Here is a 115,343-nt window from a genome sequence, read left to right as displayed (position 1 = left end):
GATCGGCGTCATTTACAGCCATAGGAACCCCTCAATGCAAGACGATGTGCGCACTGGTGCTGCTGCCGATTGTTGTGCATCGGTCATGAATGATCCGACTTCGAGGTTGCGTGACCACCGATAACACCGGCGACGCAACGCGGGAGATGCATCAGCCTGTTTATCCCCGCAACGATGGGTCCATCGCGAACGGAACCGCCCACTCTGGTACACGCCCACCGGCCGCCAGAGACTGCGTGCAATCCCGTCCAAACGGCAGCACGACCTACTGGGAGAGACGCCGTGCAACCCGAAGCCCTAGACGCCGATCCGGCGCGCACAATGACAATCGAGGCGTTCGCCGACACGATCATCCCCGGCGAGAAACGTTCGCCCGACGACCGCGCCATCGCCGGCGCCGCTACCGGCGGCGGCGCTGTGGCATCGGGCGCGATCGACCTACTGGAACAGCCCGGTGGCGGCCTGGCGCCCGCCCTGGACGCACTCGCCGTTTCCCTCAACGACCACGCCAGCGAGTACGCGCAGAAGCGCGACCTCGATCTCGACGACGACGTGCCGCCGTTCGTGGCGTTGTCGTTCGCCGACCGCACGGAACTCGTCCAGCTCCTCACCGCCCCGGAGCACCCGGAGCGACAGATGTGGGTGTCCCTCGCGCTGTTCAGCAACATGGCCTTCGACAGCGCCGCGCATCTGGGCACGCTGGACGCGCTCGCCGCCGGCCATCCGGGTCTGCTGAGCATCGGCTACTTCCGGCCGGACACCGACGGTGTCTGGCGCTTTCCCCAGTTCTCCTACGGCCGGCAACTGGCCGACATCCATCCGAACACCACCACGACGGGCAGCCCAGCGTGACCGCTATCGAGTCAACCGACGTCCTCGTGATCGGCAGCGGCTTCGGCGGCGCGATCGCGGCCTACCATCTCGCTGCCGGCGGTGCGCGAGTCACCGTTCTGGAGCGCGGCCCCTGGCTCACCGCCGAGGAGTTCGACCACGACTTCCTGCTCGGCTCGTCCTACACGCGCATCTTCGACTTCGTGGTCGGCGACGGCATGAGCGTGCTCAGCGGCAACTGCGTCGGCGGCGGCAGCGTCGTCTACTTCGCCACCATGCCGCGGGCGCCACGGTTCGTCTTCGAACGCCGGGGCAGCATCGGCCGGCGGATGTGGCCGGCCGCCATCAGCCGGGACACCCTCGAGCCGTGGTACGACCGGGTCGCCGAGGCCCTGCCGGTACGGCTCACCCCCTGGGACCAGGTGCCGTTCGCCGGTGGGCTCTTCGCGGCGGCCTGCGCCCACGCCGGCCGCACCGCGAACCCGGCGCCCTCCGCGATCGACCTCGACCTGTGCACCAACTGCAACTGGATGATGGCCGGCTGCAAGTTCGACGCGAAGCGTTCGCTGCTGCTGAACTACCTCCCGGCCGCGCTCGCGCACGGCGCCGAGATCCGGCCCATGCACGAGGTCCAGTACCTGTCCCGCAACGACGACGGCGGCTACCGGGTGCACTACCGGATCGTCGACGACCTCGACTACCGGGTCCTGCACGACGAGGGCGCCATCGACGCGAAGATCGTCGTGCTGGCCGCCGGCGCGGGCGCCACGCCGGTCATCCTGCAGCGCTCCGAGCCGCGACTGGGCCCGATGCCGCACGCGGTGGGCCGCTACTTCTCCGGCAACGGCGAGCGACTCAACACCGCCGTCTTCGACGAGGACCGGGTACGCGAGGTGCTCGGCCTCAGCCGGGACGGCGGCCAGGCCTACGCCGCCTACCAGATCGGCCGGGGACCCACCGTCGCGAGCTGGGACCAGCTCGACGGCAGCCTCCCGGAGTACGAGCGCTTCTCCCTCGAACAGCTCTACTTCCCGCCGGGGCTCGGCACGATCCTGGCCCAGGCGCCCGACGCCACCGGCCCGACCTGGTTCGGCGTGGACAAGAAGGAGATGATGCAGCGCTGGCAGTCGTGGCTCACCATCTTCACGATGTCCGAGGACGACAACGAGGGCGTCTTCGGGCCGCCGCCCGAGACCGGCAACTCGCACCGGCTCTCGCAGCAGATGCTCGGCAACGGGCCGCTCCGCTACCACCCGACCGCCAACACGTGGCGCGGCTGGTCGCTGTCCGACGCCGCGGTCAAGGACACCCTGGAACGCGACGGGCTCGCCCGCGTCATGCCCTGGACCAACGATCTGGTGGGCGCGTACACCGTGCACCCGCTGGCCTCCTGCCGGATCGGCGACGACCCGGCGACCTCCGCCCTGGACGACGGTCACCAGCTGCGCAACCATCCGGGGATCTTCGTCACCGACGGCTCCGCCGTGCCCGGCGCGCTGACGGTGAATCCGGCGATGACGATCGCGGCCCTGGCCGAGCGGGCCATGCCCGGCATCGTCCGGGCCGCGCAGGAGCGCGGTGTTTCGGTACGCTACGGTGCGCCGTCGCCCGAGGGCGAGACCGCCAGCCGGCGGGCGGTCCCCCGCGCCGCGTAGCTGAGAGGGTGCCGGCGCACCGTGCGCCGGCACCTTGCCGCGATCCATACCACGTGGAAAGAAGTCCGTTGTGGTAACGCTCTTCGCCCGGGCCACCCGGCGGGTGTCGGTGACGCACATCCGCCACGTCGCCCCGGTTTCGCTCCGCGCCGCGACCGGCCTGACCGCCCGGGTGTACCGGCAGATGGAAGCCGACTTCGGCATGGTCGCGCCACCGGTGATGCTGCACGCCGCCGCACCCGACACGCTCGCCGCCTGCTGGTCGCTCCTGCGTGAGACGATGCTCGCCCCCGGCCTGGTCGACCGGTCCGTCAAGGAGGCGGTGGCCGCCGCGGTGTCGTTGGCCAACCAGTGCCCGTACTGCGTCGAGGTCCACGGTGCCGCCCTGGCCGGGCTGCTCCGTGGACCCGACGCGTGGGCCGTCGCCGGAGACCGGTTCGACGACCTCAGCGACCCGGACGTACGGGAGTTGGCGCGGTGGGCCCGGGCCAGCGGGAACCCGTCGGCGCAGGCACGGCATCCGGCGCCGTTCCCACCCGGGCAGGGGCCGGAGCTGATCGGTGTCGCGGTCACGTTCCACTACATCAACCGGATGGTGAACGTCTTCCTGCAGGACTCCCCGATGCCGCCGGCTCCCGCCCCGGTGCTGCGGGTGGTCCGGCGGGTCACCGCCCGGCTCATGCGGGGAATGGCGAGCCGGCACTCCGACCCCGGTCGGTCCGCCGACCTCCTGCCCGATGCTCCGCTCCCGGCCGACCTCTCCTGGGCCGCCGGGCCACCACACATCGCCGGCGCGGTGGCCCGGGTCGCCGCCGCGATCGACGCCGGTGGGGCGCGGAGCGTGCCGGAGCGGGTCCGCCGGTTGGTGTCGGCTCAGCTGGCCAGCCGGACGCCCGAGCCGGCCGGGCTCGGCGGTGACGCGCCGTGGAAGTCGGCGGTCGCCGAACTCCCGGAGAGCGAGCGGCCCGCCGCGCGGCTGGCGTTGCTGGCCGCGCTCGCGTCCTACCGGGTCACCGACTCGGTCATCGAGGACTTCCGCGCCCAGGGCCACGACGACCGCGCGATCATCGAGCTGACCTCCTGGGCGAGCTTCGCGGCAGCCCGGCAGATCGGCGCCGAACTGTACCGCGACCTCGCCTCGGGCACGAGCCCGCGGTGACCCGCCGGGCGGCCGGTCCCCCGTCACCGGCCGGTCCCGGCCCGGCGGAGCGGCCCGGCCCGCGGCCCTGATCGCACCGTCACGCCGGGTCGCCACCGGAGGCCGGCCTCGTACGCGCCGCACGCGGCCCGCGAGGCCCGGTGGTCCCGGTCGACGCCGGGCAGCCGGACCGTGGCCGGGATCCGGCGCGGCGGGACACCCGTACCCGGGCGGATCCGCCGGTGCGGAAATTCGCCGTCACCGCCGTTGGATCAGGAACGCGCCGCCATCTGACGGTCGGCGCAGAAGTCGCATTCCCATCCGCTCCCGACGCGATTCGGATCGCCTGCTCCATGCCGATGACCGGCGCCATCGGGCGCGGCAACACCGAAGATGCAACGAAGTGGTCGCGGTGCGATTGTCGTTACGTCGGCAGCCGTTGTCCGCGCCCGAATACGCCGACGCCCACCCCTCACGCCACGGCCGAACGGGCCGCCACCGGCCTCATGGAAGCGAGAACCGCATGACGACGAATTCCGCACCGACCGGCGCCATGACCGCGGACCAGGAGGAAATCGCCGCCCTCCCCGCCCGCATGATCAAGACGTGGGCGGCGCATGACGCCGACGGTTTCGCCGATCTGTTCGTCGAGGACGGAACGCTCATCCTGCCCGGCGTGTACAAGAAGGGCCGCGCGGAGATCCTGGAGTTCATGGCGGCCGGATTCGCGGGCCCCTACAAGGGCACCCGGGTGACCGGTCAGCCCATCGACATGAAGCCGCTCGGTCCCGGCGCGGTCGCCCTGATCAGTCAGGGCGGCGTCATCCCGGCCGGCGAGACGGAACTCCCGGACACGGCCGCGATCCGCGCCTCGTGGATTGTCGTGAAGCGCGACGGGCAGTGGCGTCTCGCCGTCTACCAGAACTGCCCGCGCAACCGTCCGGAGTAGCCCGACCGAGCCCGGGTGTCGCGGCAGCCGGCGCGGTACGTCCCTCGGCCGACCGCCGCCGTCCGGCGTCCCGCCCCGGGCTCCCCGCAAAGTCGGAGTTGCGGCCCGTGCCGTGCCGCTGGGACGCTGGCCCGAGCCAACTTCTCGTCACCATAGAAATTGACCCACAACGATAATGACGGAGGGTTGACATATGGCCACGAAGACCGGTATCAGCGTGTGGTTGAGCGATCCCGCCAGTTACCGGATGGCGGATCAGCCGGACATCGCGGTGGCCGCTGCCCGCGAGTTCAACGAGAAGCACCCGGAATATCTGGTCGAAATCAAGCCCCACGACTTCTACACGATGCCCGAGGCCGTGACGCGAGCCGTGGAGGAGGGGAATCCGCCCGATGTCGCGGAATTCCACTTCACGCTGACGCGGACCATGATGGACACACTCAAGAGCGACGGCACGCCGCTGTTCACGTCCATCGACCAGGCCATCGCGGGGCGGACCGAGATCCTCGGCGAACCGGTCATGTTCGACGACATGCTGCCCACGGCGCGGGAGTTCTTCCGCTACGCCGGCGAGCTGGTCTCCGTGCCCCGGACGGCGTCCACCCTGGTGCTCTACGCCAACATGAGCATTCTCAACCGCGCCGGCGTGACCAAGCCCCCGCGCACCTGGCGCGAGGTGGAGGCCGCGTGCGAGGCGGTGGCGAAACTCCCCGACGGGCCCTCGCACGGCATCGCCTGGCCGAACTGCTACTGGTTCTTCCTGCAGTCCGTCGCCCAGCAGGGCGGTCTGATCGCCGACCACGACAACGGCCGCTCGGCGCGGCCGGAGAAGGTGAACCTCGCCTCGGACGAGATGATGGCCTACGTCGAGTGGTGGCGACGCCTCCACCGGAACGGCCACTATCTCTACACCGGGACGGCAGGCGACTTCCTCGGTTGCTTCAAGGCGTTCGAGAACCAGGAGATCGCGCTTCTCATCACGTCATCCGTCGACGCCACCCACCTGATCCAGCGCGGTGAGCGGAACGGGTTCATCGTCGCGGCCGGCCGCATGCCGTACAACGACGAGGTCCCTTTCGCGGGCAACAGCCTCGGCGGGTTCTCGCTCTTCCTCGCCTCGGGTCTCAGCAAGGAGAAGCAGGACGGCGCGCTGGCCTTCATGCAGTACCTGAACAGCCCGCGCTACGTCGCGGAGTGGGCCAAGCTGCACTGGCGCATCCCCATCACCAAGCCGGCGCTCGACGCACTCGACGCCGAGGACTGGTTCGCCCGCAACCCCAATCTGCAACCGGCCAGTGAGCAGGCGGCGGAGACGGACGGCTCGCCGGCGTCGCTCGGACCCCTCATGGGCGACCACGCCGCGATCGTCGCCAAGCTGGTCTCCGCGATGCAGGCCGTCCTGGTCGACGACGCCGACCCGGCCGTCGCGTTCGGCAAGGCGAGCGAGGAGGCTCAGCAGATTCTTGAGGCCTACCACGCGTACGTCGACGGGCCGCCGCGTCGGACCCCGCGCGACTACACCGTCAGCATCTGATTTCGCGCCACCGTCGTAGCCGCCGGGCGGCATCGCAGACGAGTCGCCACCTTCCAGATATCTGGAGGGTGGCGACGGCGCTTTCACCGATCGACCGGTCACCGGAGCCGGCCGGCCGGCGGCCGCGACGTCACCCGGCCACCCCCGGCGCCGCTCGACAATTCCCGCACGGTCGGAGATGCCCGCCGGCGATGTTGCGGCTGGACTGAGATAGCACGTCGAAACCGTGAAAGGAGCTTCCACCATGACGACGTCGCCGGGGAGCCTCTCCACCTGGGCGCGACCGATCGTCGCACCGCCCTGAGTGGACCCCGGGAACACGGACACCACAGTGGATGGTTTCCGGCCCACCCCTGACGCGCCGGCGTGCCGAGCGGGGGTACGTCGACATCCGAGCAACGGATCCACACCCATCCGGCCGCGCCGCGGCCTCGACCAACGAGGGAAGTCAGCATCGATGATTCTCGAGGACCAGTACTTTCTTGGCTACCGGAGCGCGGAGCACGATCGCCTGCGGGCGCAGGCGGAGGACTTCCGGTCCGAGGCGGCATGGTTGTTCGACCAGGTTGGTCCGCTCGACGGTAAGCACGTCGTGGAGCTCGGCGTGGGACCCCGTGGCTGCCTCGACGAGTTGGCCCGACGGGTGGGACCGAGCGGGTCCGTCATCGGCGTCGAGCGCGACGCGGAGTCGGTCGAGCTCGCGCGCAAGTTCGTGGTGGACCGCACGCTGGACAACGTCGAGGTGCGCCACGGCGACGCGCGTGCGACGGGCCTCCCCGGCGACAGCTTCGACCTCGTCACCGAGCGACTGATCCTGCACAACGTGCCTCGGCCCGAGGAGATCGTCACCGAGGCGGTACGGCTCGCCCGCCCGGGCGGCTGGGTCGCGTTCCACGAGGGCGACCGGGTGGGGCAGGTGTGCGACCCGCCCGCCGAGTCGTGGACCCGGCTCATGGAGGTCTCCCAGCGGTACGCCGACCTCAACAAGATCAACCTGTTCGTGGGCAGGCGGATGCCCAACCTGCTCCGCGGCGCCGGCCTCGTCGACGTCCAGGTGCGGCCCGTCGTCTACATCGACCACGAGCCCGGACACGAGCGGCGGATGGTCCTCGCCGACTTCGCCGAGAACCTGCGGGACCGGCTCATCGCGAGTGAGCTCATCACCCGGGAGGAGTTCGACGAGCTGCACACGGCGTTGAGCAGTCACCTCGCCGATCCCGGCACCAGCGTGATCTCTCACCTGTACGTGCAGGCCTGGGGCCGCAAGCCCGAGTGACCGCGTCCTGGTCCAGCGGAAGCCGGCCCGCGACGGCCCCGCTGGACCATCCCGGGCGTCCCCGCACGGTAGAAGATGACCACCGGCAGTGTTGCGGCTGGACTGGGGTGGCGCGCCGACGCCCCGAGAGGAGCTGCCACCATGACCACGCCGCTGGAGAATCTCTCCACCGAGACGCGAACCTTCGCCCCACCACCTGACCTGGCCGCCCGAGCCAACGTCACGGCGGACACCTACGACGACGCCGCCGCCGACCCGCCGGCGTTCTGGGCCCGGCAGGCGGAGCGGCTCACCTGGGCGCGGGAATGGGAGCAGGTCCTCGACTGGAGCAATCCGCCGTTCGCCAAGTGGTTCGTCGGCGGTGCGCTCAACATCGCCTACAACTGCGTGGACCGCCACGTCGAGGCGGGCCGGGGCGACAAGGTCGCCATCCACTGGGTGGGCGAGCCCGGCGACACCCGCACGATCACCTACGCGGACCTGCTCAAGAGCGTCAGCCAGGCGGCGAACACGCTGACCGAACTCGGTGTGACGGCCGGCGACCGAGTGGCGATCTACCTGCCGATGATCCCGGAGGCCGTGGTCGCGATGCTGGCCTGCGCCCGCGTCGGCGCCCCCCACAGCGTCGTCTTCGGGGGCTACTCGGTGGACGCGCTGGCCACCCGGATCGAGGACGCGGGCGCGAAGGTCGTCATCACCGCGGACGGTGGTTACCGGCGCGGGGAACCGTCGGCGCTCAAGCCCATCGTCGACGACGCCGTCGCCCGGTGCGCCAGCGTCGAGCACGTGCTCGTCGTCCGCCGGACCGGGGAGGACGTCACCTGGGGCGAGCGGGACCTGTGGTGGCACGAGACGGTCGAGCAGGCCGACGACAGGCACGAGCCGCAGGCGTTCGACTCCGAGCACCCGCTCTTCATCCTCTACACCTCGGGCACCACGGGTAAGCCGAAGGGCATCCTGCACACCAGCGGTGGATACCTGACCCAGGTCTCGTACACCCACTGGGCCGTCTTCGACCTCAAGGCCGACACCGACGTGCACTGGTGCGCCGCCGACATCGGCTGGATCACCGGACACTCGCACATGGTCTACGGTCCACTGTCGAACGGCGCCACCGAGGTCATGTACGAGGGCACCCCGGACACCCCGCACCCGGGCCGGTTCTGGGAGATCGTCGACAGGTACAAGGTCAGCGTCCTCTACACCGCGCCCACCCTGATCCGCACCATGATGAAGTGGGGCAGCGACATCCCGGCCAAGTACGACCTGTCGTCGCTGCGCATCCTCGGCAGCGTCGGCGAGCCGATCAACCCCGAGGCATGGATGTGGTACCGCGAGCACATCGGGCACGACCGGACCCCCGTCGTGGACACCTGGTGGCAGACCGAGACCGGCGGGATGATGATTTCGCCGCTGCCCGGCGTGACCGCCACGAAGCCCGGCTCGGCGATGGGCCCGCTGCCGGGCATCTCCGCCGACGTGGTCAACGACGACGCCGAGTCGGTGCCGAACGGCGGGGGCGGCTTCCTGGTGCTCCGCAAGCCGTGGCCGGCGATGCTGAGGACCATCTGGGGCGACGACAAACGCTTCGTCGACACCTACTGGTCCCAGTTCGGCGCCGGCGCCAACGCCGGTGACGAATGGGTCTACTTCGCCGGTGACGGCGCGAAGCGCGACGAGGACGGCGCCTTGTGGCTGCTCGGCCGGGTCGACGACATCATGGTCATCTCCGGCCACAACATCTCCACCACCGAGGTCGAATCCGCGCTGGTGTCGCACCCGGCGGTCGCCGAGGCGGCCGTGGTGGGCGCGGCCGATCCCACCACCGGCCAGGCCATCGCCGCCTTCGTCATCGCCCGCAGCACCGTGGAGACCGCCGGCGAGAGTGGTGACCAGCTCAAGGCCGACCTGCGCAACCATGTCGCCAAGACGCTCAGCCCGATCGCGAAACCCCGTTCGATCATCTTCGTGGGCGAGCTGCCCAAGACCCGTTCCGGCAAGATCATGCGACGCCTGCTGAAGGACGTCGCCGAGAATCGCACGTTGGGCGACGTCAGCACGCTGATGGACTCGACGGTCATGGACATGATCCGGGCGGGGTCCGGAACCGCCGAGGACTGAGCCGGGACCCGTACGACGCGCCGTCGAGGCGCTCCGCGCCACCGGCGCCGGCGGTATCGCCGGCGCCGGTGCGCCGCGTGGACCTCAGCCGGCCGGGAGCGCGGCGGAAGCCGGGAGGGCGCCGGCCGCGGCGTGAACCGGAACGATCTTCGTCCCGTCCAGGATCCTGGACGGGACGAAGATCGCGGACCGGGCACCCCGGCCGTGGTGACCGGGCGGGCGTCAAGCCCGAACGCTCAGCGTCCCCGCCAGACCGGGTCCCGCCGCTGGGTGAAGGCGAGCGGACCCTCGGTCGCGTCGGCACTGTGCATGCGCTGCTCCTCCCAGGCGTAGCGGGTGGCGAAGGCGTCGGCGAGGCTCCGGGTCGCGGCGGTGGCCGCGGCCTCCTTGATCGCACGCACCGACAGGGGGGCACAGCGCAGGATGTCCTCGACCCAGCTCGCCACGCTCGCGTCGAGTTCGGCGGCCGGCACCACCTCGTTGACCAGTCCGAGCTCGTAGGCGCGGGCGGCGTCGAACCGGCGGCCGGTGATCAGGTGTCCGACCGCGACCCGGTAGGGCACCTGCCGGGTCAGCCGGAAGACTCCGCCCGCCCCGGGGATCAGACCGAACCTGGCCTCGGTGAGCCCGAAGACCGACCGGTCCGAGGCGATGATGACGTCACAGGCCAGGGCCAGCTCGCAACCACCGCCGAGGGCGTACCCGTCGACCCGGGCGATCAGCGGTTTGGCGAGGCCGAACCGCTCGGTCAGCCGGGGCCAGCCCGGCTTCCCCCGGCTGCCGAAGGTGGACGGCGTGGCCCGGCCCTGCTCGGTCAGGGCCACCAGTTCCTTGAGGTCCTGGCCGACCGAGAAGGCGCGCTCACCCGCTCCGGTGAGCACGCCGACCCAGATGTCGTCATCGGCTTCGAAATCGTCCCAGATCTCGGCGAGTTCCTCATGCGTACGCAGGTCCATGGCGTTCAACACATGCGGCCGGTCCAGGGTGATGTAGGCGACCCGTTCCTCTTTCCGGTACCGAACGGTCACCTCGGCACGATCGACAGAGCGTGGTGGAACACGTTCCGCGGGTCGTACCGCTTCTTGATCTGCTGCAGACGCGGGTAGTTGGACTTGTAGTAGAGCTCCGCCCACGACGTCCCGGACGTGTTCCAGGCCGGGTCGGCGAGATCGGCGTCGATGTAGTTGATGTAGCTGCCGCCATTGATCGCGTTCGGCACCGGCACCCCGCCCGTCTCCGAGAAGACGTCCCGGTAGAACTCACGAATCCACTTGATGTTCTTCGCGTCGTCGGCGGGCGAGGTCCACCGGCCACCGGTGAAGTACACCCGCAGGACGCAGTCGCGGTCCGCCGTCGCGGTCGCGTCCGAGGCCACCGCGTTGATTCTGCCGCCGTATCCGGACATGGTGAGCGCGGCGCCCGCGTTCGTGGGCTCCGGGTCGGTCAGCCGACGGTAGATGGTCGCGAGCTGGCTGTCCGAGAATCCCTTGCGCAGGTTGGCAGCCTTGTCCTTGGAACGCGAGTCCGGCTCGCTCTGCCAGTTCCGGTCGTCCAGGTACGGCGCGAACTCGGTGGTGTCCGACGCGGGCTGCACGCCCACCCCGGACATGACCGCCTCGACGTGTGCGTCGACGAGGGCCTGGGCATTCGGCACCCCGCTGTCGACACCCACGATGAAACCGACCGGCCCGGCCGACTTGTGGAAGGTGAAGAACCCACCCCACAGATTCGCGTTCGGCGAGTCGGGCGCGCTGTTCTGCTCGTACCAGTTGGTGTAGTTCCGGAAGAACTTCAGGAACGAGGTGCGGTCCAACTGGTCCCAGGACATCACGACCGCTCGCCGGATCATGGTCGCGGGCGCCCGGGGCAGCAGGTCGGCGGGATCGGTGGAGTCGGTGCCCGGACGTCGCATCCAGTAGCGCGTCACGACGCCGAAGTTGCCGCCTCCGCCACCGGTGTGCGCCCACCACAGGTCCCGGTTGGGGTCTCCCTCGTCACGCGTCGCGACGACGATCCGGGGCTTGCCCGACTTGTCGACGGTCACGACCTCCACGGCGTACAGGTAGTCGGCCGCGAGACCGTACCGGCGCGACAGGAAGCCGTAGCCGCCGCCGGCGATGTGGCCGCCGACGCCCACGCCGGGGCAGATTCCGCCCGGAATGGTGACGGCCCACCCCTTGACCAGGGTGTCGTACACCTTGCCGAGTGTCGCGCCGCTCTCGATGGCGAACGCCCGCCGCTTGGGGTCGTAGTAGATATCCGACATCTGCGAGAGGTCGATCAGTTCCTGAATGTCAGGAGAGGAGGTGAGGTTCTCGAAGGAGTGGCCGCCGCTGCGAACCGCAAAACGCTTGTTCGCGGCGACGGCAGCACCGACGACCTCGGCGACCTGCTTCGCGTTGTAGACCAGGTGCACATTCTGCGGGCTGCCCTCGAAACGCCTGTTCCACGGCGTGATGAGGCTCGGATAACGCGGGTCGTTGGTCCCGACCACCACCGCGCCGGGCGACGCGCACTGCGCACTCGCTGACGATCCTGCGTGGATAGCCGGCGGCGCCGCACTCGCGCTGTTCCCGGTCAGCCCAACGGTGATCCCCCCGGCAACCGCACCTGCTAGCAGCCCACGGCGACTTAAATCCGCCATTTTTTGTTCCCCCCATCGTCACAGTGACGGGGTATATGAGAACAGCGAGGTCACACGGGGGTCTACTTCAAAATTGCTCTGTGTGGCGATTCAGCTAGCTCTTTTGGAGGTGTATCGCGAAGGGCCGGCCTGCGACAGTGACATGCACAGGTGGCTTCTGACGTGTGCCCCGACGCCCAATTAAGGCTGAATGCGAAGGAGTCGGGCGGCTGTGACACCGAGCATCAATGACCGGGTGACGCCGACCAGCCGTCGCGCCCCGACACCCACCACCCGGCGCCGGCTTGACCACCAGTTCGTTGAACGCTAATCCACCCTCTAAGGAGCGGGCATGACGCAGCGAGAAGACCTGCGAAGCGACCCCAACGGGGCACTCTCAACGGACGAGCACCCGCGCGGCGAGACAGAGAGCACCATCGCGCGGATATTCGGCGAGATGCTCGGCATTTCCAGCCTGCCGCGCATGGCGTCCTTCTTCGATCTGGGCCTTGACTCCGTAGCGGTGACCGTCGCGTGCGCCCGGTTGGAACAGGCGACCGGGATCCGGGTCCGGTTCACCCAGCTCTTCCGGACCCCGACCGTCGCGCAGCTCGCGACGTGGATCGACGCCCACGACAGCGGGAACGGCGCGCCCCGCACCTCGGTCGCGCCACCGGCCGAGCGCAACGCCGAGCTCGTGGCGATCACCCCCATGCAGGCGCACACCGTCCCGATGGACATCGTGCCGCGGTTCGCCTGGTGGTTCGACGGCCAGGTCGACGATGTGGCGCTCGCCGCCGCCGCCACCGACGTGCACCGCCGACACCAGGCCCTGCACGCCAAGTACCTCTACGAGCCGGATCTCGGCCTCGCCGAGGTGCCGGCCGATCCGGGCCAGGCACGGTTCCAGCGGCTACCGGAGCAGGACGACGACGGCGCGGCGGGCGACGCGCTCTGGGAGGCGCTGGAGCACCCGCTGCACATCGACCAGGGCGAGGTCTGGCGGTGCGTGATCGTGCACAGCAGGCAGAGCAGTCGCACCCTGTTCGGGGTGGCCGCACACCACGCCGCGTTCGACGGCCGTTCGCTGGAGATCATGACGGCGGAGCTGTCGGCGGCCTACTCCGCCCGCGCGGCCGGGAGGGCGCCGCAGTGGTCCGGCAGAACCGCGACGCTCGCCGAGATGGCCGCGGACTACCGTCACCAGCTCAGGACGCAGGACGCCGAGGCCCAGCGCCGGTACTGGCTCAACGAACTCCGCGACCTCCCGCCCTGTCGCCTTCCCGGGCGCAAGGACGGGCCGACGGAGCCGAGCGGACCCGCGGCCGACTTCTCCTTCACCGTCTCGAAGACGCGGCTGCGGGCGTGGGACGACTACGCCAGCGCCAACGGCATGCCGCCGTCGGTGGGGATGGTGGCGGTGTACGTCCAGTCCCTCATCCGGGCGGGCGCCCCGCACGACCTCGGCCTGATGGTGTCGATCGGGAACAAGGCCGGCGCGATGATCGACGCGACGATCACCACCCGGGTCGGCAACATCCTGCTGCGGCCGAACGGGCCGTTCCGGTCGGGCCCGCACCTCCTCGCCCGCATCCGTGACTCGTACCTCCAGGGCATGGCCGCGCGCGACGTCCTGCTGGACATGAAGCAGATGGCCAGCATCCTGGGCGCGTTCGGCGGACTGGAGGCCATGTTCATCGGCAAGCCGGCCGTGGTCTACAACTCCGTGCCGACGCTCAGCCTCGGCAGCGTTCCCGGCGTGATGGACTCCCGGAACGACGACTGGACGGCGTCCGTGCACGACTTCGTGCTCGAGGTCCTGCCCGTCCCCGACGGCCTGGAGATGCACCTGGTGGTGCGGACCGACCTCTACGAGGGCAGCCTCGCCAACGAGCTCGGCAAGCACTTCGCCGACATCATCGACAACGGGCCGAAGCAGCTCGAAGTGGAGACCGCGGGCTGACCGACGTCCCGAGGTCGGGCGCCACGTGCCGGTGGCCGCTCGACGACGAGGTCTCCGGCGGCGGGGTCATCGACGAAGATGAACCCCGCCACCGGAGACCTCGTGGCCTGCACGGGGGTGGCGAACGGCACGACCTGGTGCACGGCCCCCGGTGCGACCGGCCGGGCCGCCCCCGCCTCCCGCGCCGCCGAACCTGACGGTGCCGCCGGCGGACCCCGAAGGGCTCCGCCGGCGGCCGACCACCTGCCGTGGGGACGACGCCTAACCGATCAACTCCGGTATCACCTTGCCGGCGAACAGGTCCATGCTCGTCCGGTCGTAGGCGGCGTCCGCGAAGTAGGCGATCACGTAGCCGACCCCGGCGTCGGCCGCCTCGCGCAACCGCTCGACGATCTGCTCGGGCGTCCCGACCAGGCCACGGCGGAACTCGCCGAGCCAGGATTCGAGCGCCTCGGGCGGCATCAGCGGCTCGTAGTGGGACCTCCTCCGCGCCATGCTGTCGGCGACGTCCTTCTCGGTCTCGCCGATGGTCACGAGGTAGTAGGCCGAGCGGGTGATCGCGTCGAAGTCGGTGCCCACGTCCTTGCAGTGCTGGGCCAGGACCCGGGACTTGTGCGCGAACTCGTCCAGGCTCAACGGCCCGAAGTTCGTGTACTGCGCGTACTTCGCCGCGGTCCGCAGCGTCTTCTTCTCGCCGGCGCCACCGATCCACAACGGGATCCCACCGGCCTGTAGCGGAAGCGGATTGCTGACCGCACCATCGAGCTGGTAGTGGCGTCCCGCCAGCGTGGCCGTGCCGGTCGTCCACAACTGCCGCATGATCTGCGCGCCCTCGTCGAGCATGCCGAGCCGATCGGCGACGCTGGGGAAACCGTAGCCGTAGCCACGCCATTCGTCCTCGAACCAGCCCGCGCCGAGGCCGACGTCCAACCGGCCGCCGCTCATCACGTCGACGCAGGCCGCCATCTTGGCCAGGTACGCCGGATTCCGGAAACCTATGCACGTGCACAACTGCCCGAGCCGCACCCGGGAGGTGCAGACCGCGAACGCCGCCATCATCGACCACGCTTCGAACGCCGACTCGTTGCTCGGCGCCGTTATGGTGAGAAAGTGGTCGCTGACCCAGATCGAATCGTACGGCCCGGCGTCGGCGGCCTGGGCGATGTCACGAATCGTGGACCACTGCTCGGCCACCGGTATGTTGACGAGGTCGAGACTGTAGCCCTGCGGCAAGTGCACACCAAATCGCATGTTCAGACCCTTTCTATCGACATACCCGGATGCTTTCCCCGCGCGCCGGGGTGCCACGGCCGCGCTCACCCGTTGAGCGTCCGGTCCCGCACCTCGTGGAGATCGTCGAACGACGACAGGTCGGGCACCGTCCAACCGTCCAGGTCGTACTCGGAGAGGCACTCCTGCGCGAAGGCCTTGTAGTCGTCGATCTCGCCGCTCGCGAGCTGCGCCGAGAGCATCTCGACCCGGGTGTTCTCGTGATTGCCCGCGTAGTTGCGCTCGTAGAGTTCGTGCCGCCCGCCGAACTCGGTGCCGACGGCGTCCCACAACAGCTTCATGACCTTCATGCGCTCGACCGCGTCGCTGCCGTCGGAGCCGCGGAGATACTGGTCCAGGTACGGCCGGATCTCCGGGTTCTTGAAGTCCTCGGCGCTGGAGTTGATGTAGATCAACCCGCTGGCGACGTCCTGCTGGATGATCTCCTTGATCCTCGGGTAGCCGATCTGCATGAACCACCGGTATGCCATCCCGTACCGCGGGTTGGGCAGGACCGCGCCGTTGTGCCAGGGCACCGGGTTGCGGGCCGCCGCGTCCGAGAACGCCCAGAACAGGTTGCGCCAGGCCAGCACCTCACCGATCCGGGTCTGCACGCCACGGAAGTCCTTGGCGCCGGTGAGTTCCACCGCCCGCGCGAGCAGGCCGGCGATGAACTCGAGTTTCACCGCCAGGCGGGTGCAGCCCTGGAACGTGAACCGCTCGGAGAAGCCCGACCGGCTGGGGAACAGTTGGACCTTTCCCAGATGGCCGTAGATGAACACGTTCTCCCACGGGATGAGCACCTTGTCCATCACGAGAATGGTGTCGTTCTCGTCCAGCCGGGAGGAGAGCGGGTAGTCGAACGGGCTACCCATCAGTGCCGCGCTGGCCGTGTAGGACGGACGGCAGATCAGCTTCAGCCCGGGCGCCCCCATCGGAACGGTCGCCACGAGCGCGAACTTCTTGTCCTTGATCGGCAGGCCGTAGTGCGCGATGAAGTTGTAGTGCGTCAGCGCCGAGCCGGTGGCGACCACCTTGGCGCCACTCACGACGAGCCCGGCGTCGGTCTCCTTCTCCACGTGCACGAAGACGTCACCGACCTCGTCCGGGGAGCGGTTCCGGTCGACCGGTGGATGCGCGATCGCGTGGTTCCAGTAGAGGACCTTCTCCTGGGACTCCGCGTACCACCGCCGCGCGTTCTCCTCGAACGGTTTGTAGAAGTCGGCGTTCGCACCGAGCGTGCCCAGGAAGGCCGCCTTGTAGTCGGGGCTGCGCCCCATCCAGCCGTAGCTCATCCGGGCCCAGGCGGCGATGGCCTGCTGGTGCTCGACCAGGTCCTCCGCCGAGCGGGGTGTGGTGAAGAACTTGTGGGTGAAGCCGTCGCTGCCCGTGTCGGTGGGCGAGGTGAGCACGTCACGCTTGCGCGGGTCGTGCAACGCGTCGTAGAGCCGCGCGGTCATCCGTACCGGGTTGTAGAACGCAGGATGACTGGTCATGTCCTTCACGCGCTCACCGTAAAGATACAGACAGCGGTCGTCACGCAGCGATTCGATGTATTCGGCGCCGGTCATCGGCCGCGTTTTCCGCGGTTCATGCATCTTCTCTTGATCCGCCATTTCGTTCCTCCGAACAGGCGATCGTCGACTGAGCATCAGGGCGTGAGGAAACTGCATGCTGGGCGGCGTTTGACGCTCGAACGGGCGCTCCTCGGATCGGCAGGCGAGACGGCAGGAACCGGCTCTCTCGCACCAGTGGGGAGCCGGCCGCGCGGTCAGACGTCGGAAATGACGGCCACACCGCCGATTCTTCGCGAACTTTCGGGTAAGCGCATCTTCTGTGTTGCAGAGTGCTCCCCCGAAGCGCCGGCCACCGGAAAGATTCCTGTCGGCAGCGGAGAAGTAATCCGCGCCCGCGTCGCCGGGTATGCTGCGCTGATTCGAGTCAGGAACGCCCGGCCGAGGGGCGCGCACCCGCAAACCTCGTCCACCATTGTGATGCCCCGGGGCGCAGCCCCGCACACTGGGCCGCCCTCATCGCGCACAAGACAACGCGTGGCCGCCCGGCTTGCCGGCGCGGCGTGCTCGGGAGTGTCCACCACGCCGCACCGGCGACGCGGCGGCCCGCGAAGGTCAGCGGAGCCGGGCCCTCGCCCGCACGGTCTCCGGGCTTGCGCGGTTGGGTTCGGTCAGCCGCCACCTCGGCGATCGGCTGGTCTGTCTCGCGGACGACCCGGGAGTCCCGCACGGGACTCCCGGGTCGAACCGCCACCTCTTCTCCAGGGACCGTGATCAGGTCGCCGGATTGTGCACTTCTGGCCGGATCAGATCACCTCAGTCGGCTACGGCCGGCGCTACCTCCGGAGCAGCCGGCGAGGCCGCCTTCTCCTCCGACGGCTTGTCCTCCTCGGGCCTGGTCCGCTCCCCCCACCGCGCCACGGCGGGCGCCAACAGGCCCACCAGGGCGAAGAACACGCCGATGCCGACCAGACCAGGCCGGCCGAGGGTCAGGATGAAGCTGAGGAACAGCAGCGGGGCGAACGCCTCGCCGATGCCGGAGCCGATCCCGAGGAAGCCCATGTACTGCCCCTGTGCGTGCGCCGGCGGCAGGCCGAAGTTCAGGGCGAAGGAGCCCGCCATGTACCACAGCTCGCCGTAGGTGTGCACGAGGACGGCCGCGACCAGCAGGAGCACCGCGGCCCAGCCGGGAAGCCCGCTCGCGAAGCCCATCCCGGCGCAGCTGAACAGGAGGAGCGCTCCGGCGCGCCGGATCGCAACGCCACCCTGCCGGACCGTCTTCACCTTGTTGCCGACGCGGACCATGAACAAGACGATCAGCGTGTTGTTGATGATGTAGAAGACCGCAACCGTCCAGGTCGGAGCGTTCGTGGCATCGACCACCCACAACGGCAGCAGCATGTTGATCATGAAGAGCTGGAGGTTCATGGCGCCGGCGATCGCCGTCCACGCGACGAAGGGCCGGTCGGACAGCACACCCCAGCGGGACGCGGTTTCCGGCTTCGGCAACGGCTCGTAGTCCGGCAGCCGCATGAAGACCAGCAAGGCGCCCAGGAAGCTGAGCGCGTCGAGGGCGATCATCAGGTGGTACGCGGTCGGCGTACCGATCTGGATCACGACGGCACACCCGGCGGTGCCCAGGCCCATGGCGACGAACTGGATCGCGTGCACCTGGGCGCGGAAGCCGACCGCCTCGTCGCCGGCCACCCGACGCAGCAGCGATTCGGACGCCGCCACGGACGCCTTCATCGCCAGCATGTCGAGGGTGGTGGCGATGACAAGTTGGGTGAAATTGTCGATGAAGATGAATGTGGTAGCCGTCAGGGCCTGGATCACCAGCATGACCTTGACGGTCTTCACCGGACTCCACCGGTCGGCCAGGTTGCCGACTGGGACACCGCTGACCAGGCTGATGGCGACGCCGATGGTGAGAGCGAGACCCACCTGCGTGGCGGGCAGCCCCACGATTCGGGTGAAATACAGGCTCATACTGACGACCAGCAGCCCGAACCCGAACATGTTGATAAAGGTGCCCAGCGCGTAAACCCGCTTCGGCCCATCCTCGGGAACAAGGGAGCGAAGCTCCTTGATCGGGTTAAACCTCGGCATGCAGTACCACCATCTCTCGCCGTCCGCCAGCGGATGCTACCTATTGGAACCAGACCTTACTACCTTTTAGGCACGGAACCTCCGGCACAACTTCCAGATTGCTCTCCCCAACAGATGAAACGCTCTCCGGTTCGCCTCCCGCCTATTGCGCGGCGGCCTCCCCGAGCAAGCCGCTGACCTGGAAGAAGACAAAGAAGAGTGGCGGGATTCCCACCCATCCGACGCTTCTCCCCTTTGTCGCGAGCCCGACTCGACCCCATCGCGACCGCCCGGCGCGGCGGCGAGTCGGCCGCGCCACTCACCACTGCGCGAGTCAGGTCGGGTTGACACACCGCCCGAAATCTGACAAAGAGTCCAAGCTTCTGCATACACTCATCCCGCCCAAGTAGTAAATATGGGAGGGCAACTCCGGCACGCCCACCGCGCCTCATCAATGGGGCCGGCGGAGGGGCGCGGCCGGAGGTCCCGAGTGGATCCCCGAGCGTCGGCGCACCCACCACGAGGGTTCGCACCAGACGTGCACCAGGTGGACGCCGCGCCGCCGGAGGTCCGGGTGGTGGCAACCGATCATCGAGAGGTGGAGCATGGCAAAGCTGATCTACGTGACGAACGTGTCGCTCGACGGCTACATCGAGGACGAACGCGGCGACTTCAACCTGTTTCCGGTCGATGACGAGGTGTTCGTGTGCTACACCGACATCGTGCGGTCGGCGGGCACCTTCCTCTACGGACGGCGGCAGTACGAGGCGATGGCCGTCTGGGAGACCAATGACGCGCTGGCCGCGCAGTCCGACCTCACCGCCGAGTTCGCCAACGCCTGGCAGGCGGCGAGCAAGGTCGTCTACTCCGGGAGCCTCTCCTCGGCGTCGACCGCCGACACCACTGTCGAGCGTCGTTTCGACCCCGGCGCGGTCAAGGAGATGAAGGCCGCGTCCGACAGCGACCTCACCATCGGAGGCGCCAATCTCGCGATGCAGGCCTTCAAGGCCGGGCTGGTCGACGAGTGCCAGCTGTTCGTCCTGCCCGTCGCCGTCGGTGGGGGCAAGCCGGGACTGCCGACCGGGATGCGTACCGACCTCGATCTCGTCGACGAGCGCCGGTTCCGCAACGGCGTGGTGCACCTGCGCTACCGCCCTCGCGAGCAGGAGGCGCCAGCCCGATCCGCACAGTGACCCACCGGCGTGGCCAGACAGTCGTACGGTCGGGGTCGACGCGGACGCCCTCAGCGTCACCCTCGTCGACCCCGACCGCCCCGCCGGCCCGCTCCACGACCCGGCGGCCACAGACAGGCGATCAGTGGACCGCGGCCGGAGCCTCCGTTGGTCGGGTTCGTCCCGGCCGGCCCCACCGCCGCATCACCGGACGCTCCACCAGGGAGTACAGGAGCCAGGCGACGAGCACACAGGCCAGATAGGAGCCGATGAGGAACGCGAACGCGGGCAACGTGGCGAACGGCCGCGAGGTGAACATCCCGCCCAGGCCCCACTGGTGGTTGAACGCGGCCTGAAGGGAGAAGAACACCGTGATGTGGACCAGATAGAAGGCGTACGAGATCTCGCCCAGGAAGACCATGACGCGGGTGTTGAACAGCGTCCGGCGCCCGGCGAGGTCCGCCGCGGCCGTGCCGGTGATCGCCAGGGCGAGCGGGATGAGGAACGCCGTCTGGTACCCCTCCTCGAACAGCTTGAGCGGCAGGGTCGCCACGTAAGCCGCCGCCACCACCGCCGCGATGATCGACGGCCTGATGTTCGGCCAGCGGCCCGTGATCAGGATCCTGGCCATGACCATCCCGACCACGAACTCGAACATCCGGGTGACCGGGAAGTAGTAGATGAACCACAGCTGCGGCCAGGAGAGCGAGGCGGAGATGGGGGTCGCCGGGCTGTCGGGCAGGAGCAGCCGCGAGAGCACCGGCATGAGCAGGGCGGCAAGGGCGGCCAGCCCGGCGTACAGCCACAGCCGGCTGGGCCGGATCCGGTTGATCAGGATCAGCAGGAGCGGGAAGCACAGGTAGAACAGCAGCTCCACTGACAACGTCCAGGTCGGCGGGTTCACCGCGAGGAGCTGGTAGTCGAAGCTCGGCACCCACGCCTGCATGAGCGGCAGGTTGGCCAGCGCCTCGGGCCACAGGATGGCGCGCCCGGCCACGAACATCAGGACCAGCAGAATGGCGTAGACCACGAGGTGGTTCGGGAAGATCTTGAAAAACCGGCGTCGGTAGTAGTTCTTCAGGCCGTCGCGCGGCTTGCCCGACCAGGTGAGGATGAAGCCGCTCAGCACGAAGAAGAACATGACGCTCAGCGGGCCCAGGTTGCGGGAGAACTCGTTGTAGGCGTTCTGCACGCCCTGGTCGGAGAAGAGCGGCTGGAACATCGCGTGGTGGATGAACACCAGGGTCGCGGCCACGGTCCGCATCGCCGTCAGGGAGGGGAGTCTGATGCCCGGAGGTGTCGGGGAATCCGTTGCCCCGTCCACCCTTTCTTGCACTGTCATCGGCGGCTGTCCTTTCGCTCCGGCCGAGGATCCCACGCGTCCGGCGCGACCACGTCTTCGTAAATGCGTTCATGTCAGCGCGCGGGCGGGGCCGGGGCGGCGGGCCGACGAACGTGACGTGGATCGATGCCGGTCATCCGATCGGCGCGGCACTCGCCGACCCCGCGGGTCGCGCCCGGATGACCGGCCCCGTCCTACCTCGGCGACGTCAGCGCATCCGTACCCGGGTGAGTTCCCGCACGGCCACCGTCGGCAGCAGGACGGAGATGCCCCCGTGACTGTGCAACATGGACATGTCGCGCCAGACGCGCTCGAGCCGCTCGCCGTGCCGGACCGAACTCGCGCCGGCGGTCGGCATCAGGTAGTTCGCCACGGCGTCCCAGCAGAGCTGGATCACGTGTCGGCAGATCGCCGAGATCCGCAGGTCCTCCTCCCGGGTGACCGCCGCGGGGCCACGGACACAGTTGTCGTGCCACTGCTGAACTCCGTTCAGCAACGCGGCCTCGGCGGTACCGATCATGCCGACGGCGTCGCCGTACCAGAACTGGTAGTCCGGGTCGTGGTGTCGGGCCACGATCGGCGGGACCAGGGTCGTCCGCTCCCGTAGCAGGATCTCGTAGATGTCGAGCGCTCCCCGCGCGATGCCCACGGCCAGGGCCGCGTTGCCCAGATTCGTGAAGGAGAGCGGCCCGCCGCCGTACTCCGGATTTCCGTGCAGGTCCCGGCCCGGCGTGCCACCAGAGACATTGGCCTCCATGATCTGCACGCCGGGCAGGGCAAGGTGCTCCGGAACGTGGGCGTTCTCCATGGTGATGCTGTGTGACCCACTGCCGCGCAGGCCCAACTGCCGGCCCCAGTCGTCCAACCGCGTCCACTGACTGCGTGGCGCGAGGAAGAACAGGGGCTTCGGCGACGCCCCGTTCACGCCGGCGATCAGGGCGTGTCCGAGGAAATGCGTCGCGTAGGGCGACCCGGAGCAGTAGGACCACTTGCCGCTGATCGTCCAGCCGCCGTCCGCGGCGCGTTCGGCGGACCCGCTGGGAACGGCGGTGCCGGGGCAGATGAAGTCGCCGACGCCGAACACCTCCGATTGCGCCTGCTCACCGAACATCGTGGCGACAACCTGCGTGTGCATGGCCCCGAGGGTGAACATCCAGCCGGTCGACGGGCATCCGCGCAGCAGCGTCGTGGAGACGCGCACAAAAGTGTCGAGGCCGAATTCGTAGCCGCCGTAACGACGGGGCTGGAGAATTCGGTAGAAGCCGTTCCGGGCGAATTTCTCGTGGATGTCCTCGGCGTAGAAGCTGCGTTCCTCGACCTCTGCCTGACGGTCGACGAGCTCGGGGATCATCGCCTCGGCCCGCGCCACCATCTGGGCCGGGGTGAGGTCCGGCTCGACCGGGGCAGGAAGGTCGTGTTCGGCGGTGCCGCTGATTCGTGTCACGGTGCACGATCCTTTCGGCTGCTGACGGTTCTCCCGGTCAGATGCAGCGTGTCGGAGTCCAGTCCGCAGACGATCCTTATCGCCGAGATGGAGCTGATGCCACCTCGACAGCCTCGTCGAGTGTCCCAACTCCGTCGGCCTGCCACATCTTTACGATTGCTGATCGACATCGACGCGCGTCGACGGTTTGTAGCGCAGTCCTGAAGGCGAAATCGATCAGCGCCGGCGGTACGTTCCCTCTTGTCAGGTCGGGTCTGCGGACGAGTGGACGGAGATGAGGCGGCATGGGTTCCAGGTCCATCCAGGAGCAGTTCGCCAGGCAGGTGGCCCGGACACCCGACGCGCCGGCGCTGACCGGAGGGAGCGTACGGCTGACCTATCGCCAGCTCGACGAGCGCGCCAACCAGTTGGCGCATCGGCTGATCAGCCTCGGCGTGCGGCCCGGCGAGCCGGTCGGGGTGCTGATCACGCGCTCACCCGAGCTGATCGTGGCGACCCTGGGCGTGCTCAAGGCCGGCGGGGTCTACCTGCCGTTGCACCACGCCCATCCGCTGGAGGCCAAGCAGCGGGTCATGGACAACGCCGGCCGGCCGGTGCTGCTGGCCGACGAGGAGACCCGCAGCGCGGGCCTACCGGTCGGCAGGCGGACCGTGCTCGTCGACCCGGCCCCCGCGCGGCAGGACCCGCCGGTCGCCGCCCCGGACATCGACGTACGACCCGACGACATCGCGTGCGTCATCCACACCTCCGGGTCGGAGGGGCTGCCGCGGGGCGTCTGCGTGACCCACCGGGGCGTGCTGAGCGTCGCCCTGGACTCGTGCTGGGACAACAGTCCCCAGGACCGGGTGCTCATGGTGGCGCCGTACGCGGCGGCGGTGTCGACGTACGAGATGTGGGTTCCCCTGCTGCGCGGCGGTCACCTGGTCCTGGCACCGCACGGTCGCCTGGACCTCGGCACGCTCCGGCGGCTGATCCGGGACCACGAGATCACCTCCGTCCAGCTCACCAGCGGCCTGTTCCGGGTGGTCGCCGACCAGGCGCCGGACTGCCTCGGCACCGTCGGTGAGGTCTCGACCGGTGGTGACGTCATCTCGCCGGGCGCCGTCGAGCGGGTGCTGAAGGCGTGCCCCGGCATCACGGTGCGCCCCACCTACGGGGCGACCGAGGTCACGTTGTTCGCCACCACCACCACCGTGACCGCGCCGTTCGTTCCCGCGACGCGGGTGCCGGTCGGCCGTTCGCTGGACAACGGCGAGCTGTTCGTGCTCGACGAGCGGCTCCGGCCGGTCGGGCCCGGCCAGGTCGGGGAGCTGTACGTCGCGAGCGAGCGCCTGGCGCGCGGCTACCTCGGCCGACCGGGCCTGACCGCGGAGCGCTTCGTGGCGAACCGGTTCAGCGACGCCGGGACGCGCATGTACCGGACCGGCGACCTGGTCCGCTGGGCCACCGACGACATGATCGAGTTCGTCGGCCGGGCGAACGACCAGGTGAAGATCCGCGGATTCCGGGTCGGTACCGCCGAGGTCGAGGCAGCGCTCACCGCCTACCCGGAGATCTCCGAGGCGATCGTCGTGGCCCGGCCAACCGACGACGGCGACCACCGCCTCGTCGGGTACGTCGTCGGCGAGACCGACGCGGTGGACCTCGCGGCGCTCCGCAGGCACGCGGAGAAGGTGCTGCCCGACTACTCGATCCCCGCCGCGTTCGTGGTGCTCGACTCGCTCCCGCTCACGCCGAACGGCAAGGTGGACCGTCGGGCGCTCCCCGAACCGGTCCTCGCCGGTTCGTCGACCCACACGTCCCCCGGCACCCCGCAGCAGGAGATCCTGTGCGCCGCCTTCGCCAGCGCCCTCGGCGTCGCGGAGGTGGGACTCGACGACAGCTTCTTCGAACTCGGCGGGCAGTCGCTGAGCGGGATCCGGCTGGTTCAGACGGTCAACGAGGCACTCGGTGTGGAGCTCACTCTTGACGACCTGTTCGAGCTGCCCACCGTCACCGAGCTGGACCAGTACCTCCTGGAACAAGCGGAACCAGTTGATAGGAGCCGGGATGAGCCCCACTAGGACCACAGGCGTCGACGCGCCGGAGACGATCCCGCTGTCGCTGAATCACCAGTTCGTCGACGTGTTCGACCACGGTGACGACGACGGCCCGTTCGGTCCCCGGTACCACGTGGTGGACGCGTGGCGCGTGACGGGCGGGCCGATCGACGTCGCCGCGCTGCGCGACGCGCTGCAGGACGTCGTCACGCGGCACGAGGCGCTCCGGACGCGGATCGTCGGTACGACGGGGAATCGGCACCAGGAGATCTCGCCGCCCGGTCCGGTGCGCGTGGAGATCCGCGACCTCCCGGAGACGCCGGAGGCGGCGCGCGCGGCGCGCGCCGACGAGCTGCGGCAGGAGGTCGAGGACGAGACGATCGGCGTGGACGAGACGCCCGCCCTGCGGGTGGTGCTCGGCAGGTTCGACGACCAGGACACGGTCCTGGTCGTGATGATCCACCACATCGTCTCGGACGGCATGTCCATCGAGGTGGTCATTCGCGACCTGGTCAACCGGTACGTCGCGAGGACGGGTCAGACCGTCCCGGACCTGCCGGCGGCTCCGCAGTTCCGCGAGTTCGCCGACTGGCAGCGGACCGGGGCCGGTGCGGGCACGGAGGCCAAGCGCGAATACTGGCGCCGCAAGCTGGACGGCGGTCTGTTCACGGCGCTCCCCACGGACATCCCGCGATCGGCGAACCTGCCCGAGTCGACCGCGGCGCACTGGTTCCGGATCCCGGACGACGTGTTCTCGACCATCGACCGGCTGGCCAGAGCCCACCGCGCCACGCGGTTCATGGTCCTGGTCGCGATGTACAAGCTGCTCGTGCACCGGCGGACCGGCGCCACGGACGTCGTCATCGCGACGTTCACGCCGGGGCGTGGCGGGCAACTGTTCGAGAACACCGTGGGCCCGCTCTTCAACTTCCTGCCGCTTCGCACCGACCTTGCCGGCTGCGCGTCGTTCGGGGACCTGCTCAAGCGGACCCGGACCACCTGCCTCGAAGCGTTCTCGCACGAGATGCCGACGCTGGAGATTTTCGGGCAGGCCCCGGAGCTGATGCGGACGGCCGCCTCCGACGACCACGCGGCGGCGGTGTTCCAGGCGGTGCCCGATCAGCGGCAGTACATCGAGGTGCCGGGAGAGGTGAAGTTCGGCCGGATCCCGCGGGCGACGGGCCTGCAGCCGCGCAAGTCCGCCGTGCCGGACGGCGCGCTGTGGACCCTGACCAGGGAACCGTCGGGTGACGCCTCGGTGTGCCTCTCCTTCAAGCGCAACCTGTTCCGTGAGGAGACCATCGCCTCGATGGCCGCGGACTTCGCGGAGATCGCCCGGACCTACAGCGCCTCGCCGGACGCGCCGCTGGGGCTGGCCTGACAGGGTTTTTTTCTACCACCGCGATTCCACCAGTCACCCGGAAGGACTGTCATGACGAACCCCTTCGAGAACGAGGACGCCACCTACCTGGTGCTGGTCAACGAGGAGAACCAGCACTCGCTGTGGCCGGCGGACGTCGACGTGCCCGAGGGCTGGCGAACCGTGGTCGAGGCCAGCTCCCGTCAGGAGTGCCTGGCGTACGTGGAGGAGAACTGGACGGACATGCGCCCGGCCAGCCTCATCGCGGCCACCGAGGCGGCCGGCTCAGCATCGGGGCGGTGAGGCACCCGCTCCGCCCGTCTCCACCGCCGGACATCTGACCGTCTCGCCACCCCCGCCCGCCGCGCCCGTCGGCATCGGTCTCGGCCACCGCGCCGAGCACGATGCCGACGTCGGCGACGTCCCGCCCGGCCTTCTGCGCGCCGGCTCGGGGACGCTCACGGACCACCGGCAACGCCCGGAAACCCGCCTCGTCCGCCACCGGATTTTTCGCTGCGATTATCGCGCGTCCGGGCACGTCAGCGACGTATAGCCGGGCCGGAAACCTGAGCGCTATCGAAATATTCGGCGGAACGTTCCGTTCGGACGCCCGGTTCGTCGCTGCTGTCCGGCATTGCCCTGCCGTTTCTCCGCCCTCCTCCGCAAACAGTGGGAATGCGGCGCCAATGAGCTGCGCCCACCCGGCGGGCCGGAGCATGCCACCGGGGTCCCACGTCATCGCGTTTTGTCGGACCTGTCTGGACAGCCCAAACACAACGATCCGCACGGTCTTCTGTTTCGGGCCTTGAATCAGACATCCCTGTCGTGCATGATCACCGCGAATGTGCGACGCGCCCGTCCCGGCGGACAGTCGGGCTAATTCCGCATGCGTGAGGAAGGCTCAGCAGTGTGTGGTTAGTCAAAAGCGGACCGATGATTCTCGACCCGGAGCTGGTCGGCCACAAGTTCGCCAGACAGGCGGAACTGACCCGTGACGGATTTGCCGTACCGCCGTTACGGTGCGTGCCCGCGACCGTGTTCGACCAGGTCGTCGGCCCTCTCCTGACCGATATCCGCGCCGATACGGCCGGGTCGGCCCAGGCGCTGCTCAGCCACGCGGAAGCGCTTCGGCAGAGAGTCCGGTACCTGACAATTCCATCAGAACTCCTCGATGAAATAGACGCACACTTCGACGAGATCGCCGGACCGGACGGACTGGTGGCGGTGCGTGCGTGTGCGGTACCGCGACCCAATCAGCGGGAGTCGGGCGAGGATTCGGCGGAGGATCCGTTCGCCGGGCTCAGTGACAGTTTCCTGTACGTTGGACGGGCCGGTCTCGCCGAACGACTCGTCGCCTGCTGGGCGTCGGCGTTCAACCCGGAAGCGGTGCTCTACCGCGCCCGCCGAGGGCACGCCCCGTTCGCCGCACGAATCGCGGTCGGGATTCAACGAATGGCCATGGGCACCCGGTCATTCGTCGCGTTCACCCGCGATCCGCGCGACGGCGCGGCCCGCCTGGTGATCGCCGCCGCCTATGGCATTGGCGAAGGGGTGGTTCAGGAAAAGGCCGATGTCGACCACTATTTCGTGGACCCGGTGACCGGCGCGGTCGAGCCCCACGTGACGGTCAAGACCAGGGCCGTCGGGTGGGATCCGGCCCGCCCCGACCAGGGACCGGTCGACCTGCCGGTGCCCCCGGAACTGGCCACCGAGCCGGTGCTCACGGACGCCGACCTGGTGGCGATCGCGGCACTGGCGGCGCGGGTCGAGGCCCGCTTCCGCGCACCCCAGGACATCGAGGGCACGATCACCGAGGACGGCGCGATCCACCTGGTCCAGGCGCGCCCGGTCGCCACGCCGGCACGCCCCCCGGACGAGGTGGGGAGCCCGGCCCTGCTCTGGGACAACAACAACGTTACCGAGAGCTTCCCGGGCATCAGCTGCGCCCTGACGTACTCGGTGGCCCGGGAGCTGTACGAGGTGGGGTTCACCGACCTCTACCGGCGGATGGGCGTGCCCGCCCGCACGCTGCGACGCGAGCGACCGACGCTGCGTCGGATGATCGGGCACCTGGACGGCCGGATCTACTACCAACTCGACTGTTGGTACCACCTGCACGGCCTGATCCGGTGCTTCCGCCCGCTCTGGTCCACCTGGGAACGGTCCCTCGGCCTGGCCGCGACCGGCAGCACCGGGCGGGACGGGACGACGGCCCGGCGCGACGGCGTACCCGGCGGACGGCGCGGCTCCCGACTCACCGACGTCCTCGACGTGCTGGAGATCCTCGCCCGGCTGGTCACGCACCCGTGGCGGGTCCGCCGCTTCCTCCGCTGGTGGGACGGGTACCACGCGGGCCTCGCCGACGCGGCGGCCCGGCGTCCGCACGAGATGGTCGACGCGTACCGGGCGCTGTGGGTGCAGGTGGCCCGCCGGTGGGGGGTAACTTTGGTCAACGGGATCTTCCTGTTCACCGCCACCCGGGCGACCGACGGGCTGCTGCGCCGGTGGGTGCCGGGAGCGGACCGCAGCCTGCTCAACGGGCTGCTGTGCGGCGGTCCGGAGAACCGCTCCACCGCGGCGCTGCACTCGGCGGTCGCGCTGGCGGCGACCGCCGCCGAGGACCCGGACACGCGGGCGGCGCTGCGGTCCGACGCGGACCCGCGGCGGATCTGGGACGACCTGGTCGCCGGCCGGCACGGTGCCCGCTTCCTGGCGGCACTGCGGGAACACCTCCGCGACCACGGCGACCGGGGCATGCACGACCTCAAGTTGGAGACGCCCGCCCCGCGGGACGAACCGTGGACCGTCCTCCAGCCGGTGCGGGCCTACCTGGCCCGGGGACTCACCGTGTCGGCCAGCCGCGCCGCCGGACGCCAGGCGCACGACGAGGCCGTACGCGAGTTGCGCGAGCGGTGCCGCAACCCGGTGAAACGGGCCGTGCTACGCGGGTTGGGCCGGACGATGCGTACGCTGATCAATGTCCGGGAGAACACCCGGTTCTGCCGCAGCCAGCTCTTCGGCGACTCCCGGGTGCTGCTCACCCGCCTCGGTGCGGAGCTGGCCGCGCGGGGCCGCCTGGACCGGCCGGGCGACGTCGTCGACCTCACCGTCGACGAGGTGCTGGGCGCCTTCGACGGCACCCTGGCCGGGGCCGACCTGCGCGGCCTGGCGGCGGTCCGGGCCGCCGAGCGGGCCCGCTGGACGGACACCGACCCGCTGCCCACCCGGCTGCGCACCGATCCCGACCTGCCGCTCGCGGTGGCCCTGGCCGGGGCACGCGGCACCGGCGGGGCCGCCGCGCCCGGGCCGGGAGCACCCGTCGGACCGGACACGGCCGTCCTCACCGGGTTGGCCTCCAGCTCCGGCGTCGTCCGCGGCCCGGCCAAGGTCGTGCTCGATCCGTCGGTCGACGCCGAGCAGTGCCGCGACCACGTCCTGGTCGCCCGGGAGACCGATCCCGGCTGGCTCTACCTGATGCTCTCGGCGCGGGCGCTGGTGGTGGAACGGGGCACCCTGCTGTCGCACACCGCCATCACCGGACGCATGCTCGGCATCCCCACCGTGGTCGCGGTGGACCGGGCCACCGACCGGATCACCGACGGCAGCCTCGTCGAGGTGGACGGCACGGCCGGCACGGTGCGGATCCTGGACGGAGTCCGGTGACCGGCCGCTGGGGCCGGTACGTGGCCGCCGCGTACCCGCCGGCGGTGCACGTGCCGTTCATGCTCTCCTGGGCGATCGGCCTGACCGCCCTCTTCGCGGCGGTCAGCGGGGTGTCGCGCTGGCGGCCCGACGGCGGGCTCGCCGTCACCGCGGTCACGCTCGTGGTCGGCATGCTGCTGCTGCGGGCCATGGACGACATCCGGGACCACGAGTACGACCGCCGGCACAACCCGCACCGGCCGTTGCCCGCCGGGGTGGTCCGGGAGCGGGACCTGATGGTCCTCGTCGTCCTCGGCGCCGCCGCCCTGCTGCTGCTCAACGCCGGCCGGGGCGTGGTCCTGGCGGCGCTGGCCGGGCAGCTCGGCTACACGGCCGTGGTGATCACCCTGGACCGGGTGTACGGCTGGCCCGCCGGCGACCGGCTGGCCCTGCACCTCGCCGTGAACCTGCCGATCCAGCCACTGCTCAGCATCTACGTGTACACCGCCTTCCTGCACGCCGAGGGACGGCGGCCGGACCTGGGCGGGGTGCTCGCCATCGTCGCGGTCACGCTCAGCGGGGTGTGCCTGGAGTTCGGCCGCAAGGCCACCCGCCGGCCCCGACCCGGGGAGCGGACGTACAGCACGGTCCTCGGCCCGTGGGGGACCACGGCCGTCGCGCTCGGCGCCGCCGTGCTCGCCACCGGCATCGTGCTGGGACTGCTGCGGCCGTGGCAGTCCGGCCCCGGACACGCCTGGGGCTGGCTGGCGCTGGTGCCGCTGGCGTGGTCGGTGGTCGCGGCGTCCCGGTTCGTCACCGGCGCGCCCCGCTGGCCGGTGGGCCTCACCATCGCCTACATCCCGGTGACGTACGCGAGTTATCTCGCGGTCGGGTGGCTGACGAAGGGAGCACCGGCGTGAGCCGCTCCGACGGCACCGGGTTCTGGGCCCTGCTCGGGCCGGACCTCGCCGGCAAGTCGACGGTGTTGCGCCGGCTGCACGACGAGCACGGCTGGCGGGTCGTCTCCTACGACGACCGGTATCTCGGGCCGTACCCGCTGATCCATCAACTGCGCAGCAGCTGGATCACCGACGCGTTCGGGTGGGCCGGGGAACGCTACTCCCCCGAGCTCGTGGTGTCGGTGCTGACCCCGATCGTGCTGCACCTGCGGGAGGAACTGGCGCGGGCCGCCGGCGCGGACCGGGTCATCATCGACTCGTACTACTACAAGCTGCTGGTCAAGTGCCGGCTGCTCGGGGTGGAGCACACCCCCACGTTCGACTACTGGCGCTCGTTCCCGCAGCCCGGCCGGGTGCTCTACCTGGACGTGCCGGCGGAGACGGCCTGGGCGCGCAGCGGCGACGGTGCGCGGGTCAACCGGTTCGAGCACTACGGGCCGGCCGTCGACCGCGCCGATTTCGTCAGGTTGCAGACGGACCTGCGCGCGGCGCTGCTGGCCGAGGTCCGCGACCTGCCGGTGCGGATCGTCGACGGCGCGGCGCCACCGGACGAGGTGGTCGCGGCGGTGCTGACGATGACCCGTGAGTCCACTGTGGATGCGTCGGCGCACCCGGCGGCGTCCCCGGCGGTGGACCGGTGAGCGCCCCGGCGGACCTCGACGGCGCACCGTCGGAGAGCCGGCTGGCCGAACTCCTCGCCGCGCGCGCCGCCTGGGTGGGTGCCGAGCCGCACCGCGCCGCCGACGACACCGGGGGTTGCACCGTGCTGGTGCTGCTGCGCAGCGTCGACCTCGACGATCTGGTACGCGGCGCCCGGTGCTTCGCCGCCGGGCTGTCCGACGGGGAGGCGGACGCCTGGCGTCGGTCCTGGACCCGGACCCGCTTCCTGTTCGGCAACTCCGCCAACCTCACCGCCCGGAACCCGGCCCGGGTCGTCGCCCCGACGGGCAGCGCGGCCTGGTTGGGTCCCTTCCCGGCGGGCCGGTTACCGGGGCTGAGCCGCCTGCTCAAGCCGGTGACCGGGGTGCTGCCGGCCCTGCCGGCGGAACTCGACCTCCCGCCGGTCGCGCCGGTCGCCGGGCCGGCGTCGACCCACCCCGGCGTCCCCCGCGAGCTGCACGTGGCCGTCCGGGCGCTGACCCTGGCCGAGTACCTCGTGCACCTGCACCACACCCTGGCCGAATCGGTCCTGCGTGGCAGCCTGCGCGCCGACGAGCCACTCCGCCTGATCCACCGGACCGACCTCGACGCCCGACTGGTCCGCACCGAGCCCGGCTACGCGCGGGTCCACCACGCGCGCGGCGACTCCCCGGCACTTCGCCTGTTCACCTGGCTCTCCCCCGAGCCGGGGCGATAGGGCGCCCGACCGAATGAAGAGGACCCACATGGACACACCGGACTTCACCGCGGCCGACCTGTCCCGCCTGGCGTTGTCCGCGCGGCTACAGGCCCTGTCCGAGTCGCTGCGCCTGGCGGTCGCCGCCCCCGACGGGGAGGAGCCGCTGGCCCCGAGGCTGTGGAGCCTGCTCGGCACCGAGGTCCCGGAGCTGCACGACGCGATCGTCGGGTACCTGCGCGACACCGGCGGGTCCTGGCGGGACGTGGCCGACCTGAGCGGCCTGACCGACGAGCAGGCCCGGGAACGCTGGGCCGACGCCGCGACCCCGCACCTCACCGATCCGGCCGCGACCGCCGCCGAACTCGACGCCTGGTACAGCCGGCACGCCCAGCTGGAGCCGCTGGCCCGGGTCCGCGACCCGTTCACCCGGCTGCTCAGCGGGCGCACGCCCCAGGAGCGCCAGTGCCTCGTCTGCGCCAAGTACGCCGGCCTGCCGGTGCCCGCCTGGGCCGGCTTCCCGGTGCCGCCCGGCGGGCACCTCGTGGACGACGGCATCTGGCGGGTGGGCCACGGGCCCACGCCGTACTGGCCGGTCGGCACCCTGCTCATCGAGTCCCACCGGCACTTCCTCGACTACGCCGACTTCACCGACGAGGAGGCGGCCGGCATCGGCACGCTGGTCCGGCGGTTCACCGGCCCGCTCAAGGAGGTGAGCGGGGCGCCGCGGATCCACATCTTCTCCTGCATGGAGGGCACCGAACACTTCCACCTGTGGCTGGTGCCCCGCACCGTCGGCGGCGTGGCCGGCCGTACCTTCATCGCCGACCCCGGCTACTGCACGCCGGTGGAGGCCGAGGAGGTGATCGGCCGCCTCCGGAAGGCGCTGGCGGAGTCGGCGGCGGCCCGATGACGCACCCGTTCCCGCCCGGCGCCGGATCGCGGATCCTGCTGGCGCCGGTCACGGTCAGTCCCACCAAGCCGTTGACGCCGACCCACCTGAAGTACCTGCTCTCGCTGGACGTGATCGTCCGGGTCAGCGCGGTTCTCGCCGACGTGACCGTCGCCTACCAGCACGGGGCGTACGCGGGCAGCCAGCAGGTGGCGGGGTTCTGGGACTATCTCGACCGGCACCACCCCGGGACGGCGTACGCCGGACTGGACGAGGTCGGGATCGGCGAGCTGTACGTCGCGTACCACCGGACCCCGCGGCTGCCGTTCGCCGCGATCGAACCGACGGTACGACGTGCCGAGGCCGGTTGGCTCCACCCGGCCAGCGCCCGGCTCCTGGACATCTGGCAGGGCCACTACCACCTGCTGGGGATGTTCGACCCGGACCTCGGCCGGCACGGGCCCGAGCTGATGGCCGAGGCGGACCTGCTGGACCTGCTCGTCCGCCGGAACCTCTGCATCGACGGCCGTCCGGTGGGCGCTCCGGTGTACCTGGACGCGACCGCGGCGGGCCACCCGCTGCGGGTCGTCCTCGGCGCGGACGGACAACCCAACTACCTGCTCTATCTGCTTCGGGAGCTGGTGCCGCTGCTGGCCGACCACGACCTGGTGGTGCTGGCCCACGACGAGCAGTTGCGCGCCGACTACCAGACGGTGGGCCACGTCCTCACCGCGCTCGGCGCCCGTGTGGTCCGGTTCGAGGTGCCCCGGGTGCCGATCGACGGCGTCACCACGTCCACCCGTTTCGGCGGCTGGCAGGGGTACACCCTGGACGCCATCGCCGACCGGTTCGTCGACGACCACGGCGTCGACGCGTTCCGGCTCGGCCTGCGGCTGTACCTGATCGCCGGCCTCGGGCGCACCGCGCGGGAGAACTACTCGGCGCACCAACTCAGCCGGTGGATCCGCCGCGCGCGGCGGCTGCTCGACGTCCACGCCGGTGCGGACGACCACGACGCCGGGGAGCGGGTCCCGGCCGAGCTGTGGGGCACGCTGGTCGCCCGGCGCGGCTACGCGGACCCGTACCGGGTGGCCACCACGCTGATGAGTCGGCAACCCACCGTGCCGGTGGGCGCGCTGCTGGACGTGGTGACCGGCCCGGCCCGCAGCCGGGCGACCGTGGGCGGTGCGCGGTGACCGGGACCGCCGGGGCGACCACCGCCGGCGAGCGGGAGCTGCTGGTCGCCGCGGAGTCGCTGGACTTCGCGCGTACCGTCGACCGGTCCGTGGTGCACCGGCGGAACCCGACCGAGGTGTTCCTGACCGACGTCCGACCGGTCGGCCCGCAGGGTTTCGTCGCCGCCGCGCTGCTGCCGGCCGTGCACCCGCACTACACCGGGCACACCGGGGCGGCCAACCGGCGGCTCGACCCGCTGCTGCTCGTCGAGTGCTGCCGGCAGGCCGAGACGTACGCCGCCCACCTGCTCTTCGACGTCGAGCCGCGCGCGGCGTTCGTGCTGCGGGGCTGGTCCGCCGAGCTGTTGCGGCCCGGGTTCGCGGCGGTGGTCCGGGACGCGACGTCCGGCCCGACCGAGCTGCGGATGACGGTGACCACCGGTGTCCCCCGTCGGGTGGGTGGCCGGGTGCGGGGGTTGGACTACGAGTTCACCCTCCGGGTCGCCGGTCACCGGATCGGCGTGGTGCGCCTGGCGGTCGGCTACCTGGCCCCGGAGGCGTACACGGTGGTCCGGTCCCGGGGGCGCGGCGGCCCGCCGCCGACGTCGTCCCGGCTGGGTCCGGCGGCCGTCGCCGGCGGGCTGACGGCGCCGGACCGCGTCGGCCGTCGCCGCGCCACCGACACCGTGCTGCTCGACGTGCGGACCGCCGAGCGGGCGGTCACCGCCGGCCTGCGGGTGCCGGTGGAGAACATCAGCTTCTTCGACCACGATCACGACCACGTGCCGGGGATGGTGCTCCTGGAGGCCGCGCGGCAGGTGGCCACGCTGGCCACGGCGCACTGGGGCGGCGGCGCACCGCACCGCACCGTGATGTCCCGGATGACCGCGTCGTTCGCGGCCTACGCGGAACTCGACCAGCCGGTGACGCTGACGGCGGTACCGGCGGACGCGGCCGGGCCGGCGGCGGAACCGGACCGGGCCGGCGGGTCGCCCCGACCGGTCGACGTGACGTTCCACCAGGGCGGCGCCGAGATCGCGCGGATGGGTCTCACCGTGGCGCCCGACGCCGACGGCACCTCGACGACGGACCGGGAGCGGGTGGCCTGATGGGGCGAGCGGCGGTGGTCGCCGGGCTGGGCGCCTGGGTGCCCCCGAGGGTCGTCACCAACGGCGAACTCTCGGCGCGCCTGGGCGTCGACGAGGACTGGATCGTCACCCGCACCGGCGTCCGGCAACGCCACGTCATCGCGCCGGGCGAGGCCACCAGCGACCTCGCGGTCGAGGCGGGCCGCCGGGCCCTGGCGTCGGCCGGCGCCGACGGCGCCGACGTGGTCGTGGTCGCGACCAGCACACCGGACCGGCCCTGCCCGGCGACCGCACCCGAGGTGGCCAGTCGGCTCGGCCTGGGCGGCGTACCGGCCTTCGACGTCGCGGCGGTCTGCGCGGGGTTCGTCTACGCCCTGGCGACCGGGGCGGGCCTGATCGCCGCCGGCACCGCGTCGAGTGTGCTGGTCATCGGCGCGGACACGTTCTCCACCATCCTCGACCCGGACGACCGGACGACCCGGGCCGTCTTCGGGGACGGGGCGGGCGCGGTGCTGCTGCGCAGCGGCACCGCCGACGAGCCGGGCGCCCTGCACGGGTTGAGCCTGGGCAGCGACGGCAGCCGCAGCGACCTCATCGAGGTACGCGCGGGGGGATCGCGCCAACGGTCCACCGGGCTGCCGGTCAAGCCGGAGGACACCTACTTCGAGATGCAGGGGCGGGCGGCCTTCGCCGAGGCGGTCCGCCACATGTCGGCCTCGATCGGACGGACCACCGCACTCGGCGGCTGGGCGACGGCCGACGTCGACCGGTTCGTGCTGCACCAGGCCAACCTGCGGATCATCGCCGCCGTCGCGACCCGGCTCGGGCGGTCGGTCGACCGCTTCGTCACCAACATCGACCGGGTGGGCAACACGGTGGCCGCGTCCATCCCCCTGGCCCTGGCCGACGGTGTCGCGGCCGGCGCGGTACGCCCCGGGCACCGGGTGGTGCTCGCCAGCTTCGGGGGCGGGCTCACCTGGGGGTCGGTGGCGCTCGTCTGGCCGGAGTGCCGGGCGGTAGCACCTCACGGAACTGACCACAGCTAGCGGGAGCACACGGATGAAGGCAATCGAAGACCGGATCATCGACGTTCTGGCGACCCAGTTGAAGCTGGTGCCGGACGGCATCGAGCCGGACATGACGTTCGAGTCACTCGACATCGACTCGCTGGTGATCGTGGAACTCGGGCTGTTGCTCGACGGCGTGTTCGACATCGCCATCGACGACGGCGAACTCACCAACGAGATGACCATCCGGGACGCGGCGCGGCTGGTCGAGACCAAACAGGCGGTCGCCTGATGGCCGAGCGCCCGGACGGCTTCGGCGTGGCGGTCACCGGGCTCGGCCTGGTGACGCCGGCCGGCATCGGCGTGGCGGCGAACTGGGAGCGGATCCGGTCGGGTCTGAGCTGCGCGCGGGCCGACGACACCCTCCGTGGCACGCCGACCGCCCTGAGCTGCCGGGTGCCCGGATTCGAGCCGGAGGCCGCGCTCGGCGGCTTCGCGTCCTGGCAACTGGAACGGTTCGCGCAGCTGGCGATCGTGGCCGCCCGGGCCGCCGCCGAGGACGCCGGCTGGCAGCCCGGCGGTTGGGACGGCGCCCGGGTCGGCGTGGTCCTCGGCAACTCGCTCGGCGGGGCCGGCGCCCTGGAACGGCAGCACACCGCGCTGACCGGGGGTGGGCCGCGAAAGGTGTCCCCGTTCCTGATTCCGATGTACATGGTCAACATGGCCGCCGGGTACGTCGCGCTGGACCTGGACGCCCGCGGTCCCAGCCTGGTCACCGCCACCGCCTGCGCGTCGGGGACGACGGCGGTCGGCGTGGCGCGGGACCTGCTCCGCGCCGGGGCCTGCGACATCGTGCTCGCCGGCGGCACCGAGTCGGCACTGACCCCGCTGGTCGTCGCCGGGCTCGGCCGGATGGGCGCGCTGTCGCGGCGGGCGGACGCGCCGGCCGAGGCGTCCCGGCCGTTCGACGCCGACCGGGACGGGTTCGTGGTCGCGGAGGGCGCGGGCGTGCTCGTCCTGGAACGGATCGAGGACGCCCGGGCCCGGGCCGCCCGGACCCGGGCGGTGGTGCGCGGCTACGGCGCCGCGACCGACGCCTACCACGCCACCGCGCCGGATCCGCGGGGACGCGGGATCGAGCAGGCGTTGCGGGCCGCGCTGGCCGACGCGGGGCTCGGCCCCACCGACGTCGACCACGTCAACGCCCACGGCACCTCGACCCCCCTCAACGACGTCACCGAGGGTCGGATGCTGCACCGGGTGCTCGGTGACCGGCCGCTGGTTACCTCCACCAAGGGGGTGACCGGACACACCCTGGCGGCGGCCGGCGCGATCGAGGCCGGGTACACCGCACTCGCCATCGAACACGGCAGCGTCCCGCCCACCGCGAACCTCGGCCGGCTGGACCCGGAACTCGACATCGACGTGGTCAGCGGCGCGCCGCGCCCGGCCCGGATCGACGTGGCGGTGAGCACGTCGCTGGGCTTCGGCGGGCACAACGCCGCACTCGTGCTGACCGCGGCGTGACCGCCGCCCGACCGACCCACCGAACCGACCGTCTGGAGAAGAAGTGAGCAAACTGGACAAGATCCGCCTCGTCGCGCTCGACAGCGACGGAGTGGTGCTGAACGACACCTACAGCCCGGTGATCGAGAGCTTCGTGACCATGCACGGCGGGGCGTACACCGCCCACGTCGAGCGGCACGTCTGGGGTTCGCCGCAACTGGCCGCCGGCCAGAACATGGCCCTGGCCTGCAAGCTTCCCTGGACGGCCAAGGAGACCATCGCGGCGTTCTTCGCGCACCGCGAGGAGTACCTGAGGACGCACCCGGTCGAGGTGACCGAGGGCGTCGAGGAACTGCTCGCCACGCTGCGGGAGGTCGACGTGCGGGTGGTGTGCTACGGCGGCCGGAACCGCGAGTACACGTTCGACAGGTACCTCGGCCACCTCGCCGGCTACTTCGACGCGGAGATCCCGTACGTCGACGTGAACGACGTCCGGCCCGGCACCAAGGAGATCGTCCGGGACATCTTCGGCTACGAGTTCGACGAGGTCGTCTTCGTCGACGACATCAACCGGGTGGCCGAGGTCACCAGGGCGCTGGGCGCCGGCTTCATCGGCGTACCGGCCAGCATGCCGCACAACTTCCAGCGGGAGGAGATGGTGGCCACCGGGGTGCGACACCTGGTCGACGACATCCGCAAGATCGATGTCGACCTGCTCCGCACCGTCGACCAGGAACTCGCCGCCGGCACGCACTGGTCGGGCCGATGACCCGATGACGGAACGGACGCTGCGGCCGGTCGCCCTGGGCGCCGCCGGCCCACCGGTCGGCGCGCAGGGACTCGGTTGCATGGGCATGAGCGAGTTCTACGGCCCGAGCGACGTCGAGGAGTCGCGGCGGACCCTCGACCGGGCGCTGGAGCTCGGGGTGACGCTCTTCGACACCGCCGACGCGTACGGGTACGGCCGGAACGAGGAGCTGCTCGGGCCGTTCGTCCGGGCCAACCGGGACCGGGTCGTCATCGCCACCAAGTTCGGCCTGGTCCGGAGCGTGGACGATCCCCGGCACCGGGGCATCGACAACTCCCACGGGTATCTCCGCCGCGCCGTGGAGGCGAGCCTGCGCCGGCTCGGTGTCGACGTCATCGACCTCTACCACGTGCACCGGGTCGCCCCGGCGACGCCGGTCGAGGAGACCGTCGGCGCCCTGGCCGAGCTGGTCGCCCAGGGCAAGGTCCGGCACCTGGGGCTCTCCGAGGTCACCGGGGCGCAGCTGCGGGCCGCGCACGCGGTGCACCCGATCGCCGCCGTGCAGTCGGAATGGTCGATCTTCTCCCGGGAGGTGGAGACGACTGTCGTCCCGACGGCGGCGGAGCTCGGCGTGGCGCTGGTGCCCTACGCGCCGTTGGGCCGCGGCTTCCTGGCCGGCGCCGTCACCGGTGTCGACCGGCTCGCCGCGGACGACTTCCGTCGGCACATGCCCCGTTTCACCGGTGACCGGGCCCGGCACAACGCCGCGCTGCTCAGCCCGGTCCACCGGATCGCCGCCACCCGCTCCGTCACGGCGGCACAGGTCGCGTTGGCCTGGGTGCACCAGCGGGCGGCCGCGCACGGCCTGCCGGTGGTGCCGATCCCCGGTACCCGGAGCCCGGTCCGGCTCGCGGAGAACGTGGCCGCGGCCGGTCTCGTGCTCACCGGGGCGGAACTGGCCGAGCTGGAGCCGATCGCCGCCCGGGTGGCCGGTTCCCGGGACGCCGGGCTGACCATGGCGGCGGTCCGCCGGGACTGACCCCGCGCCGGCTCCCGGCCGACCGGTCGGGCGGTCTGCCACCGCCACCGCACCCGTCGGCGCTGACGGGTGCGGTGGGGTGGACCCGGCCGGCGGCGCGGTCACGCCGGACGGGCTCCGCACCGCCGGGCGCTGTGGCCCGCGGGCGGGAGTCACCAGGTCACGGGCAGCTTCGACACGCCGTAGACGGCCGCCTCACGTTGGAAGGGAAGCTGGTCGAGCGGCACGGCCAGCCGCAGGTCCGGAATCCTGCGCAGCAGCGTCTCGATGACCGCCTCCATCTGGATCTTGACCACGTGCTGCCCGAGACACCTGTGCAGTCCGTGCCCGAACGACACGTTGCCGGCGTGGGTCCGGCGCATGTCGAGCGAGTCGGGGTCGTCGTACCACTGCGGATCGAAGTTCGCCGTCGGCAGGTAGACCAGCACCGCCTCGCCGGTCTTGATCTCCTGTCCCCCGATCCGGGTGTCGCCGACCGCGATCCGGGGCAGCCCGGTGTGGAAGTTGGTGCTGTAGCGGAGCAGCTCGCCGAGGCCTCCCGCGATCAGGCTCGGGTCCTCGCGCAGCAACGCCAACTGGTCCGGGTTGAAGAACAGCGCGGCCAGGCCGAGGGAGACGCCGTGCACCGCCGGCTCGTACCCGGCGACGATCAGCACGCGGGCCATGCCGATGATGTCGGCGCGGGTGAGCGCGCCGTTCGCCTCCTGCTCGGTGATGAGGCGGCTGAGCACGTCGTCGCCGGGATTCGCGGCCTTGGCCTCGAGGACCTCGACGATGACGTCGGTCAGCTCGTCGCTGGCCCCGTCGAGCTTGTCCTGGCCGACGTAGTGGTCGGCGAACGTCGAGGCGACCCGCAGGAAGAGGTCCTTCTCGTACGGGATGTCGAGGATCAGGCACATCACCTGCGCCGCCAGCGGCTCGGCCAGTTCGGCGACCAGGTCGACGGGCGGCGACTTCGCCAGCAGGTCGTCCACCAGCCGGTCGACGATCTGCTGGATCCGCGGCCGCCACCGGGCCGACGAGCGTTGCGTGAAGTCGGCGTTGACCATGGCCCGCTGCCGGGTGTGCTCCGGCGGGTCCATCCGGGCGAACGTCGGGTTGTCCTCGGTGAGCGTCTCCGACCCGGCGCTCAACAGCGGGAAGCCCGGCCGGCGGTTGTCCGCGCTGAGGCGCTCGTCCGCGAGCGCGGCACGCACGTCGTTGCGCCGCGTGATGAACCAGACCTTGCTGCCGTCCCACATGGTGACCTGGCTGACCGGGCTCTCGTCGCGGAGCGTCTGGTACCGGACCGGCGGGTGGAACGGTGACTTGCCGTCGCGCTCGGCCCGGTAGTCGTAGATGTCGGTCACGTCGGTCACGTCGGTTCCTCTGCCCTCGCTCATGCCCCGCTCCATTCGCCCGCCCTTCGCAGCCGGAAGGCGCGTCGCTGTACACCTGTTCGATCAGCCTCACCGTCGGCACCTTTCGTCCGCATCTCCACCATTGCGGCGCGTCCGGCGCGGCGCGGGCGGCCCGATCCGGGCCGGACACAGAGCACGATCCATGGGATGCGGCGCCGGTCCATATGGGATGGTGGGCGCGCGGCGTCCGAACACGCCGTCCGGTCCGGGCCTCCGCGACGGCAGGAGCATGACCCGGCCGGCGCCACAGGTCACGACTGGAGGCAGCACTTCATGGCGCACATCGATCTCGGGATCGACGAGAAGCAGTTCCCCGGCATCTCCGGTCCCATGCGGTACCGCCCGGAGACGGCGAAGCCGCTCAACGAACTGGCCGAGGTGCTCCTGCGCGCTCCGCACACGCTCCCGGCCGGGGAACGCGAACTGATCGCCGCGTACGTCTCGGGACGCAACGAGTGCAACTTCTGCTGCGCGTCGCACTCGGCGTTCGCCGCCGCGCAGCTCGACGACGGCATGACCCTCGTCGACCAGGTCCGCGCGGACCTCGACAGCGCGCCGATCTCGGCGAAACTGCGGGCGCTGCTGAGGATCGCCGGCGCGGTCCAGATCAGTGGCCGCAACGTCACCCCCGAACTCGTCGCCGACGCCCGCGCCCAGGGCGCCACCGACCTGGAGATCCACGACACCGTCCTGATCGCGGCCGCGTTCTGCATGTACAACCGCTACGTCGACGGCCTCGGCACCTTCGCACCCGAGGGGCCTGACGCCTACTCCGAAACCGCCCGCCGGATCATCGACGTGGGCTACGGATCGTCCGCTCCGCTGCGGTCGACCACCGCGCCGACGAGCTAAGCACGGACGAGGAAGACCACATCCGGTCCCCCTGCGACGGTGAAATAGGCGGGCATCATATCGAACCCGTCAACCATGCAGTTGGAGGGACCAATGGGCCGAAAACGCTCGCTACTCGGCGCCGCGGAGCAGTACCAGGCGGACATGGTCGACCGGCTGGGCACGCTCGTCTCCTGCGAATCGGCGCCGGGCTCGCTGCCCCACCTCGCCCGCTGCGCCGACCTGCTCGCCCGCTGGGGCGAGCAGGTCCTCGGCCGGCCCGCCCAGCGGGTCGAGATCGACGGCCTGCCGCACCTGCTGTGGCCGGCCGTCGATCAGCGCGTGCTGCTCCTCGGCCACTTCGACACCGTCTTCCCGGTCGGCACCGTCCGGTCCCGGCCGTTCACCGTCCACGGGGACGTCGCGACCGGCCCCGGCGTGTTGGACATGAAGGCCGGCATCGTGCAGATGTTCACGGCGCTGCGCCTGATCGAGGACACGTCGACGGTGGGCGTGCTGCTCACCTGCGACGAGGAGACGGGTTCCGGCACGTCCCGGCCGCTCATCGAGCGGGAGGCACGGCGGTCGGGTGCGGTCCTGGTCTGCGAGGCGGCCACCCCCGAGGGGCACCTGAAAGTGGCCCGCAAGGGCGGCTCGGTCTACCGCCTCACCGTCTCCGGCCGGGCCGCCCACGCCGGCGTCGAACCGCAGCGCGGGGTCAACGCCACGGTCGAGGTCGCCCACCAGGTCCTCACGTTGGGCCGCATCGGCACGGCGGACAGCGACGGCACGTCCGTCACGCCGACGCTGCTCTCCGCCGGCACCACCACGAACACGGTGCCCGACTCCGCCTGCCTCGCCGTCGACGTGCGGGCCTGGACCCGGCACGAACTCGAACGCGTGGACCACGCCATCCGCGGACTCGCGCCGGTCCTGCCCGAGGCGACGCTGGACGTGCAGGGCGGGATCAACCGCTATCCGATGTCCCCGGACCTCGCCCGCCCGCTGCTGGAACTGGCCCGGTCGGCGGCCCGGCGGATCGGCGTCCCGAGCCCCGACGGCGCGTACGCCAACGGCGCGTCCGACGGGAACTTCACCGCCGCGATCGGGGTGCCGACCCTCGACGGCCTGGGCGCGGTCGGCGGCGGGGCGCACGCCGACGACGAGTACGTCTGCCTGGACCGGATGCCCGAGCGGACGGCGCTGCTGGCCGGCCTCGTCGACACGCTGTCCATCGTGGAGCGAATCGTGCCCTCACCGGGGGACGACATCCCGTAACCTGCTCTACGTCGGCGAACGACCGGCAGCGAGGGGTCGGCGGCGTGGTGACTACGGAACAGGGCGTGCCAACCTCCGTACCCCGGCTCGGTGTCGAGGAGGAGTTCCTCGTCGTCGACGCCGCGCACCGCGGGGTCGTGCCGGAGGCGGCCACCGTCGTCGACCGCGCCCGCCCGGCCCTCGGCCCCCGGGTCGACGGTGAGATCACCAAGTTGCAGGTCGAGACCCGCACGGACCCGTGCCGGAGCCTCGACGTGCTCCACGCGCAACTCGTCGACGGACGGGCCGCGATCCAGTCCGCGGCCCGGTCGGCGGGCCTGCGGGTGCTCGCCAGCGGCTCGCCGGTGCTCGGTCGCGCGGTGCCGCCACCCGTCACCGAGGGGCCCCGCCAGGACCGGGGCACCGCCACCTTCCGGGGGCTGCACGACGAGCTGGCCATCTGCGCCCTGCACGTCCACGTGGAGCAACCCGACCGGGACCGCGCCGTGCTGATCGGCAACCACCTGCGCCCGCACCTGCCGGTGCTCCTCACCCTCACCGCCAACTCGCCCTACTGGTCCGAGCGGGACACCGGCTACGCGAGTTGGCGCACCATCACCTGGGGGCGCTGGCCGGTGGCCGGCCCACCGCCGTACCTGACCTCCGCGAAGCAGTACGACGACCACGTGGACGCGCTGCTCGAAGCGGGCGCGCTCGTCGACCACGGCACCGTCTTCTGGGATCTCCGCCTGTCGACGAGGCACCCCACGATCGAGGTGCGGGTGGCCGACGTCCCGCTCACCGCGCCCGAGTCCGCGGCGTTCGCCGCCCTGGTGCGGGCGTTGACGGTCGTCGCCGGGGAGGCCGTCGACCGGGGTGACGAAGGGCCGCGCCCGGCCCCCGAGCTGATGCGACTGGCATACTGGCGGGCCGCCCGGGACGGGATGGGCGGCCAGGGCGTCGACGTCGCCACCGGTCGCCCCCTGCCGGCGGCGACGCTCGCCGAGCGGCTGGTGGAGCGCGCCCGGCCGGCGCTCGACGAGGCGGGCGACCGCGAGCGGGTGGAGGGCTGGCTGGCCGGGCTCGCCCACGGCGGTGACGGCGCGACCCGCCAGCGGGACGCCCGGGCGCCGCGCGGGCGCCTGACCGACGTGGTCGACACGATCGCCAGGCACACCGCGCCCGAGCGCGAGGAGCGCACCTCTGAGTAACGACACGGCAGCCACCGCCGGGACATGCTGGACGCACCTGATCAGGGAGGTTCCAGGTGAACGACACGAGCCTGCTGCCCACGGTCCCCGTTCGGCACCGTCGCCGTCCGCCGGCGGACATGGTGCGCGAGGCGGAGGCGTTCGCCGATCGGATGGCCCAGCGCCGCTCGGTGCGCGACTTCGCCGGTGACCCGGTGCCCGCCGGGGTGGTCGAGGCCGCGATCCGGGCCGCCTCGACCGCGCCCAGTGGCGCCAACGTCCAGCCGTGGCGCTTCGTCGTCCTGACGGATCCGGTCCGCAAGCGCCGGCTGCGCGAGGCCGCCGAGGCCGAGGAGCGGGCGTTCTACGACCGCCGCGCCTCGCCGGAGTGGCTGGCGGCGATCGCCGGGATCGGCACCGACTGGCGCAAGCCGTTCCTGGAGACCGCACCGGTCGTCATCGTCGTGTTCGAGGTCCATCAGGGCCCGAACAGCCCGAAGCCGTACTACGTCAAGGAGTCCGTCGGCATGGCGGTCGGCGTGCTGATCACCGCGCTGCACCACGCCGGCCTGGCCACCCTGACCCACACGCCCAGCCCGATGCGGTTCCTCAACGAGGTGTGCGAGCGTCCGCCGGAGGAGCGTCCGTACGTGGTGATGCCCGTCGGGTACCCCACCCCGGACGCCCGCGTCCCCGACCTGACCCGCAAGCCGCTCGACGAGGTCATGGTCTGTCGGTGAGGTCCTCGGTCAGGAAGTCGACCAACGGCTCGACGTGCCGGTCCGGGCGTCGCCACTCGGCCAGCAGGTCCTCCAGCAGATGCTGCTCGGCGAACAGTTCGGCGCCGCGGTAGCGGCGGATCACCGGGTGGATGAAGGCGCTCTCCCGGGCCCGGTCGGGCGTCGGGTGCCGGTCGATGGCGAAGACGTCGCCGTAGTCGTCGCGGCCCCACCGCAGCGCGAGCGTGTACCAGTGCCTGGCGGTCCCGAAGCGTTCGACGGCGTAGTCCTCCGGCAGGTCCTCGTAGTGGTGGAAGTCGCCGGTCACGTCGTCGCGGACGAAGACGTCGCAGAGGTACTCGAACTGCGTCCACAGCGCCGAGGACCAGTTGACCCGGTCGAGCATCAGCTTGGTCAGCGACGCGGGGTCCGCCGGCGTCGTCGCGTACGGCAGCGGCACGTCGTCGTAGCGCTCCCGCAGCATCCGGGTGAACGTCCGGAGGTTGTACCGGAATCCGTCGATGAACGGCGAGGACGCGTGTTTGACGTCCCGGTCCTGGCCGATGGTGCCGGCGAAGTACAGGCCGTCGACGTTGCGTGACTGCCAGTCCGGGCGCAACCCGGGCATCCGACCGTCGCGCACCATCTCGGGACGGCACGTCTCGTCGAACATCGACGTGTCCATCCGGAAACCGGTGCACCTGAGCACGGTGTGGTAGTCCAGCTCGGCGGTCTCCCCCTGGGCGTGGGTGTACGTGATCGACACCCGGAACCGCCCGTCGACGGGCCGGATCTCGTCGATCGTGCAGTCCAGCACCGAGTGCAGCGTCTTGAACTGGTAGCTGTCCAGGATCGCGCCGTACTGGCCCCGGACGTCGCCCGGGTGCTTGGTGTTCCACGCCAGTCGCAGCGGCTGCCGGCTGGCGAGGTGCACCATCGAGGCCCGGCCGAGGATCGCCGACGCGGTCTCGAAGGCGGAGTTGCCCTTGCCGATGATCAGCACGCGTTGGCCGTCGTACGCGGTGGGATCGACGACCATGTCCTCGTACCCGACGGCGTGTTCGATCCCCTTGATCGCCGGTACGAACGGCTGACCCCAGCCGGTCGCGACGATCAGGCAGCCCGTGCGCACGTCGCCCCGGTCGGTGCGCACGGTGAAGCCGTCGCCGGTCCGGGTGATCCGTTCGACAGTCGTGCCGTAGCGGACGTTGAGCTGGTGCACCCGCTGGAACTCGGCGAGGTAGCGCACCAGGTCGTCGGCCGCCGGCAGGTACTCCTCGCTGAATCGCGGGAAGATCAGGTCCGGCGCGTCGTTGAGCAGCGAGTTCCAGTCCCAGCGCAGGCGGATCTCGGGGTCGGTGCTGTCGGTGTGCACCTTGTTCAGGGAGATGAGGCGACGGTGCCGCGGGAACCGTCGGAAGAATCCGCCGGGGGCGTCACCCCGTTCCAGCGTCAGGTAGTCGGCGCCCTGCCGCTGGAGGTAGTAGCTCAGTTGCAGGCCGGCGGGCCCCGCCCCGACGATCACGTACCGGTGTTCGCTGCTGACCATGCTGCGCCCTTCGACGGAGAGGTGGTTCCATCGACCATGGAATGTGGAGCGAGGCGTGTCAATGCCGGATGCGTCCCGCCCGGTGGACTGCCGGCGATTCGCGGCGATCGCCGCGTCGCCCTCACCGGTCGGCGCGGTCGGCGCCGAGGGCCGCGGGCGGGGTGGCCATCCGATGGTTCTGGCCGGGAACCCGGAAGTGGTGGAACGTGACGGTGGCGCTGAGGTCGAGCGCGTGCGCCCAGTGCCACCAGCCGACGGGAATGAGCAGCATCTGGCCCGGTTCGAGGATGGTCTCCAGCACGGTGGCCTCGGCGTAGCGGGGATGCCGGTCCAGGTCGGGCCGGGCCGCGTCCACCGCGCTGAACGTCCCGCCGCGCGGATAGACCAGGTGCCGCTGGTACGACGGGACCAGCCGGACGTGCTTGCGGCCGAGCACCTGGCAGAGCAGCACGGTGCTGGTGTCGATGTGCAGCGGGGTCACCGTGCCGGCGGGGCCGAGCAACAGGTGTCCCCCGCCGGCGGGGTCGACCAGGTGGTCCGGTGGCCGCACGTCCCCGGCGAGCGCCCGCAGCGGGCCGGTCCAGTTCTCGTTACGGGGCACCATGTAGTAGTCGTTGGTGCGCGTGCCGGAGCGCAGCAGCATCAGGTAGTCCCGGAACGGCATGGTGGTGCGGTGCCGGTCGTACTGCCAGGCGTGGTCGGGGTTGGCCTCCCGGCCGGTCATCACCTCGACCACGGCGTCCGGGCACCGGCGGGCCATCGCGTCCAGCGTCCAGTTCCGCGCCGGCCAGTCGGCCATCAGGCCGTCGAGGACGACCGGACGGTTGGCGTAGTAGTAGCGGCCGAAGAACTCCGCCGCGGTGAGGTCGGTGCGCCGTTCCAGCTCACGACCGCCGTCGTCGTCACGCAGCACCCGGTAGGTGTCGAGCACCGACTCCATCCAGTCGTAACGCAGCGCGAGCCGGCGGCAGACGGCGAAGTACGGGTGCGCGTCCAGGGCCGCCAGTTCCGCGTCGACGGCGTCAGGATCCGCGCCCGCGGCGACGGCCGCCGCCCGGGCCTGCCCGGCGGCGACCCCCATTGCCAGGTTCTCGGCGAGCCACTCCCGCCAGGCGGGAAGCAGGCCCGGTGCGGCGGCCACGGTCACCGGACGACCACCAGGCGCACCGGCGCCGTCGGCGCGGTCCCGTCCGTGCCGGCGGTGATCGGCGGCGGGGTGAGTCGGAGCGCGCGGGTGTACTCGCTGCACGTCGGGTAGGAGTTCTTCACGTGGGCCGGGATGTGGTCCGGCGAGGTGTCGGTCATGCCGCGTAGTCAATCGCCGCGCTGTCCCGGCCCACCAGGGACGCCGGTCCCGGCCGACCCGGGACGACGACACCTGACCGGACGGTGGAGGTCCCGCGTCCCGCCCGGATGGGACATCCACATCTGGCCGACGGGACGCCACCGGTCGCAGGCTGCGCTGCGCGTCCACCGACCCCCGGCGGACGCGGAGCGATCCGGAGGAAATCCAGTGGGTGTGATGGTGTGGGCTCCCCGCCGCCGACGGCGGTGGCGGGCGCTGGTGGCCGCGGTCGTGGCGGCGGTGGTGGTGATGTCGCCGACGCCGGCCGTGGCGGCGGAGGACCCGGTCGACTTCCAGGCGGCGAAGTTCCACGACGGCGTGTTCGCCGCCTATCTGCGGGCGCACAACGGTGGCGTCGCGGGCCTGAAGAACCTGGTGCTCACCGCCGAGCTGCTGGACTGGCGGGGGCACCACCCCGGCGCGTCCCGCGACGACGTGGTGCGGCACCTGGTCGCCACGCGGCAGGCGGTCGACGCGGCGGGCATCTCCGACACCACCGCCCGTACCACGTACGCCACCATGATCAAGGTGATCGACGCGCTGTCCGGCATCCCCGGGGTCAGCATCGGCGCGCCGATGGTCAAGGGGCTGCTGGACGCCACCGTCGGCGGCACGATCACCGCCTCGGCCGAGGTCGAGGACGCGGTGACCAGCGCCTACCAGAACTACCGGTGGATGGACGCGCTCTACGGGCAGCAGGAACGCGCGTGGGGCCAGCTCACCCGGGCGGCGGCCCAGGACGCGGACCTCGCGGCGGCCTGGGACGGGGAGATCGGCGCGCAGCTCAACGTGCGCGCCACCGCGACCACCGAGCAACTGCTCGCCGACCCGCTGCTCGCCTCCTTCGTCAACACCGAGGCGATCCTGGAGCACCTGGGCAACGAGCAGGCCTACCTGGCGGCGCTGCGCGCGCAGCTGAGCGGGGCACTGGACCAGGTCGCCGCGCAGAACTCGCAGATCATCGACAAGCTGGCCGCCGCGGACCTGAAGTATCCGGTCGGTCCCGGCCCGAAGCCGACGCCGCAGGACTACACGGCCGCGCTGGCCGAGGCCGCCAACCGGCAGGTGGCGATCGACGCCGCCGACTCCGCGGTGACGATCCTGGCCACACTCGCCGGGTTCGCCGACGCGAAGGCCGGCAAGGACGTGCTGGCGATCGGCAAGGCCGCGGTCGGCATCGCCACCGCGATCAACAAGTACCTGCCGACGGTGGCCGGGCTCAGCCTCAGCGACGCCATCGGGTCGCTGAGCACGGTGGTGCTCACCGGCAACGTGCTGGGCGCGGTGATGACGCTACTGCCGATCTTCATGGGTTCCGGCCCGAGCGAGCACGAGCTGGTGATGCAGGAGATCGGCAAGCTGCGCGAGCAGGTCGGCGAGCTGCGTACCGAGATGCACGAACGGTTCGACCGGGTGGAGGCGATGCTCTCGGCGATCTACGACGACGTCATGTCGGTCCTGCTGAAGATGCGCGACGACATCGGCGTCGTGATGCGCGACATCGAGGCGATCAAGCACCAGATCTACGGCCTGGAGACGAAGGTCGACCAGCTCAGCCTCTCGATGCAGGAGGCGCTGAAGAAGAACGCGCTCGCCGACGCCGAGTACGTCATCAACACCTTCGTCGGGTACAGGGCGCGCACCGGGCGTCCCCTCTCGGTGGCCCAGTACGACGAGACGGAGGGCAAGCTGTTCACCGCCGCCACCTCCACGGCCGCGGGCGCGCCCTTCGTCCTCACGCCGGCCGAGTGGTCGCAGTCCACGATCGAGCCGGTGAAGGTGCTCGACGAGAAGACCCCCTACGGCGCCATCGACTACCTGTCCTACCTGGCCCGGAAGTGGGATCCGGGGTATCCGGCCACCGTGAAGACGCCGCACGCCGGGGCCTGGACGATGGCGACCCGGCCGTTCACGGCGCTGGCGTTGGAGAACCCGACGCTGGCCGGCGACATGATCGGCGACGACTCCTTCGCCGCCCGGATCGGCCGCTCCGGCCAGCAGATCCTGGACGCCAGCAGCCGGTTCAGCCGGCCCACCGCGGACGGGCACCGCAACGCGTTGTTCACCGGCCTGGTGGAGAACTACAAGAGCGCGGTCAACGCCCAGTCCGCCGAGCTGCGCAAGCTGCGCGACGAGGCCACCGGCGGCGGCTACAACCCGTGGTACGGCCCGGACCAGGCGCCCCCGACGCGGCTGACCAACACCCGCTCGTACTGGACCGCCGCCAAGGAGCACAGCTACAACGCGGACGGCAAGATGTCGAGCTGCGACCCGGCGCACCAGCTACCTCGGGTGCGCATCCCGGCCAACGTGAACCTCGGCGACCTGCCGAACGCGTTCCAGCTGCTCAGCCACGGCACGAATCGGCAGTTCGAGCCGCACTACCAGATCTGTTACGACGCGGAGCTCGTCAACCACACGACCACCACCGGGCCGCGCGCCGAGATCACCAAGGCCGACCTCCAGTTGACCGTGCACGCGCAGATGAGCGTCAACCAGGGCGGCTTCTGGATGGACGTGCGGACCTGGCGCAACACCAGGAGCGCCGGCATCGTCTGCTCGTGGAGCACCCGGGACAACCCGCCCACCGGCTACTGCTACGACGAGGTCTACTACATGACCTACGACGACGAATCGGTGCACCTGCCGGCGTTCGAGACGGGTGCGCGCTCGGCCGACAACCCGGAGCGGCTGACCATCGCCCGTACGCTGGGCGACCGGATGTTGTGGGGCAAGCAGAAGCGCTACTACCAGTTGGTCAACCAGAGGTTCGGCGACCCGACCTCGGGGCTCCGCAAGGCCGGCAACAAGGTCACCGAGGCGTTCCGGCTGCTTCAGGCGTACACCAGGCTCGGCTTCCCGGTGGCGTTGGACTCCGACGCCTCGCTCAGCGGCTATCTGCTCGGCGGGAACCTGCTGCCGAGCGACTACCGCCACCCGGGCGCGCCGGTCGGGCGGGAACTGCCGGACACGCACATCGGTCGGGCGTACGAGGTGGCCGAGGCCGACTACGCGCCCTGCACCCAGGCGACACCGGGTGACCCGTGCCCGGAGTCGATCTCCGAGATCGACCCCCGGGTCGGGCAGACGCCCATCTTCAACACGGCGTGCTCGGGCGCGGACAGCCCGAACTCGCCAAACGAATACCTGGGCAACTGCATCCACGCGGTCGCCATCGAGCGGGCGGGTGAGCTGGCGGCGGTCTACGAGACGTACTCGCAGCGTCTCGCCGCGAACGTCTACCGGGAGCGGTTGCCCGATGTCGCCACCGTGGTCGACCAGCTCAGGGTCAGCGGCAAGGCCGTCGCGCAGAGCTGAACCCCCGGACGACGGGCCGGTCGCCACGACCGGCCCGTCGTCCGGCTCACGCCGTTCCGGTGGTCCCGCCGACGGCACCGGACTGACACAGTGGACCCGACATGTCGAACGCACCCGGGACGCGGCGGTGGGCCGCGCGGACCGTCCTCGCCCTCACCGCCCTGCTCAGCCTCGGCGCGGTCGCCGCCTGGTCCGTGGCGACTCCCCCGTTCACCGCCACCGGGCTCTACTCCCTCGTCGACCTGCTCGACGGCCTCGTCTACGGGGCGGTGGCCTGGCTGCTCCTCAGCCGGCAGCGCACCGGCAGCCGGCTGCCCGGTGTGATCGCCTGCGCGGCGGCGCTGGGCAGCGCGCTGTCCGCGTTCGTCGCCCAGTGGCAGCTCGCCGTCGGCGGGCCGCCGCTGCTGGCCGCCCTGCACCACACGGCCTGGGTGCCCGGCCTCTACGCACTCGTCGTGGTCATGCCCTGGTTGCTGCCTGACCGGCCCCTCGGCCGCCTCGACCGGCTCGCCGCCGCCACCGGTCTCGGCTACGTGGCGTTGACGACGGCCGTGCTCGCCACCGCGCCACCGCCGCTGGGTGCGCTCCCGCTACCGCCCGAGCTGCGCGCGGTTCGGGCCGCGCTGCTGCGACCGCTGGCGCCGGTCCTGCCGTACGCGCTGGTCTGTCTCGGTCTGCTGGCCTGCATCGGGTTGGCGTGGCGGTGGCGGCGCGGTCCCGCGCCGCAGCGCCACGGCCTCGGCTGGGCGACCGCCGGCAGCGCGCTGCTCACCCTCAGCTTCGCCACCTCCCTCCTGCCACCCGTCGTCCCCTCGACCGTGCCCGCGCTGCTGATGCTCGGCTCGCAGGCGTTCTTCCCGGCCGCGGTGGCGGTGGTGGTGCTACGCCAGCAGTTGTGGGGGCTGCGGGTGGCCGTGCGCCGCACCCTGGTCTGGTACCTGATGACCGCCGTGGTGATCGCCGGCTACTGTGCCGCGGTGGCCCTGCTCGACCGGTTGCTGCCGCGTGCCCTGCCGCTGCCGCAGCTCGTCGTGACCGCCGCGCTCGCGGCGGCCTTCCAGCCGATCCGCCAGGCGGTGCAGCGACGCGTGGACCGGCTCGTGCACGGCGAGGCACCCGAACCGCTGCTGCACCGGGTGGTGCACAGCGTCGGCACCACCACCGACATCGGCGCGACCATCGCCGCCGCACTGCGGCTGGCCGAGGTACGCATCACCGAGAACGACCCACCACCCCCACCCCACGACCACGGCCCTCCGGTCGCCGTGCCGCTGACCAGCGGCGACCGACTGGTCGGCTACCTGCACGCCTGGCCCCGGCCCGGCGAGCTGCTCGACGGCCGGACCCGTGAGTCGCTCGCCGTTCTCGCGCCGGTGGTCGCCGCCGTGGTGGACCTCGCCGGCACCAACCGGGACCTGGCCCGGTCGCGGCAACGGCTGGCCGAGGTACGCGACGAGGAGCGCCGCTCCCTGCGCCGGGACCTGCACGACGGCCTCGGCCCGGCGCTCAGCGGCATCGGGTTGGGGCTGGCCGCCACCCGCAACCTGCTGCGCCGCCACCCGGACCGGGCGGAGGACCTGCTGGACCGGTTGACCGACGAGCTGACCGCACGCGCGGCGGAGGTCCGGGAACTGGCACACGGTCTGCTGCCCCCGGTGCTCGCCGACGGCGGCCTGGGCCCCGCCCTGGACCTGCTCCGCGACCAGTACGCGCGGGCCGGTCTCCACGTCGTGGTGCGCGGACCGGCCGCCCTGGACCCGCTGCCGGAGCTGATCGCCACCGCCGCCTACGGCGTCACCGCCGAAGCGATCCGTAACGTACAGCGGCACGCCGGCGTGGACCGGTGCACCGTTTCGCTGGACCGGCTGCCCGACCTGTTACGCGTCACCGTCACCGACGACGGTCGGGGCGTGCCGGCCGGGCCCACCAACCACGGGGTCGGCCTGCATGCCATGCGGGAGCGGGCACAGGCGGTGGGTGCGACCCTGACCGTGCGACCGGCCGGGACCCGCGGCACCACCGTCTGCCTGACGATCCCCCTGGAGCGGCCGTGAGCGACAACCCGATCCGCGTCGTCGTGGTGGACGACCACCCGGTCTTCCGACTCGGCATGAGCGCGTTGCTCGACACTCTGGTCGGCATCGAGTGCGTCGGGGAGGCCGCCGACGCCGCCGACGCTCGCACCCTCGTCGCCCGGGTACGCCCCGACGTGGTGCTGATGGACCTGCACCTCGGCCAGGGCTCCGGGATCGAGGCGACCCGCCTGCTGCGCCGTGACCACCCGGCGGTCCGGGTCCTGGTGGTGAGCATGCTCAACGACGACGCCTCGCTGGTCGCCGCGCTGCGCGCCGGAGCGCGCGGCTACGTGCTGAAGGGCGCGTCGGCCGCCGACGTGGAGCGCGGCATCCGGGGCGTGGCGGGCGGCGACCTGGTCCTCGGCGCGCCGCTCGCCGACCGGGCGGGCGCGCTGCTCGGCGTCCGTGCCGACGCCCCGTTCCCGCAGCTCACCGACCGGGAACGCGAGATCCTGGTGCTGCTCGCCCGGGGCCTGGCGAACCCGATGATCGCGCACCGGCTCGGGCTGAGCGCCAAGACCGTGCGGAACAACGTCTCGGCGATCCTGGTCAAGCTGCACCTGGGCAGCCGGGCCGAGGCCATCGCCCTGGCCCGTGACCACGGGCTGGGCGCGCCCGGCCCCGCGGAGGCGCCACCGGTCGACGGCCGGCGCGCGTGACCCCCCGGCACACCGTCCCTCGGCAGACAGCCGACTGACGGTCGGTCCGTCAGATCACCCGCTCGTTCCCGCCGTCCACGCTGATCTGCGCCCCGGTGGTGGCCGCGAACGGCTCCCCGCAGAGGGTGGCGGCCAGCTCCCCCACCCGGGCGCTGGTGATCTCGGCGCCGAGCAGGTTCCGTCGCTTGTACTCCGCCACGGTCAGCCCGTAGTGCCGGGCCCGGGCGTCGAGCACCTCCGGGCTCCACAGCCCGGTGTCGAAGACCGCGTCGGGGTGCAACACGTTCACCCGGATGCCGTCGCCCGCCCATTCCAGCGCCGCCACCCGCGCCACCTGTGTCACCGCCGCCTTCGAGGCGGAGTAGGCGACCGCGCCGGGGCCGGGGGCGAGGGCGTTGCGGGAGGCGATCACCACCACCCGGCCGCCACGGGGCGCGAGCGCGAGCAGCGGGTGGGCCCGGCCGAACAGGTGGGCCACGGACTCCGCGTTGACCGCCATGGTGCGCTGCCACCCGGCCGGGTCCAGGTCGGCGATCGGCCGGCTCGGCGGGAAGATCCCGGCCGCCGCGACGACGATGTCCACCCCGCCGAAGCGGTCGACGGCGGTGTCCAGGGCGGCGTCCACGGCCGCGGCGTCGGTGACGTCGACGGTCAGGCCGAGGCGGGCCGGCCCGTCGGACGCGCCGACCGACGGGTCCCGGTCCAGGGCCACCACGCAGGCCCCGCGCGCCAGCAGCGCCTCGGCGCAGGCCCGGCCGATGCCGGAGGCCGCCCCGGTCACCACCGCCACCTCGCCGGCGAACTCCGGTGTCGGTCCGCCCCGCCGCAGCTTCGCCTGCTCCAGCTCCCAGTACTCCAGGTCGAAGATGTCCTCGGCCGGCAGCGCCCGGTAACCGTTGACCGCCTCGGCGGCCTCGATCACGTCGACCGTGTGCCGGTAGATGTCCCGGGCCATCAGCGTCTCGGCCGCCGACCTGCCGGCGGTGAGCATCCCCAGCTCCTTGTCGAGGATCACCCGTGGCGCCGGGTCGAGCATGGTCAGCGTGGTGCGGGCCCGGGAGCGGTGCTGCTCGACGTACCGGCGGTAGGCGTCGGCGTAGCCGGCCGGGTCGGTGCCGACCAGCGGGATCCGCTTGGTGCGCAGCACGTGGTCCGGGGTGACCGGGCCCCGGGTGGCGACCGCCGCCAGGTCGGGCCGGTCCAGGAAGGCCCGCACGGCCGGGTCCTCGTGGCGGCTGAGCAGCATCGGCGCGTCGGCCGTGGCGGAGACGTCCCGGCGCAGCCGGGCCAGCCGGACCCGGTCCACCGGCCGGGGCCGGACCGGCGCGACCGGGGGTCGGGGCAGACCGACCCGCTCCTCCGCCCGACTGATCAGGTCGATGTGCCGGCGGTACGCCTCCTCGGCGTCCGCGCCGAAGGTGAAGAGCCCGTGGTGCAGCAGCACCATGCCGACCGTCCCGGCGTGCGCGTGGGCCGGGTAGAGGTCCGCGCACCGCCGGGCCAGGTCGAACCCCGGCATCACGTACGGCACCACGACGACGCTGTCGCCGTAGAGTTCCTCGACCAGCCGCGCGCCGTCCGGCTGGTTGGTGAGCGCGAGCAGCGCGTCGGCGTGGCTGTGCAGCACGACCGGGTGCGGCAGCAGCGCGTGCAGCAGCGTCTCCACGCTCGGGTCCGGCGCCCGCGCGTCGAGCCGGGCACAGCGCAACTCGTTCATCATGTCGCTGTCGCCGAGGCGCTCCAGCCGCAGCAGCGCCCGCAGCCGCTCCAGCCGCAGCGCGGTGAACCCGGACGGGTCCATCGTCGCCAGGTCGGAGCCGCTGCCCTTGACGTGCAGCACCGCCACCGGCTCCCCGGTGAGGTCGGTGACCGTCGTCTTGACCGAGGTGTTCCCCCCGCCGTGCAGCACCAGGCCGGTGTCGGCCCCGAGCAGCCGGGACGCGTACACGAGTCGCGCGATCGGGGCGGAGCCGTCCGGGGCGTCGGCGGCGGACCAGCGGTTACGCATCGGGGTGTGCACTCCTCGGGTCGGTGGGTCAGCTCCGGCCGATGGGGTCGTCGGGGCGACCGCCGGCGGCCGGCAGGATGACCCGACGCTCGGTGACGATGGCGGTGACCAGGTCCGCCGGGGTCACGTCGAAGGCGTAGTTGAGCGTGCCGGTGCCCTTCGGGGCCAGCGCCACCGCCCCCAGGGCGGTGATCTCCTCGGGGTCGCGGACCTCGATGTGCACGTCCCGGCCGGACGGCGTGGCGAGGTCCACGGTGGACTCCGGGGCGGCGACCACCATCGGCACCCCGGCCCGGGCCGCCGCCAGCGCCAGCGGGTACGTGCCCACCTTGTTGATCACGTCGCCGTTGGCGGTGATCCGGTCCGCGCCCACCACCACCGCGTCGACCCGGCCCTGGGCGAGCACCGACGCGGCGGCCGAGTCCACCACCAGGGTGTGCGCCGCGCCCATCTGGGCCAGCTCCCACACGGTCAGCCGGGCGCCCTGGAGCAGCGGGCGGGTCTCCGAGGCGTACACGTGGGTGAGCGCGCCGTGCTCCTGGAGGGACCGGACGACCCCGAGGGCGGTGCCCCACTCGACGGTGGCCAGCGCGCCGGCGTTGCAGTGCGTCTGCACGGCCACCTGCGGTCCGACGGTGTCGACCAACCAGCGGGCGCCGCGTTCGCTGAGTTCCCGGCAGCAGCGGACGTCCTCCGCCAGCACGGTCAGGGCCTCGGCGAGGGCCGCCTCGGCGCCCTCGGCGTCGAGGCGGGCGCGGACCCGGTCGACGCCCCAGGCGAGGTTGACCGCGGTGGGGCGGGCGGCGCGGAGCGCGTCGACGGCCTGGCGCAGCTCGGTCGGGTCCGGGTGTCGTCGGGCGGCGAGCGCCACGCCGAGCGCCCCGGCGACGCCGATCGCGGGCGCGCCCCGGATCGCCAGGGACCGGATCGCGGCGATCAGGTCCTCGACGGTGTCGATCTCCAGGAACTCGACCTCGTGTGGCAGCCGGGTCTGGTCGATCGCGACGATCCGGTCGTCCCGCCAGTCGATGGTCCGCATCCGTACCCCTCACCGCCCGGGTTGCCGATCATACGTCGAACACAGCAGGAGAGTTCCCCACGAATCGAGAGCTGTCAACAGCTCGTGCCGGACCCCGCACGCAGCGATGTTCCCGCCGGCCCGCGACCGCGACCTCCTCCGGGCCCGGCCGGGGCACCCCGGCCGGACAGCTTTGCGGAAATGGTTCCCGCCCCGGCGAATCGCTCTGTTCGCCGCCATACGGCGACACTCCTTTCAAAAGCACCGGCACAGACCATTCATCGCGCAATCCGCTTTGTTCGACGACCCGCCGCCGCGCCATGACAGCACATCAGCGAAAACCGCCAAAGTGGATCATAAGCGGGAAATTGTGTGACCCAGCGCACTCCCGTGAACACGGCCGGTGCGTCAACCGGGAGATCCAAAGAAAAACACAAGACTGTAAATTCGTTGCGATCCTTCTTAAGCTGACCGTTCCCGGAACCGCCGGTCCCGGTTCCCACGACCCCGGTCGGATATGTGTCACGACGCTTCGAGGGTGACCAGGCGTTCCGTTCTTGTTCCGAGACAGGGGAGGTGCCATGCTCGCCGGGAGTAATTGTTCACTGCCCGTCCTGGTCGCCCGCGACCACCAGCGGGACCTGCTGCACGCGGCGGTGGACCGGGCCCGGCAGGGGCTCGGCGGCTGCGTCTTCCTGGTCGGCGAGGACGGCACGGGCAAGACCCGGCTGGTCCTGGAGGCCGTCCGTCGGGCCTGGCAGTCCGGCATGTCGGTGCTGCCGGGGCGCGCGGGCAGCACGGGACCCGTCGTGCCGCTGCGCCCCCTCACCGAGGCCCTGGCGCACCTGTCCCGCAGCGAACCCATCCTGGAGCATCCCCGCCTGCGCCCCTACCGGTCCACGCTGGGCGGGCTGCTCCCCGAGTACCGCTCCCCCGACGCCGCTCCGGCGCCGACCTCGCCGGTGCTCCTCGGCGAGGCGGTGCTGCGGCTGCTGTCGGTCGCGGGCGCCGAGCGCGGCTGCCTGTTGGCGCTCGAGGACCTGCACGACAGCGACCGCAGGACGCTGACGGTGGTGGAGTACCTGGCCGACAACGTCGTCCACCAGGGCACCCTGTTGCTCGCGACGGTGCGGCAGGGACCGGGGCCGGCATGGGACCTGACCCAGTCGCTCGGCCGGCGGTGCCGCGGCGCGGTCCTGCCGCTGGACCCGCTGGACCCACCGGCGGTCCGCCTGCTCGCGGCGTCCCGGCTGCGGCTGTTCCCCCACCAGGTGCCGGAGGCGGTCGTGACCCGGCTCTGCCGGGACAGCGCCGGCAACCCGTTCCTCGCCACCGAACTGCTACAGGCCATGGTGGACAGCGGCGCCCTCGTCGTGCACCCGGGCGGGTGCCGGCTGGTCGACGAGGTCCCCACCGCCGTGCCGTCGAGCGTCCGGCACACCGTCGCCGGCCAGGCGACCCGGCTCGGGCCCGCCGGCCGGCGCCTGCTCACCGCCGCGGCCGTGATCGGCGAACGGTTCCCCATCTCGGTGCTCGGGCAGGCCCTGCGGCTGGGCCAGGACGATCTGCTCCGACACGTACGCGCGGCGGTCACCGCCGGGCTGGTCGTGCCCGGCCCCGACGACCACGACTGGTACGCCTTCCGCAACCCGACCACCGCCCTGGCGCTGCTCGACCTGCTCACCCCGGCCGATCGGGCCGTCCTGGCACAGCAGGCGACCGAGGCGGTGCACGAGCTGCACCCGGAGCTGGCGGGGGGCTGGTGCGCGTTCGCCGCCCGCCTGGCCGACCGGGGCGGCGACCCGGCGCGGGCGGCCCGGCTGCTGGCCCTCGCCGGCCGCCGGTCGCTCGCCACGGGCCGGCTGCACGCGGCCGTCGAGACCCTGGAACAGGCGTGGCGACTCGCCGAGACCGCCCCGGACGCCCCGCTGCGCGCCGAGGTGCTGCACGAGCTGCTCTGCGCGCTGGTGGAGACGGGCGACGCCGAACGCGGGCTGCGGCTCCTCGACAGCCTCGACGACCTCTGCCACCCGGGCGTCCCGCCCGAACGGCTGGCCGGCGTGCACGCGCAGCTCGCCCGGCTGGCCGGCCTTGCCGGGCGGTGGGCCGACGCGGTCGTCCAACTGGAGACGGCCCGGGCGGTGCTCGGCCCGGACGCCCCCGGACCGCAGACCGCGTACCTCGACGCGGTCGCGGCCCACCTCGCGGTCGGCGCGCCCGACCAGGCGGTCCGGCTCGCCGAGCGGGCGGTGGACGAGGCCGAGCAGGCCGGACTGCCGGCGGTGGCCTGTCTCGGCTGGCAGGTCCGTGGCCTGCTGGCCCGCCGGCGGGAGACCGACGAGGCGCAGACGTGCTTCCTCCGGATCCGGCAGCTCGCCGACCGCCACCACCTGCCGCTGTGGCGGGCTCGGGCCACCCTGCTGCTCGCCGAGCACCAGTGGTTGCTCACCGGTGACGCCGACGCCCTGCACCACAGCGCGGAACGGAACGGACGGCGCGGCTCCCCGGCGCTGCGCCACACCGGGCACGCCCTGCTCGCCTGGCACCACGCGCTGCGGGGCCGGTACGACGAGGCGGAGCGCCTGGTCGCCGTGAGCGAGGCGGAGGCGGGGCGGCTGGGACTGCGCGACGTGCTGGTCCGGTCGTCGCTGGTCCGCGCGATCTGCGCCGGGCACCGGGGCCGGCGGCCGGAGCTGGACGAGGCGCTTGTCGACCTGCGGAGCCACGGGGACACCGGCTCGCCGTACCTGGCGCTGGCGCACGGGATGGCGTACGCGGTCTGCGCGCTGCTGGAGGAGGACCCGGACCGGGCGCGCGACGAGCTGGCCCGCGCGGCCCGGTACGACGCGGACCGGCCGGCGCCCTATCCGCTTGCCGGCGAGCACGGGCTGGGGTTGCTGCTGGACGTGTTGGACGGTGAGGCGAGCTGGTGTCGCGGGCGCACGACGAGCGGCAGCGACGCGGGTCGCCTGCACTGGAACCGGCAGTTCGGGTCGCTCGCCGAAGCTGTCCTGCTGGGCCGGCAGGGCCGGCGCGAGGAGGCCGCGGCGGCGGTGGCGGCGGTACGACGGGACCCGCACGCGCACCCGATCGCCGTCCACCTCGGCCTGCGTCTCGTCGCGGGGGCGGCCCGGACGGACCGCTGGGGAGACCCGGTCGCCTGGCTGCGCCAGGCCGAGGAGCACTTCCGCCAGGCCGGGCTCGGGGCGCCCGCCCGGGCCTGCCGGGCCGAGCTGCGCCGGTGCGGCGTGGTGGTGCCGCACCGCCGCGACACCAGTAGGGTGCCACCGCCGCTGCGGCTCAAGGGGGTGACCGAGCGGGAGTACGAAGTCCTCGAACTGATGGCGGACTGGTCCGACAACCGCAGCATCGCCAACGAGCTCTTCATCTCCCCGCGCACCGTGGAGAAGCACGTGGCGAGCCTGATCGCCAAGACCGAGCAGACGAACCGGGCGGCCCTCAACCGGTACGCCGCCCGGTTCCGCGATCGCGTCAATCCGGACTGACCGCCCGGTACCCTCCGCCGAAGAGGACGGCCGGCTCCACGCCCGCGCGGCTCTCGCACCAGTACGGCGCCCCCAGCACCAGCGCGTGGTCGGCGACCGCGATCACCTGGCTCACGGTGCAGACCGCGACCGCCAGCGCGCCGTCGAGCAGCGGCAACCCGTCCCGGTCGCGGTACGGCACCCCGGCGAAACGGTCCGGCACGTGGCCGGCGAACTGGTTGGCCAGGTGGCACTGCCGCCGGTTCAGCAGGTTCACCGCGAACCCGCCCTCGGCGGTGAGCGCGGCCAGCGTGCGGCTGGCCCGCCCGAGCGAGACGAGCAGCAGGGGCGGGCTCAGCGACACGGAGGTGAACGCGTTGACCGTGCAGCCGACCGGCCGGCCGTCGGCGTGACTGGTGACCACGGCGACGCCGGTGGCCCAGTTACGCATGAACTCGCGCAGCAGCGGGCCGCTGACGCCGCCGAGCCGGGCCGGTTCGGCGGCCCGGTTGCCGGCGGGCGCGGACGGGCCGGTGCCCGGGTCACCGGCGGGCGCGGGCGGGGGCGCGTCGCCCACCGGGAATCGGTCGGCGGCCCCGACGGACGGGGAGCGGTCGGCGGCCCCGACGGACGGGTGGGACGCGTCGGGCTGCGCCCCGGCGCGCGGCCCGACCGCTGTCGAGTCCCTGATCGAGGCCGTGGTGGTCATCGCGCGCCGGCCAGGTCCAGCCGCTCGGCCGTGCCGGCCGTCTCGTCGGCCCGGGCGGCCTCGGTGTCCCCGAGTTCCGCGTGACACCGGGCCCGCTGGCTCAGCAGCTCACCCCGGTCGGCCCCGGGCAGGTCCAACGCGCGGCTGTAGTCGGCCACCGCGTCGGCCCAGCGGCCCGACGCCTGGTGGACGAAGCCCCGGTTGTACCACAGGTCCGGGTTGTCGGGCTCGACCGCCAGCGCCGCGGTCAGGTCCGCGACCGCGGTGGCGTGGTCCCCGCCGTCGAAGGCGAGGGCGGCCCGGCTGGCCAACGCGGCAACCAGTTCCGGGTCGGCCCGCAGCGCCGCGTCGAACTGCCGCCACGCCTGCGCCCGGTCGCCGTCGGCCAGCGCGAGCACGCCACGCAACTGCCGCAGGCGGGGCTCGTCGGGATGCCGCAGCAGTCCTTCGTCCAGGTGTGGGCGGGCGTCGTCGAGCAGCCCGTCGTCGAGCAGCAGGCTGACGAGGTTCACCCGGGCGTCCACCTGGTCCGGCTCCAGCTCGACGACGTAACCGAAGTCGGCCACCGCGCCGGCCAGGTCGCCCAGCTCGGTCCGGATGTCCGCCCGGTTGTAGTACAGCTCGTAGAACGGCGGCGACAGGCTGATCGCGGTGTCGCAGTCGGCGACGGCGCCGGCCAGGTCGCCCAGCCGCCGCCGCACGTCGGCCCGGTCGAAGTAGTAGTCGGCGTAGTTCGGATCCAGCTCGATCACCTTCGTCAGGTCGGCCAGCGCCTCGTCCAGCCGGCCGAGCGCGAGGTACGCCTTGCCCCGGTTGTGCACCAGCACCGACCGGTGCAGTCGGTGCTTGTCGCCGGGCAGCTCCTGGTCGAGCCGGCGCAGCCCCTCGTCGACCAGCCGCAGCGCCGCCGGCAGCCGACCCAACCGCATCTCGATCAGCGCCAGACCGTTGTTCTGGAACACCGAGTGGAAGGCCCGCTTCTCCAGGTCGGGCAGGAGCGAGGCGATCGCGATGGAGTTGTTGATGTAGCCCCGGGCCAGATGGTGGTCCCGCAGCTCGTCGGGGTGGAACCGGGTGTAGAGCATCGCCAGCGCGTACCCGGTGGACATCTGCAGCTCCGGGTCGGCGTACCGGCTGCGCAGGTCCAGGTAGGTCGGTTCCGCCTCCACGGTGCGCCCGAGCACCACCATCGCCGAGCTGGCCCGGGTGCTCAGCAGCCAGAACCGTTGCATCTGGGTCTCCGGGTCCACGATCGCCCGGCCGCGGGTCCCGTAGTCGATCACCGCGTGGTAGTAGCCCATCGCGCCGCAGTGCCGGGCCGCCTCGTAGAGCGCGTCCGCGCCGGCGCCGGCCGGATCACTGCCGCGCTCCAGGTGCCACGGGATCGCGCCCAGCTCCAGGCTCCACTCGTCGCGCTCGCGCAGCCGCGCCGCGCGCGCGTCGTGCAGCCGTACCCGCTGGTCCGCGTCCGTCTGCTCGTACGCGGCCAGCTCCGCCGGGTCGGTGGAGGTGCCGTCCGCGTCGACGTACGCCTGCGCCAGCTCCTCAGGGTCGCGGCCGGCGGCGGGGCCGGGCCGGGGCAGGTCCGGCAGCCGGGTCGCGTACCGCTCGAGCGCGGCGGACAGCTCGGGCTCCAGAGGGCCGCCGTCGGTGCCGATGGTCACCCGCACCCGGTCCGGCCGGACCCGACGCAGGAAGATGGCGAGGAACTCCTGGTCCGTCGGGTCCGCCTGATCCACCCGGTCGAACGCCACCCGCAGCGGCAGCCGGCCGGTGGCGGCGGCGTGGCCGGCGACGAACTCGGTCGCCCCGTGCGCCAGCCGCCGGGTCCGGTTGGCCGGGTAGATCCGGGTCCGCTCCTCGGGTACGGCGAGGGAGGTGAGGGTCTCGGGCGCGGCGTCGATCGCGCCCCGCAGCTCCGGCGCGGCGGAGAGGATCTCGGTCAGGTGCCGGCGGACCAGGTCGGGCCGGCGCTCGTAGGTCTCCGGCACGATCAGCCGCAGCAGGCTGCCCAGCCCGGTGTACGGACCCCGCAGGCCCCGGTGCGCGTCGACCGCGAGATCGGCCCGCTCGCCGTCGGCCGGCGACGGCCCCACCCGCCATTGGTGTGCAGTCATGCCTTGCTCCTCGGTTGGGATGGGTCCGGCGGCGCGGTGGCCGTCGTGGACGGTCGTGGTGGGCGGGCGGGCGGCGGTCAGCCGGCCGGAGCGGGGCTCGGGCTCTTCGCCCGCCGGCGCTGGACCCGCCCGGCCAGCAGCGGCAGCAGCACCAGCTCGAACGCGACCAACAGGAGGGAGCCGACCGAGTCCCAGAAGCCGGGGCCGGTGGGCGAGCCGTTGACGAGGGCGCTGACCACCCGGGTGCCGAACTCCCAGATCAGCGGCGCGGTCCAGAGCGCGACGGTGACCAGCAGCACCCCGACGCCGGCGCAGGTGACCAGCGCGAACCAGGGGGCGAGCCGCCGGTCCCGCGGCGACCAGTCGCCCTCGGTCCAGTCGGCCCGGCGCACCCAGGGCAACCAGCCGAACCGGTCGCGCAGGTACGCCCGACTCACCTCGTCCAGGTTGGTGCAGCCCAGGGCCGTGGTGGCGACGTAGTACATGTCGGTGCGCAGGAAGACGTAGAACTGCCAGGACATCCGCAGCAACACGGTGTACGCCACCGCGAGCGCGAGCCGTCCCGGCCAGGACAGACCGTCGGACAGGTCGGCCGCGGCGGCGAGCACGAGCGCGCCGAAGAGCACCGCGTCGGCCAGCAGGCCGGCCGTCATCGGCAGGTAACGCCGCCGCGCCGGCACGGTGAGCAGCGCGTCCAGCTCGGTCTCGACCACCACGTAGTAGAGCCGGCGGCCGATCTGCATCCGGGTGGGCAGGCCGAGCCGGCGGGCCGCGAGCAGGTGGTAGAACTCGTGCCAGAGGATGGCCGGCGACTGGCAGAGGGCCAGGCCCAACTGCACGCCGAGCAGGGAGGGCACGAAGAACACGTGGTCGGCCTGGGGGCGCAGCTCCGGTCGGTTCACCATGGCGACGACGGCGGCGCCCGTCACCAGCAGGTAGACGACCCAGGCCAGCGGGGAGAAGGCGAGCCGGCCGAGCCGCTGGAAACGCACCTTCGGCCGCGTGGCCAGCGGTTCCCCCTCGGCCCGGACGAACCTCAGCTCGCGCATCGCGTCCACGAAGTCGGCCATGTCGACGGTCTCGCCGTAGGTGCGCCGGTACCACTGCTCGGCCTCGTCGACCGGCATGCCCCCGGCCAGTCGGCGCAGCAGCGCGACGCCGTCCTCGGGCAGCATGGCGAAGGAGGCGGCGTCGACGCGGCCGACCGTGATGCCGTCCCGCTCCGGCACGTACGTGAGCGGGTGGAACTCCAAGCGGGTGGGTGACATCGGCCCCTCCATCGCGGTGACGGCCGGCGACGGCCGCCCCGACGCCTGTGGCGCCGGGGCGGCCGGACCGGTCAGCAGCAGTCCGTGCAGTACAGCGGCGCAGACGTGGTGAGCTTGATGGAACCGGTCTTGCGGATCGTGATCTTCTTCATGACGTTCACCTCCTCGGGCGGGCGTCGGGGGTGGCTGGCCGGCCGGGGCCTGGGGAAGAACCTGCCACCCGGCCGGTCCGGACGGCATGGGGAACGGCCCCCAAAACTCCCGGCGGGCGGGGACGCGAAGACGGGGCCGCTCCCCCATGTCCGGGACCGGGTCGTCACGCCACGCTGTCGCCATGCGAGATGACGCACTGTCGGTGATCGTCAGCGGCTCGAGCGCCGCGATGGCGACCTCGGGGTACCTGTCCTGGCTCCGCCAGGAGATCGACCTGCCGCTGCGGGTGCTGCTCACGGCGAGCGCCGAACGTTTCGTGCCGCCCCAGGTGGCCGCCTGGTACGCCGACGAGGTCTGGACCAGCGCCGATCCGGCGCTGAATCCGACCGAGTTCGCGAAGCGTTCCCTCGGCCTGGTGGTGCTGCCGGCGACGGCCAACATGCTCGCCGCGACGGCCCTCGGCCTGGCCGGCACGCCGGCGCAGACCGCGCTGCTGGCCAGCGACCGCCCGTCGCTCTTCTTCCCCAGCATGAACCGCTCCATGTGGGTCAAGCGGGTCACCCAGCGACACGTCGAGGCGTTGCGCGACGAGGGGCACACGGTGGTGGAGCCGCAGGATCGCGTGATCTTCGAACTGTGGCAGCGGGAGAACGCGATCGGCATCGCCCTGCCGCCGCCGGACACCGTGGCCGAGCTGATCGCGAGCTGGTTGGAGACCACCCTCGCCACCGAGGGCGAGGAAGCCACCGAGGCCGAGCAGACCGCCGACCCGGTGGCCTGAGCCGGCCCGCCACGGGCAGTGCGGCTCGCCCCTCATGACGCCCGGCCCCTCGCTCGCCCGCCGCCCGGCATCGCCGCTCCGGGGCCTGAGCGCCGGTCACGGCCGCCGCTCAGGTCCACCGGAGCAGGTCGCCCTCATCGTTGCGGGCTGCTCATGACCTGCGGTACGCGTCCCCGGCCGGGGTCAGGACGCCGTCCTCGCGATACAGCCCGAGTGCCGCCGCCTCCCCCGACGCGGGCAGCGCGAACAACGCGTAGCGCTCCACGTACGGGGTCGCCTGAAGCCGGGCGGTGGCCTCGCGGACGAACGCGGTCAGCTGCCCGGCGCTCGGGTAGCGAGGATGACCGGTGAAGTTGGTCAGGCTGAACTCGGTGACCCACACGGGCAGTCCGTAGCGCTCGTGCACCGCCCGCACGTAGTTCATCAGGTGTTGCGGGGCGGCAGGGCCGAAGTCCGAGCCGTACCAGTGCAGGGCGATGAAGTCCACCCGCATGCCGCGCTGACGCGCCCCGCTGAGGAAGCGGTCGAGCCATCCGCCGGGGACCTCGCCGCCGAAGGCGACGGCCGGGCTGCCCAGGCGCATGCCGGTCCGTTCGAGCCGCGGCCACAACGTCAGCGCCTGCTCGACGCTCATGTTCGCCTGCTGCGGCAGGTCGGGCTCGTTGAAACCGAGCAGCGTGGTGCCGGAGCGCCGCGCGCTGTCGAGTTCGCCGTCGTTGACCGCGCCCGCTCCCCAGATCATCGGTACGAACTCCGCCTGCGCCGGGACGTCGTCCGGGTTCGCGGACCAGTCGTAGTACCAGCCGGCCCCCACCGCGTGGACGCCGTCGGCGACCCGGGGGAAGGCCCAGGTGCTCACGCCCCTCTTCCCGGCCCCGCCGGCCGGACGCGGTGCGCCCGGCACGCTCCACCGCTGGGTCGGGCTGCCGGCGCAGGTCCACAGTCGCAGGTGCGTGCCGTCGGCGTCGCCGGGGGCGTCGAGGCACTTGCCGGAGCCGGTGTTGACCAGTTGCCCGTCGGTGAACCGCCACTGCTGCGCGCCGGTGCCGTTGCAGTCGAACAACTGGATACGCGTGCCGTCCGCCCGGGCGCCGCCCGCCACGTCGAGGCACTTCCCCAGCGCCCGCACCGTCCCCGAACCGTCGTGGAACCAGTCCTGGGCGACCGTACCGTTGCAGTCCGCGAGCTGGATCGGCGTGCCGTTGGCGGTCTGCGCCCACGCCACGTCGACGCATCTGCCACCGGCGCCGACGATGGTCGTGTGGGCACCGGCCCGCGCGGTGGGCACCACGGCCAGACCTGCGCCGAGCACGGCCCCGACCGCACCGAGGACCACCACGGCGCGCACCGCCCGGTTCGTGCCGCCCCGCTGCCACATCTGCATTCGACCCCTCCACCACGCGCCGGACCCGCCCTACGACAGGCGGGACTGCGCCTACAACGGGCGGGGACGACCTTCGGTTCACCGATCACGCGATCCGATCGGACCGCGACGCCGGCAGGTGACCACACCGAACACCCGAGCGGTCGCCGGGCGGCCCGCTACAGCCAGTCATCTTCGCGGGGCATCATCCTCTCCGTCATGCTTATTTCATACGGCGAACGAATTAACCGTCAAGTGGCCGAACGGCCGATGCGGCATGCATCCGAAGCGCTTCGGCAGCGAAAACGTCATCGCCGCCGCGCAGGGGGCAACCCGGCTTGGCTTCGCACAACCGCGCCCGCGCCCCCCATCTGGGGGCAACTTGTTTCCTTCTGGAAATTAAGAAAGTCTTTGCAAAGCATTGACGCGCCGCCGCGCCGTTCCCTAGCGTCACCGGCGAAGGCCTTCCAGTGTGTACGGACCGCCGTGCTGCTGGCATTCCGTCCCATGCCTCCACTCCGGCCTGCCGCCGTTGGCAGGCCCACTTACCGTCCACCGGCGACCCCGCCGTCGGCGCAGCCGCGCCCGACGTCGTCGGCCGCTGCGCGGACCTCGCCGCACGCGAAAGGATCTGCATGCGCATCAAGGCGTTCCTGCTACCCACGGCGCTCGCCCTGGCCCTGTCCGGGACACCGGTCGTCGCCCACGCCGCGCCCACCACCGCCCGCCCGGCCGACGCGGTCGACCTGGACGTCCTCTTCGTCAGCGCGCACCCCGACGACGAGGCCGGCAGCCTCGCCACCCTCGGCCAGTGGAAGGAGAAGTACGGCGCCAAGGCCGGCGTCGTCACCATCACCCGCGGCGAGGGCGGGGGCAACGCCGTCGGCCTGGAGGAGGGGCCGCCGCTGGGCATCATCCGGGAGCGCGAGGAGCGCACCGCGATCGGCAAGGCCGGGGTGGAGAATCTCTACAACCTCGACCGCGTCGACTTCTGGTACACGGCCTCGGCACCCCTGTCGGCACAGATCTGGGGCCACGACGAGACCCTGGGCCAGATCGTCCGGGTGATCCGGCAGACCCGACCCGAGATCCTGATGACGATGAACCCGTCCCCCACCCCCGGCAACCACGGCAACCACCAGCAGGCCGCCCGGTTCGCCGCCGAGGCGTTCCACGCCGCCGCCGACCCCAGGGCCTTCCCCGAGCAGCTCACCCGGGAAGGGCTCACGCCGTTCCGGGCGGCCAAGCTGCTGCGTACCGGCGGCACCGGCACCTCGACGGCCGGGCCGCGGTGCGCCTCCAGCTTCGTGCCGACCGTCCCGACCGACCAGGTGTTCGGCGTCTGGGAGGGCGCTCGCGCCGCCGACGGCCGGACCTGGGCCGAGATCGAGGTCGACGCCCGCCGGGAGTACGTCACCCAGGGCTGGGCGAGCACCGCCGCCGCCCCCACCGACCCCGCCGCGATCCGCTGCGACTTCTACACCCTGGTCGACAGCCGCGTCCCCTACGACCCGTCGGACACCTCACCCGAGGCGATCCTGCGCGGGTCGGTGCTGCCCCCGGCCGCCGGCGGGCTGCCCCGCGGCACCGAGTTCCGGCTGACCGCCGACCGGTTCGACCTCGCCCCCGGGCAGCGCGTCACGGTCACCGCCCACGTCCGGGCGCCCCGCAACCGGGCGCTGACCGCGCCCCGGGTCGCGCTGCGGCTGCCCGAGGGCTGGAGCGCCACCGGCTCCGGCGCGCTCCGCGGCGCCGTACCGGCCGGCAAAGAGCGCACGGCCACCTTCACCGTGACCGTCCCGGCCGGCGCCGGCACCAACGCCCAGCACCTGCTCGGCGCGTCGCTCACCACCGGCCAGGGCGCCGGCCGGACCGACCGCGCCGTCCGGGTGGTCGCCGACGTTCGCGGCACCCTGGAGCCGCTGCCCGAGGTCGGGCTGTTCCGGAGCTGGGCCGGCGACAGCGGCTACCCGCAACTGGACACCCTGATCAAGCCGGTGCTGACCATCGGCTCGGGCAAGAGCCGGACCGTCCGGATCGACCTGCGCAACCACGGCACGACAGCGCAGAGCGGCACCGTAGCCCTCGACCTGCCGGCCGGCTTCACCGCGGACGCGGCGACGAAGAGCTACCCCGGCCTGGCGCCGGGCGCCACCGGCGCGGTCACCTTCACCGTCACCAACAGCGACGCCGGCCTGCCGACCGCCAACGAGGGCGGCGACGGCGGCGACTACGGATTCACCATCACCACCACCAGCGGCACCGGCAGCACGGTGGAGAGCGGCGCCCTGGAGATCGTGCCGACCAGCGTGGTCCCGCGCGCCGGGCAGAACCACGCCGTCGACGGGGTGGCCGGCCCCGGCGAGTACCCGGGCGAGGAGCTGGACCTGTCCCGCATCTGGGAGGGACAGGCCACCACCGGACAGGACGCCTCGGCCACCGGGCGGATCGCCTGGACCGACGACGCCCTCCTGGTCTTCGTGCAGGTCACCGATGACGTCCTGGGCAAGAAGGTGGTGCCCCAGGACTGCAAGCGACAGCGGCGTACCGACAGCGTCGAGATCATCGTCGACCCCAAGGGGAACTCGACGGACACCTCCACCGTGTTCAAGGCGGGCATCTTCCCGGTCACCGACGACCCCGCCAACGGCGACCCGCCGTGCTGGCAGCGGGACGCCGACAACCGGCAGGGACCGGGTGCCACGACCGCCCCCGGCATGACCGTGGTCAGCAAGGTCACCGCCCCGTACACCGGTTACACCATCGAGGCCCGCATCCCGTTCGCGGTGCTGCCCGACGCGATCGACCCGACGCACATGGGCTTCAACGTGCTGGTCTACGACTCGGACACCCAGGACCTCAGCTCCCAGTCCCGGCTCGGCTGGTCCACGTTCACCGGGGTCCGCGCCGACCCGTACCGGTACGGGCTGGTCACCCTGCCCGGCCTCACGCCGGTGGACCGGCAGCCCACCGCCCCTGTCTTCCCGGACACCGCCGCGCGCAGCGTGCACAGCGCGCAGACCATCGCGCAGTCGGCGGTGGACGGCGTCGCGCCGGCCGCCGTGGCCCGGCTGCCCGAACGGGCGCTGCGACTGACCGGCCAACGACAGGTGGCCGGTGGCGTGCGGGTGACCGTCCGGGCCGGCCGCGCCGGCACGGCGTACCTGCACACCTACGACGGCGACCGGTCGCTCGGCGAGCGCACGGTGCGGCTCCGCCCCGGACACCCGGTCACCGTCCTGGTGCCGGTGACCGGTGGCACGCCCACCTCCGTCCTGGCCGCCTTCGAAAGCGGCGGTGCGGCACTCGCCCGCCACGTCCCGTTGACCTGATCCGCGTGCCGGAACCCCCGCCGACCGGCGGGGGTTCCGGTCTCGTCCGAGGTGAGGTCCTCGCCCTGCCGCCGGCGTTCCCGCTGTCGGGCTCGCGCACGCGGGCACCGGTCAGGCGCCGACGCGGCGTGTCTCGTAGGCCCACATGACGATCTCGACGCGGTTGCGGGCGTCGAGCTTGCGCATCAGGGCGGCGATGTGGGTCTTGACGGTGCTGAGGCTGATGGCCAGCTCGTCGCCGATCTCGCTGTTGGTCCGCCCGCGAGCGGCAGCCAGCAGGACCTGTTCCTCGCGAGCGGTCAGCGGCTCGACCGGTTCGGGGGGCACCGGGCGCGGGCGGCTGTTCGCGAAGGAGGACAGGAGCCGCGCGGTGATGGTCGGGGCGATCAGGGCGTCGCCGCGGGCGGCGGCATGGACGGCCTGGGCGAGCATCTCGGCGCCGGCGTCCTTGAGGAGGAAGCCTCGGGCGCCTGCCTTCAGCGCGCCGTAGACGTACTCGTCGAGGTCGAAGGTGGTGATGACGACGACGGGCAGCGGATCGGCGACGTCGGCGCCGGCGAGCTGGCGGGTGGCCTCGATCCCGTCGACCTCGGGCATGCGGATGTCCAGCAGGCACACGTCGGGACGCAGCGAACGGGCCAGGGCGATCGCCCGGCGACCGTCGGCGGCCTCACCGACCACGGTGATCCCCGGCTGGGCGTCCAGGATCATGCAGAGCCCGGCCCGGACGATGTCCTGGTCGTCAGCGACCAGCACGCGGATGGTCACGACGCCCGCGCCTTCCGAGGCAGCGAGGCGTCGACGCTCCAGCCGCCGTCCGGGTCAGGTCCCGCCCGGAGGGTGCCACCGAGCAGGCTCGCCCGCTCGGCCATGCCGCGCAGCCCGTAGCCGGCGTGCGGGGAACCGGTCGTGGTCGCCTCGCCGTCGTCACGCACCCGCAGGTGCACCTGGCCGCGGGAGGCGGTGACGTCGACGGTGACGCCGGTGGCGCCGCAGGCGTGGCGGGTCGCGTTGGTGACCGCCTCGGCGGCGATCAGGTAGAGCGCGGTGCCGACCGCCGGCTCAACGGTCTCGACGTCGCCGGAGACCCGCACGCGGACGGCCAGCACCTCGCCGCCGGGACGAGCGAGTCGTTCGACGTCCGCCATCCCTCGTCGGGGGGCGAGGTCGGCGTCCGTTCCGTCGCGCAGTACCCCCACGAGGGCTCGCATCTCCCGGAGCGTCCGGGACGCCTCCTCCTCGATCGTGACCAGGGTGGCCAACGCGCGCTTCGGATCCGCGGCGGACAACGCGCGACCTGCCTGTGCCTGGACGGCGATCGCCAGGACCCGGTGGCCGACCGTGTCGTGCAGCTCGCGGGCGAGTTCGTTGCGCTGACGAAGCCGCACCTGCTCGATGTCGCGGTCGTGGCTCCTGACGCGGTAGCGCACCGCCGCGCCGAGCGCGGCCGAGAACAGGAAGAACCCGTAACCGGCGATCTTCTCCGCGGGTGAGGTCGGGTCCACGACGAGGGTGACGGGTAGCCAGACGAGGATGATGCCGAGCCCGAGGGCGGCCTCTCGACCTGCCCCCCAGCGCAGCAGGGCGTAGGGCAGCACCAGCAGCCCCGCGATGCCCAGCAGCCCTGTGGCATCGATGACCGCGATCCTCGCGATGTCGAACGCGAGAACGGTGCCGAAGGCAACGGCGACCGCGGCCAGCGGCCGCGTGCGTCGCCAGAGCAGGCACACCGCGACCACGACGCTGACACCGACCAGCAGCGGTGCCCATGCCCTGTCCTCGCGCAGCAGGATCTCGACGAGCGAGACCGCGACGAGAGCCGAGGACAGCGCCCAGTCCCGCCAGACCCGCACCGGCGGGCGCGCGGGGCGCGGCTCAGCCCAGATCCCAGCAACCATGCTTCCCCCTCCCGGACAAGGTAGGAGGGTCGCCGCTCGGGCGAATCAGCCGAAAGTACGGCGGCTTTCCCGTGCCCGGGACCGGGACGGCGCGAGCCCGCGAGCGGATGTGGCACCCGCCGGCGCTGCTCATAGTGAAGACGTCGGGTGAGCCGACCCGGCTGACACCAGCACCCAGGAGAACCGATGATCAGAACCGACAAACCAGCCGGTGCGCTCCAGGAGCCGCACCTCCCGGTCCAGGCGAAACTCGCCGCGGCCTGGACCAGCTTCATGTTCCTCTACATCTACGTCGACTACCTCGCCCTGTACAAGCCCGGTTTCATCGACGAGATCCGGGCCGGCGTCGTTCACGAGTTCGACACCGGTCCCACCTTCGTCGCCCTCGCGCTCACGCTCATGGCCGTCCCGATCCTCATGATCATGCTCTCCACGACACTCCCCGCCCGGGTCAACCGCACCGCCAACCTCGTCGTGGCGACGCTCTACGTCCCCGTCTCGGTGTACAACGCGGACGGCGAGTCCTGGACGTACCTCTCCTTCTACGCCCTCTCCATCGGGCTCGAGCTGCTGCTCCTGGCCTTCATCCTGCGCGCCGCGTGGACCTGGCCGCGGGGAACTCGGGTCACCGCCGGCCGCGACCTCGCCGAGGCCCGGCTGTGACGGTGGAGGCGGGCCCGGTGCCCGGGGCCGGCAGCGGCTCGTGGCCGCCCTGCGGAACGGCGGCCCGGAGCACGAGCCGGAGGTCCCCCGCAGCCTGAGGCCGCACGCGTCGTACGACCCGGAAACACCTACGGTGCGGGGCAAGTGTCGACCTTGCCGCGCACCGTTCGGGGTTCGGTTACCAGGGGGGACAGCCGATCGACACCTCGGGGCTCACCGCGAGCACCGTTCCCGCACCGTTTCGAATGGTCGCCTTCGCGGTGGCGAAGGCAATGATGTCCTCGGTCCAGAACGAGTGCCCGGCGATGGTGCCGTCAGGGGCCACGGTCTGGGTACGACTCTCGGACTCCAGGTCGGACATCTGCCAGACCTCGACCGTGATGGTCACCGTCGTCCCGGGTGTCAACCCGTACCCGTCCCCGTACCCCCAGATCTCCAGCTCGTTACAACCTCCCCCCGCCACGGCGACAGGCGCCGCAGCCGCCACCGCGACCGTTCCGGGCGCGATCGCCAGGAGGGCCGCGCCGGCCAGCGCGGTCGCGGCACGTCCTACCCGCGTTCTCAATGCGTTCATCATTTTCTCTCTCTCGACACACAGTCGTTCGCGCGAGAGAAGGGTATGGGCGACATCTATAGCCGGCCTATGTCGACGGACCCGACCCGCTCGACAACCCGACGGGCCGCGTCAGCTCCCCGCGCGTCACCCGCCCGTGCACGACAATGGTCCTCACGACCCGTCCCGGTGCTCGCGACGCCCCGTGCGCGATCTGCTCTCCGGGAGTCCATTCGTGGCGGCGGCGGTCCGTCACTACAGCCAGGGTGGTGCCGACCTCCATGGAGTCCCGATCGCTACGCCGCGACATCCCTGAGTCAGCGTGATACCCGAAGTACTGGGCACCGTGGGAGTCGGTTTCATCTCGGCCTTTCTTCCCGTCGTGCCTGCCGAGCCGTACCTTGTCGGGCTGGTCGCCACGACGACGACCAACCCCGCACTGCTGGCCGCCGCGGCGGCCCTCGGTCAGAGCGTGGGCAAGCTGACGATCTTCCTGACCGCGCGCGGGACACTGCGGTCACCGATGCTGCGGCACTGGCTCGCCAGGAAGCGGGCCCTCGTGGCCCGGCGCGGCGACTCCGCGAACCAGCACCCCGGTCGGTTGCGCCGCATGGCGACCAGGCTGGTCACGGTGGTCTCGTCTGATCGCCACCGGATCACCGGCCCGCTGCTGCTGTTCGTGAGCGCCTTCACCGGCGCACCACCGCTCATCGTGATGACCTTCACCGCCGCCGCCGGCAAGATGCGCACGGCGGTCTTCGCGGCCGCATGCCTCCTCGGCCGCACGGCCCGCATGATGGTCGTGGCACTGCTCCCCGCTCTCGCCGGCCTGTCGCTTCATCTCTGACAGTTCGACATCCGCCCGCTGATCGGACCGACGTCGCCCCGGTGATCCGCCGAGAAAGCTTGCACGTGTCCCGTCGACTTCGGCGGTGGCCGATATGCTCGTTAACCCGAGAGGAGATCTTTATGATCACCACGGACGGACAGCCAACCCGGTCGCCGGTGGCGCTCGATGCCAGCCACGGATGGGCTCGCGACGTCCCGACCTCGATCATCAATGTCCCCAACGCGATCACCGTTGTCCGAACCGTGGTTTCCGTCCTCCTGGCCGTCACCGCGATCTCTTCCGGGAGTGGGCCACTGCTCGCCTGGGCCGTCGGCACCTATTGGTTCGGCGACATCCTGGACGGCTGGGCGGCCAGGACGCTGGGACAGGAGACGCGGTTCGGCGCCGTTCTCGACATCGCCTGCGACCGGTTGTGCTGCGCGCTCTGCCTCGCGGGCCTGATGCTCCGCTTTCCGGAGATGACCGCGCCCCTCGCGCTCTTCGCCGCGCAGTTCCTCGTCCTCGATCTCGTTCTCAGCCTGTCGTTCCTCCGGTGGCCGGTGCTGAGCCCCAACTACTTCCACCTGGTGCACCCCGGGGTCTACCGGTGGAACTGGTCGCCGGTGGCCAAGGCGGCGAACACCGGTGGCCTGGTGGTGCTCGCGGTGGTCGCGCCGTCGCCGGTCTGGCCGGCGCTTCTCGCCGTCGCTGTCGTGCTGGTGAAGGCGGCTTCGCTCGTGGTCGTCCAACGGCTGCCGCGTCCCTAGACGCCCCGGCCGGAGCCCACCGCCCCCGACGAGCAGCGCCCCGCTCACGCTGGCCACGATCACCGCCTGCTGGGCCGGGGACGTCGCCGACGGCAGACCGCCAGCCGGCTGCGCCAGGAGACCTGGCGTGGCGCCGTCTCCGACATCGTCGCCGACCGGGTGTCGAGTGTCGCTGTCATCCTCGCGCTGACAGAGGTGGGGCCATCAATGGCAGCCCCCTCCTGCTATTCCTCGTGCAGTTCGACGTGCTGGACTGCGCCCTAGGTCTCCGGTTCTTGCACCGGCCGATCCTGGGCATCAACTACTTTTACCCCGCCCACCGGGGCGGCTACCGGTGGAACTGGTCGCCGATGGCCATGGCCGTCAATACCTCGGGCCTGGTTTTGCTCGTCGCCTTCGTGCCGTCGCCGGCCTACGCCACCGTTTTCGTCATCGCCGCGATCATGGTGAAAGTCAGATCATTGCGCACGCTCCACCGCCTTGCCGCCGCGTCTTCCGAGGTGGGCGCGGCGGCTCGACACCCTGTCCGAATTATCCGTCGTGACGGATAAGTAAATTTCGACGTCTGCTGATTGACGACTACGCAGCGGGGGCGACGATCGCCATAAATGCGACATAACTTGCCTCCGGAAACGCTGTCGTAACCCTGCGATGACGGAGCGTCCCGGAACGATGGAGCCGCATCGCCGCCGGAATCCGCCCGGCTCGGCCCACCCCTGGGGTCGGTGGTGATCGGATGACCGTGACCTGCGCCGGAACCGTTCGGCCAGCAGGTCGCGGTCTTTGTATCAGGACCACCAATAGCCCGTTGATCGGCGGCGGGCGCGGCCCTGGCCAACTAACACAGATCGCGGGAGCCTGCCAAGTGCACGCGATCGGCGCCGGACGCAATCCTCCGCTCGGATTGCCTCTTCGGCGCGGCGATGTGTACCTTCCGTGTAAGCGGTGATTGACTGGTAGATCGCAGGCAGACAAGACACCTGTTTGTGGTTGCGGTCGACGGCGGATCGTTCTGCGGAGCGCCTTAAAGATCTGCTCCGGAGATGCCCTGTCCGTCCGGCTCGTGACCTACCACGGCAGTCAACGGGGGACGTCGTGCATTTGAATTCTTGTCCGGACAGTCGGCTCCTCACGCCCACGTTGGGAACTCCCCGCGGGCGCACCTCGTCCGGCCCCTCTCCTCGCGCGATAGCCGCGCCGCCGCCCCGGTCCAGGCCGGGGCGGAGCGCGCCGGACGGTCGCGCCGCCCTCGCCGGTTCGCCGGCGGCGACGAGCGCCGTCCGCTCAGGAACTGCCTCCACCAAGCGCCCGCGTCGCGGGGTCGAACGAAAGGGCAGACGATGCAGTTCCGCATCCTAGGACCGGTCGGCCTCTGGACCGACGATGACGAGGTACCGCTCCACGGCATGAAGCAGCGCACCCTGATGGCCGCGCTCATGCTGTCCCGCGGGCGGGCACTTTCCGACCATCAGATCGGCGAGCTGCTGTGGGGCGCGGACCCGCCCGAGACGTTCCAGGCCCAGATCTACACCTACGCGTCCCGGCTGCGACGCCTGCTGCGCGACTCCATCCAGATCGTGCGGCGGGGGGCCAGCTACACGCTGCACATGCCGGGCACCCGCTTCGACTACGAGGAGTTCACCGACCTGTCGGCGAAGGGCACCGCCGCGCTGCGGCAGGACCGGCCACAGGAGGCGGGCGAGATGCTGCGCCAGGCGCTGGACCTGTGGCGCGGGCCGGCGATGACCGACGTCACGGAGCAGCTCTCCGACCGGGAGCGCCCGGCCATGGAGGAGGCCCGGCTCACCGTTCTGGAGAACCGGATCGACGCCGACCTGGCCAACCACCGCCACGAAGAGGTCACCGCCGAACTGCTCGGCCTGGTGCGGCAGTATCCGCTGCGGGAACGGCTGAGGGCCCAGCTGATGCTGGCGCACTACCAGTCCGACCGGCAGGCCGACGCGTTCGCCGTGTTCCACGAGGGACGCCAGTGCCTCGACGACGAACTGGGTGTCCAGCCGGGAGCGGCCATGCAGTACACGTACCAGGCGATCCTGACCGGCAAGCAGAGCGCGGACAGCCCGGCGGGCCAATAGGCCGGATACCGACGAAATATAGGCCTGCGGCAGAGGGTCGGCATTGACCGACTCGCCTGGAAGGACCCGCAGATGGCCGTCGACAGCACCTGGACTCCGCTGGAGATCTCCCCGCACGACGTCGGCTGCGAGGCCGCGCCCCGCGCCCTGATCGACTACGTGCGGGGAGAACCCGATCTCACCGGTCTGCTGGCTCGCGAGAAGGCCGTGGTGTTCCGCGGTTTCCAGGCCACACCGGACGAGCTGCCCGGCGTGCTCGACGAGCTCCTGCCGGACCGGCTCGCCTACGTCCACGGCAACTCGCCGCGCACGAAGGTGGGCCAGAACGTCTACACCTCGACCGAGTACCCGCCGGAATTCACCATCTCGATGCACAACGAGCTGTCGTACGGGCACGCCTGGCCCTCCCGGCTCCTCTTCTTCTGCGAGACGGCTCCCGAGACCGGCGGCGCCACTCCGGTGGTCGACGGCGAGCGCTGGCTCGAGTCGCTCGACGACGACGTACGCGACGCCTTCGCCGGCGGGGTCCGGTACACGCAGAACCTGCACAGCGGCCGCGGTCTCGGCAAGAGCTGGCAGGACACCTTCGAGACCGACGACCGCGACGCCATCGAGGGCTTCCTCGGCGACTCCGAGGCGGAGTGGGAGTGGCGCAGGGACGGCTCCCTGCGGGTGATCCAGCGCCGGCCGGCCACCACGGAGCACCCGATCACGGGCACGCGCGTCTGGTTCAACCAGGCCGACCAGTGGCACGCGGCCGGCCTCGGCTCGGAGACCGCCGCGGCGCTGGCGAAGGTGATCCCGGCCGACGAGCTGCCGCAGTCGGTCACCTTCGCCGACGGTTCGCCGATCCCGGACACGTACGTCGAGCAGATCCGCGACCGTGGCCTGGAGTTGGCCGTCGACGTCGACTGGCACGCCGGCGACGTCCTGCTCATCGACAACGTGCTGGTCGGGCACGGCCGCCGCCCGTTCACCGGCAAGCGGCGGGTCCTCGTCGCGATGTCCAGCTGAGCTGGGGGTCGTGATGACCGCGAACCTGCACGACCAACGCATCGGATCGTCCCTGCGGCGTAGCGCCAGGCGGTTCGCGACCGGCGTCACGGTCGCCGCCGTCCGCCACGGCGCGGACTCGCATGCCCTGACCGCCAACTCCTTCCTGACCCTGTCGCTCGAACCGCCGCTGGTCGGCCTCTCGGTAACCGCGTACGGCCGGATGCGGGCCCTGATCGAGCCCGGTGACCTGCTCGGGATCAGCGTCCTCTGCGAGAGCCAGCACGAGTACGCGCAGCATTTCGCGGCCCGTGAGCGGGGCGTCCTCCCGTCGCACCTGCCGCCGTTGACGACGGCCGAGCCGGCCCCGCTGGTACCCGGCTGCGTGGCCTGGTTCCAGTGCCGGATCGCTCAGATCCACCCGGTCGGCGACCACGACCTGCTCGTCGCCGATGTGCTCGAGTGTGACGTCGCCGACCGTGACGACCCACCCCTGATCTTCCTGGACGGCGGGTACCGGACGGCCGGAACCGAGGTGCGCCATGACTGACCAGCTGTCCCACCGGATCCCGCTCTCCGCGGCGCAGCAGGGCGTCTGGTTCGCCCACCGGCTGGACCCGACGGGCCAGCAGATGAACTGTGCCGAATACCTGGACATCGTCGGGCCTGTCGACGCCGGGCTGATGCGGCACGCCTGGCGGCAGGTTGCCGGCGAGGCCGACGCGGTGCGTACGGCCGCGATCGTCGAGGACGACGGCGACCTGCTGCAGATCATCGCGAGCGAGCCGCTGTCCGAACTGGAATGCCACGACCTGAGCGGGGCCGCGGACCCGGCCGCCGAGGCGCGTCGCTGGGCTACCGCCGATCTCACCCGGGCGGTCCAGCCGGCGGCGGGCGGGCTCGTCTCGGCCGCGCTGCTCACGCTTGCCGACGACCGTCACTGGTTCTACTACCGCCTGCATCACGCCGTCATCGACGGCTACGGCGTGCTCCTGCTCGGGCGGCGGCTGGCCGAGGTGTACACCGCCCTCGCCGCGGGACCCGAGCGGCAGGCCGAGGCGTCCGGCCCGCCGCTGGGGTCGATCGAGCTGCTGGTCGGGCAGGACCGCGCGTACCGCGCCTCGGCGGCGTTCGCCCGCGACCGCGACTACTGGGCGGGCCGCCTCGGTGATCAGCCGGAGGTGATGCGGATGCCCGGGCGACCAGCCGCTCCCGAGCGGCCGCTGCGGCTGAGCAGCCCCGACCGGCTGGGCGACGGGGACGTCGCGGCGCTCGCCGAGGTGGCCCGCCGCAACGGCACGACCTGGCAGGTGGTCCTGCTGACCGCCATCGCCGGGTACGTGCATCGCGTCACCGACCGCCGGGACGTGATCCTGGGCCTGCCGGTGGCCGGGCGGCGAACCGCGGCGGCGCGCCTGGTGCCGGGGATGGCCACCAACTCCGTGGCGCTGCGCATCGACGTCGACCCCGCGAAGAGCCTGACCGAGCTGATCCCGGCGATGGCGGCCGAGGTGGGCGGCGCGCTCCGACACGAGCGCTACCGCGCCGAGGATCTCCGCCGGGCGCTGGGTCTCACCGGCAGCGCCAACCCCTTCCTCGGCCCGATGGTCAACTTCATGCCCTACGAGCAGCAGCTCCGCTTCGGCGCGGCGTCCGCGACGTTCCACAATCTGGCGTCCGGCCCGATCGTCGACTATTCGATCTCCATTTCCGGTACGCCCGGCGGCCCGATGCCGCTGATGTTCGAGGCGAACCCCGAGCACCACGACGAGCAGGGACTGCTCGCGCACAAGGACCGGGCGCTCGCCTTCATCCGGGCCGTCCTGACCACTCCGGACACGGCGGTCGGCCGGCTCGAGGTGCTGACGCCGGACGAGCGCGCGGCCGTGCTGGCCGCCTCCCAGGCACCGGAACGCTCCGACCCGAGCGGCCGGGTCACCGTCGAGAAGCTGGTGGCGCGGCAGGCGTCCGCCACGCCCGACGCGGTCGCGTTGGTGCACGGCGACGAAGAGGTGACCTACACCGACCTGGCGGCGCGGGCCGCGGCCGTGGCCCGCTGCCTCGCGGCCCGGGCGGTCGGACCGGAGGACTTCGTCGCGCTGGCGATTCCCCGCTCCCCCGGGCTGATCGTCGCCATGTTGGGCGTGCTGCGGAGCGGCGCGGCCTACGCCCCGATCGACGTCGCCTATCCCGAGGGCCGGATCCGGTTCATGCTCGAGGATCTTCGTCCGCGGTATGTGCTGGTCACCGAGAAGACGGCCGGCTCGGTGCCGGACGGCGCGGAGCCGATCCTGCTCAGCGAGGCCGAGGCGTTCGCCGGGGACGCCGCGCCGGCGGGCGCGGAGGCCGACCATCCGGCGTACGTCATCTACACCTCCGGATCGACGGGCACGCCCAAGGGGGTGGTCGTGTCGCGTCGGGCCATGCTGAACTTCGTCCTCGACCACGCCGACCGGTTCGGCTTCGACGCCGGCAGCCGCTCGTTGCAGTTCGCGTCGCCCAGCTTCGACGTCGCCACCGGGGACATCTGGCCGGTGCTCGTGCGCGGCGGACGGCTGGTGCTGCCGCAGCCCGACGAGGCCGCCGGCGCCGAGTCGCTCGTCGGCCTGCTGCGGCGACAGCGGATCACCCATGCCGCGATCCCGCCGGTGATGCTGGCCCAGCTACGCGGTGACGACCTGCCCGAACTCATCTCACTGATCACCGGTGGCGAGACACCCGGTGACGATCTGGTACGCCGCTGGGCCGCCGGCCGCCGCATGGCCAACGTGTACGGCGTGACCGAGGCCGCCGTGGCCAGCACCGTCAGCCCGCCGCTCGACACGGTGGAGACGCCCGCGCCGATCGGTCACCCGATTCGGGGCACCCAGGCACTGGTCCTCGACTCGCAGCTCACCCTCACCGCGCCGGGTGTCGCGGGCGAGCTCTTCCTGGGCGGGGCCGGACTGGCGCGCGGCTATCTCGGCCGGCCGATGCTGACCGCCGAGCGCTTCGTGCCCAACCCGTACGGGCCGGCGGGATCGCGGCTGTACCGCACCGGGGACGTGGTGCGCCGACGCGCCGACGACATGCTGGAGTTCTCCGGGCGTACCGACAACCAGGTGAAGATTCGTGGTTTCCGCGTGGAGCTGGGCGAGGTCGAGGCGGCGCTGGCGGCTCATCCCGCCGTTGCCGCGGCGGTGGTCGTGCTCCGCGAGGACCAGCCGGGGCACCGGATGCTTGTCGGCTACGCCCGGTCGGCCGACGGCGCGCAGGTGACCGGCGCGCAACTGCGCCGCTTCGCCGGTGACCGACTGCCGGAGCACATGGTCCCGGCCGCGGTGGTCCTGTTGGACGAGTTGCCGGTGACTCCGCACGGCAAAGTGGACCGCAGGGCGCTCGCGGCGCCGGTGTTCCAGGCGGGCGGCGGCGACCGGCCGGACCCCACCTCGGTCGAGGGTGTGCTGTGCGAGCTGTTCGCCGAGGCGCTCGGGCAGCGCGAGGTCGGCGTCGACGACTCCTTCTTCGAGCTCGGCGGCGACAGCATCCGCGTCTTCCCGCTGGTGGCCAACGCGGCGGAACGCGGCCTGGAGTTCAGTGCCCGCGACGTCTTCCAGCACGCCACCGTGGCACGCCTCGCCCAGGCCGTGCGGCGGACCGCCCCGGAACCCGAGGCTCCGGCCGGTCAGGCGGAGCCTGAGCTGCCCTGGCTGGACGCCACCCGGCGGGCGGCGCTGGCCGAGGAGTATCCGGGGATGACGGCGGTCCTGCCGGTCTCGCCGCTACAGGAGGGCCTGCTCTTCCAGCATCTGGTGGCCCGGGGCGGCCGGGACGCCTACACCTCCCAGGTCCGCTTCCACCTGACCGGGCGGGTCGACCCCGACCGGCTGCGATCGGCCGCGGACGCGCTGCTGGAACGCCACGAGAACCTGCGGGCGGTGTTCCGCTACGACGACGGCTTCGCCGGGCCGGTCCAGGTCATCACCGGCGTACGCGAGGCGGGCTGGGCCCACACCGACCTGTCCGAGGCAGCCGACCCGGAGGCCGAGGCGGACCGGCTGGCCGCGGCGGACCGGGAACGCGGCTTCGACCTGACCCGCCCGCCGCTGCTGCGCCTGCACCTGATCCGGCTCGGCGACCGGCACCTGCTCACGCTCACCGCCCACCACGTGCTGTGGGACGGCTGGTCGACCGCGATCCTGGTGCGGGAGCTGTTCACCGCGTACGCCGGGGGAACGCTCGGCCCGGTCACGCCGTACCGGGACTATCTGCGCCACCTCGCGGGCACCGACGGGGAGGCCTCGCGCCGGGCGTGGCGCGCGGCGCTGGAGGGCCTGACCGCGGCGACCCTCATCGCGCCGGGCGCGCAGCCGGCCGCCGGCCCGCAGACCCAGTTGCGCCGGGACCTGGACGAGTCGCTGAGCGCCACGCTCACCGACCGCGCCCAGGGCCTGGGCGTCACGCTGAACACGATCGTCGAGGCTGCCTGGGCGACCGTACTGTCCCAGCTCACCGGGCGCGACGACGTGGTGTTCGGCGCCTCCGTCTCGGGCCGGCCGCCGCGGCTGCCGGGCGTCGAGAACATCGTCGGGCTGCTCACCAACACCGTGCCGGTACGCGTGCGCCTGCGCGCCGGCGAGCCGGCCGGCGCCCTGCTCCAACGCGTCCAGAACGAGCAGGCCGACCTGATCGCCCACCACCACCTGGGGCTGGGCGAGATCCAGCGGCAGAGCCCGCTCGGCGGCGAGCTGTTCGACACCGCGATCACCTTCGTCAACTACTCGTTCGACCCCGCCGTGTGGGACGCCGCGCTCGACGAGCCGCGGCTGACGGGCGTCGAGGTGGTGGACGACACCCACTACCCGGTACGGCTCGTCGTCGTGCCGGGCGAGCGGATCCACCTGCGGCTCGGCCACCGGCCCGGACTGTTCCGTCCGCGTGCGGCCGAGCAGCTGCTGGACCGGCTGGTGCGCGCGCTGCGCGACGCGGCCTGAGCACCGCGGACAAACGGAAAGGAGCGCGGCGGTCGTGCGAACGCCGGACATCTTCATCAAGGGGCTCGGGACCTACGTACCCCCGACCGTACCCATCGAGCAGGCGGTCGCCGACGGGCGGTACCCGGCCGAGGAGGTCGGCCTGCACCAGCTCGCCGGTGCCGCCGTGGCCGGGGACGTGCCCGCGCCCGAGATGGCGCTGCACGCCGCCCGCGAGGCGCTCGGGCGCGGCGGGCACTCCCCCACCGACGTCAGCCTTCTGCTCTACGCCGACTCCTGGTACCAGGGGCCGGACGGCTGGCAGCCGCAGTACCACCTACAGCGGCACCTGCTCGGCGGCGACCTGCTCGCGATGGAGGTACGGCAGGGCTGCAACGGCATGTTCGGCGCCCTGCAACTCGGCGCCGGATTCCTCGGCGACGGCGCCGCCCGGGGCCGGGCGGCGCTGCTCGTGGCGGCGGACAACTTCGGCACCCCGCTGATCGACAGGTGGCGGATGGGGCCCGGGTACGTCGCGGGTGACGCGGCGAGCGCGGTCCTGCTCAGCACCGAGCCCTCGTTCGCCCGGCTGCTCTCGGTCTGCTGCGCCGCCGTGCCCGACGCCGAGAAGATGCACCGCGGCAACGAGCCGCTCTTCCCGCCGGGCCCGACCGTCGGGCGGTCCCTCGACTTCGCCGCCCGCAACGCCGACTTCAAGCGGGAGGTGCTGGCCGACGGCACCGGCACCGCGGCCCTGGTCGGCATCCACCGCCAGACGCTCGCCGTGGTCGACCAGACGCTCGACGAGGCGGGCATCGACATCGGCGACGTGACGCGGGTGGCGTACATGAACTACTCCCGGGAGATCGTCGAACAGCGCTGCATGGCCGTCCTCGGCCTGGCGATGTCCCGCTCCACCTGGGACCACGGCCGCACCCTCGGCCACCTGGGCGCCAGCGACCAGATCGTGGCCCTGGACCACCTCCTCGCCACCGGCGCCCTCGAGCCCGGGGATCACCTGCTCATGCTCGGCGTCGGGCCGGGCGTGACGGTGTCCAGCGCCGTGGTGCGGATCGAACAACCTGCTCCCTGGCTCGAACAGTGAGGAGACACTGATGGGGACATCCGACATCGCGCCGATCGCCGTCATCGGCGCCGGCTGCCGGTTCGCTGGCGACGTCCACAGCGCCGACGACTTCTGGCGGTTGCTGGTCGACGGCCGGGACGGCATCGGCGACCCGCCCACCGAACGCTGGGCGGTGTACCAGGACGTCGGCCCGGACCACGCCACCGCCGCCCGCCAGGCCGCCGTTCCGGGCGGCTTTCTGCGTGACATCGACGTCTTCGACGCGGCGTTCTTCGGGCTGTCGCCGCGCGAGGCCGAGCTCATGGACCCGCAGCAGCGGCTGCTGCTGGAGGTGACCTGGGAGGCGCTGGAACACGCCGGCATCCCGCCGCACGACCTGGCCGGCGGAGACACCGGCGTCTTCGTCGGCGTGGGCTCCGACGACTACGGCCGCCGGATGCTGGAGGACCTGCCGTCAATCGAGGCGTGGACGGGCATCGGCAGCGCCATGTGCGCGGCGGCGAACCGCATCTCGTACGCGCTCGACCTGCACGGGCCCAGCGTCGCCGTGGACACCGCGTGCTCGGCCTCGCTGGTCGCCACCCACCTGGCCACCCAGGCGCTGCGCGACGACGAATGCCGGGTCGCCCTCGTCGGCGGCGTCAACCTGATCGTCTCCCCCGGCCTGACGCTCACGTTGCAGGCCGCCGGCGCGACCGCGCCGGACGGGCGTTGCAAGCCGTTCGACGCCGAGGCCAACGGGTACGGACGGGGTGAGGGCGGGGGCGTCCTGGTCCTCAAGCGGCTCGACGACGCGGAACGCGACGGCGACCGGATCCTCGCGGTGATCCGGGGCAGCGCGGTCCACCAGGACGGCCGCACCGGCGGAATCATGGCGCCCAACGGCGACGCCCAGCGCAGGCTGCTGGCCGAGGCGTGCCGCCGCGCCGGAGTGGACCCCGCGTCGGTCGACTACGTCGAGGCCCACGGCACCGGCACCCGGCTGGGCGACCCGCTGGAGGCGGGCGCGATGAGCGCCGTCTACGGCAGCGGCCGGCCGGCCGGGCAGCCCTGCCTGATCGGCTCGGTCAAACCCAACATCGGCCACCTGGAGGCCGGCGCGGGCATCGCCAGCCTGATCAAGGCGACGTTGGCGCTGCACCACGGGACGCTGCCGCCGAGCCTCAACTTCCACGAGCCCAATCCCCTGATCGACTGGAGCGGCTCCGGGCTGCGCGTGGTCACCGAGCCCACGCCGTGGCCGGACCATGACGGGCCGCGCAGGTGCGGCGTCTCCGGCTTCGGATACGGGGGCACGATCGGGCACGTCGTGCTGGAGCAGGCGCCGGTCGACGCCGCGGCGCGGACGGACGCCCCGGCCCCGGGTGCCCCGGACGCGACCGGGCCGCGGCTGTATCCGCTGTCGGCCGGTTCGCCACAGGCGCTGGCGCAGCGCGCGGAGGCGCTCGCCGACCAGCTCACCCAGGACGAGACGCTCCCGCTCGACGCGGTCGGCCGGACCCTTGCCGTACGCCGCTCGCACCTGGGACACCGGGCGGCGGTCGTCGCCACCGGCCGCGACGAACTCGTCGAACGGCTGCGGCTGGTCGCCGAGGGCCAGCAGGACCGGGATGCCGTCCTCGGCTCGCCCGGCGACGATTCGGGACGCGGCCTGGTCATGGTCTTCTCGGGCCACGGCGCGCAGTGGGCCGGGATGGGCCGCGACCTGCTGGTCGGTGAGACCGCCTTCGCCGAGGTCATCGACCGGCTGGAGCCGATCTTCCAGGCGGAGATCGGCTTCTCGCCGCGGCAGGTCCTGGTCGACGGCGACCTGGAGAGCGTGGACAGGATCCAGACGATGATCTTCGCGGTCCAGGTCGGCCTGGCCGCGGTCTGGCGTTCCTACGGGGTACGCCCGGACGCCGTCATCGGCCACTCGGTCGGTGAGCTGGCGGCCGCCGTCACCAGCGGTGCGCTCAGCCTCGACGACGGCGCGCGGCTGAGCTGCCGGCGCTCCAAGCTGCTGCGCCGCATCGCCGGTCAGGGCGCGATGGCCATGGTCGCCCTGCCGTTCGCCGATGTCGAGGAACGCCTGCGCGGACGCGACGACGTGGCCGCCGGCATCGCGGCGTCACCGTTCTCCACCGTCGTGTCCGGTGCGCCGGAAGCCGTCGAGGAGCTGATCGAGCGGTGGGGCGCCGATGACGTCACCGTCCGGCGGGTCGCCTCGGACGTCGCGTTCCACAGCCCGCAGACCGATCCGTTGCTCGCCGATCTCGCCGCCGCCGCGGACGACCTGGACACCGGCAAGCCCCGGCTGCCCATGTACAGCACGGCGCTGACCGACAGCCGCGGCGCCGGGACGCTGGACGGCGCGTACTGGGCCACCAACCTGCGTCAGCCCGTACGCCTGACCGACGCGGTCCGGGCCGCCGTCGAGGACGGCTACCGGGCCTTCCTGGAGGTCTCGGCGCACCCGGTGGTGGCCCACTCGATCCGCGAGACGCTCGGCGAGACCGACGCCCCGGACGCGTTCGTCGGCACCACCCTGCGGCGCAACCAGCCCGAGCAGGCCACCCTGCTGGCCGCGGCCGGCCTGGCGCACTGCCACGGCATCGCGCTCGACTGGGATCGCCTCCAACCGACAGGGGGCCACGCCGACCTGCCCGGCATCCCGTGGCAGCACCGGCCCCACTGGCACGAGACCGCCGTCTCCGGCCCGGGCGGCCGGCGCCCGCACGACCCGGCGTCGCACACGCTGCTGGGCGCCGCGTCCACGGTGGCCGGTCCGTCCGAGATCGAGGTCTGGCGTACCGACCTCGACCGGGAGAGCCGGCCCTATCCCGGCAGCCACACCATCGGCGGTGTCGAGATCGCGCCGGCGGCCGTCTACCTGACCACGTTCCTCGGCGCGGGCGGCGCGGACCACACCGTGCTGACCGAGGTGTCCCTGCGGCTGCCTCTGGTGGCTCAGGAACGCCGCGAGGTCCAGGTGGTCCGGGACGGATCCGGCCTGCGGCTGGTGTCCCGGTCGCCGGGCGAGGACGGCGTCTGGCTCGTGCACGCGACGGCGACCGCCAGTCTCGACGACGGGGCCGTGGCCGCGGCGCTGCCCCGGACGCGCTGGCGGGCGGCAGCGCCGGGCGGCGTGCGGGAGTACCTGGCCGGGGTCGGCGTGCCGACGATGGCCTTCGACTGGGATGTCGAGGAGCTGCTACGCGGCGACGACGCGCTGCGGGCCCGGGTCACCGTCGGCGACACGAGTTCGTGGGCCGGGGTGCTCGACGCGGCGTTCTCCGTCGCGCCGACCGCACTGCCCGGCGAGCCCGTGCTGCGCATGGTGGCCGGCGTCGACCGGGTCCGGGTGACGGGCACGCCGCCGGCCGTCGCCGACATCCACGTGGTGCGCGATCCGTCCGCGCCGAACCGCCTCGACGTGCGCGTCAAGGGCGCGGGCACGGACGGTCGCGCCGAGATCACCGGGCTCGCCTACGCCGCCGTCGACGACGACACGCTGGCCACCGCCGCGCCCGGGGAGCTGGTCCACGAGCTGCGCTGGCGCGAGCTCACGGCGGACGAGGACACCGGCCCCGTTCCCGCCCTGGTGCTGGTCGGCGACCCGGATCGCACCGGCGCACTGGCCGGCGCGCTGCGCGCGGCAGGCGTCACGGTCGACGTCGCCGACTCGGCGCCGGAGGACGCCGTGCTGCCGGGCGGCGAGTCGGCGGACGTGGTCCTGGTGGCCGGTCCCGTCCCGGGCGCCGGCGCCGATCTGCCGAACGAGGCGGCCCGCGCCACGTGGGACCTGCTCGGCACCGCCCAGCGGCTGCTGGCGCGGGACCGGCGCGTCCGGTGCCTCACCACCGGGGTGCTGGAGAGCGAGTCGCCGGCCGCGCTGGCCCAGTCGCCGGCGTGGGGGCTCGGCCGGGTGCTCGCCGGCGAGTACGGGGAGCAGTGGGCCGGCATCGTCGACCTGCCCGCCGGCGACCCCGCCGCGGAGATCACCACGCTGCTCGCCGTGCTGCGCGGAAGGCGGCGCGAGGACGTCGTGACCGTACGCGACGGTGTCGCGCGGGCCGCCCGCCTGGTGCGCACGGACCGCGAGCCGGCGGGCGGGCCGCTCGCCTGCCGTGCCGACGGCACCTACCTGGTCACCGGCGGCCTCGGTGTGCTCGGCCTGGACGTCGCCCGGTGGCTGGCCGAGCGGGGCGCACGGCGCATCGTGCTGGCGGGACGAACCGGGTTGCCCGCCCGGGCCGACTGGGACACGACGAAGGACACCGAGACGGCGCGGCGGATTCGCGGCGTCCGCGAACTGGAAGGGTCTGGTGTCACCGTCAAGGTGATCGGCCTGGACGTCGCCGACGCCGCCGCGGTGGCGCGGGCCCTCGCCCCCGACGCGCTCGGCATGCCTCCGATCTGCGGCGTCGTGCACGCCGCGGGCGTCCTCGACAACCGCATGGCGCACGCGGTCGACGAGCCGTCGCTGCGCACCGTGCTGCACCCCAAGGTGGACGGCGCCTGGGCGCTGCACCTGACGTTCCCGCCGGGCAGTCTCGACTTCTTCGTGCTGTTCTCGTCGTGCGGCCAGCTACTCGGCCTGCCGGGCCAGGCGTCGTACGGGGCCGCCAACGCGTTCCTGGACGCGCTCGCCACCCACCGCGGCGACGTGATCAGCTTCGGCTGGACGTCGTGGCGTGGCCAGGGCATGGCCGTCAACGAGACCGTCGACCAGGAGTTGCGGTCCCGCGGCACCACGCCCGTCTCTCCCGCCGAGGCGTTCGCCGCGTGGGACTACGCGCAGCAGCGCGGCCCGGGCCACTACCCGGTCCTGCGGATGCTGCCGGGCGCGGAGGTGACCGAGCCGATCGCGCTGCTGAGCGAGGTGGCCGTCGCCGAGGCGGCCGGACCGGCCGCGGAGGAGGACCTCGGTCTCGCCGGTCTCGACGCCGGTGAGCTGCGCGAGCGTCTCCTGGGCGAGGTGAGCAGCGACATCGCCGCCGAGATGCGGATGCCGGTGGACTCGCTCGACCCCCGGCGCTCACTCGTGGAACAGGGGCTCGACTCGGTGATGACCATCGTCATCCGGCGTCGCCTGGAGAAGCGGTTCGGTCAGCCGCTGCCGACCGCCCTGCTCTGGCAGAAGCCGAGCATCTCGGGGATCGCCGATCACCTGGCGACGCGACTCGCCGCCTGATCCGCGCGGCCTACGCACCGAAAAGGGCCGGGTCGGGAACGAATCCCGGCCCGGCCCTCTCCGTGGGTCAGAAGCTCGGCGCCGCGGTCGGCGCCTTCAGCGTGCCGAGGTACTTGTGCCACAGGTGGTCGGGGTTGCCCTCCACCGTGGCCAGCACCTCGCGCATGGCGGCCAGCGCCTTGGGCTCCTCGCCGTCGTAGACATCGCCCTGCAGCATCTTCAGCACGTCGAGGCGGTAGCGCGGGTCCTGGACGAACGCGGTGAAGAGCACGTTCAGCCGGTAGTAGATGGAGATGAACTCGTACCAGTACTTCACGGCGCGGCGCAGCTTGTTCTCGTACGTGGCGAAACGCTCCTTGCCGAAGTCACCCGCCTGGTGCGCGGCGATGATGTCCTGCGCCGCGATGCGGGCGCTGTTCAGCGCCACGCTGACGCCGCTGGAGAAGATCGGGTCGACGAACCGGGCGGCGTCGCCGACCAGCACGTAACGGTCGCCGCAGATCTGCTTCATGGAGTAGCTGTAGTCGCCCTCGGTCTTGAACGGCCGGACCTGCTGCGCGTTCTTGAGCGCGTCGTGCAGGTCGGGCCGGCTGGCCACCATGTCCCAGAAGAAGCCGTCCTGGTCGCCGCCGAACTCGCGGAAGCGACTCTTCTGGCTGACCACGCCGACGCTGGTGACCTTGTCGGTGATCGGGATCTGCCAGACCCAGCTGTCCTTGACCTGGAGGAAGTGCACGAAGATGTGGTCCGCCTGCGCCTCGGTGGGCGCGAGGGCCCGGCGGTCCAGCCCTTCGAACCAGCTGTGTACGGCGTACTGGTCGAAGACCGGATCCGCGACCTTCGTGCGTAGCTGCCGGCCGAGCATCGTCTGCCGGCCCGACGCGTCGACCACCATCCGGGCGGTGTACGTCAACCGGCGCGGGCCGGCGCTGCACTCGACCGAGACCAGCTCCGGGTCGTCGAAGTTCACCCGGTGTACCCGGATGCCGTTGAAGACGGTCGCGCCGCTCTCCTGCGCGTGCTTGAGCAGAATGGCGTCGAACCGCCCCCGGTCGACGTGGAACGTGTAGTCGCGGTCCACGCCCGGCTGGTTGCGCTCGACGAACTGGACGTCGGCGGTCCAGCCGTGGCTGAGCCCGTCGTGTCCGAGCAACGGGATGTATCCCGAGAGCCCCGACGTCCACGAGGCGCCGTACTTCTTCGGGAAGTCCGCCTCGTCGATCCGGCCGATCGCGCCGATCTCGACGAGCACCGGCGTGGTGGCGGGGACGAGCGACTCACCGACGTGCTCGCGCGGGAAGACGGCGCCCTCGATGACGGCGACCGAGATGCCGGCCTGAGCCAGGTAGGAGGCCATCGTGGAGCCCGCGGGCCCGCCGCCGACGACCACGACGTCGTAGTCGGCGGTCACCGCCGGCCTCCCGTCGCCGGAACGGGGTCGGCCTCGTCGAGCAGCGCGGCGATCGAGCGTACGTCCGCGAAGTTCGCGGCGTCGATCTTCTCGAGCGGCACCAGCAGGCCGAGACGGTCCCGGATGAAGGTCATGAGTACCGCGATCCGCAGCGAGTCGAGCACCCCGGACGTCATCAGCGGAGTGGTCTCGGTGATCGGGCCGTCGTCCACGGCGTCGGGGAACTGCTCCCGCAGGAACGCGAGGATCGCCGGCTGATAGGTGTTCTCGGACATCAGAAGCCTTTCTTTGCTGGGGTACGGTCCGGTTACGCGTCGGAACTGCTGGCCACGACCTCCTCATCGGACATGCCGGCGATCTCCGCGGTGACGGCCTGCTCGACCGCCGCGGCGATCTCGGCGACCGTGTCCCCGTCGAAGATCGTGCGCATCGACAGGGGAACGTCGAACGCCGCCTGGATCGCGGCGATGACCCGGATCGCGAGGATCGAGTTGCCGCCCGCGGCGAAGAAGTGGGTGCCGGCGTCGACCGGCACGCCGAGGTGCTCGGCGAAGATCTCGGCGATGCGCTCCTGCACGACGCCGCTGACCGAGGCGCTCGGTGCCGCCTCGGCCGGCGCGGTCGCCGGCGGCAGCGCGCCGCGGTCCAGCTTGCCGTTGGCGGTCAGCGGCAGCCCGGCCAGCGGCACGAAGGCGGCGGGCACGAGGTAGGCCGGCAACCGCTCGGCGCAGAAGGCCGCGAGGTCCGCCGGAGCGGTCGTGGGATCGGTCGGGACGACGTACGCGACGAGCGCGGCGGCCTCGCCCGTGCCGTTCACCACGACGGCAGCGGTCCGTACCGCCGGGTGATCGCGCAGCACCGCGGCCACCTCGCCCGGTTCGATCCGGTACCCGCGCACCTTGACCTGCTCGTCCCGCCGGCCGAGGAACTCGATCGTGCCGCCGGGCAGCAACCGGACCAGGTCGCCGGTGCGGTAGATCCGCGAGCCGGGCGGCCCGGACGGGTCCGGCAGGAACCGCTCGGCGGTCGCCGCCGGTCGCCCGGCATAGCCGCGGGCCACACCGGTGCCGCCGACGTGCAGCTCACCGACCACCCCGATCGGCTGCGGCGCCAGCCGGTCGTCGAGCACGTGCAGGGTGACGCCGGGGAGCGGGCGGCCGATCGGCACGCGTTCACCGCGCACGGGCGCGGTCACCGGATGGATGCTGGCGCCGACGGTCGTCTCGGTCGGGCCGTACTCGTTGACCAGATTCTCCGGGCCCAGCGCGGCGGCCCACGCGTCGGCGAGCGGGGCCGGCAACTCCTCGCCGGCGACCACGATCGTCGCGGCCAGCGCCGACATCTGCCCGGCGTCGAGCTGGTGGCGGAGGATGTCGAGGTACCCAGGGGTCAGCTTGATGAAGGAGAACGCCCCCGCGGCCAGCAGCCGGCCGCCCAGCTCGGTCAGGTCGAGGTCCGGCGGCAGCAGCCGGACGGCCTGCCCGGCCAGCAGCGGCGCCCACAGGTTCGGCACCACCAGGTCGAAGGCGACCGAGAGGAACACCGGCGCGCCGCCCGTGCCGCGGGACGCGAGGTCCTGCACCGCCCAGTTGACGTGCCCGGCCAGGCCGGAGTGGGTGACCTGGACCCCCTTGGGCGAACCGGTCGACCCGGAGGTGTAGATGACGTAGGCGAGCGCCTCGACAGCCGTGTCCCGCTCCGGGCGCCGCGCGTCGGCGGCGTCGATCACGGCGGCGTCCCGGTCCACCGCGACCACGGCGACGTCGTGCACGCCGTCGCCGAGCCGGTCCAGGTGGGACTGCGCGGTGACCAGCAGCCGGGCGCCCGCGTCGGCGAGCACCAGCCCGGCCCGGGCCGCCGGCGTCTGCGGGTCGAGCGGCAGGTACGCCGCGCCGGCCTTCCAGATCCCCAGCAGCGCCACCGGCAGCGCCGGCCCGCGGTCGAGCAGGACACCCACTGTGGACTCCGGCCCGGCCCCCGCAGACCGCAGGTGGTGCGCGAACCGGTTGGCGGCCGCGTCCAGCTCCGCGTACGTCAGCTCATCCTGGTCGGTGACGACCGCGACGGCCCGGGGCGTGGCCGCCGCCTGCCGCTCGAAGCCGTCGAGCACCGTGGCGTCGCCGGTCCGCGCCGGGACCGACCGGTACCCGCTCAGCAGTTCCCGCTCGCCGGCCGGCAGGAAGTCCAGCTCCGACAGGCGACCGGCGGGGTGCGCGCAGATCGCGGACACCAGCTCGGTCAGGTGCCCGGCCATCCGCTCGATCGTTGCCCGCTCGAACAGCGACGTGGCGTACTCCAGCAGGCCGACCATCGCGCCGTCCGGCTGCGGCCGGACGTAGAGCGTGAGGTCGGTCTTGGCGACCCGGGAGGCGTGCACCAGCGTGTCCAGGTCCGCCTCGTCCTCGGGGGCGCCCGAGAGTTCGGCGCCGTGGAAGTCGAACGCCACCTGGTACAGCGGGGTCCGGGACGAGTCGCGCGGCGGCGCGAGATCGGCGACCAGTTCGTCGAAGGGCAGGCTCTGGTGCGAGAGCGCCTGCTTGCAGACGTCCCGCACCCGCTCCAGCGCCTCGGCGACCGTCATCGCGCCGTCGAGCCGGCAGCGCAGCACCACGCTGTTGAGGAAGAACCCGACCACGTTCTCGGTCTCCGGCCGGCTGCGGCCGGCGACCGGTGCGCCCACCACGACGTCCCACTGGCCGGTGTAGCGGGCCAGCAGCACGGCGAAGGCGGTCAGCATGGTCATGAACGCCGTGGCGTCGCTGTCGCGGCCCAGCTCGGTCATCGACCGGGCGAGCGGCTCAGGGATCGCGAACGGGACGACGGCGCCGGCGCTGTCGCGGACGGCCGGGCGGAGCCGGTCGGTGCGCAGCTCGGTGGCCGCGGCCCCGGCCAGGTCCGCGCGCCAGTGGTCCAGGTCCGCGCGGCGGGCCGGCGCGTCGGCGGCGGCGCGTTCCCAGGCGGCGAAGTCGGCGTACTGGATCGGCGGCTCGGGCAGGTCCGCGCCGCGGCCGGCCAGCAGCTCGTCGAACTCGCGGGTCAGGATCGCGGACGACCAGCCGTCGCTCGCGATGTGGTGCACGAGCAGCACGAGGGTCCGTGAGCCGTCCGGGACGGTCTGCGGGTCGGTGTGCAGCAGCGCCCGCACGAGGTGGCCACGTTCCAGGTCGAAGCCCGCACCGGTGGCATCGGCGAGAACGTCCCCGAGCTCCGCGCGGGGCACCGCGACGGTCCGCAGCGGGACCGGGCGCGGCTCCTGTACGTACTGCTTCGGCTCGCCGTCGACGACGGCGTACCGGGTGCGCAGCGACTCGTGCCGGGCGGCCAGCGCGTCGAGCGCCTGCCGCACCGCCGACTCGGGTACACCGGGCGGGACCGTCAGGAAGACGCCCGAGACCCACTCCCGGCTGCCCGGGTCGAGGCGGTCCAGCAGCCAGATCCGCTGCTGGCCGGCCGAGAGCGGCAGACCGCCCTCGCGCGGCGCCCGCTCGATCCGGTGGTGGTCGTGGCGGGCGGCCTCGACCAGCTCGGCGTGCCGGGTCACGGTCGCCGGCGACAGCAACGCGTCCAGCGCGATCGTGCGGCCGTACGCCGAGCGCAGGCGGTTGGCCAGTTGCACCAGTTGAAGTGAGGAGCCGCCCAGCCGGAAGAAGTCGTCGTCGCGCCCGACCCGGTCGACGCCCAGCACCTCGCGCCACAGGCCGGCGATCCGCGACTCCTCCGGCGACGCGGGCGCGTCGGAGGTCTCCTCGGACCCGGCGCCGGGTGGGGGCAGTGCCCTGCGGTCGACCTTGCCGCTCGACGTGCTCGGCAGGGCGTCCATCGGCACGATCGCGGCCGGCAGGTGGGTGGCGGGCAGCCGCGTCGCCAGGAAGCCCGCCAGCGTCGTCAGGTCGGCTCCGGGCGCGGCGACCGGGTAGGCCGCGAGCCGCATCGCGCCACTCGGCGCCCGATACGCCGAAACCGCCGCCGCCCGTACCGCTGGGTGGTCCAGCATCGCGGCCTCGACCTCGCCGGGTTCGATCCGCACGCCGTTGATCTTGAGCTGGTCGTCGAGGCGACCGGTGAACTCGAGAGCGCCGTCCGCGCGGCGGCGCACCCGGTCACCGGTGCGGTAGAGCCGGGCGCCGTCGCCGGCGGGGTCGGGCACGAAGCGCTCGGCGGTCAGCGCCGGGTCGTTGAGGTATCCGTGAGCCAGGCCGACGCCACCGAGGAGCAGCTCGCCCTCGTCGCCGTCCAGGACGGTGCGGATGCCCTCGATGGACCGGCCGATCGCCACCGGCCCGGACAGTTGCAGCGGGTCCACCTCCTGCGCCACGGCTTCGATCGAGCATTCCGTCGGGCCGTACGTGTTCCAGACGGTGACCGACCCGGTGTGGTCCTCGACCTCCGCCAGGAAGTCCTGCACCAGCTCGGCCGTCAGCTGCTCACCGCCGCTGGACAGCAGCCGCAGCCCGGTGCAGCGGTCCCAGCCCGTCTCGTGCACGAGCGCGCGCAGCAGGGACGGCACCACCTGCAGCACGGTGACGCCGTGCTCGGCGACCAGGCGCACGAGCGACGCCGGGTCGCGCTCCGCGCCGTCGGGCGCCACCACCACCGTGCCTCCGGCGCGCAGGGCCGCGAAGATCTCCCAGCCCGCCGCGTCGAAGGTGACAGGCGTCTTGAAGAGCACCCGGTCGGCGGCGCCGAACCCGTGGCAGCGGACCCGCCAGGCGAGCTGGTTGTCGAACCCGGCATGCGGGATCACGACGCCCTTCGGTCGGCCGGTGGATCCCGAGGTGAAGAGGACGTAGGCGGCCGAGTCCCGGTCGATCGGGCGGAGGGCGGGTTCGGCCGGGCGGTGCGCGGACGTGGCGAGGGCGTCGTCGAGCACGACGGCGCGGGCACCGGCGGCCGCCACGAGCGCCCGCGTGTCCGCCTCGGTCAGGGCGAGCCGGGTGCCGCTGCCGGCCAGCAGGTCGTGGAGGCGCTGCGCCGGATGGTCGGGCGCGAGCGGGAGATAGGCCCCGCCGGCCCGCCAGATCGCGAGCAGGGCGATCACCAGTTCCGCGCGGCGGCGCAGGAGCACACCGACCGGGTCACCGGGCCGCAGCCCCTGCTCCACCAGGAGTCCCGCCAGGCGGTCGGCGCTGCTGTCGAGTTCGGCGTAGGTGACCTCCCGGTCGCCGTCGGCCAACGCCACCGCGGCGGGTCGCGTCGCGGCGTGCCGGGCCACCAGCGCCGAGGTCGGTACGGCTTCGGTTGTCATGTCGATCTCCTCGCGTCGTCGCGGGTCAGCCGAGGGGGGTGAACGTGATCGGCAGCCGCTGCAGGAACCGGAAGTTGACGCTCTCCAGCCAGTCCGGCTCGGCGTCGACGGTGTGCAGGTCGCCGGCCCGGCGCAGCAGGGCAGCGATGCCGATCTCGATTTCGGTCACGGCCAGGGCGGCACCGAGGCAGTAGTGGATCCCGTGCCCGAAGGACAGCTGGTCGGCCGCGCGGCGGGCCACGTCGAGCCGGTCCGGGTCGGGGTAGTGCTCAGGATCTCGGTTGCCCGCGCCGAGGACGAGCGTGACCGTGTCGCCCCGCCTGATGTGCCGGCCGCCGATCTCCAGGTCGTCGAGCGCCACCCGGGAGGTGAACTGCACCGAGCCGTCGTAACGCAGGAACTCGTACGCGGCGCCGTTCGCCAGCTCGGGCCGTTCACGCAGCAGCGACTGCTGCTCCGGTTGCTGGATGAGGGCCAGCACCGCGTTGCCGATCACGTGCGTGGTGGTGGCCTGCCCGGCGTCGATGAGCAGCAGGAAGTTGGCGAAGACCTCGTCGTCGGTGTAGTCCGCCTCGTCGAGCTGTCCCGCGATCATCCGGCTGAACAGGTCGTCGGCGGTGCCGGCCCGGCGCGCCGCGGTCTGCCGGTCGAAGACGGCCCGCAGGTCGTTGATGCGCGGCACGGCCCCGCGCGACTGCGTGAAGAACTCGTGCAGCAGGCCGGGCCAGTCGCTCAGCAGGTGCAGCGCATCGTCCGGCACCCCGGCCAGCCTGCCGACGACGCGGCGGGTGAGCGGTTCCGAGAAGTCGCGGATGACGTCCATCCGCCCGCTGCCGACCACCTGGTCGAGCAGGTCGTCGGCGATCTCCTGGACGAGTGGCCGCAGCTCGCGGATGAAGCGCGGGGTCAGGCCCGGCTTGATGAGCCGCCGCAGCCGGGTGTGCCGAGGCGGCTCGTTGAACAACATCATGTCGGCGAGCGCCGTCTTGAGCGGCTTCATCTCGGTACGCGCGCTGGCCGGCAGCTGCTCGTAGAACGACTCGACGCGCGCGCCCGTGAGCCGCTCGTCCTTGGAGAGCTGAACGATCTCTGCGTAGCCGAGGACCAGCCAGGTCCGCATCCACTCGTCCCACACCACGACGCCGTCGGTCCGCATCGCGCGATACAGCGCGTACGGGTCGAGTTTCCATTGCGGGTCGTAGAGGGCCAGCAGGCTCGGCGGCCGCGTCCCGGCGGAGGTGTCAGTCACCTCTCCAAGCGTCCGGAGCGGACTATATTTCTCCGGTACCGAACCTATCGCGCCCCCGCGACGGTGGTCGCGGGGGCGCGGGTCGGCTCAGTGCCCGGGGTCAGTGGGCGTGCGCGTAGACCTCCGGCTCGGCCTGGTCGGTCTTCAGCTCCCGTTCCCGGGAAAGGCTCCGGCGCGACCAGGCGCGGTCACCCAGCAGCGCCAGCGCGGCCGGCAACAGCACGCCGCGCACCACCGTCGCGTCGATCAGGATCGCCACCGCCATGCCGACACCCAGCATCTTGTACTCGATGGCGGAGAGCGTCACGAAGACCGAGAAGACGCCGATCATGATGGCGGCGGCGCTTGTCACCACGCCGGCGCTCGCACCGACACCGCCCACGATCGCCGTGCGGGCGTCAGCACCGGCCGCCCGGCGCTCACGGACCCGGCTGAGGATGAAGATGTGGTAGTCCATGCTCAGCCCGAACAGCAGCACGAAGATGAAGAGCGGCAGCCAGTCGGTGATGCCGCCGTACGCCGTGAAGCCCAGCAGGCCGCTCAGGTGCCCGTCCTGGAACACCCAGGTGAGCACGCCGTAGGCCGCGCCGATCGACAGCAGGTTGAGCACGATCGAGGCGACCGGCAGCCACCAGGACCGGAACGCGAGGCTCAGCAGGACGAACGCGAGCAGCAGCACGAAGGCGAACACGTAGATCATTCGTTGCCGTACCTGCTGGGTGAAGTCGTACGCGAACGCCGTCTTGCCGGCCACCGCGAACTTCGCACCGGGCACCTTGCCGAACGTCGCGGGCAGCACCTCCTGCCGCAGTTCGCGCAGTGCCTGATTGGAGCGTTGGTCCGTGCCGTTGCCGTCGAGCGGGACCCGGACCACCAGCGCCTCACCCACCCGCATCACCGACACCGGCTCGTGCAGCAGTCCTCCGCTGGCGCCGATCCGCCGGCGCAGCTCGTCGGTCGCGGCCGTCATCTGCGGGCCTGCGGCGTCGGCTCCCCAGACGACCACCTGCTCCGGTGCGGCCGCGCCGGGGAACGCGGCCTGCATCCGGACCGCGCCGTCGACGGCGGGCACACTGCGCGGCAGGCTGTTCGTCGGTCCGGCGTCCTGGAGCCGCATGTCGAGCGCCGGCACCATCAGGCCCACCAGCACGAGAACCGCGACCGTGCCCCAGAGCAGCGGGCGGCGCACGACGTTGCGGGCCACGGCCGTCCAGAAGCGCGACTCCCGCGCGACCGTGCGCCGGCGGCCGAGCCACGGCACCCGCGCCCGGTCCACGCGATGGCCGAGGATGGCCAGCAGGGCGGGCAGCGCGGTCACCGAGCCGACGACGGCGAGACCGACCACGGTGATCGTGCCCATGGTGAGGCCGCGGAAGTTGTCGAGGCCGGTCATCCAGAGGCCGCCGACACAGAGCATGACGGTCAGCCCGGAGATGACCACGACACGTCCCGAGGTGCGGGCGGCGATCTCCAGTGCGGCGCCGGTCTCCCGGCCGGCGGCCCGTTCCTCCCGTTCCCGGCGCAGGTAGAACAACGAGTAGTCGACGCTCACGGCCACGCCGATCAGCAGGATCATCGACGAGGTGGCGCTGTTGATCGGGACCACCAGGTCGACCACCGACAGCACGCTCATGGCGGCGGCCACGGTGGTCGCGGCGAGCAGCAGCGGGATGCCGGCGGCGATCAGCGACCCGAACACGACCAGCAGGATCAGGATCGTCAGCGGCAGCGACGTGGTCTCGGCGGTCTTGAAGTCCTTCTTGATGGCGTCGTCCACCGTGGCGGAGAGACTCCGGTCGCCCGCCTGGTCGATGCGCACGCCGGTGTGCGTGGCCGCGACGGCGCTGACCGCGTCGGTCGCCTTCTGGTAGTTGTCGAGCATCGCGTCGTCGGGCCCGGCGACGACGAAGGTGACCAGCCCGGACCGGCCGTCCGCGGACACCTGTCCGGGTGCGGACGGGTCCAGCGGTGACCGGACGTCGGACACCGCGGACGGCATCTCGCGCAGCGCGTCGACCACGTCGGCCGCGGCGGCCCGCGCCTCGGGATCCGACGCGAACCCTGAGCCACCCGGCCCGCTCGGATGAATGAGCACGTTCTCCCGGATGGGCAGGTACTCCGGCTGGTCGCGCAGCGCCTGCTGGGCCACCCCGGACTCGCCGGGATCATGGGCCGGTGCGCCGTTGCCGCTGATCAGCGAGCTGCCGAGGACGGTGGCCACGACCAGGACGAGCCAGCCGACCAGCACCGGCCATCGATGGCGCACGGACCAGCTCGCGACGCGCTCGGCGAACGGTTTCCGGACGTCTCCAGTTTGGATGGACACAGAGATAATTCCCCTCTTGGAAAGGACGGCGTTTCTCTGTCGTGCCTCCGAGCGCCGGGCCCGTGCACCACGAGCGCTACTCGACGTCCTTGAGGATGTGCTCGATGGCAGCCAGACGCTTCTCCAGGTCGGCCATTCGGGTGTCGATCCCGGTGAGCTTCCCCTCCACCGCCTCCTCAGCGGCCGTGGAACGCTTCGCCAACTCGCGATAGTCGTTGTCGCGAGCAATGGCAGCCTTGGCGCGCAGCGTCTTGGCGACCTCGCGGATCACCAGGGCAAGAACGGTGATCACCAAGGCGAAGAGCCCGATGGCTCCGATGACTTCCTGCCAGGCCAATGCGTCCATGCCAGCATTCCCCTTTTACCGCTGCGACTGTCATTTGGTGAGTGTCCGCACCGCGTCCGCGATGGCTTCCGGCGTCAGGGTCAGCGCGAAGTCACGGACCTCGTAGAACTTCATCGCCTTGCCGTCCTCGGAGAACTCGAGCTGCGAGTCCACAAGGCCCGCCGCCTCCAGCTTGCGCAGGTGGACCTGCAACAACGCCCGGCTGATGCCCAACTCGCGGGCCAGCTGACTGACATAGTTGCGCCGCTTCGCGAGCACCCCTATGACCCGCATGCGATGCGGGTTTGCCAGCGTCGCCAGCGTTTCGACGAGTTCGTCACCGTTCACCGTAGCGGGCTCCACGTGACCTCCTGCATGTGCATAAAAAACTTAGCACATGCCTAACCAGGCAACAACCGGACCCGGCGCGGACCGCTCACCGCGGCTCAGCCGTGCAACTGGCGCAGGTACTCGTACGTGCTCGGCAGCGTGTCCAGCAGCTCGCGCTGCTTCCGCTTGATCTCGGCGAAGATGGGTTCGGCCCGCTGCATCGCGCCGTCGCGGTAGGTGAGCGCCGGCAGCGGGTGCTCCGGAAGCACGTCGAGCCCCGCGAAGACGCAGTAGTAACTACTGTTGGTCCAGTAGTTGCGGAACTCCGCCTCGAAGTTGGCGTAGTAGGTCGACTCGTCGGTGATCGGCATGTTGATCGCCAGCCCGGCACGGTACTGAGCGATCTTCCGCTTGATGTCGTCGGCCAGGACCAGTTCCTTGCAGGCCCGCCAGAACGGGGTGTCCCGGCGCGGGGAGAGGCTGAAGTGGGCCTGCAGGAAGTCGCGCGAGTCGTCGAACATGTGCTCGATCTCGTCGTTGAACGAATCCCGCAGCGCCGGGTCGAAGTTGCGGTCGGGGAAGAACTTGCCCAACTGGTAGAGCGCGGCGGTGATGAAGTAGATGCCTGTCGACTCCAGCGGCTCGAGAAAGCACGAGGAGAGCCCGATGCTGACCACGTTGCGGACCCAGGCCCGGCGGTTACGGCCCACCCGGAACTTGATGTGGTTCAGCGGCTGCGTCTCCGGGTCCAGCCCCCACAACTCGCAGAACTGCCGGGTGGCGGTGTCCTGATCGGCGAACCGGCTGGAGTAGACGTACCCGGTGCCGAAGCGGCCCAGCATCGGAATCTTCCACGCCCAACCCGACGGCATGGCGATCGAGGAGGTGAACGGCTCGACGCCGTCGGCCTCGTCGTCGTGCGGCACCGCCGTGGCGACCGCCCGGTCGTTCAGCAGGTTGTCGCTCATGTCCAGGAACGGCTCGCGCATCACCTTGTTGATCAGCAGGCTGCGGAAGCCGGTGCAGTCGACGAACAGGTCGCCGTCGACGGTCCGGCCCGACTTCAGCCGCAGCGAGGTGATGTGGCCGCGCTGATCGACCTCCGCGTCGACCATCTCGTCCTCGATGTGGATCGCACCCTGCTTCTCGGTGGCGAACCGTCGTAGGAACGCCGCGACGAGGCTGGCGTCGAAGTGCCAGGCGTAGTTCGTCCACTTGGTCCCGTCGGCGAACCGCGGAGCCAGGTTGGCGTCCAACACGGGCGACTCGCGGTAGCAGGCGTAGTCGAACGGCTCGTCCGTCTCACCAGCGAATCGCTTCGCCGCCCAGTAGTGCGACAGCGGCAGGTTCTCCGAGTTCGGCAGGATCCCGAACAGGTGGTAGAAGTGGTCGCTGTAGCCGTTGAGCTGCCGCGGCTTCGGGGAACCGGCGCCGGGCGTACGCCAGTTGACGAATTTGATCCCCATCTTGAAGCTGGCGTTGCACTCCCGCATCCAGTCCTCCTCGGCCAGACCGAGGAAGTCGAAGAAGGTCTTGTGCAGGTTCGGCACGGTCGCCTCGCCCACGCCGATGCTCGGGATGGACGGCGCCTCGACGACCGTGATCCGGACGTGCGGCCCGAGCGCCCGGCCGAGGTAGGAGGCCGACATCCAGCCGGCCGTCCCGCCGCCGAGGACGACGACACTTCTGAGCCTGTTGTCTTCCATTCGCATGGCACCCTTCGGATCGGATCCGTGTCCCGGGGTCGGGACGGATCGTGGCCTGCCGCGCGGCGAATCCGCGCCGACGCCACTGTCGCGAAGGGCCTTGATAGGCGGCCTATATTCCAGCTATCCGGGCGAATCCCGGACAGGATGACGGCCCGGCGCGCCGAAGCGCGCCGGGCCGTCGTGGCGAAAGGTCAGACGGCAACCGGCTCCCGGCGCTCGACCTTCCGCCGGGCGCCGACACCGAGCCGCGGGGGGTCGGCTGTGGCGGCGGCGCGTCGGGCGGCACGACGGGCCCGGACCTGGAGGACGACGGCGATCGCCGCCCCCAGGACGATGCCCGGAATCGCACCGATGAGGGGACGATCGGCGAAGGCCATGCCGCCGAGACGTCCGAGGCCGTTCATGTAGAGCGACCACAGCACGCCGGCGAGCACGCTCACCGGCAGGAACCGGCGCAGCGGGAACCCCACCGAGCCGGCCGCCAGCGTGGCGGCCGTGCGTCCACCGGGCAGGAAGTGGCCGACCAGCAGCGCCACGCCGCCACGCCGCTCCACCGCGCGTTCCGCGCTGGCGAGCGCCGCACCGAGGGCGCCGGTGCGACGCCGACGGAGCCGCCCGAGCGTGCTACGGCCCAGCAGGTAGGCCAGGTAGTCGGCCGCTACCGAGCCGGCGGCGGCTGCCACCAGCAGGCCGACCGGGTGCGGCTGGCCCGCGACGGCGAGCGCGCTCAGGCAGATCGTCAGCGAGTCGGACGGCAGGGCGGGGAAGATACCGTCGACCGTGACCACGAGTGCGGTGAGAACGTAGATCCACGGCGATCCGGCCAGGTGCGTCAGGTGCGCGAGCATCGTTCCACCTCCTGTCCGATCACGGCAGGCGCCGCCTTGGTGATGTGCAAAACCAGACTTGCACATGCCGATCGGAGTTTACAAGAGCGACGCCCCGGAGATTGACCCTGACATTTCTCGGCGTCGATCTGCCGACGGTCAGGGGGATTCGGCGGTCACCAGGCGATCCGCCAGCTCATCGAGCCGCGGATGGCGGTACAGCTCCCTCAGCGGCAGCCGTGGCAGCCCTCGCTCGCGCATGAGGGACGCGATGCGGACCGCGTACAGCGAGTTGCCGCCCAGCTCGAAGAAGTTGTCCGAGCCGTCCACCGGCACGCCGAGCACGTCCTGCCAGACGGCGGCCATCGCCCCCGCCAGACCCCCGTCGGCAGCGACCGTAGGCGTCGACGCGGGCGCGGGCGGTCGGCCGACGGCGGGCGCCGGCAGCCGGTCGCGGTCCAGCTTGCCGTTGACGGTCAGCGGCAGGGACTCCACCGCCGTCACCGTCGCGGGCACCATGTACTCCGGAAGCATCCGGGCCGCCCGCTCCCGGACTCCCCCCACGCCTTCCCCGCGCGGCACGACGTAGGCGTCCAGGCGCTGCTCGGCGGCGTCGCCGTGACGGCCGCCACCGACCACGACGGCCGCCGCGGTGACGGCCGGGTCGGCGAGCAGCACCGTCCGGATCTCGTCCAGCTCGATCCGGAAACCCCGGATCTTGACCTGGCTGTCGATCCGCCCCAGATGCTCCAGGCTGCCGTCGGCGCGCAGCCGACCACGGTCGCCGCTGCGGTACATCCGACCGCCGGACCACGGATCGGGAACGAAGCGCTGCGCCGTCAGGGCGGGCTTGCCCAGATAGCCGGCCGCCACTCCCCGTCCGCCGACGCAGATCTCGCCCGGCGCCCCGATCGGCTGCAAGCGGCCCCGCTCGTCGATGACCCGCAGCGACCAGCCGGGCAGTGCGCGCCCCACCGAGCGTGACCCGGCCAGCGCGTCGCCGCGGGTCACCGTGTGCTCGGTGACGTGCACCGTCGTCTCGGTGATGCCGAACATGTTCACCGCACGGCACGCCGGCTCGGGGTAGCGGTCGTGCCACCGCAGCAGCAGCCGCGCGTCCAGCGGCTCACCGCCGAAGATCACCAGGCGGACCGCGAGGCGCCGATCGGCCCGCGCGTCCTCCGCGACCAGCTGGGCGAAGGCCGACGGCGTCTGGTTCAGGACGGTCACCCGTTCCTGGGCGAGCAGAGCGTGGAAGTCCTCCACCGAACGCGACGTCCAGTACGGCACGACGACCAGCCGGCCGCCGGTCAGCAGCGCGGCCCAGATCTCCCAGACGGAGAAGTCGAACGCGCCGGAGTGGAAGAACGTCCACACGTCGGCCGTTCCCAGCCCGAAGTTCCCCCGGGTGGCCGCGACCAGCGCCGTGACGTTCTCGTGCGGGACCACCACGCCCTTCGGACGCCCGGTGGAACCCGAGGTGTAGATGACGTACGCGGGCGCGCCGTGGTCCCGGTGCCCGACGAGCCCGTCCGCCTCCCCCGCCGCCAGGTCGGCGGTGGTCAGGACCGGCGGGAGGCCGGGTCCGTCGAGCACGCTCCCGTCCGCGACGATCAGGACCAGGCCCGCGTCCCGGACGGTGTACTCCAGCCGCGCCCGTGGGTAGGCGGGGTCCATCGGGACGTAGACGGCGCCCACCCGGACCGCCGCGAGCATGGTGACGACCAGGTGCGACGAACGCTCGAGGCAGATGCCCACCCGGTCGCCGGGCCGTACGCCCGCCGACCGCAGCGCCGCGGCGAACCGGCCGGCCCGCTGGTCCACCTCGCGGTACGTCAGCGTGTGCCCGTCGCAGGTCAGCGCGGGCGCCTCCGGGTGCAGCGCGACCTGGGCCATGAAGAGCTCGTCGAGATGGGCGCGCGCTCCGGGCGGCTCGGGCGTCTCACCGAGGGCCGCCACCCGCGCGCGCTCGGGCGCGTCGAGCAGCTCGACGTCGCCGGGCTCCGCGGCCGGGCCGCCCAGTTGGGCATGCACGCGGGCGACGTGGGTGGCGAACCGGCGGGCCGACGCGCCGTCCACCGCGTGCTCCTGATGATGCAGCTCCAGGAAGCGCTCGTCGGCGTCGCGCCGGACGAGGAAGGTGAGCGGGAACGGCGCCGCCGGGCCGGGACGGTACCGGGCGTCGAACTCGCCGAGCAGGACCCCGGCGTACGGGCCCTGGTCGCCGCCCGTGACGAACGGTCCGGGGGCCCGCGGTGCCCGGCCCAGCGTCGCGACGGCGGGACAGCGCTCGTCGTCGTAGCGGGCGAGGACGGCGGCGACCGCGTCGGCGAGCAGGCCGTCGGTCGGTCCGGGGCCGAGCGGCACGCGTACCACCCCGGTACGCCCGCGCGCCGCGGGGTCGGGCACCGCCCAGTCGAACGGGGACGCCCCGGGCGCGGGCAGCGGCGCGGGCGCGGCAGCGCGCGACCCGGGCCCGCCGCGGTGGCCGAGCACGACGTCGGCGACGAGCGCGAGCGAGGCCGCGTCCACCGCGGAACGGTCGGCCACGAGGATCAGCTCGGCCGCACCGCCCGGGTAGGTCAGCAGCACGGCCCGCAGCGGATCGGCCGGGTGCGCCAGCTCGGCCCGCCGCCGCCGGTCGGCGAGATCCGATCCCACGGGCGCGGGCACGTGGTCGACCCACAGGCGCGGACTTCGCGGGCCCGGCCACCAGACCGTGGCCGCCTCCTGAAAACGCCGTTCGAGATCGGCCGGGTCGCCTGGGGCGGCGACGCACCAGCCGTGGTTTCCGGACAACACGGTCAATCTCCCTCGCACTCAGCGGGCCGTGAAACCGCCGTCGACGGTCAGCACGCTTCCGGTGACCTGGCGGGCGCCGTCACCGGCGAGCCAGAGCACCGCACCGGCCACGTCGTCCGGCTCGATCAGGGTGTTCATCGGCTGGTCACGGACGAACGTCTCCTCGTGCTCGGCGACCGGCACCTCGAGCGACCGCGCGATCTCGGCAAGCATCCGGCCCTCGACCCGCGGGTCGTCGCGGACCGAGCCGGGGCACACCGCGTTCACCCGCATCCGGTACGGCGCGTAGTCGAGCGCGGCGGCCCGGGTCAGTCCGATCAGGCCGTGCTTGGCCGCGACGTACCCGGCGAAGTGGCGATAGCCGACCAGGCCGGCGGTGGAGGAGACGTTCACGATGCTGCCGGAGCGCCTGCGCATCATCAGGCCACCGACGGCGTGGATCGTGCGCCAGGCGCCGCTGAGGTCGACGTCGAGCATCAGCTCCCACTGCTCTTCGTCGATGTCGTGGACCGCCCGGCCGGACGGCGCGGCGATGCCCGCGTTGTTGACCAGCACGTCGATCGTGCCGAACCGCTGCGTGGCGGCGTCGACGGACTCCTCGACCGCGCGCAGGTCCCGCACGTCGGCCTGCCGGGCCAGCACCGCGGCGCCGGCGTCGCGGCAGAGCGCGGCGGTGTGCTCCAACTGGCTGGGCGAGGCCATCGGGTACGGCACCCCGGGCAGGTCCCGCGCGACGTCGAGCAGGACCAGGTCGGCGCCGGCGCCCGCCAGCGCCACCGCGATGGCCCGGCCCAGGCCACGCCCGGCCCCGGTCACCATCGCGGTTCGGCCGGTCAGGTCGTCGGCGGTCGTCGGCGCGGCGGTCATGACAACCCCGGCCGGGCGAACAGGCTGCCGTCGATCAGCCGCAACAGCGCGCGCTCGCCGCCGGGCTCGGTCAGGTACATGTGACCGCCGGGCAGCTCGGCGCTGGTGAAGGCGGCGGTCGTGGTGTCCGCCCACTGGCCGCACTCGGCCGGCGTGACCAGATCGTCGCCGTCGCCGCGCACGGCCGTCACGGGCGTCCGCAGCGGCGGTCCCGGCGGCGGGCGGTAGCCCTCGTGCATCGCGACGTCCGCGCGCAGCATCGGCAGGATCATCTCGCGCATCTCCGGGTCGTCCATCGCCGGATGGCGGTAGCCGGCCAGGCGGCGGACGGCGGCCAGGAACGCGTCGTCGTCCAGGCCGGCGGCCGGATCCTCGCGTACGGTGCCCGGGCCGGGCGATCCACTGACGACCAGCCCGGCGATCGGGCCGTCGGCGGACATCCGCCGCGCCAGCTCGTACCCGAGGACGGCGCCCAGGCTGTGCCCGAAGATCACGATTCGCCCGGCGTCGTCCAGCCGGGGACGCAGCCAGGCGTGCGCCTCGTCGACCGCGGCGGCGACGGTGGTGTGCGGCTCGTCGTCCAGCCGCTCCTCGCGGCCGGGCAACTGGACCGCCAGCACCCGCCAGTCGGCGGGCGCGGCGGACTGCCACTTCTTGAAGAATGACGCGCCCGACCCGGCGAAGGGCAGGCAGATCAGCGTGACCGACGGCACGGTGCTCTCCTCAGCTCGGCTGGTGGACGGGGTCGACCACGTCGCCGCGGAACAGCCCGGAATCTTCGGGAACCTCGGCCGGGTCGTCACCGAGGAGGCGGATCCGGTTGCGCTCGTCGACGAAGACCACGCGTGGCCGTGCCGTCCGCACCTCGGCCTCGGTGTACATCCCGTACGCGATGATGATCACCAGGTCGCCGGGGCTGATCAGCCGTGCCGCGGCGCCGTTGATACCGATCATTCCGGTGCCGCGCGCCCCCTCGATGACGTACGTCGAGAGCCGATTCCCGTTGTCGACGTCGACGATGTCCACCTTCTCGTCGGCGGCCAGGCCGGCCGCGTCCATGAGGTCGCGATCGACGGTCAGTGACCCGACGTAGTGCAGGTCGGCCTGGGTCACCGTAGCGCGGTGGATCTTCGACTTCAGCAGCGTCGTAAACATGATTCGTCCCTCGACAGTCGTCAGTCGCCATGTGCACGCCACCGTCGGTCGATCGCCGATACTGCGGCTATATGCCGCCTATCACGGCAGCCACCAGCCGTGGCCGCCGCGCCGCCGACCGGCCGTCCGTAGCTGGTGTATAGGCGGAATATCGGCGGGTCCGCAGGATCGCTAGCAATGACACCCGTCCGGTGAAGGAGGCGTCGTGGCCGACGAACGCGAAGACAACCAGCGGTACAAGGTCGTGCTCAACGATGAGGAGCAGTACTCGATCTGGCCGGCCGACCGGGACGTCCCCGCCGGCTGGCGCGGCGACGGCGTCGAGGGCACCCGTGACGAGTGCCTGAAGCACATCGGCGAGGTGTGGACCGACATGCGCCCGCTGAGCCTGCGGCGCCGGATGGCGGAGACGGCGAGCTGAGCGGCGCCGCCGGATGGCGGTGTGCCCGTGGGGCACACCGCCATTCGCGCGTGCGCTCCCCGGGCTCATGCCTGGGTGAGCAGCTCGATCAGCTCCGGCGGCAGGTCGTTGAGGTAGAAGTGCCCACCCGGCATGCTGCGCGCCGCGAAGCCGGAAACCGTGTGCGCACGCCAGCGCCGCATGTCCTCGACCGTGGCGGACTCGTCCCGCGAACCGGCGACGGCGACGATCGGGCAGCCGAGCGGCGGGCCCTGCCGGTACTCGTAGCTGCGGATGGACCGCAGGTCGGCCCGCAGGGTCGGCAGCAGCAGGTGCCAGACGTCCTCGTTCTCCAGCACCACCGCACCGGTGCCGCCCAGGTCGCGGACGAACTCGCGGATGCCCTCGTCGTCCAGCAGCGGCTTGCGGGCCACCACGTCGGAGGGCGCCTTGCAGGCCGACACGATGAGCCGCGCCAGCGGCGCCGGAAACCGCGGGCGTAGCCGGCGGGCCACCTCGAAGGCGACCATGGCGCCCATGCTGTGACCGAACAGGGCGGTGTCGCGGCGGATGCCCGGCCCGATCGCCTCGACGATCTGATCGGCGAGCGCGGCGATCCCGACCGGCATCTCGGCACCCAGCCGGTCCTGCCGCCCGGGGTACTGCACGGCCGCCACCTCGACGTCCGGCGGGGCGGCCAGGGCCAGCGGCCGGAACGCGGCGGCCGTGCCGCCCGCGTGCGGGAAGCAGATCAGCCGTCGCGTCGCGGCCGGCCGCCTGTCGAATATCCGCAGCCATTCGCGCGTCGCGGACGTGCGGTCATCCACGGTCGTCATCCGGGCCTCCTCGAGATTGGCGCGCGCTGCGCACGGCGGGGCTGAGTACGGCGGCCACCGCGAGGGCGAGCATCACCCCGCTGATCCCCGCCACCGCGGCCGCGGTCGGCACGGCGGCCAGCAGGAAGCCGGCCCCGAGCGCGCCGAGCGAGTTGGCGCCGGAGCCGAGCAGCCCGGCCACGCTGCCGACCCGGCCCTGTAGGGCATCCGGCGTGATGCTCAGCTGGTAGGTGCCGGCCACGACGTTGAGCAGCGCACCCAGCATGGTGGTCGACGCGAAGAGCAGCGCCAGCAGCGGGATCGGCGGGCCGAGCGAGATCAGGAACATCAACACGGCCCACGCGATCAGCACCGAGACCAGCACGGTGACCAGGTCCAGCCGGCGGTTGACGGCGGACCCGGCCAACGCGCCGAACACGCCACAGATGCCGGAGACGGCACCGATCACGCCGATCACGGCAGGCGAGCTGCCGGCGTCACGCACCATCACCAGCAGCGCCAGCGACAGTATCTGGAACAGGATGTTCGTCACCGCCACCAAGCCCAGCGCGCTGCGCAGAAACCTCTGGTGCAGCACCCAGGAGATGCCCTCGGCCAGGTCCCGGCGCAGGTTGCGGGCGGTGCTCGCGCGCTCCTGCTGGAAGCTGCCCCGGACGAACAGCAGACTGCCCAGCGCGAGCAGGTGGCTGAGCGCCGCGAACAGGAACGGCGCCGCGCGCAGCAGCACGAACAGCGACGAGCTCAGCGGCTGCCCGACCAGCCCGGCGGCGCGGGTACGCGCCTCGTTCTGCGACATCGCGGAGCTGAGCTGCGGCGCGGGCACCACGTTGCTGACCGCGGCCCGCTCGGCGAGCCGGTAGACGATCGCCGCGGTGCCCTCGACGAAGGCGGCCACCATGAGCAGCGGCAACCAGAGCGCGCCCAGGGCGACCGCGACGCCGACGGCGCCGACCGCGGCCAGTGCGGTCACGTTGCACCAGATCATCGTGCGGCGGCGGTCCCACCTGTCGACCATGACCCCGGCCGGCAGCTGCACCAGCAGCATGGGCAGCAGCCCGGCGAACCCGGTCCAGCCGGCCGCCACGGTCGAACGGCCCGCGAACACCAGCAGCATCGGGAAGCCGACGGTGGCGACGGTGCCGCCCAGGCTGGTCAGCCCGGCGCCGATCCAGAGGGCCAGGAAGTCCCGGTTGCGGCGCAGCGGCACGACGGGCGTGTCGGTCAGTGCGGTCATCGCGACTGCCCGCCGTCCACGCCCGCGACGAGCCGCTTCGCCACGGCGGCGCCGGCGTCGGAGTTGGTCAGCACGACCACCCCGGAACCCCGCCTCAGCCGGCACAGCGAGATCGCGTGGTAGCCGTCGGCCGAGCCACCGTGGCCGTACCCGAGATCGGTGGCGCTCTCGTCGACGACCGTGCCCAGGCCGTACGCGCTGTCCGGATGCTGCACGGTCAGCAGCTCGCCGGCCGCCGGCCGGGACAGCAGCGCCTGCGGGCGGCCCAGGTGCGCGCGGCGTATCTCCAGCGCCAGCCGGACCAGGTCGGTCGCCGTGGTCCACAGGCCACCCGCGGCCATGTCCGGCCAGCGCAGCCAGCCGCCGTCGAGCGGCCGGCCGGCCGCGGTGTGCCCGGTGGCGACCGAACCGGCGTACCGTTCGGGGAACTCCTGGCCGAAGTCGCTGGCCGCCATGCCCACGGGGTCGAGCACCAGCTCCCGCATCAGGTCGGCGAGCGGCGTGCCGGTGACGTCGGTGAGCACCTGCTCGATCACCCAGTAGTGCGCGTTCGCCTTCTCGAAGGCGTCGCCGGGCGAGCCGTGGACTCGGAAGTCCGGCCCGCGGAGCAGGTCGGTCACGGCGGGCAGCCCGCCCTCCCGCGGGTAGCCCGGCGCCGGGGCCGGCGCGATGCCGGACCGGTGCGCGAGCAGGTGCCGCAGCGTGATCGGGGAGTCCGGCGGCAGGACGTCGCCGCGAAGGTACTCGCGCACCGGCCGGTCGAGGTCGAGCACGCCGCGGTCGGCCAGGCGCAGCACCCCGAACGCGGTGACGTGCTTGCTCAACGAGCCGGCCTGGAACAGGGTGTCCGCGGTCACCGGCTCCGGCCGTCCGGCCGTCAGCAGGCCCTCGGCGTGCAGGTCGACCAGTTCGCCGTCGCGCAGCACCGCCACGCTCACGCCGGGAACCTCCGGTGTGGTGAGCGGGTCGTGCCAGGCGGCGGAGACGGGCGCGACCTCCGCCCGAACCGGCTCCGCGGTCGCGGCGACGGCACGCAGGCTGTCGTCGGCGTAGACCTGGACCAGCGAGAGCGCCAGTCCGTCGGCAGCCGCCGCCGAGATGAGCCGGAAGACGACGAGCGAATTTCCGCCCAGCTCGAAGAAGCGGTCGTCGCGGCCGATCGGGTCGACGCCGAGGACCTGCGACCACAGCTCGGCCATGCGCCGCTCGGCCGCCGACCGCGGTGGCACGTACGGCCGGTGCGCGAGCGCGCCGCCGTCCGGGTCGGGCAACGCGGCCCGGTCCAGCTTCCCGTTGTGGGTGAGCGGGATGGCGGGAACCGGGACGTACGCGGACGGCACCATGTACTCCGGCAGCCGCCGAGCCAGCCACTCCCGCAGGTGCAGCCCGCTCACCGGCTCGCCGGCCGGGACCAGGTACGCGGTGAGCCGGTCGCCGCGCAGCAGCACGCGCGCCTCGTTCACCTCCGGGTGGTCGCTGAGCACCGACTCGATCTCGCCCGGCTCGACCCGGTTGCCGCGCACCTTGACCTGCTCGTCGAGGCGGCCGAGGTGCTCGAGCGTGCCGTCCGGCAGCACCGTGGCGAGATCGCCGGTGCGGTACAGCCGGGTGCCGGGGGCGCCGAACGGGTCGGGGACGAAGCGGTCCGCGGTCAGTCCGGGACGGTCGTGGTAGCCGCGGGCGATCGACTCGCCGCCCAGGAACAGTTCGCCCGGCACGCCGACCGGCAGCGGGTCCAGCCGCTCGTCGAGCACGTACGCGCTGGTCCCCGCCATCGGCCGGCCGATCGGGACCGTGTCGCCGCCCCGCCAGCCGGTCAGGACGTGCTCGGTGCTCGCCACGGTCGCCTCGGTCGGCCCGTACGAGTTGATGACCCGGCCGTCGCCGAACGCGCCGTACAGCCGCGCCGCCGCCGCGCCGCGGAACGCCTCGCCGCCCAGCGACAGCCGGTCGGTGACCGCCTCGAACTGCTCGTCGGTCAGCTGGCCGGCCAGCAGGTCGAACAGGCTGGGCGTCAGGTCGACGAGGTCGAACGGCCCGTGCCGCAGCAGCCACTCACCCAGCCGCCCCAGGTCGAGGTCCTGCGGCGCGAGGTGCACCGGCAGGCCGTCGGAGAGCGCGATGAACAGCGAGGTCACCGACACGTCGAAGGAGATCGAGCAGAACAGCGCGCTGCCCGCCCGCCGGCCGCCGCCGAGGTACTGCGGACGCGCCCAGCGCAGGTAGTTGGCGAGCGCACCGTGGCTGATCTGCACGCCCTTCGGCACACCCGTCGAGCCGGAGGTGAAGATGACGTACGCGGTCAGATCCGGGTCGTCCATCCGCGGCGGCCGGCCGGCGGGGGCGCTGTCGACGGCGGCGGCATCGTCGTCCAGCAGGACGCCGCGGCTGGCGAGATCCGGGTCCGCCGCGATGATCCCCGCGAGCGCCGCCTCCGAGACGATCACCTCGGGGTCGGCGGTACGCAGCAGGTCCCGCAGCCGCTGCGGCGGGTTCGCCGGGTCGAGCGGCACGTACGCGCCGCCGGCCTTCCACACGCCGAGCATGGTGGCGACCAGGTCGGGGCCGCGGCGTAGCAGCACCGCCACGCGCGACTCCGCCGTGACGCCACGGCTGCGCAGGTACTGCCCGATCCGGTCGGCGCGGGCGTCCAGCTCGGCGAAGCTGAGGCGCCCGTCGTCGGTGACGACGGCCGGGGCGTGCGGCGTCCGGGCCGCGTGCTCCTCGATCTGGTGGAGCGCGGTGGTCCCGGCGGGGCCGGCCGGCGCGGTGCCCTGGGCGAGCAGCCAGTCCCGTTCGCCCGCGGGCAGGTGCACCCGGTCGGCGCGGGTGCCGGCGGCCATCGCCTCGAGCACCGCCCGGTACATCGCGATCACCCGCTCGCCGTGCTCGCGGTCGAGCACCGCGTCGTCGGCCTGGAGGACCAGGCGCTCGTCGCTCGCGGTCACGGCGTACGGGAACTCGTTCCGGCTGAAGCCGCCGCCGTCCGTGGTCGGTGGGCGCCGGCCCGCGGGGGTGCCGAATTCCTCGTAGCTGAAGAAGGTGTGCAGCAGCCGCCCGCCGTCGGTGAGTTCCACCTGCATCGCCGGCATCGGGAAGTTCCGGTGCGGCCACATCTCCAGCTCGCGGTCGAAGGCGCGGCGCACCTCGTCCGTCCAGTCGGCGGCGGCCGGGTCGACCGGGAACGGCACCGTGTTGAGGTGCGAGCCGTACACCAGCTCGGCGCCCGCGGCCTCCGGGCGGCAGTGCACCACCAGTCCGGTGTGGAACCGGCGCTCGGGGCTGAGCTGCCGCAGCACGGCGAGGTGCGCCGCCAGCAGCACGCTCTTGATCGGCGTGCCGGCCCGGGAAGCGAGTTCCCGCAGCGGGCCGGCGAGGTCGCCGAACTCGAGGTCGAACCGGTGGGACCCGGTTCCGCTGCCGCCCAGTCCGGCCGGCAACACCAGTGGCCCACGCCCGGTGACCAGGTGACGCCAGTACTCGCGGTCCGCCGGCGAGGCCAGCGCGCGCACCTCGGCGGCGATGGTGTCGGCGAAGCGCACCGCCGGCCGGGGCCGCTCCGGCGGCTCCTGCCCGGCGCGGATCGCCCGGTACGTGTCGAGCAGGTCGGCACGGAGCCGGCTGAACGTCCACCCGTCCACGATCAGATGGGACTGGGTGATGAAGAGCGTCCATTCGCCGCCGGGCAGCAGGTGCACCCGGATCCGCAGCAGGGGCGCGGACTCGTGCGGCAACGGGGTGCGGCTCTCCTCGTCGAGCGCGTCACGCAGTGCCCGTTCGCATGCGTCCGCCGATTCGCCACGCAGGTCGGCAACCCGCACCGGCAGCGCCGCGGCGGCGTGCACCACCTGTAGCGGAACCGTGTAACCGGTCAGGTCGACCGAGGTACGCAGCACGTCGTGCCGGGCGACCAGTTCGTCCACGGTGCGCTGGAGCGCGTCGGCCGAGAACGGTTCCGTCGCCGGGATGCGCGCGGTGGCGACCCGGTGGTAGTTGAGCGGCCCGGCCGAGGCCGTCATCTCCACCAGCATGCCGAGCTGGTTCTGCGAGAGCGGGTAGGCGTCGGCCGCATCAGCCGGAAGCCTGGTCCGGTCCTCGTCGCCGATCAGCGCGAACGGCTCGACGCCGGCTTCGGTGGCGTGGCCGCCCGCGGTCAGCCGCTCGGCGAGGGCGGACACCGTGCGGCCGGAGAGCACGTCCCGGGCGGTGACGGCGAGGCCGTCCTCGCGGAGGCGGCCGGCGACGGCTACGGCGCGGATGGAGTCGCCGCCGAGTTCGAAGAAGCTGTCCCGGATGCCGACCCGGTCCACGCCGAGCACATCGGCCCACACCGCGCACAGCCGCTCCTGCACCACGTTCTCCGGCGCCACGTAGCCGGTCTGGCCGAACGCCCGACCGTCCGGCTCCGGCAACGCCCGCTTGTCGAGCTTCCCGTTCGCCGTCAACGGCAACCGATCCAACACCACGAACGCCGCCGGCACCATGTACTCCGGCAACGACACCGCCAACGCCTGCCGCAACGACGCCACATCCAACCGCGCACCCGCCACCGGCACCACATAGGCCACCAGACGGGCCTCCACCCCGCCACCCCGCAACAACACCACCGCGTCCCGGACACCGACACAACCGGACAGCGCCACCGTGATCTCACCCAACTCGATCCGATAACCACGCACCTTCACCTGGTCATCGGCCCGACCCACAAAATCCAGACTCCCGTCCGCACGCCGCCGCGCCAGATCCCCCGAGCGATACAACCGCCCACCCGACCCGAACGGATCCGGCACGAACCGCTGCGCCGTCAGATCCGGCCGACCCAGATACCCACGCGCCACCCCCGGACCTGCCACACAGATCTCACCGGTGACCCCGACCGGGACGAGTTCTCCGTACGCGTCGAGCAGGTGGACACGCAGGTCGCTCAGCGGCCGCCCGATCGGGTTGCCGGCGCCGGACTCCAGGTCGTCGCCGGTCAACCGGTGGTAGGTGGTGTGGACGGTGGTCTCGGTGATGCCGTACATGTTCACCAACGCCACCCGCGCCAACGGATGCACCCGCACCCACGGCACCAACTCCGCAACCTCCAACCGCTCCCCCGCGAACACCACCACCCGCACCCCCAACGCACCCACCCGCACATCACCCTCCGCCGCCGCCGACACCAACGACCGGAACGCCGACGGCGTCTGCGACAACACCGTCACCCCCGAACCCACCAACACATCCAGAAAATCCTCCGGCGACCGCGTCACCTCCTGACCCACCACCACCACCGACGCCCCATGCGCCAACGCCCCCCACATCTCAAAAACCGACACATCAA

The 115,343-nt window shown here is 72.1% G+C and carries 82 protein-coding genes (1 of these 82 running past the window's edge); 45 read left to right on the top strand and 37 right to left on the bottom strand.

From position 1 onward, the window contains the following. Positions 1-22, bottom strand: the 5' end (the start) of a protein-coding gene (locus ACZ6O5_RS00410; RefSeq protein ID WP_465973681.1) for an SCP2 sterol-binding domain-containing protein. It extends 428 nt beyond the left edge of the window; only the first 22 of its 450 coding nucleotides appear in the window; its start codon is at positions 20-22; its stop codon lies beyond the left edge, outside the window. A gap of 299 nt (positions 23-321) precedes the next feature. Between ACZ6O5_RS00410 and ACZ6O5_RS00405 the strand changes: the two genes are divergently transcribed. The 7 genes from ACZ6O5_RS00405 to acs all read left to right on the top strand — a co-directional run bounded on the left by ACZ6O5_RS00405 (position 322) and on the right by acs (position 9,504). Continuing rightward, positions 322-852: a DUF5987 family protein gene (locus ACZ6O5_RS00405; protein ID WP_465974309.1), complete on the top strand. Its 531-nt coding sequence runs from the start codon at positions 322-324 to the stop codon at positions 850-852. Beyond that, a complete protein-coding gene (locus tag ACZ6O5_RS00400) occupies positions 849-2,486 on the top strand; it encodes an FAD-dependent oxidoreductase (protein WP_465973679.1) in 1,638 nt (545 codons plus the stop codon). The genes ACZ6O5_RS00405 and ACZ6O5_RS00400 overlap by 4 nt, the downstream gene beginning before the upstream one ends. Before the next feature lie 70 nt (positions 2,487-2,556). After that, positions 2,557-3,645: a carboxymuconolactone decarboxylase family protein gene (locus ACZ6O5_RS00395; RefSeq protein ID WP_465973677.1), complete on the top strand. Its 1,089-nt coding sequence runs from the start codon at positions 2,557-2,559 to the stop codon at positions 3,643-3,645. A gap of 502 nt (positions 3,646-4,147) precedes the next feature. After that, positions 4,148-4,573 (top strand): SgcJ/EcaC family oxidoreductase, encoded by a 426-nt coding sequence (locus tag ACZ6O5_RS00390; protein WP_465973675.1) that lies wholly within the window; start codon positions 4,148-4,150, stop codon positions 4,571-4,573. A gap of 193 nt (positions 4,574-4,766) precedes the next feature. Beyond that, on the top strand, positions 4,767-6,107 hold the full coding sequence (locus tag ACZ6O5_RS00385) for an extracellular solute-binding protein (protein ID WP_465973673.1): 1,341 nt from the start codon (positions 4,767-4,769) through the stop codon (positions 6,105-6,107). 457 nt (positions 6,108-6,564) lie between these two features. Beyond that, positions 6,565-7,383, top strand: a complete 819-nt coding sequence (locus ACZ6O5_RS00380; RefSeq protein ID WP_465973671.1) for a methyltransferase domain-containing protein — start codon at positions 6,565-6,567, stop codon at positions 7,381-7,383. A gap of 141 nt (positions 7,384-7,524) precedes the next feature. Continuing rightward, positions 7,525-9,504 carry an acetate--CoA ligase gene (gene acs, locus ACZ6O5_RS00375; protein WP_465973669.1) on the top strand — a complete coding sequence of 660 codons (1,980 nt, stop codon included), beginning with the start codon at positions 7,525-7,527 and terminating at the stop codon, positions 9,502-9,504. A gap of 236 nt (positions 9,505-9,740) precedes the next feature. Here acs and dpgD read toward each other — a convergent pair whose 3' ends face one another. Next, positions 9,741-10,532, bottom strand: coding sequence for an enoyl-CoA-hydratase DpgD (dpgD, locus tag ACZ6O5_RS00370; protein ID WP_465973667.1), 792 nt, complete (start codon positions 10,530-10,532; stop codon positions 9,741-9,743). After that, positions 10,529-12,148 (bottom strand): FAD-binding oxidoreductase, encoded by a 1,620-nt coding sequence (locus tag ACZ6O5_RS00365; RefSeq protein WP_465973665.1) that lies wholly within the window; start codon positions 12,146-12,148, stop codon positions 10,529-10,531. Before ACZ6O5_RS00365 ends, dpgD begins: the two co-directional genes overlap by 4 nt. A gap of 331 nt (positions 12,149-12,479) precedes the next feature. Between ACZ6O5_RS00365 and ACZ6O5_RS00360 the strand changes: the two genes are divergently transcribed. Continuing rightward, positions 12,480-14,090 (top strand): condensation domain-containing protein, encoded by a 1,611-nt coding sequence (locus ACZ6O5_RS00360; protein ID WP_465973663.1) that lies wholly within the window; start codon positions 12,480-12,482, stop codon positions 14,088-14,090. 261 nt (positions 14,091-14,351) lie between these two features. Here ACZ6O5_RS00360 and ACZ6O5_RS00355 read toward each other — a convergent pair whose 3' ends face one another. From ACZ6O5_RS00355 to ACZ6O5_RS00345, 3 genes are all read right to left on the bottom strand, one after another. Beyond that, positions 14,352-15,341: an LLM class F420-dependent oxidoreductase gene (locus ACZ6O5_RS00355; protein ID WP_465973661.1), complete on the bottom strand. Its 990-nt coding sequence runs from the start codon at positions 15,339-15,341 to the stop codon at positions 14,352-14,354. Positions 15,342-15,406: 65 nt separating this feature from the next. Continuing rightward, complete coding sequence (locus ACZ6O5_RS00350) at positions 15,407-16,957, bottom strand: 4-hydroxyphenylacetate 3-hydroxylase family protein (protein WP_465973659.1); 1,551 nt, start codon at positions 16,955-16,957, stop codon at positions 15,407-15,409. Between the two features lie 732 nt (positions 16,958-17,689). Further along, positions 17,690-18,982 (bottom strand): MFS transporter, encoded by a 1,293-nt coding sequence (locus tag ACZ6O5_RS00345; protein WP_465973657.1) that lies wholly within the window; start codon positions 18,980-18,982, stop codon positions 17,690-17,692. A gap of 584 nt (positions 18,983-19,566) precedes the next feature. On the opposite strand from ACZ6O5_RS00345, the gene ACZ6O5_RS00340 reads away from it, so the two are divergent. Continuing rightward, the gene (locus ACZ6O5_RS00340; RefSeq protein WP_465973655.1) at positions 19,567-20,154 is read left to right on the top strand and encodes a dihydrofolate reductase family protein; all 588 of its coding nucleotides are present in this window, start codon (positions 19,567-19,569) and stop codon (positions 20,152-20,154) included. A gap of 121 nt (positions 20,155-20,275) precedes the next feature. Here ACZ6O5_RS00340 and ACZ6O5_RS00335 read toward each other — a convergent pair whose 3' ends face one another. Further along, on the bottom strand, positions 20,276-21,397 hold the full coding sequence (locus tag ACZ6O5_RS00335; RefSeq protein WP_465973653.1) for an acyltransferase family protein: 1,122 nt from the start codon (positions 21,395-21,397) through the stop codon (positions 20,276-20,278). A gap of 286 nt (positions 21,398-21,683) precedes the next feature. Beyond that, positions 21,684-22,919 carry an acyl-CoA dehydrogenase family protein gene (locus ACZ6O5_RS00330; protein ID WP_396773514.1) on the bottom strand — a complete coding sequence of 412 codons (1,236 nt, stop codon included), beginning with the start codon at positions 22,917-22,919 and terminating at the stop codon, positions 21,684-21,686. A 284-nt stretch (positions 22,920-23,203) separates the two neighbouring features. On the opposite strand from ACZ6O5_RS00330, the gene ACZ6O5_RS00325 reads away from it, so the two are divergent. From ACZ6O5_RS00325 to ACZ6O5_RS00255, 15 genes are all read left to right on the top strand, one after another. Beyond that, positions 23,204-24,982, top strand: a complete 1,779-nt coding sequence (locus ACZ6O5_RS00325) for a non-ribosomal peptide synthetase (RefSeq protein ID WP_465973650.1) — start codon at positions 23,204-23,206, stop codon at positions 24,980-24,982. Next, positions 24,969-26,339: a condensation domain-containing protein gene (locus ACZ6O5_RS00320; RefSeq protein WP_465973648.1), complete on the top strand. Its 1,371-nt coding sequence runs from the start codon at positions 24,969-24,971 to the stop codon at positions 26,337-26,339. Before ACZ6O5_RS00325 ends, ACZ6O5_RS00320 begins: the two co-directional genes overlap by 14 nt. A 51-nt stretch (positions 26,340-26,390) precedes the next feature. Next, entirely contained in the window at positions 26,391-26,621 is a 231-nt protein-coding gene (locus tag ACZ6O5_RS00315) for an MbtH family protein (protein WP_465973646.1), read from the top strand. Between the two features lie 630 nt (positions 26,622-27,251). After that, positions 27,252-29,981: a PEP/pyruvate-binding domain-containing protein gene (locus ACZ6O5_RS00310; protein ID WP_465973645.1), complete on the top strand. Its 2,730-nt coding sequence runs from the start codon at positions 27,252-27,254 to the stop codon at positions 29,979-29,981. Continuing rightward, on the top strand, positions 29,978-30,880 hold the full coding sequence (locus tag ACZ6O5_RS00305) for a hypothetical protein (protein WP_465973644.1): 903 nt from the start codon (positions 29,978-29,980) through the stop codon (positions 30,878-30,880). The genes ACZ6O5_RS00310 and ACZ6O5_RS00305 overlap by 4 nt, the downstream gene beginning before the upstream one ends. Further along, complete coding sequence (locus tag ACZ6O5_RS00300) at positions 30,877-31,560, top strand: dTMP kinase (RefSeq protein ID WP_465973642.1); 684 nt, start codon at positions 30,877-30,879, stop codon at positions 31,558-31,560. Before ACZ6O5_RS00305 ends, ACZ6O5_RS00300 begins: the two co-directional genes overlap by 4 nt. Continuing rightward, a complete protein-coding gene (locus tag ACZ6O5_RS00295; protein WP_465973640.1) occupies positions 31,557-32,276 on the top strand; it encodes a DUF6182 family protein in 720 nt (239 codons plus the stop codon). The genes ACZ6O5_RS00300 and ACZ6O5_RS00295 overlap by 4 nt, the downstream gene beginning before the upstream one ends. Positions 32,277-32,304: 28 nt before the next feature. Then, complete coding sequence (locus ACZ6O5_RS00290) at positions 32,305-33,168, top strand: HIT family protein (RefSeq protein ID WP_465973638.1); 864 nt, start codon at positions 32,305-32,307, stop codon at positions 33,166-33,168. Beyond that, positions 33,165-34,343 (top strand): hypothetical protein, encoded by a 1,179-nt coding sequence (locus ACZ6O5_RS00285; RefSeq protein ID WP_465973636.1) that lies wholly within the window; start codon positions 33,165-33,167, stop codon positions 34,341-34,343. The genes ACZ6O5_RS00290 and ACZ6O5_RS00285 overlap by 4 nt, the downstream gene beginning before the upstream one ends. Then, positions 34,340-35,431 carry an AfsA-related hotdog domain-containing protein gene (locus ACZ6O5_RS00280; RefSeq protein WP_465973634.1) on the top strand — a complete coding sequence of 364 codons (1,092 nt, stop codon included), beginning with the start codon at positions 34,340-34,342 and terminating at the stop codon, positions 35,429-35,431. Before ACZ6O5_RS00285 ends, ACZ6O5_RS00280 begins: the two co-directional genes overlap by 4 nt. Further along, positions 35,431-36,456, top strand: a complete 1,026-nt coding sequence (locus ACZ6O5_RS00275; RefSeq protein WP_465973632.1) for a beta-ketoacyl-ACP synthase III — start codon at positions 35,431-35,433, stop codon at positions 36,454-36,456. Before ACZ6O5_RS00280 ends, ACZ6O5_RS00275 begins: the two co-directional genes overlap by 1 nt. A 13-nt stretch (positions 36,457-36,469) precedes the next feature. Further along, positions 36,470-36,709 carry an acyl carrier protein gene (locus ACZ6O5_RS00270; RefSeq protein WP_281942566.1) on the top strand — a complete coding sequence of 80 codons (240 nt, stop codon included), beginning with the start codon at positions 36,470-36,472 and terminating at the stop codon, positions 36,707-36,709. Then, positions 36,709-37,944: a beta-ketoacyl-[acyl-carrier-protein] synthase family protein gene (locus ACZ6O5_RS00265; protein WP_465973630.1), complete on the top strand. Its 1,236-nt coding sequence runs from the start codon at positions 36,709-36,711 to the stop codon at positions 37,942-37,944. The genes ACZ6O5_RS00270 and ACZ6O5_RS00265 overlap by 1 nt, the downstream gene beginning before the upstream one ends. Before the next feature lie 43 nt (positions 37,945-37,987). Beyond that, positions 37,988-38,692, top strand: a complete 705-nt coding sequence (locus ACZ6O5_RS00260) for an HAD family hydrolase (RefSeq protein ID WP_405090097.1) — start codon at positions 37,988-37,990, stop codon at positions 38,690-38,692. A gap of 4 nt (positions 38,693-38,696) precedes the next feature. Further along, positions 38,697-39,710, top strand: a complete 1,014-nt coding sequence (locus ACZ6O5_RS00255; protein ID WP_465973628.1) for an aldo/keto reductase — start codon at positions 38,697-38,699, stop codon at positions 39,708-39,710. Between the two features lie 152 nt (positions 39,711-39,862). Here ACZ6O5_RS00255 and ACZ6O5_RS00250 read toward each other — a convergent pair whose 3' ends face one another. Then, entirely contained in the window at positions 39,863-41,092 is a 1,230-nt protein-coding gene (locus tag ACZ6O5_RS00250; RefSeq protein ID WP_465973626.1) for a cytochrome P450, read from the bottom strand. Between the two features lie 291 nt (positions 41,093-41,383). Here ACZ6O5_RS00250 and ACZ6O5_RS00245 point away from each other — a divergent pair, with 291 nt between their 5' ends. From ACZ6O5_RS00245 to ACZ6O5_RS00230, 4 genes are all read left to right on the top strand, one after another. Beyond that, positions 41,384-41,962, top strand: coding sequence for a carboxymuconolactone decarboxylase family protein (locus ACZ6O5_RS00245; RefSeq protein ID WP_465973624.1), 579 nt, complete (start codon positions 41,384-41,386; stop codon positions 41,960-41,962). Between the two features lie 93 nt (positions 41,963-42,055). Continuing rightward, positions 42,056-43,219 carry a M20 family metallopeptidase gene (locus ACZ6O5_RS00240; RefSeq protein ID WP_465973622.1) on the top strand — a complete coding sequence of 388 codons (1,164 nt, stop codon included), beginning with the start codon at positions 42,056-42,058 and terminating at the stop codon, positions 43,217-43,219. A gap of 65 nt (positions 43,220-43,284) precedes the next feature. After that, the gene (locus ACZ6O5_RS00235) at positions 43,285-44,409 is read left to right on the top strand and encodes a carboxylate-amine ligase (RefSeq protein ID WP_465973620.1); all 1,125 of its coding nucleotides are present in this window, start codon (positions 43,285-43,287) and stop codon (positions 44,407-44,409) included. A 119-nt stretch (positions 44,410-44,528) separates the two neighbouring features. Further along, entirely contained in the window at positions 44,529-45,128 is a 600-nt protein-coding gene (locus tag ACZ6O5_RS00230; protein ID WP_465974308.1) for a nitroreductase family protein, read from the top strand. Here the strand turns inward: ACZ6O5_RS00230 and ACZ6O5_RS00225 are convergent. The 3 genes from ACZ6O5_RS00225 to ACZ6O5_RS00215 all read right to left on the bottom strand — a co-directional run bounded on the left by ACZ6O5_RS00225 (position 45,112) and on the right by ACZ6O5_RS00215 (position 47,961). Continuing rightward, on the bottom strand, positions 45,112-46,656 hold the full coding sequence (locus ACZ6O5_RS00225) for an NAD(P)-binding domain-containing protein (protein WP_465973618.1): 1,545 nt from the start codon (positions 46,654-46,656) through the stop codon (positions 45,112-45,114). The two genes, ACZ6O5_RS00230 and ACZ6O5_RS00225, sit on opposite strands and share 17 nt — an antisense overlap. Before the next feature lie 121 nt (positions 46,657-46,777). Next, on the bottom strand, positions 46,778-47,803 hold the full coding sequence (locus ACZ6O5_RS00220; RefSeq protein ID WP_465973617.1) for a cupin-like domain-containing protein: 1,026 nt from the start codon (positions 47,801-47,803) through the stop codon (positions 46,778-46,780). Then, the gene (locus ACZ6O5_RS00215; RefSeq protein WP_465973615.1) at positions 47,800-47,961 is read right to left on the bottom strand and encodes a hypothetical protein; all 162 of its coding nucleotides are present in this window, start codon (positions 47,959-47,961) and stop codon (positions 47,800-47,802) included. The genes ACZ6O5_RS00220 and ACZ6O5_RS00215 overlap by 4 nt, the downstream gene beginning before the upstream one ends. 208 nt (positions 47,962-48,169) lie before the next feature. On the opposite strand from ACZ6O5_RS00215, the gene ACZ6O5_RS00210 reads away from it, so the two are divergent. From ACZ6O5_RS00210 to ACZ6O5_RS00200, 3 genes are all read left to right on the top strand, one after another. Beyond that, positions 48,170-51,319 carry a hypothetical protein gene (locus ACZ6O5_RS00210; protein WP_465973613.1) on the top strand — a complete coding sequence of 1,050 codons (3,150 nt, stop codon included), beginning with the start codon at positions 48,170-48,172 and terminating at the stop codon, positions 51,317-51,319. Between the two features lie 101 nt (positions 51,320-51,420). After that, the gene (locus ACZ6O5_RS00205) at positions 51,421-53,373 is read left to right on the top strand and encodes a sensor histidine kinase (RefSeq protein WP_465973612.1); all 1,953 of its coding nucleotides are present in this window, start codon (positions 51,421-51,423) and stop codon (positions 53,371-53,373) included. Then, positions 53,370-54,053 (top strand): response regulator, encoded by a 684-nt coding sequence (locus ACZ6O5_RS00200; protein WP_465973610.1) that lies wholly within the window; start codon positions 53,370-53,372, stop codon positions 54,051-54,053. Before ACZ6O5_RS00205 ends, ACZ6O5_RS00200 begins: the two co-directional genes overlap by 4 nt. A 49-nt stretch (positions 54,054-54,102) precedes the next feature. Here ACZ6O5_RS00200 and ACZ6O5_RS00195 read toward each other — a convergent pair whose 3' ends face one another. Then, complete coding sequence (locus tag ACZ6O5_RS00195; protein ID WP_465973608.1) at positions 54,103-56,061, bottom strand: bifunctional aldolase/short-chain dehydrogenase; 1,959 nt, start codon at positions 56,059-56,061, stop codon at positions 54,103-54,105. A gap of 28 nt (positions 56,062-56,089) precedes the next feature. Further along, positions 56,090-57,100 carry an S-methyl-5-thioribose-1-phosphate isomerase gene (gene mtnA / locus ACZ6O5_RS00190; protein WP_465973606.1) on the bottom strand — a complete coding sequence of 337 codons (1,011 nt, stop codon included), beginning with the start codon at positions 57,098-57,100 and terminating at the stop codon, positions 56,090-56,092. Positions 57,101-57,660: 560 nt separating this feature from the next. Here mtnA and ACZ6O5_RS00185 point away from each other — a divergent pair. Beyond that, positions 57,661-60,585: a helix-turn-helix transcriptional regulator gene (locus ACZ6O5_RS00185; protein WP_465973605.1), complete on the top strand. Its 2,925-nt coding sequence runs from the start codon at positions 57,661-57,663 to the stop codon at positions 60,583-60,585. On the opposite strand, the gene ACZ6O5_RS00180 is transcribed toward ACZ6O5_RS00185, so the two are convergent. From ACZ6O5_RS00180 to ACZ6O5_RS00170, 3 genes are all read right to left on the bottom strand, one after another. Further along, positions 60,572-61,273: a flavin reductase family protein gene (locus tag ACZ6O5_RS00180; protein ID WP_465973603.1), complete on the bottom strand. Its 702-nt coding sequence runs from the start codon at positions 61,271-61,273 to the stop codon at positions 60,572-60,574. The two genes, ACZ6O5_RS00185 and ACZ6O5_RS00180, sit on opposite strands and share 14 nt — an antisense overlap. After that, positions 61,270-63,390, bottom strand: coding sequence for a tetratricopeptide repeat protein (locus tag ACZ6O5_RS00175; protein WP_465973602.1), 2,121 nt, complete (start codon positions 63,388-63,390; stop codon positions 61,270-61,272). Before ACZ6O5_RS00175 ends, ACZ6O5_RS00180 begins: the two co-directional genes overlap by 4 nt. Positions 63,391-63,467: 77 nt before the next feature. Beyond that, positions 63,468-64,658 (bottom strand): hypothetical protein, encoded by a 1,191-nt coding sequence (locus ACZ6O5_RS00170; RefSeq protein ID WP_465973600.1) that lies wholly within the window; start codon positions 64,656-64,658, stop codon positions 63,468-63,470. Between the two features lie 334 nt (positions 64,659-64,992). Here ACZ6O5_RS00170 and ACZ6O5_RS00165 point away from each other — a divergent pair, with 334 nt between their 5' ends. After that, entirely contained in the window at positions 64,993-65,592 is a 600-nt protein-coding gene (locus tag ACZ6O5_RS00165) for a flavoprotein (RefSeq protein ID WP_465973598.1), read from the top strand. A 151-nt stretch (positions 65,593-65,743) separates the two neighbouring features. On the opposite strand, the gene ACZ6O5_RS00160 is transcribed toward ACZ6O5_RS00165, so the two are convergent. Continuing rightward, entirely contained in the window at positions 65,744-66,976 is a 1,233-nt protein-coding gene (locus ACZ6O5_RS00160; RefSeq protein ID WP_465973596.1) for a glycosyl hydrolase, read from the bottom strand. Between the two features lie 614 nt (positions 66,977-67,590). Between ACZ6O5_RS00160 and ACZ6O5_RS00155 the strand changes: the two genes are divergently transcribed. Then, complete coding sequence (locus ACZ6O5_RS00155; protein WP_465973594.1) at positions 67,591-70,287, top strand: sugar-binding protein; 2,697 nt, start codon at positions 67,591-67,593, stop codon at positions 70,285-70,287. A gap of 111 nt (positions 70,288-70,398) precedes the next feature. On the opposite strand, the gene ACZ6O5_RS00150 is transcribed toward ACZ6O5_RS00155, so the two are convergent. Both ACZ6O5_RS00150 and ACZ6O5_RS00145 read right to left on the bottom strand, forming a co-directional pair. Further along, complete coding sequence (locus ACZ6O5_RS00150; protein WP_465973592.1) at positions 70,399-71,055, bottom strand: response regulator; 657 nt, start codon at positions 71,053-71,055, stop codon at positions 70,399-70,401. Further along, on the bottom strand, positions 71,052-72,185 hold the full coding sequence (locus ACZ6O5_RS00145; RefSeq protein ID WP_465973590.1) for a sensor histidine kinase: 1,134 nt from the start codon (positions 72,183-72,185) through the stop codon (positions 71,052-71,054). The genes ACZ6O5_RS00150 and ACZ6O5_RS00145 overlap by 4 nt, the downstream gene beginning before the upstream one ends. Before the next feature lie 186 nt (positions 72,186-72,371). Here ACZ6O5_RS00145 and ACZ6O5_RS00140 point away from each other — a divergent pair, with 186 nt between their 5' ends. After that, positions 72,372-72,848, top strand: a complete 477-nt coding sequence (locus ACZ6O5_RS00140) for a DUF6326 family protein (protein ID WP_465973588.1) — start codon at positions 72,372-72,374, stop codon at positions 72,846-72,848. Between the two features lie 178 nt (positions 72,849-73,026). Here the strand turns inward: ACZ6O5_RS00140 and ACZ6O5_RS00135 are convergent, their stop codons facing one another. After that, complete coding sequence (locus tag ACZ6O5_RS00135) at positions 73,027-73,413, bottom strand: hypothetical protein (protein ID WP_465973586.1); 387 nt, start codon at positions 73,411-73,413, stop codon at positions 73,027-73,029. Between the two features lie 334 nt (positions 73,414-73,747). Here ACZ6O5_RS00135 and ACZ6O5_RS00130 point away from each other — a divergent pair, with 334 nt between their 5' ends. From ACZ6O5_RS00130 to ACZ6O5_RS00090, 9 genes are all read left to right on the top strand, one after another. Further along, positions 73,748-74,248, top strand: coding sequence for a hypothetical protein (locus ACZ6O5_RS00130; RefSeq protein WP_465973584.1), 501 nt, complete (start codon positions 73,748-73,750; stop codon positions 74,246-74,248). A gap of 206 nt (positions 74,249-74,454) precedes the next feature. Beyond that, complete coding sequence (locus ACZ6O5_RS00125) at positions 74,455-74,997, top strand: CDP-alcohol phosphatidyltransferase family protein (RefSeq protein WP_465974307.1); 543 nt, start codon at positions 74,455-74,457, stop codon at positions 74,995-74,997. A gap of 233 nt (positions 74,998-75,230) precedes the next feature. Continuing rightward, a complete protein-coding gene (locus ACZ6O5_RS00120; protein ID WP_465973582.1) occupies positions 75,231-75,548 on the top strand; it encodes a hypothetical protein in 318 nt (105 codons plus the stop codon). An 855-nt stretch (positions 75,549-76,403) separates the two neighbouring features. Then, on the top strand, positions 76,404-77,093 hold the full coding sequence (locus ACZ6O5_RS00115) for an AfsR/SARP family transcriptional regulator (RefSeq protein ID WP_465973580.1): 690 nt from the start codon (positions 76,404-76,406) through the stop codon (positions 77,091-77,093). 72 nt (positions 77,094-77,165) lie between these two features. Further along, positions 77,166-78,107 carry a TauD/TfdA family dioxygenase gene (locus ACZ6O5_RS00110; protein WP_465973578.1) on the top strand — a complete coding sequence of 314 codons (942 nt, stop codon included), beginning with the start codon at positions 77,166-77,168 and terminating at the stop codon, positions 78,105-78,107. A 13-nt stretch (positions 78,108-78,120) separates the two neighbouring features. After that, the gene (locus ACZ6O5_RS00105) at positions 78,121-78,636 is read left to right on the top strand and encodes a flavin reductase family protein (RefSeq protein ID WP_465974306.1); all 516 of its coding nucleotides are present in this window, start codon (positions 78,121-78,123) and stop codon (positions 78,634-78,636) included. Continuing rightward, positions 78,629-83,059 carry an amino acid adenylation domain-containing protein gene (locus ACZ6O5_RS00100; protein WP_465973576.1) on the top strand — a complete coding sequence of 1,477 codons (4,431 nt, stop codon included), beginning with the start codon at positions 78,629-78,631 and terminating at the stop codon, positions 83,057-83,059. Before ACZ6O5_RS00105 ends, ACZ6O5_RS00100 begins: the two co-directional genes overlap by 8 nt. A 34-nt stretch (positions 83,060-83,093) precedes the next feature. Then, complete coding sequence (locus ACZ6O5_RS00095; protein WP_465973575.1) at positions 83,094-84,143, top strand: ketoacyl-ACP synthase III family protein; 1,050 nt, start codon at positions 83,094-83,096, stop codon at positions 84,141-84,143. 10 nt (positions 84,144-84,153) lie between these two features. Next, positions 84,154-89,301 (top strand): type I polyketide synthase, encoded by a 5,148-nt coding sequence (locus ACZ6O5_RS00090; RefSeq protein ID WP_465973573.1) that lies wholly within the window; start codon positions 84,154-84,156, stop codon positions 89,299-89,301. Positions 89,302-89,368: 67 nt separating this feature from the next. On the opposite strand, the gene ACZ6O5_RS00085 is transcribed toward ACZ6O5_RS00090, so the two are convergent. The 13 genes from ACZ6O5_RS00085 to panD all read right to left on the bottom strand — a co-directional run bounded on the left by ACZ6O5_RS00085 (position 89,369) and on the right by panD (position 107,547). Next, the gene (locus tag ACZ6O5_RS00085) at positions 89,369-90,712 is read right to left on the bottom strand and encodes an NAD(P)/FAD-dependent oxidoreductase (RefSeq protein ID WP_465973571.1); all 1,344 of its coding nucleotides are present in this window, start codon (positions 90,710-90,712) and stop codon (positions 89,369-89,371) included. After that, positions 90,709-90,987, bottom strand: coding sequence for an acyl carrier protein (locus ACZ6O5_RS00080; protein ID WP_431930531.1), 279 nt, complete (start codon positions 90,985-90,987; stop codon positions 90,709-90,711). Before ACZ6O5_RS00080 ends, ACZ6O5_RS00085 begins: the two co-directional genes overlap by 4 nt. A gap of 32 nt (positions 90,988-91,019) precedes the next feature. Further along, positions 91,020-95,957: an amino acid adenylation domain-containing protein gene (locus ACZ6O5_RS00075; RefSeq protein WP_465973569.1), complete on the bottom strand. Its 4,938-nt coding sequence runs from the start codon at positions 95,955-95,957 to the stop codon at positions 91,020-91,022. A gap of 25 nt (positions 95,958-95,982) precedes the next feature. Further along, on the bottom strand, positions 95,983-97,206 hold the full coding sequence (locus ACZ6O5_RS00070) for a cytochrome P450 (protein ID WP_465973567.1): 1,224 nt from the start codon (positions 97,204-97,206) through the stop codon (positions 95,983-95,985). Between the two features lie 100 nt (positions 97,207-97,306). After that, entirely contained in the window at positions 97,307-99,472 is a 2,166-nt protein-coding gene (locus tag ACZ6O5_RS00065) for an MMPL family transporter (protein WP_465973565.1), read from the bottom strand. Between the two features lie 136 nt (positions 99,473-99,608). Beyond that, on the bottom strand, positions 99,609-99,878 hold the full coding sequence (locus ACZ6O5_RS00060; RefSeq protein WP_465973563.1) for a hypothetical protein: 270 nt from the start codon (positions 99,876-99,878) through the stop codon (positions 99,609-99,611). Positions 99,879-99,908: 30 nt separating this feature from the next. Continuing rightward, entirely contained in the window at positions 99,909-100,220 is a 312-nt protein-coding gene (locus ACZ6O5_RS00055; protein ID WP_431930541.1) for an ArsR/SmtB family transcription factor, read from the bottom strand. Positions 100,221-100,303: 83 nt separating this feature from the next. Further along, positions 100,304-101,893 (bottom strand): tryptophan halogenase family protein, encoded by a 1,590-nt coding sequence (locus ACZ6O5_RS00050; RefSeq protein WP_465973561.1) that lies wholly within the window; start codon positions 101,891-101,893, stop codon positions 100,304-100,306. A 194-nt stretch (positions 101,894-102,087) separates the two neighbouring features. Next, positions 102,088-102,744, bottom strand: a complete 657-nt coding sequence (locus ACZ6O5_RS00045; RefSeq protein WP_465973559.1) for a DedA family protein — start codon at positions 102,742-102,744, stop codon at positions 102,088-102,090. A 138-nt stretch (positions 102,745-102,882) separates the two neighbouring features. After that, entirely contained in the window at positions 102,883-105,396 is a 2,514-nt protein-coding gene (locus ACZ6O5_RS00040; RefSeq protein ID WP_465973557.1) for a non-ribosomal peptide synthetase, read from the bottom strand. 147 nt (positions 105,397-105,543) lie between these two features. Further along, positions 105,544-106,392 (bottom strand): SDR family oxidoreductase, encoded by an 849-nt coding sequence (locus ACZ6O5_RS00035; RefSeq protein WP_465973555.1) that lies wholly within the window; start codon positions 106,390-106,392, stop codon positions 105,544-105,546. Further along, positions 106,389-107,105, bottom strand: a complete 717-nt coding sequence (locus tag ACZ6O5_RS00030; protein WP_465973553.1) for a thioesterase II family protein — start codon at positions 107,103-107,105, stop codon at positions 106,389-106,391. Before ACZ6O5_RS00030 ends, ACZ6O5_RS00035 begins: the two co-directional genes overlap by 4 nt. 10 nt (positions 107,106-107,115) lie before the next feature. Continuing rightward, entirely contained in the window at positions 107,116-107,547 is a 432-nt protein-coding gene (panD, locus tag ACZ6O5_RS00025; RefSeq protein WP_425791122.1) for an aspartate 1-decarboxylase, read from the bottom strand. Positions 107,548-107,752: 205 nt separating this feature from the next. Here panD and ACZ6O5_RS00020 point away from each other — a divergent pair, with 205 nt between their 5' ends. Then, complete coding sequence (locus ACZ6O5_RS00020; RefSeq protein WP_281939232.1) at positions 107,753-107,968, top strand: MbtH family protein; 216 nt, start codon at positions 107,753-107,755, stop codon at positions 107,966-107,968. Between the two features lie 65 nt (positions 107,969-108,033). Here ACZ6O5_RS00020 and ACZ6O5_RS00015 read toward each other — a convergent pair whose 3' ends face one another. From ACZ6O5_RS00015 to ACZ6O5_RS00005, 3 genes are read right to left on the bottom strand one after another with little or no spacing between them, the layout of a single operon-like run. Then, entirely contained in the window at positions 108,034-108,783 is a 750-nt protein-coding gene (locus tag ACZ6O5_RS00015) for a thioesterase II family protein (RefSeq protein WP_465973551.1), read from the bottom strand. After that, a complete protein-coding gene (locus tag ACZ6O5_RS00010; protein ID WP_465973549.1) occupies positions 108,767-110,017 on the bottom strand; it encodes an MFS transporter in 1,251 nt (416 codons plus the stop codon). The genes ACZ6O5_RS00015 and ACZ6O5_RS00010 overlap by 17 nt, the downstream gene beginning before the upstream one ends. Beyond that, positions 110,014-115,338: an amino acid adenylation domain-containing protein gene (locus ACZ6O5_RS00005; protein WP_465974305.1), complete on the bottom strand. Its 5,325-nt coding sequence runs from the start codon at positions 115,336-115,338 to the stop codon at positions 110,014-110,016. The genes ACZ6O5_RS00010 and ACZ6O5_RS00005 overlap by 4 nt, the downstream gene beginning before the upstream one ends. Between the last annotated feature and the right edge of the window lie 5 nt (positions 115,339-115,343).

The sequence above is a fragment of the Micromonospora sp. NPDC049201 genome, from assembly GCF_055586805.1.
This window is presented reverse-complemented; position numbering and strand designations above follow the sequence as displayed.

What these genes read in the sequence shown, in the direction of transcription:
- ACZ6O5_RS00405 (WP_465974309.1), top strand. Translation starts at nt 322, where the DNA reads ATGACAATCGAGGCGTTCGCCGACACGATCATCCCCGGCGAGAAACGT.
- ACZ6O5_RS00390 (WP_465973675.1), top strand. Translation starts at nt 4,148, where the DNA reads ATGACGACGAATTCCGCACCGACCGGCGCCATGACCGCGGACCAGGAG.
- ACZ6O5_RS00385 (WP_465973673.1), top strand. Translation starts at nt 4,767, where the DNA reads ATGGCCACGAAGACCGGTATCAGCGTGTGGTTGAGCGATCCCGCCAGT.
- ACZ6O5_RS00380 (WP_465973671.1), top strand. Translation starts at nt 6,565, where the DNA reads ATGATTCTCGAGGACCAGTACTTTCTTGGCTACCGGAGCGCGGAGCAC.
- acs (WP_465973669.1), top strand. Translation starts at nt 7,525, where the DNA reads ATGACCACGCCGCTGGAGAATCTCTCCACCGAGACGCGAACCTTCGCC.
- ACZ6O5_RS00365 (WP_465973665.1), bottom strand. Translation starts at nt 12,148, where the DNA reads ATGGCGGATTTAAGTCGCCGTGGGCTGCTAGCAGGTGCGGTTGCCGGG.
- ACZ6O5_RS00360 (WP_465973663.1), top strand. Translation starts at nt 12,480, where the DNA reads ATGACGCAGCGAGAAGACCTGCGAAGCGACCCCAACGGGGCACTCTCA.
- ACZ6O5_RS00355 (WP_465973661.1), bottom strand. Translation starts at nt 15,341, where the DNA reads ATGCGATTTGGTGTGCACTTGCCGCAGGGCTACAGTCTCGACCTCGTC.
- ACZ6O5_RS00350 (WP_465973659.1), bottom strand. Translation starts at nt 16,957, where the DNA reads ATGCATGAACCGCGGAAAACGCGGCCGATGACCGGCGCCGAATACATC.
- ACZ6O5_RS00345 (WP_465973657.1), bottom strand. Translation starts at nt 18,982, where the DNA reads ATGCCGAGGTTTAACCCGATCAAGGAGCTTCGCTCCCTTGTTCCCGAG.
- ACZ6O5_RS00340 (WP_465973655.1), top strand. Translation starts at nt 19,567, where the DNA reads ATGGCAAAGCTGATCTACGTGACGAACGTGTCGCTCGACGGCTACATC.
- ACZ6O5_RS00335 (WP_465973653.1), bottom strand. Translation starts at nt 21,397, where the DNA reads ATGCGGACCGTGGCCGCGACCCTGGTGTTCATCCACCACGCGATGTTC.
- ACZ6O5_RS00325 (WP_465973650.1), top strand. Translation starts at nt 23,204, where the DNA reads ATGGGTTCCAGGTCCATCCAGGAGCAGTTCGCCAGGCAGGTGGCCCGG.
- ACZ6O5_RS00320 (WP_465973648.1), top strand. Translation starts at nt 24,969, where the DNA reads ATGAGCCCCACTAGGACCACAGGCGTCGACGCGCCGGAGACGATCCCG.
- ACZ6O5_RS00315 (WP_465973646.1), top strand. Translation starts at nt 26,391, where the DNA reads ATGACGAACCCCTTCGAGAACGAGGACGCCACCTACCTGGTGCTGGTC.
- ACZ6O5_RS00310 (WP_465973645.1), top strand. Translation starts at nt 27,252, where the DNA reads ATGATTCTCGACCCGGAGCTGGTCGGCCACAAGTTCGCCAGACAGGCG.
- ACZ6O5_RS00290 (WP_465973638.1), top strand. Translation starts at nt 32,305, where the DNA reads ATGGACACACCGGACTTCACCGCGGCCGACCTGTCCCGCCTGGCGTTG.
- ACZ6O5_RS00285 (WP_465973636.1), top strand. Translation starts at nt 33,165, where the DNA reads ATGACGCACCCGTTCCCGCCCGGCGCCGGATCGCGGATCCTGCTGGCG.
- ACZ6O5_RS00275 (WP_465973632.1), top strand. Translation starts at nt 35,431, where the DNA reads ATGGGGCGAGCGGCGGTGGTCGCCGGGCTGGGCGCCTGGGTGCCCCCG.
- ACZ6O5_RS00270 (WP_281942566.1), top strand. Translation starts at nt 36,470, where the DNA reads ATGAAGGCAATCGAAGACCGGATCATCGACGTTCTGGCGACCCAGTTG.
- ACZ6O5_RS00265 (WP_465973630.1), top strand. Translation starts at nt 36,709, where the DNA reads ATGGCCGAGCGCCCGGACGGCTTCGGCGTGGCGGTCACCGGGCTCGGC.
- ACZ6O5_RS00255 (WP_465973628.1), top strand. Translation starts at nt 38,697, where the DNA reads ATGACGGAACGGACGCTGCGGCCGGTCGCCCTGGGCGCCGCCGGCCCA.
- ACZ6O5_RS00250 (WP_465973626.1), bottom strand. Translation starts at nt 41,092, where the DNA reads ATGAGCGAGGGCAGAGGAACCGACGTGACCGACGTGACCGACATCTAC.
- ACZ6O5_RS00245 (WP_465973624.1), top strand. Translation starts at nt 41,384, where the DNA reads ATGGCGCACATCGATCTCGGGATCGACGAGAAGCAGTTCCCCGGCATC.
- ACZ6O5_RS00240 (WP_465973622.1), top strand. Translation starts at nt 42,056, where the DNA reads ATGGGCCGAAAACGCTCGCTACTCGGCGCCGCGGAGCAGTACCAGGCG.
- ACZ6O5_RS00230 (WP_465974308.1), top strand. Translation starts at nt 44,529, where the DNA reads ATGGTGCGCGAGGCGGAGGCGTTCGCCGATCGGATGGCCCAGCGCCGC.
- ACZ6O5_RS00225 (WP_465973618.1), bottom strand. Translation starts at nt 46,656, where the DNA reads ATGGTCAGCAGCGAACACCGGTACGTGATCGTCGGGGCGGGGCCCGCC.
- ACZ6O5_RS00215 (WP_465973615.1), bottom strand. Translation starts at nt 47,961, where the DNA reads ATGACCGACACCTCGCCGGACCACATCCCGGCCCACGTGAAGAACTCC.
- ACZ6O5_RS00205 (WP_465973612.1), top strand. Translation starts at nt 51,421, where the DNA reads ATGTCGAACGCACCCGGGACGCGGCGGTGGGCCGCGCGGACCGTCCTC.
- ACZ6O5_RS00195 (WP_465973608.1), bottom strand. Translation starts at nt 56,061, where the DNA reads ATGCGTAACCGCTGGTCCGCCGCCGACGCCCCGGACGGCTCCGCCCCG.
- mtnA (WP_465973606.1), bottom strand. Translation starts at nt 57,100, where the DNA reads ATGCGGACCATCGACTGGCGGGACGACCGGATCGTCGCGATCGACCAG.
- ACZ6O5_RS00185 (WP_465973605.1), top strand. Translation starts at nt 57,661, where the DNA reads ATGCTCGCCGGGAGTAATTGTTCACTGCCCGTCCTGGTCGCCCGCGAC.
- ACZ6O5_RS00180 (WP_465973603.1), bottom strand. Translation starts at nt 61,273, where the DNA reads ATGACCACCACGGCCTCGATCAGGGACTCGACAGCGGTCGGGCCGCGC.
- ACZ6O5_RS00175 (WP_465973602.1), bottom strand. Translation starts at nt 63,390, where the DNA reads ATGACTGCACACCAATGGCGGGTGGGGCCGTCGCCGGCCGACGGCGAG.
- ACZ6O5_RS00170 (WP_465973600.1), bottom strand. Translation starts at nt 64,658, where the DNA reads ATGTCACCCACCCGCTTGGAGTTCCACCCGCTCACGTACGTGCCGGAG.
- ACZ6O5_RS00165 (WP_465973598.1), top strand. Translation starts at nt 64,993, where the DNA reads ATGCGAGATGACGCACTGTCGGTGATCGTCAGCGGCTCGAGCGCCGCG.
- ACZ6O5_RS00160 (WP_465973596.1), bottom strand. Translation starts at nt 66,976, where the DNA reads ATGCAGATGTGGCAGCGGGGCGGCACGAACCGGGCGGTGCGCGCCGTG.
- ACZ6O5_RS00155 (WP_465973594.1), top strand. Translation starts at nt 67,591, where the DNA reads ATGCGCATCAAGGCGTTCCTGCTACCCACGGCGCTCGCCCTGGCCCTG.
- ACZ6O5_RS00145 (WP_465973590.1), bottom strand. Translation starts at nt 72,185, where the DNA reads ATGGTTGCTGGGATCTGGGCTGAGCCGCGCCCCGCGCGCCCGCCGGTG.
- ACZ6O5_RS00140 (WP_465973588.1), top strand. Translation starts at nt 72,372, where the DNA reads ATGATCAGAACCGACAAACCAGCCGGTGCGCTCCAGGAGCCGCACCTC.
- ACZ6O5_RS00115 (WP_465973580.1), top strand. Translation starts at nt 76,404, where the DNA reads ATGAAGCAGCGCACCCTGATGGCCGCGCTCATGCTGTCCCGCGGGCGG.
- ACZ6O5_RS00110 (WP_465973578.1), top strand. Translation starts at nt 77,166, where the DNA reads ATGGCCGTCGACAGCACCTGGACTCCGCTGGAGATCTCCCCGCACGAC.
- ACZ6O5_RS00105 (WP_465974306.1), top strand. Translation starts at nt 78,121, where the DNA reads ATGACCGCGAACCTGCACGACCAACGCATCGGATCGTCCCTGCGGCGT.
- ACZ6O5_RS00100 (WP_465973576.1), top strand. Translation starts at nt 78,629, where the DNA reads ATGACTGACCAGCTGTCCCACCGGATCCCGCTCTCCGCGGCGCAGCAG.
- ACZ6O5_RS00090 (WP_465973573.1), top strand. Translation starts at nt 84,154, where the DNA reads ATGGGGACATCCGACATCGCGCCGATCGCCGTCATCGGCGCCGGCTGC.
- ACZ6O5_RS00080 (WP_431930531.1), bottom strand. Translation starts at nt 90,987, where the DNA reads ATGTCCGAGAACACCTATCAGCCGGCGATCCTCGCGTTCCTGCGGGAG.
- ACZ6O5_RS00075 (WP_465973569.1), bottom strand. Translation starts at nt 95,957, where the DNA reads ATGACAACCGAAGCCGTACCGACCTCGGCGCTGGTGGCCCGGCACGCC.
- ACZ6O5_RS00060 (WP_465973563.1), bottom strand. Translation starts at nt 99,878, where the DNA reads ATGGACGCATTGGCCTGGCAGGAAGTCATCGGAGCCATCGGGCTCTTC.
- ACZ6O5_RS00050 (WP_465973561.1), bottom strand. Translation starts at nt 101,893, where the DNA reads ATGGAAGACAACAGGCTCAGAAGTGTCGTCGTCCTCGGCGGCGGGACG.
- ACZ6O5_RS00045 (WP_465973559.1), bottom strand. Translation starts at nt 102,744, where the DNA reads ATGCTCGCGCACCTGACGCACCTGGCCGGATCGCCGTGGATCTACGTT.
- ACZ6O5_RS00035 (WP_465973555.1), bottom strand. Translation starts at nt 106,392, where the DNA reads ATGACCGCCGCGCCGACGACCGCCGACGACCTGACCGGCCGAACCGCG.
- panD (WP_425791122.1), bottom strand. Translation starts at nt 107,547, where the DNA reads ATGTTTACGACGCTGCTGAAGTCGAAGATCCACCGCGCTACGGTGACC.
- ACZ6O5_RS00015 (WP_465973551.1), bottom strand. Translation starts at nt 108,783, where the DNA reads ATGACGACCGTGGATGACCGCACGTCCGCGACGCGCGAATGGCTGCGG.
- ACZ6O5_RS00010 (WP_465973549.1), bottom strand. Translation starts at nt 110,017, where the DNA reads ATGACCGCACTGACCGACACGCCCGTCGTGCCGCTGCGCCGCAACCGG.